Origin of the sequence: Cupriavidus sp. 2KB_3 (genome assembly GCF_052115685.1) — a bacterium.
In the GTDB taxonomy this organism is placed as follows: domain Bacteria; phylum Pseudomonadota; class Gammaproteobacteria; order Burkholderiales; family Burkholderiaceae; genus Cupriavidus; species Cupriavidus campinensis.
Map to the genome: position 1 here is coordinate 1 of NZ_JBFRHD010000024.1, position 101664 is coordinate 101664.

The window sequence follows — 101664 nt, forward strand, 5'->3', positions numbered from 1 at the left end:
GAGGCGCGCAAGACGAAGATCGTGGAGACGTCCTCCGGCGAGTTCTACGGCAAGGGCTACCAGGACGTGCAGCACCGCGTGCCGAAGATCGACAACACGATCGAGGAGCTGGGCTGGCAGCCGAAGCTGAACATGGAGCAGGCGCTGCGCCGCATCTTTGAGGCCTACCGCGACAAGGTGGTGGAGGCGCGTACGCTGGTCGACGCCTCGCACTGAGCACGGCATGGCACGCATTGCCCTGAAAGTGGATGTGGACACGCTGCGCGGCACCCGCGAAGGCGTGCCCAAGCTGCTGTCGATGCTGGCCGCCGTGCAGGCGGAGGCCACATTCCTGTTCAGCCTCGGCCCGGACCATACGGGCTGGGCGCTGCGTCGCGTGTTCCGGCCCGGCTTCCTGAAGAAGGTCTCGCGTACGTCGGTGGTGTCCAACTACGGGCTGCGCACGCTGATGTACGGCGTGCTGCTGCCGGGCCCCGACATCGGCCGCAAGGGCGCCGCCGAGATGCGCGCGGCCGCCGCAGCCGGGCACGAGTGCGGCATCCACACCTGGGACCACGTCTACTGGCAGGACAACGTGCGCACGCGCGACGCCGCCTGGACGCGCCGCCAGATGCAGCACGCCCACCGCCGCTTCGTGGAGATCTTCGGCACGCCGCCCACCACGCACGGGGCGGCAGGCTGGCAGATGAACGACGACGCGTTCCTGCAGATCGACGACTGGGGCATGGCCTACGCCTCCGACGGACGCGGCACGGCGCCGTACATCCCCACCGTGGCGGGCAAGCCCTGCCGCCACGTGCAGATGCCGACCACGCTCCCCACGCTCGACGAGCTGATCGGCGTGGACGACCTCACCGAGGACAACGTCCACCACGCGCTGCTGCGCCTGACCGAGGGGCCCGGCGATCACATTTTCACGCTCCACACGGAGCTGGAAGGCGGCAAGCTGGCGCCCGTGTTCGAGCGCCTGCTGGCCGGCTGGCGCGCGCAAGGCCACGACCTGGTGTCGATGGCCACCTACTACCGCCACCTCGATCGCACCGACCTGCCGCAACTGCCCGTCACCTGGGGCGAGATTGCCGGCCGCAGCGGGGAACTGATCATCCAGCCGTGAGCTTGCGGTGATTAGCCCCCTTAATCTCCGCAAATTATGCGGAGATTAAGTTGCGCATGCGGAGATTAGCGACCATAATCTCCGCATGAAACGCGGCGATTACACCTATATCTGGCAGGCCTCCGGCTGGACGCACTGGCGCTACGACCTCAATGTGCTGGCGCAGCCCATCGCCGAGGTCAGCCGTGCCCAAGGCATGTTGCTGGGGCGGCTGACGGATCTCGGCCTGGCGCTCCGCGATCAGGCCAGCCTCGCCGCGCTCACCGACGATGTGGTCAAAACCAGTGAAATCGAGGGGGAGCACCTGAAGGTGGAGTCGGTGCGCTCCTCCATCGCCCGGCGCCTCGGGGTGGACATTGGCGCGTTGGCGCCCGTGGATCGTCATGTCGAAGGCGTGGTGGAAATGGTGCTGGACGCCACGTCCAACAGCATGGCGCCCATGACCCGGGAACGCCTGTTCGGCTGGCACGCCGCGCTGTTTCCCACCGGATACTCCGGGCTGTCGTCGATCAACACGGGCCGTTGGCGCGACGACGCCAAAGGTCCGATGCAGGTCGTCTCCGGCCCTGTTGGCCGCCAGCGCGTGCATTTCGAAGCACCGCCGGCCGATCAACTCGAAGACGAGGCGAGCCTGTTCCTCAAATGGTTCAATGCCGCGCCCAAGGACCCTCCCCTCATCCGGGCAGGGCTGGGTCACCTGTGGTTCGTCACCATGCACCCGTTCGATGACGGCAACGGGCGCATCGCGCGTGCCATCGGCGACCTGCTGCTGGCGCGCGCCGACGGCACCTCGCAGCGCTTCTACAGCCTGTCGGCGCAGATCCAGCGCGAGCGCGCGGCCTACTACGACATCCTGGAGCGAACGCAGCGGGGATCGAGGGAGGTGACCGAGTGGCTGGTGTGGTTCCTGAACGCGCTCCACCGTGCTGTCGACCACGCCCACCTCAACCTTGACGCGGTACTGGCAAAAGCGCGCTTCTGGCATCACTGGGCCATGCTGCCGTTGAACGAGCGGCAGGTGAAGCTTCTCAACCGGCTGCTCGATGGTTTCGACGGCAAGCTCACCAGCAGCAAGTGGGCGGCCATCGCCAAATGCTCACCGGACACGGCGCTGCGGGATATCAATGACTTGATGGCGCGCGGCGTGCTGAGAAAAACCGACGGCGGCGGGCGCAGTACCGGTTACGAACTGGACGACAGGTTCACGAACGCACATCCCGCGCCAGCCGTAGCCCGTTGAACACCACCAGCAGGCTGGCGCCCATGTCGGCGAACACGGCCATCCACATCGTGCCCATGCCCATCACGGTCAGCACGAGGAAGACCGCCTTGATGCCCAGCGCCAGCGCGATGTTCTGCTTGAGGATGGCCGCCGTGCGCCGGGATAGCTGCACGAAGACAGGGATCTTGCGCAGGTCGTCGTCCATCAGCGCCACATCGGCCGTTTCGATGGCGGTATCGGTGCCCGCCGCGCCCATGGCGAAGCCGATGTCCGCGCGCGCCAACGCCGGGGCGTCGTTGATGCCATCGCCCACCATGCCCACGCCGCCACCGTGCGTGTGCGCCTGCCCGGCCAGCGCCGCGATGGCGTCCGCCTTGTCCTGCGGCAGCTGATTGCCACGCACCTCGTCGATACCCACCGCCGCGCCAATCGCCTGCACCGTGTGCGGGTTGTCGCCGGACAGCATCAGCGTCTTCACGCCCAGCGCGTGCAGCGCCTCGATGGCCTGCCGGCTGGTGTCGCGCACCGTATCCGCCACGCCGAACAGCGCCAGCGCGCGCGGATTCGCCCCGTCCATCTCGGCCGACGCCAGCAGGACAAGGGTCTTGCCCTGCCGCTCGATGGCCTCCAGCCGGGCCTCGAGCGCGGGCGAGCACGCGCCGAGATCGTGGATCAGGCGATGGTTGCCGAGGCAATACGTCACCCCGGCCACGCTGCCGAGCACGCCCTGCCCGGGCAATGCGGCGAAATCGTCCACGGCCAGCGGCGCGATGCCTTCCGCCTCGGCCGCCACGGCCACGGCCCGCGAAACCGGGTGATCGGAGCGCGCGGCCAGGCTGGCCGCAATCGCACGGGCCTGCGGCAGGTCGTCCGCCAGCAGGGCAAAGTCGGTCTGCACCGGCTTGCCGTGCGTGAGCGTGCCGGTCTTGTCGAGCGCCAGCCACGCCAGGTGCCGGCCCTGCTCCAGATAGACGCCGCCCTTGATCAGGATGCCGCGCCGCGCGGCGGCGGCCAGCCCGCTGACGATGGTCACCGGCGTGGAGATCACCAGCGCGCACGGGCAGGCAATCACCAGCAGCACCAGCGCCTTGTAGATCCAGTCGAGCCAGGCGCCGCCCAGCAACAGCGGCGGCACCACCGCCACGGCCACGGCCAGCGCGAAGACCACCGGGGTGTAGATGCGCGCGAACTGGTCCACGAAGCGCTGCGTCGGGGCGCGGCTGCCCTGAGCGGCCTCCACGGCGTGGATGATGCGGGCCAGCGTGGAATCGCTGGCCGGGGCGGTCACGGTGTATTCGAGTTCACCGGACTGGTTGATCGAGCCGGCGTACAGCGGATCTCCCACGGCCTTGTCGACCGGCACGCTCTCGCCCGTGATCGGCGCCTGGTCCAGCGCGGACTGCCCGCGCAGCACGCGGCCATCGATCGCCACGCGCTCGCCGGGGCGCAGGCGCACCACGGCGCCCACGGCTACGTCGCGCGCCGTCACGGCCAGCCAGGTGCCGTCCGGCTGCTGCACGGTGGCCTGCTCGGGCGCCATCGCCATCAGCCCCCGCACGGCGTTGCGTGCGCGGTCCAGGGAGGCGGCCTCGATCCGTTCCGCCAGCGCGAACAGCACCATCACCATCGCCGCCTCGGGCCACTGGCCGATCAGCATGGCGCCGGTGACGGCGATGCTCATCAGGGCATTGATATTGAGATTGCCGTGGCGGATGGCGATCCAGCCCTTGCGATAGACGCCCAGGCCGGACACCAGCACAGCGGCCAGCGCCAGCACGGCGGGTGCGTACGGCAGGCCCCATTCGAACCAGTGCGCCGCCTCGGCGGCCAGTGCGGTGACGCCGGCCAGTGCCAGTGGCCACCAGGGCTTGGGCGCTTCGGCGGCAGCGGGGGCATCGGCCTGGGTGTCGGCATTCAGCGGCTGGGCGTGCATGCCGAGCGTGGCAATCGCCTTGACCACGACATCGGTCGAATCCAGCGTGTGGTGGACGGTCAGCACGCGCTGCATCAGGTTGAAGTCGAGCGCGGCCACGCCGGCCATGCCGCCGAGCTTGTTGCGGATCAGCGTTTCCTCGGTCGGGCAGTCCATGGCCTCGATGCGGTAGGCGGCTGAGCGTGTGCCGGCCGGGGCGGCCTTGGGCTGGCGGATGGGCGCCGCCGCCGCGCCGCAGGCTGCGCCGCAGCAGGCGTGTTCGGCGGCAGGTTCGGCGGCATGGACATGGGCATGCGCGTGGCCATGATCCTGTGCGTGATCATGATCGTGCCCATGGTCATGGTCATGCGAATGTGTATGCGGCATCACGTGATCGGCGGTATGGCGAGCCATGGCGGATAAAGTTGGTCTGGTCTGATGCCATTGAAGACCCTGTAGTCGCTACAAGGTCAAGCCGTCTGGGGCGGAATCCGCACAGATGCGCCAGATGACACGGTTGTCACGTGCGCCGCCGCCGCCGCCCCGTATAATCGGCCGCCATGCGTCGCCTGTTCCTCGTCTTTCTCGCCATCCTGCTGCCGATCCAGTTCGCCTGGGCCGGCGCTGCGGCGTATTGCGCACATGAGGAGCGCGCACCGGCAAATGGCGCCAGTTGGCACATCGGCCACCATAGCCACGTGCATGCCGGCGCAGATGCCAACCAAGACGCCGCCAAGCCTTCCCCGAAACTCCCCGACGCCGACTGCGCCGCCTGCCACTTCCCCGGCTCGCACGGGGTGATTGCGCAGGCCATCCTGCCCGGCAGCTACCATTTCGTCACCGTGCGCTACCTGCCGCGTGTTGCGGGCTTCGGCTCCATCCCCGCGCCCGTCCCAGACCGGCCCCAGTGGTCGCGTCCCGCCTGAGCGGCGAGACGCGGACAATCCCCCTTCCCTGACTGCCTGACGTCTCGCCGATTTTCCCTGTCTGCAACGGTGAAATTCGATGAGAAACCTTGTATTGCCCTGGGCAATGGCCGCCGCATTGGCATGGTGCGGCCCCCTGCCCCATGCCGCCGCACAACCTGCCTCGCCGCCCGCCAGTCAGGAGCCGCCCGGCCCGCTGACGCTGGAGACCGCGCTGGCGCTGGCCATCGCACAGAACCCCACGCTCTCCGCCGCGCGCCACGAACTTGACGCCACCGAAGGCGGCATCACGCAGGCGCGCGTGATACCGAACCCCGAAGTGGCCGTGCTGATGGAAGACACGCGCCAGTCCACCCGAACCACCACGGCGCAGATGAACCTGCCGGTGGAGTTAGGCGGCAAGCGCGCCGCGCGGATCGGCGCGGCCCAGCGCACGCGCGAACTGGCGCAGGCGCAGCTGGACGCCACGCAGGCCGACCTGCGCGCCAGCGTCATCGGCGCCTTTTTCAACGTGCTGGTGGCGCAAGAGCGCCTCAGGCTGGCGGCGGGTGCCGTCGACATCGCCCGGCGCGGCGCCAACGTGGCCGCGCGCCGCGTGGCGGCCGGCAAGGTCTCGCCAGTGGAGGAAACCAAGGCCGGCGTGGAGCTGGCGAATGCCGAACTCGAACGCGCCGAGGCCGATGCGGCACTCGTCGCCGCGCGGCAGGCGCTGGCCACGCTGTGGGGCAACCCGTCGCCCCAGTTCGCCGAAGCGGATGGCAGCCTCGACACCCTGCCCGCACGCCCGGACGCCCTCGTCCTGCGCGAAGCGCTCGACGCCGCCCCCGCCACCGTGGCAAGCCAGCGTGAACTGGCGCGCCGGCAGGCCGAGATCAACGTGGAGCGCAGCCGCCAGTATCCCGATGTGACGCTGAGCCTTGGCGCCAAGCGGGAAAATGCCTCCGACCGGGGCTACTACCCGGTGCTCGGCGTGGCGATTCCGCTGCCGCTGTTCGACCGCAACCAGGGCAACCTCTACACCGCCATCCGGCAGGCCGACAAGGCCGCGGACGCCTATCGCGCCACGCGGCTCCGGCTGGACCACGACCTGCAACAGGCCACCAGCCAGCTTGCCGTCTCGCGCGGCTCGGCGCAGACGCTGCGCGACACCGTGCTCCCGGCCGCCCAGCGCGCCTATCAGGCTGCCACGCAGGGCTTCGAGGCCGGCAAGTTCAGCTATCTCGAAGTGCTGGACGCCCAGCGCACGCTGTTCCAGGCGCGCATCCGCTATCTCGGCGTAGTGGCCAATGCCTGGCAGGCCGCCACCACGATCGACCGCATTCTCGGCCGCTGACGCGCCGCAAGGATTACCCATGACCCTCACACGAAAACAAGGCGTGGCCATCGCGGCCATCGTCATCTGCGGCCTGATCGCCGCGCTGGCGCTGCTGCTGGTGGGCCGCGAGAGCGGCTCGCACGACGACCACGGCCATGGCGAGCACGGCGAGCAAGGCGAGCACGGCGAGCACGGCGGACACGGAGACAGGGAAGCCGCCGCATCCGCGCCGCAAGCCCCGGGCGCCGCGCCGGCCCCCGGCCTGATCGCCATGACCCCCGAGCAGATCGCCAACGCCAACCTCGTGCTGCGCACCGCCGGCCCGGGCCGCATCCGCAGCACGGCGCAGTTCCCGGGCGAAATCCGCTTCAACGAGGACCGCACCGCCCACGTGGTGCCGCGCGTGGCAGGCGTGGCCGAGGCGGTCGCGGCCAATCTCGGCCAGCGGGTGAAAAAGGGCGACCTGCTGGCGGTCTTCGCCAGCACGCAGTTGTCCGAACTGCGCAGCGAATGGCTGGCCGGCCAGCGGCGGCTGGAGCTGGCCCGCAGCACCTTTGCCCGCGAGAAGCGGCTCTGGGAAGACAAGGTGTCCGCCGAGCAGGACTACCTGGCCGCCCGCACCGCCTTGCAGGAGGCCGAAATCGCGGTGCGCAACGCCGCGCAGAAGCTGACCGCCATCGGCGCGAAGCCTTCGGCGGACGGCATCAACCGCTTCGAGCTGCGCGCGCCGTTCGACGGCATCGTCGTCGAGAAACACCTGTCGCTGGGCGAAGCCGTGGGCGCCGACACCGCCGTCTTCACCCTCTCCGACCTGACCACGGTCTGGGCCGAATTCGTAATCGCGCCGAAGGATCTCGGCCATGTGCGGCTCGGGGAGGCGGTGCGCGTCACCTCCACCGCGTTCGACGGCACCGCCGACGGCAAGGTCTCCTACGTGGGCGCCCTGCTCGGCCAGCAGACCCGCACGGCCACCGCCCGCGTGACGCTGGCCAACCCCGAGATGGCGTGGCGCCCCGGCCTGTTCGTCACGGTCAGCGTGAACACGGGCGAAGTGGACGCCCCCGTGGTCATCGAGACGGAAGCCCTGCAGACCGACGACGGCCACACGCAGGTCTTCGTGGCGGTGCCGGGCGGCTTCGCGGCGCGCACGGTCAAGACTGGCCGCACGGACGGCCAGCGCATCGAAGTCACGGACGGCCTGCCCGCCGGCACGCGCTACGTGGCGGCCAACAGCTTCGTGCTGAAGGCCGAACAGGGCAAGGCCGGCGCCGAGCACGCCCACTGACCGGAGCGACCACACATGTTCGAACGCATCCTCCGCTTCGCCATCGCGCAGCGCTGGCTGGTCATGCTGGCCGTGCTGGCCATGGCCGCGCTAGGTTCCTACAACTACGGCCGGCTGCCCATCGACGCCGTGCCGGATATCACCAACGTCCAGGTCCAGATCAACACGGCGGCGCCGGGCTACTCGCCGCTCGAGTCCGAGCAGCGCATTACCTATCCGATCGAAACCGCCATGGCCGGCCTGCCGGGGCTGGTGCAGACGCGCTCGTTGTCACGCTACGGGCTGTCGCAGGTCACGGTGATCTTCCATGACGGCACCGACATCCATTTCGCGCGGCAACTGGTCAGCCAGCGCATCCAGGACGCCCGCGCGCAGCTGCCGGCCGGCGTGGCGCCGCAGATGGGGCCAATCTCGACCGGCCTCGGCGAGATCTACCTGTGGACCGTGGAGGCCGAGCCCGACGCGCGCAAGCCGGACGGCACGCCCTACACCGCCACGGACCTGCGCGAGATCCAGGACTGGCTCATCAAGCCGCAGCTGCGCACCGTGCCGGGCGTGACCGAGATCAACACGATCGGCGGCTTCGCCAAGGAGTACCTCGTGGCGCCGAACCCGGAGAAGCTGGCGGCCTACGGCATGTCGCTCCAGCACGTGGTGCAGGCGCTGGAGCGCAACAACGGCAACGTCGGCGCCGGCTATATCGAGCGGCGCGGCGAGCAGTATCTGGTGCGGGCGCCGGGGCAGGTGAAGTCGATCGACGACATCCGCGACGTGATCGTCGGCACCGCGCAGGGCCAGCCGATCCGCATCCGGGATCTGGCCGATGTGGGCCTGGGCCGGGAGTTGCGCACCGGCGCCGCCACCGACAATGGCCGCGAGGTGGTGCTCGGCACGGTCTTCATGCTGATTGGCGAAAACAGCCGCGCCGTCTCGCGGGCGGTGGATGCACGCATGGTGGCGATCAACAAGTCGCTGCCGGCCGGCGTGCGGGCGGTAACGGTCTACGACCGCACCGTGCTGGTCGACAAGGCCATCGCCACGGTCAAGAAGAACCTGCTGGAAGGCGCCGCGCTGGTGGTGGCGGTGCTGTTCCTGTTCCTCGGCAACCTGCGCGCGGCGCTGATCACGGCGATGGTGATCCCGCTGTCGATGCTGTTCACGTTCACCGGCATGGTGGCCGCCGGCATCAGCGCCAACCTGATGAGCCTGGGCGCGCTGGACTTCGGCATCATCGTCGATGGCGCAGTGGTCATCGTGGAGAACTGCGTGCGACGGCTGGCCCATGCGCGGCAGACCGCCGGACGGTCACTGACGCGCGCCGAGCGCTTCGAGGAGGTGTTCGCGGCGGCGCGGGAGGCGCGGCGGCCGCTGGTCTTCGGCCAGTTGATCATCATGATCGTCTACGTGCCGATCCTGGCGCTGACGGGCGTAGAGGGCAAGATGTTCCACCCGATGGCGAACACCGTGGTGCTCGCGCTGCTGGGCGCGCTGATCCTGTCGGTGACCTTCGTGCCCGCCGCCGTGGCGCTGTGCATTGGCGACCGCGTGGCGGAGAAGGAGAACCGCGTGATGGGCTGGGCGCGCCGCTGGTACGCGCCGGCGCTGTCGCGCGCGCTGGCCAATACGCCGGTGGTGCTGACCGGCGCCGTGGTGGCTGTGCTGCTGAGCGGGATCATGGCCACGCGGCTCGGTAGCGAGTTCATCCCCAACCTGAACGAGGGGGACTTCGCCGTGCAGGCGCTGCGCATTCCGGGCACCAGCCTGACACAGTCGGTGGCGATGCAGCAGCAGATCGAAACCCGGCTGAAGGCGAAGTTCCCCGAGGTGGAGCGCGTGTTCGCGCGCACGGGCACGGCGGAGATCGCGGCGGACCCGATGCCGCCCAACATCTCGGACGGCTACATCATGCTCAAGCCGCGCGACCAGTGGCCCGATCCGTCCCGCTCGTACGATGCCCTGCGCGCGGCCATGTCGGCCGAACTGGAACAACTGCCCGGCAACCGCTACGAGTTCTCGCAGCCGATCCAGCTCCGCTTCAACGAGTTGATCTCCGGCGTGCGCAGCGACGTGGCTGTGAAGCTCTACGGCGACGACAACGCCGTGCTCGCCGCCACCGCCCAGCGCATCGCCGAGGTGCTGCAGCGCGTGCCCGGCGCCGCCGAGGTCAAGGTGGAGCAGACCTCGGGCCTGCCGGTACTCACCGTGGACATCGACCGCGCGCGCGCCGCGCGCTACGGACTCAACATGGCCGATGTGCAGGAAACCGTGGCGATTGCCGTGGGCGGTCGCGACGCCGGCCTGTTCTATCAGGGCGACCGCCGCTTCAATATCGGCGTGCGGCTGCCGGAGGGGATTCGTGCCGATGTGGAGGCGCTGCGACGCCTGCCCATCCCGCTGCCGGCTTCGGAAACCAGGGGGGCCGAGGCGCGCACGAACTACATCCCGCTGGGCGAGATTGCGACGCTGGAGATTGCGCCGGGGCCGAACCAGGTATCGCGCGAGAACGGCAAGCGGCGCATCGTGGTCAGCGCCAACGTGCGCGGGCGCGACGTCGGCAGCTTCGTGCCGGAGGCGATGGGCGCCGTCGAGCGCGGGGTGGCGGTGCCCGCCGGCTACTGGATTGCCTGGGGCGGGACGTTCGAGCAGCTGCAATCGGCCACGCAGCGGCTCGGCATCGTGGTGCCGCTGGCGCTGCTGCTGGTCTTCGCGCTGCTGTTCGTCATGTTCGGCAACCTGCGCGACGGCCTGCTGGTCTTCACCGGCATTCCGTTCGCGCTGACGGGCGGCGTGCTGGCGCTCTGGCTGCGCGGCATGCCGCTGTCGATCTCGGCAGCGGTGGGGTTTATCGCACTGTCTGGCGTGGCGGTGCTGAACGGGCTGGTGATGCTGTCGTTCATCCGCACCCTGCGGGACGCGGGCCAGCCGCTGGACGCGGCCGTCACCACCGGCGCCCTGACCCGCCTGCGGCCGGTGCTGATGACGGCGCTGGTGGCGTCGCTGGGCTTCGTGCCGATGGCCATCGCCACCGGCACGGGCGCCGAGGTACAGCGCCCGGTGGCCACGGTGGTGATTGGCGGCATCCTGTCATCGACGGCCCTGACCCTGCTGGTTCTGCCGGTGCTGTACCGGTGGGCGCATCGGCGCGGGGGGTTGGCCGCCGCCGGGCCTGCTGCTAGTGCTCGCAGTTGACCATCCAGCTCATGCCGAACTTGTCGACGAGCATGCCGAATCCTTCGGCCCAGAACGTCTTCTGGTACGGCATGAGCACCCGCCCGCCTTCGGCCAGCGCCTCGAAGATGCGCTTGCCTTCCGCGTTGGGCACGTAGCCCACGGAGAGCATGAACCCCGAAAAGGGATATGGCTCGCCTTCCCGTCCGTCCGAGGCCATGATCTGGCTGTCGCCGATCTGGATGTTGGCGTGCATCACCTTGTCCCCCCAGGCCGGCGAGGCCGGCGCCTCTCCCGGCGGCGCTTCCTTGTAGCGCATCAGGAACGTCACCTTGGCGTCGAGCACCTTGCCGTAGAACGCCATCGCCTCGTCGAAACGGCCACCAAAATCGAGATACGGTTGTACCTGCATATCGGTCTCCTTCACGTCACGTGGGTTGCCCGGATCCGGGCGCCGACCATTATGCGCCGGCCCTGCCGCCGGTCAACGCGTCCGGAAAATCGATCTCGAACTCGGTCTGCACCGCATCGCTGCGCACGGTGACGCTGCCGCCATGGAGCCGCATGATGGTATCGACGATGGCCAGCCCCAGCCCCGTGGAGTTGGCCGAATTGCGGCGCGAGGGGTCGGCGCGGTAGAAGCGCCCGAACAGGTGCGGCAACGACTCCGGCGCAATGGCCGGGCCGGCGTTGGCCACGCGGATGTCGGTAAACCCGGGCCGGCCGCGCCCCACCGCCACGCGCACGGTGCTGCCGGCCGGCGCGTGGCGCAGGGCATTGTCGAGCAGGTTGATGATGGCGCGCCGCAGCAACGTGCGGTCGGCGGTGACCGTAGCGGCGCCCGACACCGCCACCGTGACGTCGCGGTCGGCCGCCACGGCCTCGAAGTACTCGGCCACCTTGTCCAGCTCCGCGCGGGCATCCAGTTCGCATGCGCCCAACGCCACCTGCGCGTTGTCCGCGCGGGCCAGGAACAGCATGTTCTCGATCATCCGCGCCAGGCGCTCGTATTCCTCGAGGTTCGATTCGAGCAGCGATTCGTACTCGGCCGGGCTGCGTCGCTGGGCCAGTGTGACCTGCGTCTGCCCCACGAGATTGCTGATCGGGGTGCGGAAGTCGTGCGCCAGATCGGCCGAGAATGCCGAGAGGCGCGTGAAGCTGTCTTGCAGACGCGCCAGCATGCCGTTGAGCGCGCCGGCCAGCTCACGCAGTTCCTCGGGTGCGCCGCCCACGTCCAGCCGTGTGGCCAGCCGGCTGGTGGTCACCGCCGCCGCGTCGCCGGCCATGCGGCGCAGCGGCCTTAAGCCCCGCCGCGCCAGCAGGTAGCCCAGCGCCGCCGCCACCAGCGCGCCGCACAGCACGGCGCCCAATAGCTGGCTGCGGTATTCGCTCATCAGCGCCACGCGGTAGCCGGCGTCGCTGAGCACGATGATCTCCACGGCGCGATCGGTATTGCCCACCACGCCCAGCGCGGCCATGCCGCGCGAGGGCACGCCGTTGCGCGGATACCAGGTTTGGAGCATGCCCTTGTCCGGCGCGGCGGTGGCCGGCAGCACGCGCAGCGGCGGCACCGACTCGTTGCGCGGGTTCAGCGTGATCAGCGGCTCGCCCTGACGCGTGCGCACCACGAGGATCAGGCCCTCATGGCCCATGGCGATATCGGCAAACCGGTGGGTGTCGGCGCGGATCTCGGCTTCGTCGCCCACCTCGCGCAGCAAGTGGCGCACGAGCAGGATCTCGCCGACCAGCTCGCTTTCGTCACGCGCCTGGAGCTGGCTGTCGAGCGCGCTGGAGAGGTAGGCCGCCACGCCCACCAGGATCAGCGCCGTGGTCAAGCCATAGGCCAGCGCCAGCCGCGTGGTCAGGGAGGCCGGGAGGGACACCGGCAGCGCGCCGGAGAGGCGGCCCAGCATTCGTCGCCATCGACGCGCCATGGCCGCTCAGCCCTCGTCCGATTCGTCGAGCACGTAGCCCATGCCGCGACGCGTGTGGATCAGCTTGCGCGGGAACGGGTCATCCACCTTGGCGCGCAGCCGGCGAATGGACACATCCACCACATTGGTATTGCTGTCGAAGTTCATGTCCCAGACCTGGGAGGCGATCAGCGAGCGCGAAAGCACCTCGCCCCGGCGCCGCGCCAGCAGTTGCAGCAGCGCGAACTCTTTCGAGGTCAGGTCGATCTTTTGCCCGGCACGCGAGACGCGGCGCCGGATCGCGTCGATCTGGAGATCGGCCACCTCCATGAACTCGCTCTCGCGCAGCGGCCCGCGCCGCAGGATGGTGCGGATGCGCGCCACCAGTTCGGCGAAGGCGAATGGCTTGACCATGTAGTCGTCGGCACCGAGTTCCAGGCCCTTGAGGCGGTCGGACAGCTCGTCGCGGGCGGTCAGGCAGAGCACCGGGGTGTCCTTGTCGCGGCGCAGTTCGCGCAGCACCTGCCAGCCGTCCATGCCGGGCAGCATCACGTCCAGCACGATCAGGTCGTAGTGCTGCTCGCGCGCGTGGCCCAGGCCGTCCACGCCGTCACGGGCGAGATCGGCCACGAAACCTGATTCCGTGAGGCCCTTGAGCAGGTAATCGCCGGCCTTGGGTTCGTCTTCAACAATCAGGATGCGCATGGAATGTCACTGACAACAGCTTCGGGTTGCGGGGGAATCCACGACACTAGCTGAGGTTGGCACGCAATGGGCGAAGATTGCAGGAATGTCATCTTGGCGCCAGCGTTCTGACGGGTGGAATGCCAGTACAATGCGCGCTGCCATGATGTAAGGACGCCGCCTGTGCGTCCCGTCTGGCGCGCCCCTGATATCCGCAATGAAACGCCTGCCTGCCCTCTCCCTGCTGTGCCTTGCCCTGTCCACCCTGCCCGTTTCCGGCGCCAGCGCGGCGGTCATGGTATCCAGCGTAGCGGAAGTGGCCGGTTTGTCGATGTCGGAACGGCATGTGGCCATCAAGGCCGAGGCTGAAGCCGCCATCATCAACACGGATGCCGCCCAGTGCACCGAGGCGACCAGCGCGGCCAACCTGCCTTCGCCCCTGCCAGTGCTTGCGGAACTGCCGCGTGTGGCGCTTGAGCATCATCGGCACTCGGTGCCGATGGCTACGCCCGCAGCATTCGCCACCTCAGCCGCCTACGTCCCGCTGCCGGTTGAGCGCCCGGCCCCTCACTGCTGAACCCGCCGCGTGGCGCTCACGCCACCCTTCAGTCCACGCGATAAAAGTCGATCGATTGCCCCGCGTTGACCGCGCGCTGGAGCCAGTCGGGATATTCACCGGTACCGTCCCACGTCTGCCCCATCGCATTGCGGTAGAGCACTCGTACTTGCGCCATTTCCGGTTGGGTGGCGGTAACGGGGGGGGCGTCGGTTTCCACGGCGACAACGTCGCCGTCTTCACTATCGGCAAAGCAACCTGCCTCGACCAGATCGTCGAACGTCAGGCCATGGCGATCCATTTGCTCGCGGATCCACGCTACCGCGGCTTGTTTGGTGGCATCAGACTCGGACATGACTATCGTGCGGCGCCCGCCGCCAGGTGGGCGGGCTGGTGAAAGACCTTTTTGGGGGAATGGCCCTGAACGGCTGGGCCAGTACGGATTCTACAGGGTGTTTGCTCCGCCCCCGCCGCATTTCGTGCGGCGGCACATCGTAATAGCGCGAGATTTGCTGCATGACAGCATTGTCATCGATGGGTCATCTTGGCGTCGGGGGCGCGCTTCTAGACTGCCTGCCATGGTCGCCATCAGTCCAGTGCGCGCCGTCATGCACGACGCCACGCAGCGCGACCCAACGCAGCTCCCGCCTCCCGGGGACACGCAACGGAGTCTCACTATGCCTTCTATCCGACAAACCATCCGACAAACCATCGCCTACGCCGCGCTCGCCGCCACGCTGGCCGGCACCGCCGGACTCGCCCACGCCGCGCCGCGTTCGGCCGACCCGTTCACCGACGGCGCCCGCGTGGGTGCGCGCGATGTCTATACCGACGGCGCCCGCGCCGTGCACGACACCCGCAACCCCTTCGTGGACGGTGCGTTCAGCGCCACCGGCCCGCGTGACGCGTTCGACAGCGGCGCCTGATCGACACCCCTCCCTCCCGCGCAGGCGGCTTCAGCCCGCCTGCTCCACGCCGGGAAACTGCGACGCGGGCATCGGGCGGCCCAGCAGGTAGCCTTGCAGCGCGTCGCAGCCCAGATCGGCAAGGAAGGTCCGCTGCGCGGCCGTTTCCACACCTTCCGCCACCACCTGCAGCTTCAGCGTGCGGCCCAGCGCCACGATGGCTGACACGATGGCCGCGTCCTCCGTATCTTCCGCAAGATCCCGCACAAAGCCGCGATCGATCTTCAGTTCGCTGGCCGGAATCCGCTTGAGGTGCAGCAGGCTCGAATAGCCGGTGCCGAAGTCATCGATGGCGATGCGCACGCCCATCTCGTCCAGTTGCGTGAGGATGGCCAGGCTGGCCTCCACGTCGCGCATCGCCGTGGACTCCGTGATTTCCAGCGTCAGGCTGCCCGGTGGCACGCCGTGGTGCGTCAGCGCCCGCCCCACCGACTCGACCATGCCGGCATGGCAGAACTGCAGCGCCGACAGGTTGACCGCCATCGACCAGCCCGTATGGCCCAGCGCGTGCCACTCGGCCAGTTGGCGGCACGCCTCGTCGAGCACCCAGCCGCCGATCGGCACGATGGCGCCGGTCTTCTCCGCCAGCGTGATGAACTGGTCCGGCATCAGTTGGCCGTGTGTGGGGTGGTTCCAGCGCAGCAGCGCCTCCGCGCCGACCAGCTCGCCGCCCGCCGCGGCGAACTTGGGCTGGTAGTGCAGCTGTAGCTGGCCGTGCTTGAGCGCGCCGCGCAGGTCCTGGATCAGCGCCTGCTGCGTGCGCGCCTGGTGATTCATCGAGCGCTCGAAGAAGCAGTACGCGTTGCGGCCGGCCGCCTTGGCGTGATACATCGCCGCATCCGCGTTGGACATCAGCGCGTCCTGGTCCTGCCCATCCGCCGGATGCAGGGCAATGCCGATGCTTCCCGAAACGTGAAGCGCGTGGCCGCCTACCTGCACGGTCTCGCGCAGCGCCTCCAGCAGCCCTTCGGCGATCATCCCGGCATCCTCGGGTTCGTCGACGCGCACCAGCAGCACGAATTCGTCGCCGCCCACGCGGGAGATGGTGTCATCGGCCCGCACCACCGTGCGCAGCCGCCGGGCGATTTCCACCAGCAGGCCGTCGCCCACGTGATGGCCGTAGGTATCGTTCACGCCCTTGAAGCCGTCGAGATCGACGAACAGCACGGCAAAGCGCACTTGCTGGCTGGCGCTGGCCTGGATCACCTGCGCGAAGCGGTCGTCCAGCAGCGCGCGGTTCGGCAGATGGGTGAGCTTGTCGTGCAGGGCCAGGAATTCGAGTTCCTCATTCGCCACGCCGAGCGCCTGCGCCAGCACGGCGGTGCGCATCTCCAGCCGCATATCGAGTACCGAGGTAATCAGCGCCACCGCCAGCACGCAGACCGTGACGACGAGGATGGGCAGCGCCAGCGATCCGCTGTGCACGCCATCCCGCGCCGCGCCGCACACGCTGCCGAGCGGAAACTGGGCCGCCGCCATGCCCGTGTAGTGCATGGCGGCGATGGCCACGCCCATCACCACGGCCGCGCCGAGGCGCAGCTGGTGGATGCGCGGCATGTTCCGGCGCAGCCGGAAGGCAATCCACAGCGCCACGCCCGACGCCGCCACCGCGATCCCAATCGACAGCACGAACAGCCACGGCACGTAGTGGATGCCCGGCTGCATGCGCAGCGCGGCCATGCCGGTGTAGTGCATGCTGGCCACGGCGGCGCCGAGCACCAGCGCGCCCATCACCAGTCGGCGCCGGGGCAGGTGTTCCTGGCAGACCAGCTTCAGCGCGAAGGCCGAGGCGACGATGGCAATCCCCAACGAGCCCACCGTGATGGCCGGATCGTAGCCCAGCGGAATGGGCAGCCGGAATGCCAGCATGCCGACGAAATGCATGGACCAGATGCCCAGCCCCATGGCGACCGCGCCGCCGGCCAGCCACATATGGGCATAGCGCCCGCGTGCGGTGGCGATACGGCCGGCCAGGTCCAGCGCGGTATAGGACGCGAGGATGGCCACCAGCAGGGAAAACAGGACGAGAAGCGCGTCGTAGCTCGGGGAAATCATGTAGGCGCGTGACGAAGCAGTGGCTCGGAGAGCCGGAATTCTGAGGGGTGGCGCCGCGCGAGCGTGCAATTCCCGGTATCAGTAAGGTTATCGGCGGATGGAGGGCAGACTTTAGCGGGATTGCGTTATGCCTGCCTACCCTTTTCCCCGGCCCACGCCCGTTCCTCCGGCTTGCCGAGGGCTTGACATGAGGCCCAGCGAGCCCGCCCGCCGTCCGACAATTCCTACATCTCAATCGGCGCGCGCCGGAATGGCTGCGCCCGGCGCCCCACCTATTCTTGAGTCGTGGCGGGAGCGCCGCATCGCAGATCAGCGAGACCTACGCAATGCGGCGCGGCCCCGGAATGCAGGAGAGTAACCATGTGGAAACGACTGGCTGGCGCGCTCGCGGTGGGCGCATGCTGTTGGGCCCTCTCGGGCTGCACGGCAACCGGCGCCGTCGCGGGCGGCGTTGTCGGACACGAAGTGAGCGACGGTAGCGCCTTGGGTACGGTGGGCGGTGCCGTGGTCGGTGGCGTGATTGGCCACGAGCTTGGCAAGTAAAGATTAGAGGTAAGTAACGTTTTCCGCGGTCTGGATGGCGGGCAGGGTCGTCCAGGCTAGCGCGGCATATGCTTGAAGATGGGAAGGATATGCCGCCGCGCGCCGCGCCATGAGCATCGGCTGTTGTGTTTTTCAACGATGAGCGGACGTTTTCATCGCTGAAAGGCATCGCGGCACACAACGGTGTCAGATCTCCCGATCGTCATGGCGCGGCCGTGGGAAACCCTGCAATGAGAAAGCCCCGGCGCGCGTGACCGGGGCTTTTTCTTTTCCTGCTTTTCCTGCCCTGCTGTTCCTGCGATCACACCTGATCGAACTAGTACGATTTCGGCAGCCCCAGCACGCGCTCGGCGATATGGCACATGATCAGCTGGGCGCTGACCGGCGCGATGCGCGGGATGTACGACTCGCGCAGGTAGCGCTCGACATGGTATTCCCGCGCATAGCCCATGCCGCCCAGCGTCAGCACGGCGGTCTGGCAGGCCTGGTGCGCGGCCTCGGCGGCCAGGTACTTGGCGGCGTTGGCCTCGGCGCCGCACGGCTTGCCATTGTCGTAGAGCCAGGCCGCCTTCCACACCATCATGTCGGCGGCTTCCAGCGCCATCCACGCCTGCGCCAGCGGATGCTGGATGCCCTGGTTCTGGCCGATGGGCCGCCCGAACACGGTGCGCTCGCGGGCATAGCGGGTGGCGGCTTCCAGTGCGGCGCGCCCCAGCCCCACGGCTTCGGCGGCAATCAGGATGCGCTCCGGGTTCAGGCCGTGCAGGATGTACTCGAAGCCTCTGCCCTCCTCGCCAATGCGGTCCGCCGCCGGCACCATCAGGCCGTCGATGAACAACATGTTCGAGTCCACGGCGCCGCGGCCCATCTTGTCGATCTCGCGCACCTCGATGTGCTTGCGGTCCAGCGCCGTATAGAACAGGCTCAGGCCCTGCGTGGGCTTGGCCACGGCCTCCAGCGGCGTGGTGCGCGCCAGCAGCAGCATGCGCGTGGCTACCTGCGCGGTGGAGATCCAGATCTTGCGGCCATCCACGCGATAGGCACTGCCGTCAGCCGTACGCACCGCCTGGGTCTTCAGGTGGGTGGTATCGAGCCCCGCGTCCGGCTCGGTCACGGCGAAGCATGCCTTCTCCTGCCCGGCGATCAGCGGCGGCAGCGCGGCCGCCTGCTGGGCCTCGGAGCCGAACACCACCACCGGGTTCAGGCCGAACACGTTCATGTGGATGGCGGACGCGCCCGAGAATCCCGCCCCGGACGCCGACACGGTCTGCATGATCAGCGCCGCCTCGGTAATGCCGAGCCCCGCGCCACCGTACTGCTCCGGCATGGCAATGCCGAGCCAGCCCGCGCCGGCCATCGCCTTGTGAAACGCCTCGGGAAACTCATGGCGCTGATCCAGCCCGGCCCAGTAGTCGGGGCCGAAGTCGCTGCATAGCTGGCTTACGGCTTCAACGATGGCGTTCTGTTCAGGTGTCCTTTCGAAGTTCATCGGCGTCTCGCGTTATTCCGGCTGGATGCCAGCGTCCTTCACCAGCTTGGTCCACTTGACCAGCTCGCCCGTCACAAAGCCGGCGAACTGCTGCGGATTCTGGCCGAAGGCCTCGAAGCCCAGCGCCTCGAAGCGCGGCGCCACCTCCTTGCTCGACGCAATGCGCGACAGCTCGCGATTGAGCCGTTCGACGATCGGTTGCGGCGTCTTGGCCGGCGCGAACACGCCGTTCCAGGAAGTGATGTCGAAGCCTTTCATCTCCGGGGTGTCGGCAATCGGCGGCAGGTCCGGCAGCAGGCGGCTGCGCTGCGCGGTGGTCACCGCCAGCGCGCGCATCTTGCCGGCCTTGACGTTGGCGATGCCGGCGGCCACGTCGACGAACATCATCGGCACCTGGCCGGCAATCACATCGGTCATGGCCGGCGGCGTGCTCTTATAGGGCACGTGCAGCAGGTCCAGCTTGGCCAGCCGCGAGAACGTGGCGCCAGAGACGATGCCCGTGCTGTTGCCGCTGGCGTACGACATACCCGGATGCGCCTTGGCATAGGCAATCAGCTCAGGCACCGTCTTGACCGGCAGCTTGGGATTGATCACCAGCATGAATGGCAGGTTGCCCATGCGGCCGACCGGCGTGAAGTCCTTGATCGGGTCATAGGGCAGCTTCTTCATCAGCGACGGATTGGCCGAATGCGTGGTGTTGGTGGTCATGAACAGCGTGTAGCCGTCCGGGGCCGCCTGCGCAACCAGCTCCGCCGCGATGGCGCCATTGGCGCCGGGGCGATTATCAACCACCACGTTCTGGCCGAGCGCATCGCCCAGCTCCTTGGCGGTGATGCGGGCCACGGCATCGGTGCCGCTGCCGGCGGCAAACGGCACGACGAGGCGAATCGGCCGGCTGGGCCAAGTGTCAGCGGCATGAACCTGCGGCAGGGTTGCCAGGGCGGGCAGCGCCAGGATGGCGGCGGCAAGCACGCGCCGCGCACGGAAAGTCGGCATGGAGGTCTCCTCGGATTCTTATATAGGCAGGCGGCGCGGATTCAGGCGGGACGGATGACGCGGTCCGGCGATTCCTCGTAAGGCGGAGCGTAGATCACGAGCAGCTTGACGGGCTCGTCGCTGATCACCGTGAAGACGTGCATCGCTTCAGCGGGAAAGAAGCAGCAGTCACCGGGGCCCAGTTCCTGGGACTGCCCGTTGACTTCGGCCCGCGCGCGGCCTTCCAGCACATAGCAGACCTGTTCGATGCCCGGGTGCGCGTGCGGCAGCGCGCCCTTGCCGCGCTCGATGGTGCCGTGGATGACTTCGAGCTGGGTGGCGCCGACGTTCTCGCGCCCGATGATGCGGCGGTTCAGCGTGCCGACGTGATTGGCGGGGTGGTAGCCGGCAACGTCCTCGGTGCGGACGAAGTACACCGGCCCCGATGCGGGTGATGCGGGTGATGCTTGGGTCATGAAGGGCTGTCTCCAACAGGGTGCTACAACGGTCGCCGCGCGGCATCACGGGCGCCTATTTTCATGTTTGTGAAACTGATTTTATGCTCATGAAAAACGAAGTCAACTAGGGGATGGCCCTTGGGTGTGGCGCGGGCGCACATCAAATTCATGAATCTGAGGCACGAATGAAGTGCATCGACATAAATTATGTCGCCCCAGGCAAATGCTAGGATGCCCTCCCATAACGACACATATCCAAAAGGAGACAACCCCATGAAGCTCAGCCACCTCGCCTGTTCTGCCTTGCTCGCCTGCACCGCCGTCGTGGGCACGGCCTCGGCCCAGTCCTACCCGCAACGCCCGGTCCGCCTGATCGTGCCCTACGCGCCCGGCGGCAGCGCCGACATCGCCGCGCGCCTGATTTCGGATGCCTGGGCGAAGAGCCTCGGTGGCACCCTGGTGGTGGAGAACCGCGCCGGGGCGGGCGGCAATATCGGTGTGGATGCCGTCGCCAAGTCGCCGGCGGATGGCTACACCATCGGCCTGCAAACCGTGTCGCTGGCCATCAACCCGGGCCTGTTCCCGCGCATGCCGTATGACACGCTGAAGGACCTCGCGCCGATCGGCATGGTGGCCAGCTCGCAGCACGTGCTGGTGGTCAACAACAAGGTGCCGGCCAGGAATCTGCAGGAACTGATTACCCTGGCCAAGGCGTCGCCGGACAAGCTGACCTACGGCTCCGCCGGCAATGGCAGCACCTTCCATATGTCGGCGGAGCTGTTCAAGTCCGTGGCCAATGTGTCGATCGTCCACGTGCCCTATCGCGGCGGCGGCCCGGCCCTGGTGGACACCATCGCCGGACAGGTGGATATGAGCTTCCCCGTGATTTCCGCCGCCCAGCAGCACGTGCAGGGCGGCAAGCTGACCGCGCTGGCGGTGACCGGCGCCAAGCGCTCCGCCCTGCTGCCGAACGTGCCGACCGCCGCCGAGGCCGGCCTGCCCGATTACCTGTTCGAGACGTGGTTCATGGTCTTCGCGCCGGCCGGCACGCCCAAGCCCGTCATCGACAAGCTCAACACCGCGCTGAACAGCGCGCTGGCCGCGCAGGCCACCAGGGAGCGCATGGTCAAGGAAGGCTTCGAGCCCACCCCGACCACGCCGGAAGCCGCCCGCCAGCGCCTGGAGCGCGAAATGCCGATGTGGGCCAAATTGATCAAGCAGCGCGGCATCACCGCCGAATGACCTTAGCAGAGACCGAAGCAGAGACCGTAGCGATGACTTCCCGAACCCTATACAACAAGCTGGTGGACGCACACACCGTCGCCCGGATCGACGAAGACAACGTCCTCCTGTTCTGCGACCTGCATCTGATGAACGAGTACACCAGCCCGCAGGCCTTTGCCGGCCTGCACGAGCAAGGGCGCGGCGTGCTGGTGCCGGGGCAGAATGTCTCGGTCGTCAGCCATATCATTCCCACCCACCCCACCGCGATCCGCGTGATTGCGGACCCGGCCTCGGCGCTACAGGCCACCAACCTGCGCGACAACTGCACCCGGCACGCGATTCCGCTGTTCGACACCAACGACCGGCTGCAGGGCATCGAGCACGTGGTGGCGCCCGAGCACGGCATGATCCGGCCGGGGATGGTGGTGATCTGCGGCGACAGCCACACCACCACCTACGGGGCGCTCGGCGCGCTGGGCTTTGGCATCGGCACGTCCGAGGTGGAGCATGTGCTGGCCACCCAGACGCTGGTCTACCGGATGGCCAAGACCATGCGCATCCGCGTGGACGGCAAGCTGCCGGTGGGCACCACGGCCAAGGACCTGATCCTCAAGATCATCGCCCGCATCGGCGCGCAGGGCGCGCGCGGCTACGTGGTGGAGTATTGCGGCACGGCCATCCGCGACCTGAGCATCGAAGCGCGTTTCACGCTCTGCAACATGACCGTGGAAGCTGCCGCGCGCGGTGCGCTGATCGCCCCGGACGACGCCGCCGTCGACTACGTGCTGCGCCGTGCAGCGGATATGGACGAGGCGCAGCGCGCCGCCGCCCGCCAGTACTGGGATACGCTGAAAAGCGACGCCGACGCCACCTTCGACATGGAATACGTGTTCGATGCCAGCGACATCGAGCCCTACGTCACCTGGGGCACCAGCCCGGACCAGGCGCTGCCGGTGTCCGGCCACATCCCCTTCCCCGAAGACAAGATGGACGATGCCGAGCAGCGCTCGGTGGCGCGCGCCCTCGCCTACACGCACCTGACCTCTGGCGCGGCGCTGGAAGGCACGCCGATCCAGCACGTGTTCATCGGTTCCTGCACCAATGGCCGCATCGAGGACCTGCGCGCAGTAGCCAGCGTGGTGCGCGGCAAAACCGTAGCGAAAGGCGTGCGGGCGATGGTCGTGCCCGGCTCCGGCACAGTGAAGGCGCAGGCCGAACGCGAGGGGCTGGCCGACATCCTCACCGCCGCCGGCTTCGAATGGCGCCAGCCGGGCTGCTCGATGTGCCTGGCGATGAATGACGATGTGCTGGCCGATGGCGTGCGCTGCGCCTCCACCACCAACCGTAACTTCGAGGGCCGCCAGGGGCGCGGCGCCATCACCCACCTGATGAGCCCGGCCATGGCCGCCGCCGCCGCCATCACCGGCACGATTACCGACGTCCGCAAGCTGGAGGTCTCCCATGTCTGATCAAGCAACCATTACCGGCAAGGGCGCGGCCATCCGCTTCGAGAACCTCGACACCGACCAGATCATCCCCAAGCAGTTCCTGCGCGGGATCGACAAGGCCGGGCTGGCCCAGGGCGTGCTCTACGACCACCGCTTCGACGCCGCCGGCCAGCCGCGCCCGGATTTCGTGCTGAACCGGCCTGAATACGCCGGCACCCGCATCCTGGTGGGCGGCGCCAACTTCGGCTGCGGCTCCAGCCGCGAGCACGCGGTGTGGGGGCTCCAGCAGTTCGGCGTGCAGGCCGTCATCGCGCCGAGCTTCGGGGAGATCTTCTACTCGAACGCCATGAACAACCGCCTGCTGCTGGTGATGCTGCCCCGGGACGTGATCGAGCAGTTGATGAACGACGTCGATGCCGACAGCGACAACGTCATCACCATCGACGTCGCGGCCATGCGGGTGCGCACCCCGGCCGGCGAATACCCGTTCGAGCTGTCCGCGCGGCACCGCCGCATGTTCCTGGAGGGGCTGGACATGATCGGCCTATCCCTGAAGCAGCGCGGCGAGATCGAGCAGTTTGCAGAGCGCTACTGGTCGGCATTCCCCTGGACCCGGGACGTAGCCCGGCGTACGCGCGACCGGGTGGCCTGAGCATCACCCGCCAACTTCACGCTGATTCGCGCCACGGGCTGCCTGTCTGGAGCCCGGTCCGCACGGCGTCGCCATGCTCGCCCGCCGCGGGAATGCGCCCGACCGGCCGCACCGCGCCGTCGAAGCGCGGCGCCGGGGCGGTCTGCAGGAAGCCATCCGCCTCCACATAGACCCCGCGCGCCACGTTATGGGGATGCGCGGCGGCCTCCGCCGGGCTCAGTACCGGCGCAAAGCACGCGTCCGTGCCTTCCAGCCGGCGGCACCAGCCTTCGCGGGTGTCGGTGGCGAACACCTCGGCCAGATGCTGGTGGAGTTCCGGCCACGCCTCGCGCTGCCATTGCCGGGCAAACCGGGCGTCGCCGGCCAGCCCCAGCGCCTGCACCAGCAAGCCATAGAACTGCGGCTCGATGGCGCCCACGGTGATGAACTGGCCATCCGCGCAGCGATAGGTGGCGTAGAAGTGCGAGCTGTCGTGGAGGTTGCGCCCACGCTCGCCGTGGATATAGCCCTTTGCCGTGGCCCCCAGCAGCAGTTGCAGCATGTGCGCCGAGCCATCGACGATGGCGGCATCGACCACCGTGCCGACGCCCGTGCCCCGCGCGCGCAGGATGCCGGACAGCAGCCCCACGGCGAGGTACAGCGCCCCGCCGCCCACGTCCCCCGTCACGGCGAAGGCGGTCGAAGGCGGTGTGTCGGGCGCGCCGTTGTAATAGAGCGCCCCGGACAGCGCGGTGTAGTTGTTGTCATGGCCGGCCACTTGCGCCATCGGCCCGGTCTGGCCCCAGCCGGTCATCCGGCCATAGACCAGCCGGGGGTTGCGCGCCATGCACACCTCCGGCCCCAGCCCCAGCCGTTCCATCACGCCGGGCCGCATGCCTTCGATCAGCGCGTCGGCGTCGGCGATCAGGTCGAGCACGAAATCACGCCCCGCCGCCGTCTTGAGATCGGCCACGACCGAGCGCTTGCCCCGGTTGACCAGCTTGCGCGGCTGCCCCGGCGCGCCATCGCCCGGCCGCTCCACGGCAATCACATCGGCGCCGAGGTCGGCCAGATGCATCGCACAGAACGGCCCCGGGCCGAGCCCGCTGATCTCCACGATCCGCACGCCTTCCAGCATGGCTGCTCCCGACATACTCAAACCACGCCAGCGGACTTCAGCGCCGCAAGGTCCGCCGCGGTGACACCGATCGCGCCATACACGGCCGCGTTGTGCTCGCCCGTGGCCGGGCCGCTGCGCGGCGGCGACGGTTGGTAGCCGGAGAAGCGCGGCACCACGCACGGCGCCGGAATCGTGCCGAGGTCGGCGTCTTCCAGCCGAACGATGGCCTCGCGCGCCTTTAAATGCGGATCGTCGATCACATCGACGATGGTGAAGACCTTGCTGAACGGCACCTCGTGCGCTTTCAGCGCGGCGGCGATGGCGTCATACGGCTGTGCCGCGAACCAGGCCACGATCAGGTCGTCCAGCGGGCCGATATTGCGGATGCGGTCCGGGTTGCGGCGATAGGCGCCAGACTCCGCCAGATCCGGCCGATCCATGGCCTTGGCCAGCCGCCGGAAGGTGACGTCCGACGAGGCCACCAGCGAGACCCACTGGTTGTCCGCCGTGCGATACATGTTCGACGGCGCGGTATAGGTCGCCCGGTTGCCGGAGCGCCCGCGCACCTGCCCAAGCTGCTCGTACTCCACCGCCAGCGGCTCCAGCAGGCGCAGCAGCGCCTCCGTGGCCGACAGGTCGATCTCCCGCCCCGGGCCCTCCGGGGCGCCGCGCGCCTCGGCAATCGCCGTGGCAATCGAGAACGCGCCGAACAGCCCAGCCACCATGTCCCCGATCGGGTAGTTCATATGCATCGGCCCGCCGGTGGCCTCGCCGCACAGGTTGGTGAAGCCGCTCATCGCCTCGAAGATCCGCGCAAAGCCGGGGTTGGCGGCATACGGCCCGGTCTGGCCGAAGCCGGTCAGGCGCAGCACGGTCAGGCGCGGGTTGGCGCGATGCAGGGTGGCGATATCCAGACCCCATCGATCCAGCGTACCGGTGCGGAAGTTCTCCACCAGCACATCGAACTCGGGCAGCAGGCGCAGGAACAGCGCCCGGCCCTCGGGCGTCCGCACATCGAGCGAAATGCCCTGCTTGCCGCGATTGGTGACCTTCCAGTACAGCGACAGGTCGTCCTTCACCGGCGCCAGGCCGCGCAGCGGGTCGCTGCCGTCCGGGAGTTCCAGCTTGACCACCTCCGCGCCCATGTCGCCGCACAGCGTGGCGGAGAACGGCGCAGCCACCACGGTGGCCATGTCGAGGATGCGCACGCCGCGCAGCGGGCCGCCTGGTGTGGCGGCGGTGGCGGCGGTGGCGGCGGTGGCGGAGGGGGCGGCGGGGACGGTGGAGGGGGCCCGCTGTGCGGAATTGGGATCGGAGGGATGCATGTCGTCGCCAGGAAAGATGGGGAAAGGTCGGGTGAGACGAGGGTGGGCTCGGCGGACCCGCCTTGCAAGCAGGGTTTCGCACAGCGAAACCGTTTCGGTTCATCATTGACTCCCCGACCTGCGGAAACCAAGATGAATTCACCCCAGCGCACCCCCGCCATGGACCCAAACACGATTTCCGGCCTGGCCAGCGCCGATGAGCTGGCCCACGACAGACAGTTCGCCACCAATCTGGCGCGCGGCGTGGAAGTACTGCGGGCCTTCACGCCGGCCCGGCCAATCCTGGGCAACCAGGACCTCGTGGTCAGCACCGGGCTGCCGAAGGCCACGGTCTCGCGGCTGACCTACACGTTGTGCCTGCTGGGCTTCCTGAGCCGGGTGCCCGGCACGCAGAAGTACCGGCTCGGTTCGGGCGTACTGGCGCTGGCGTACCCGATGCTCGCCGCGCTGCCGATCCGCCAGGTGGCCCGCCCTTACATGGAGGCCATCGCGCGGGAAACCGGCTGCACCGTGAACCTCGGCATGCGGGACCGCCTGACCGTGGTATACGTGGATAGCTGCCGGCTGGACCCGACCAACGTGTACCAGCCGGACATCGGCAGCACCCGGCCCGTACTGTCCACGTCGATTGGCCGCGCGCTGCTGCTCGGGTGCAGCGCGGAGGAGCGCACGGCGGTGCTGAACCGGCTGCGCGTGGAAGACCCGGAGCGGTTTCGCGTGGAGAAACCGATGTGGACGGCGGAGCAGCAGCACTTTCCCGCACGCGGCTACTGCCTGAGCCCGGGCGAGTGGCGCTCCGAGATCCACGCGATTGCCGCGCCGATCCGCATGCAGAAACAGGAGCCGTTTGCCTTGAACTGTTCGATCTCGGCCTTGCGTGACAAGGACGGTTATCTGGAACGGGAAGTCGCCCCGAAGCTGCTGGAAGCCGTGCGACAAATCGAATTCGGCCTGATGCGATAGCCAGCCGGCCATCGCGCCCAGGCCACCCGGACGGCCCGCAGAGGCCGCCGGACCCATCGACGACCATCGTCCTATTCGCTATACGGAGACAACCATGTCTGGCATGAAGATTCTGGCCCGCTCGCGTCGCGGGTGGCTCACTTGCGCGCTGCTGATGGCAGCCTCACCGGCCCTCTGGTCAGCGGCCGCTCAGGCTGCGGATAAGGCAGCGGATAAGGCCAACGAGAGCGCGGCGCGCTTCCCGGACCATCCGATCCGGATCATCGTGCCCTTCTCCGCCGGCGGCGTGGTGGATTCCGTGACGCGGGTGGTAGCGGAGCGGATGTCGAAGACGCTGGGCCAGCCGGTCATCGTCGAGAACAAGGCCGGCGCGGGCGGCGCCATCGGCACGGACGGCGTGGCCCGCTCGGCGCCGGACGGCTACACGCTGCTCGCCGTCAGCCCCAGCCACGCGGTGGGGCCGCTGCTCAACGCCAGCATCACCTGGAACGCCGAGCGCGATTTCCGCGCCATCGGCGGCTTTGGCATGATTCCCAACGTGATTGCCGTGCCGGCCGCCTCCAGCGCGCAGACACTCAAGGCACTGCTCGACGATGCCCGCGCCCATCCCGACAAGCTCACCTATGCCAGCGCCGGCGTCGGCACCTCCAACCACCTGGCGGGCGCGCTGCTGGCGCAGAGCGCCGGGGTGCAGATCACCCACGTGCCGTACAAGGGCCAGCCGGAGGCGCTGACGGACCTGCTCGGCGGGCGGGTGTCGATGATGCCGCTCACGGTGGCCATCGCCCAGTCACACGTGAAGTCCGGCAAGCTGCGCGCGCTGGCCGTGACCTCCGCCAAGCGCTACCCCGGCATGCCGGACGTGCCCACCGTGGCCGAGGCAGCCAGCCTGCCCGGCTACGAGGCCGGCGCGTGGTTCGGGCTGGTGGCGCCGCGCAAGACCCCAGACCCCGTGGTGCGCAAGCTGGCCGACGCGGTGGCCCAGGCCGTGACCGCGCCGGATGTCGCCAGCCGGCTCCAGGACCTTGGCATGGACGTGACCCCGCAGAGCGCGCCCGCCTTCGACAAATACGTCGATGCCGAATCGCGCAAGTGGGCCCGCGTGCTCAAGGCGTCCGGCATCACCGCCCAATAATCCTTTCCTGAGAGGCGACCTCCCATGATTAGCAATCCCTCCGCCCTGAACACGTTGCTGGCCGACATCCGCCGCTTTGTGCTGGAAACCTGCATCCCGCTGGAAGCCGAGATCGATCGCACCGATGTCATTCCCGAGCCCGTGGTGGAACAGATGCGCGCGCTGGGCCTGTTCGGCCACAGCATTCCGCGCGAGTACGGCGGCGCCGGGCTGACCGCCGAGGAGCTGACGCTGGTCAATATCGAGGTGTCGCAGGCAGCCACGGTGTTCCGCGCCCGCTTCGGCGGCAATACCGGCATCGCCTCCGAATCGCTCGTGGTAGACGGCACCGAGGCCCAGCGCGCGCGCTACCTGCCCCGGCTGGCTTCCGGCGAGATCACCGGCTGCTTCGCGCTGACCGAGCCCGAGGCCGGCTCGGACGCCACGTCGCTGCGCACCGTAGCCGTGCGCGATGGCGACCACTACGTGCTCAACGGCAGCAAGTGCTTTATCACCAACGCCCCGCTGGCGGACCTGTTCACGGTCTTCGCCCGCACGGACCCCGACACGCCGGGCGCGCACGGCATCAGCGCCTTCTTGATCGAGCGCGGCACGCCGGGCCTGAGCACCGGGCCGGCCGAGCGCAAGATGGGCCAGCACGGCTCCCCGGTGGGTGACGTGTACCTGAAGGACTGCCGCGTGCCGGCCTCGGCCATCGTCGGCGAGGTGCCGGGCCGGGGCTTCAAGACCGCCATGAAGGCGCTCAACAAGCAGCGCATCAACCTGGCCGGGCTGTGCATCGGCCCGGCCATCCGGCTGGTGGACGAGATGGTGCGCTACGCCGCCACGCGCGAGCAGTTCGGCCGCCCCATCGCCGATCACCAGCTGGTGCAGCAGATGATTGCCGACAGCAACACCGAGGTACACGCGGCGCGCGCGCTGGTGCTGGAGACAGCCCGCAAGCGCGACAGCGGCGGCGACGTGACCATGGAGGCGTCCATGTGCAAGATGTTCGCCTCCGAGATGTGCGGCCGCGTGGCGGACCGCGCGGTGCAGGTCTTCGGCGGCAGCGGCTACATGGCGCGCACCGTGGCGGAACGCTTCTACCGCGATGTGCGCGTGTTCCGCCTCTACGAAGGCACCACCCAGATCCACCAACTCAATATCGCCCGGCGCACCATGGAGGCGCGCGGCCGGGCGCTGGATTTGGAGCTGGGGGCGGGCTGAGGCGCGTCAGTTCCAGCCGTTATTGCAGGGTCACGCCGGCCTGCTTCACCAGCTTGCCGGTGCGGGGGATCTCCGCATCGACCATCGCCGCGAAGTCGCTGACGCTGCCGCCGCGCGGCTCGGCGCCGGTGGCGGCCAGCTTCTCGCGGAAGTCCGGCGTGTTCAGCAGCTTGTTGATCGACCCGTTGAGGCGGGTCACCACGTCAGCCGGCGTGCCCTTGGGCGCGACGATGCCGTACCACGGCGCGATGTCGAAGCCGGCGTAGCCCTGCTCGGCGATGGTCGGGATCTCCGGCGCCTGCGGGGACCGTTTCGCGGTGGACATGCCCAGCGCGCGCAGCTTGCCGGACTTCACGAACGGCAGGCCGGTCATGATGGTGTCGAAGTACATCGACACCTGGCCCGACAGCAACGCAGGAATCGCCTCGCCGGCGCCCTTGTAGGGCACGTGGACGATGTCGATGCCGGCCACGGCCTTGAGCATCTCCCCGGCGATATGCGAGGTGGTGCCCGAGCCGAACGACGCATAGGTCAGCTTGCCGGGGTTCGCCTTGGCGTAGGCGACCATCTCCGGCAGCGTCTTGAACGGCAACGACGGGTTCGACAGCAGGATATTCGGCGTGATGGCCACCACGGCCACCTTCTCGAAGGCATCCGGGTCGTAGCTGAGCTTCTTGTATAGGAAGCGGTTGGTCACCATCGACGCCGGCCCGGACATCAGCAGCGTATAGCCATCACCGGGCGCGCGCGCGGCGGCCTCGCTGCCGATCATCGCGGCGGCGCCGGGCCGGTTCTCCACCACGAAGCTCTGCCCGTACTCCTTGCCCAGCCCCACGCCAAGCTGGCGCGTGATGAGGTCCGTGGCGGACCCCGCCTGGAACGGCACGACGATGCGCACCGGCTGGGTCGGCCAGTCGCGCGTGGCCTGCGCCATGGCCGTGGAAGACATGGCCGACACGGCCAGCGCGGCCAGCACGGAAGCCGTCATGAGTGCCCGGAAATTCGTCGATCTACTAAAACGCATGGTTGGTCCCTCGTGGATTTTGCGCAGGTTCGCGCTGGCTCTTATCCGCAACATGCGTGCCACACCGAATGGGCACGTGTCAGGTAGGTGTTGAGGTGAGTGTTTCCCGCCCCCTTCCTCGAGCGGAAGTTGGCCGGGGCGATGCACCGGCTTGGCGCGGGGCACGCTGGGCGTGCCCCGCCTTGGCGTCTGACTTACTCGACCATGGCCTGCGCCAGCACGCCCAGCGCGGCGTCGAACTGCGCCTGCGGAATCGTCAGCGGGTAGAGGAAACGGATCACGTTGCCGTAGGTGCCGCACGTCAGCAGCAGCAGGCCGGCGTCCAGCGCGCGGCGCTGCACGCGCTGCGCGTGCTCGGCACTGGGCGCACCCGTGGCGGGGTCGCGGAACTCGGCGGCGATCATCGAGCCCAGCCCGCGCACCTCGGCCAGCGCCGGGCAGCTCGCGCGCAGCGCGGTCAGGTGCGCGCTGAGCTGCCGGCCCAGCGCCACGGCGCGCTCGCACAGCTGTTCCTCGGCGATGGTGTCGATCACCGCATGCGCGGCGGCCACGGCCAGCGGGTTGCCCGCGTAGGTGCCGCCGAGCCCGCCCGGCAGCGGGGCATCCATGATGGCGGCGCGGCCGCACACCGCCGACAACGGCATGCCGCCGGCAAGACTCTTGGCCATCGTCACGAGATCGGGCCGCACGTCGTAGTGCTCCATCGCGAACAGCTTGCCGGTGCGGCCGAAGCCGGTCTGCACCTCGTCCGCAATCATCACGATGCCGTGGCGGTCGCACACGGCGCGCAGGCCGCGCATGAAGTCAGCCGGGGCCGGCTGGAAGCCGCCCTCGCCCTGCACCGGCTCCACGATGATGGCGGCCACGCGGTTGGGATCGATGTCGGTCTTGAACAGCCCTTCCAGCGCCTGCAGCGCCTGCGCCGGGCTGACGCCGTGCAGCGCGTTGGGGAACGGCGCGTGGAAGATGTCCGACGGGAACGGCCCGAAGCCGATCTTGTACGGCGCCACCTTGCCGGTCAGCGCCATGCCCAGCAGCGTGCGGCCATGGAAGGCGCCCGAAAAGGCGATCACGCCCGGACGGCCAGTGTGGGCGCGCGCGATCTTGACCGCGTTCTCCACGGCTTCCGCGCCGGTGGTGAACAGCGCGGTCTTGTTTGGCCCCGGCACCGGCGCCAGTTCGTTGATGCGCTGGGCCAGCGTGACGTAGCTCGGATAAGGCACCACCTGGTAGGCGGTGTGGGTGAAGCGGTCGAGCTGGGCGGCGATGGCCTGCATCACACGCGGATGCCGATGCCCCGTATTCAGCACGGCGATGCCGGCGGCGAAGTCGGTGTACTGGCGGCCTTCCACGTCCCACAGGGTGGCGTTCTCGGCCCGGTCGGCATAGAAATCGCACATCACGCCAACGCCTCGCGGCGTGGCCTGGGCACGGGATTGGTTCAGTTCGCTGTTTTTCATGGGGGGCGGCAGGGAGTGACAGGTGTGACGTGCATTCCAATCTCCTTTGGCCCTACAATCCAGCGCCACTTTGACAAATTCGATGGTGCCAATGTGAAATCGATCTGCGGCGACCTGCTGCTCCAGCGGCTCGGCCAGCGCGCCGGCCTGGACCAACCGCCGGACCAACCCCTGAACCGGGCCCTCTACGCCTGCATCCGGGGGGCGATCCTGGACGGCAGCCTGGCGCCCGCCACGCGCCTGCCGCCCCAGCGCGACCTGGCGGCGGAACTCGGCCTGTCCCGCAACACGGTGATGTTTGCCTACGAGCAACTGCTGGCCGAGGGCTACCTGCGCGCCCGCACGGGTAGCGGCACCTTCGTGGCCGACACGGCGCCCGAGCGCTACCTGAACGCCACCGCCGCGAACAGCGCGCCAGCCATGGCACCGGCCATGCCGGGCCTCTCGCCGCGCGGGCAGCGGCTGGTCTCCAGTGCCGCCGCATCGCCCACGCAATGGGGCGCCTTCATGCCCGGCGTGCCGGACCTGACGCGCTTTCCGCACCGGCGCTATGCCCAGATCGCCGCGCGGCTGTGGCGCCGGCCGCAGCCCGAATGGCTCAGCTACAGCCACGGCGGCGGCCTGCCGACCCTGCGCGAGGCGGTGGCGGCCCACCTGCGCGTGGCGCGCTCCGTGCGCTGCGACGCGGATCAGGTGCTGATTACCGAAGGCATCCATCAGGCGATCGATCTCGTGGCGCGCATGCTGGGCTCGCCGGGCGATCAGGCGTGGGTGGAGGAGCCGGGCTACTGGGGCATACGCGGCGTGCTGCAGGTCAGCGACATCGGCATGGTGCCGCTGCCCGTGGACGCCGAAGGGCTGTGCCTGCCCGAGGCGGAGGCCGACACCCCCGCGCCGCGTTTTATCTTCGTCACGCCCTCGCACCAATATCCGCTGGGCGCCGTGATGAGCCTGCGGCGGCGGCGCGCGCTGCTGGAGTTCGCGCGGCGGCACGGTAGCTGGATCGTGGAAGATGACTACGACAGCGAATTCCGCTTCTCCGGCCAGCCGATTCCGTCGCTCCAGGGCATGGAGCCGGACGCGCCGGTGCTGTACATCGGCACCTTCAGCAAGACGCTCTACCCCGGCCTGCGCATGGGCTACCTGGTGCTGCCGAAGGGGCTGGCGGCGTCCTTCCAGACCGCCCATTCCGACCTGTACCGCGCCGGCCACCTGATGACGCAGGCCACCGTGGCCGAGTTCATGCAGGCCGGCGACTATGCCGCGCACATCCGCCGCATGCGGCCGCTCTACGCCCGCCGGCGTGCGGTGCTGGCTGGCCTGATCGAGCGCTACCTCGGGGCGGAGGCCCTGCACGAACACGCGAGTAACGCCGGGCTGCACCTCGTGCTGCGCCTGCCCGATCACGTGGACGATGTGGCGCTGACGGCCGACATCCGCGCGCGCGGCATCCTGGTGCGGCCGCTGTCGCGCTATTTCATGGGGCCGGCGCTCCGGCGCGGGCTGCTGCTGGGCTATGCCTGCGTACCCGAGGAAGATATCGGCCCCGCCTTCGACGTGCTGCTCGATTGCCTGCTGCCCCGGCTCAGACCGACCTAGGATACAAGGGCTTCGGCAACGCGGTGAGGGGGTGGCAGTGATGATTCGTGCACATCGATGGATGCTGTGTCGTCTGCTCGGGCTCGTCACGCTGTGGCTGGCCGGCTGTGGCGGTGGCGGCGGCGACATCCAGATCACCAGCGGCGGCACGCCCGCCACGCTTTCAATCGTCGTGTCCGGCCTGCCCGCCGGCACGCCCGCCAACATCACGGTGAACGGGCCGGGTGGGTATCGGCAGACCGTCGCCCAGACCATCACGCTGGGCAACCTCGTGGCCGGCACCTACACCGTGACGGCGGCCCCGGTGCTGACCGGTTCGACGTCCTACCAACCCTCGCAGGCCGTGCAGACTGCGATGGTGGCGCCCAACACCGCGCCGACCATCGGCGTGAGCTACGGCGCGCCCGCGGACATGCGGCTGTCGCTGGCCCAGGTGGCGGAAGGCTTCGCGGCACCCATCTTCCTCACCGCGCCTGCCAACGACCCGCGGCTGTTCGTGGTGGAGCGCGCTGGCCAGGTGCGCATCGTGCGGGACGGCAGCGTGCCTGGCACGTCCTTCCTCGACATTTCCAGCCTCACCACCACAGACGGCGAGCGCGGCCTGTTCTCGATGGCGTTCGACCCCGCCTACGCCACCAACGGGCGCTTCTACGTCTACTACACCGACCAGAACGGGGCGATCACCGTGGCGCGCTACACCGTCTCGACCAGCAACCCCGATGTGGCGAACCCCACCGGCACGGTGCTGCTGTCGATTCCGCACCCGGGCGCCAGTAATCACAATGGCGGCCAGCTCGCGTTCGGCACGGACGGCATGCTCTACATCGGCACCGGCGAGGGCGGCGGCAGCAACGACCCCTCCAACAACGCGCAGAACAGCGGCACGCTGCTGGGCAAGATCCTGCGCATCGACGTGAGCGGCGCCAGCTACGCCGTGCCGGCCGGCAATCCCTTCGCGGGCGGCGGGGGTGGCCGGGCCGAGATCTGGGCCATGGGGCTGCGCAACCCATGGCGGTTCTCGTTCGATGCGAACGGCCTGCTCTATATCGCCGATGTCGGCCAGGGCCAGCGCGAGGAGGTCAACGCCGTGCCAACGGCCAGCGCCGGCCTCAACTACGGCTGGGACCGCCTGGAAGGCACCGCCTGCGTCGGCGCCACCCCCTGCGACCCCGCCGGCCTGACCGCGCCCGTCTTCGAATACAGCCACGACGGCGGCGGCTGCGCCATCGTCGGCGGCTACGTCTATCGCGGCGCGGCCCTGCCCGAACTCCAGGGCCGCTATTTCTATACCGACCTGTGCACCGGCAAGCTGGCCAGCTTCCTGTACCGGGACGGGGCCGTCTCCGAGCGGGTGGACTGGCCGGTCACCGCCAGCGGCAGCGTCTACTCCTTCGGCACCGACGCCGCGCAGGAACTCTATGTGTTGGCCGATCCGGGGACTTCATCGACGAGCGGCAAGGTGTATCGGGTGCAGCGGGCGCCTTAGGGAGCGCCTTAGGGGGCGCCTTAGGGAGCGCCTTAGGGGGCGCCTTAGGGGGCACCTTAGGCGTCCCTGGGGGCGGCGCGAGCGCCACACGCGGCGATGGCGGATAATCCCGCATCCCCACCACGCCCTCCCCACCCCCCATGCATGCCAGCGCCACCCGACGCCTCGACGGGGCCACCCTGTTCCTGCTCACCTTCCCGCCACTGGCCTGGGCGGGCAACGCCATCGTCGGGCGGCTCGCCGCCGGTACGTTTCCGCCGATCACCCTGAACTTCGTGCGCTGGGTGCTGGCTGGGACGCTGCTGGGGCTCTACGCCTGGCGCGGGGTGGTGGAGCATCGCGCCACGCTGCGCCGGCATGCCGGGCTGCTCACGGCGATGGGTGTGCTGTCGATTGCCAGCTACAACGCGTTCCAGTATCTCGCGCTGACCACCTCGACGCCAATCAACGTGACGCTGATTGGCGCCTCCACGCCGCTGTTCCTGCTGATTATCGGCGCGCTCTTCTTCAGGGAGCGCATGCGGCCGTGGCATGTGGCCGGCGCGCTGCTGTGTCTGGTGGGGGTGTCCTTCGTGCTGGTGCGCGGGGATCTGGGGCGGCTGACGCAGCTGGACTTCGTGCCCGGCGACCTGTTCATGCTCGCGGCGACCATCGCCTGGAGCGCCTATACCTGGCTGCTGCGCAAGCATCGCCCGGACCTGCCGCTGCCGGTGCTGCTGTTCGCGCAGATCGTGACCGGCGTGGTGGCCAGCGCGCCTGTCACGGCGTGGGAGCTGATGACCCTGCCGGCCCCCATCCCCTGGAACGGCAAGGTGCTGGGCATCCTGCTCTATGTGGCGACGATTCCCTCGCTGCTGGCCTACTTCGCCTGGGACCGCGCCATCGCCCGGGCCGGCGCGCAGTTGCCGGTGTTCTTCATCACGCTGACGCCGGTGTTCGCCGCCCTGCTCTCCACGCTGCTGCTCGGCGAGTCGCCCCACTGGTATCACGGCGTGGGGCTGGTCACCATCGCCGCGGGGATCGGGCTGGCGCAGCGGCGCTGAGAGGCGCTGAGAGGTGCGTGGCGCTGAGTGGTCACCTAGCGCCGCAGCCGTTGATAAAAGGCCATCAGCGGCGTGGCCGTCAGGCCGTGCAGGACGATGGAGAACACCACGGTGCACAGCGTGGCGTGGATCAGGAAGGAACGCCATTCCTCCCCGGCGGCGTGCGTCAGGGCATAGGCCAGGTAGTAGAGCGAGCCGATGCCGCGAATGCCGAACCACGCGGTCAGGCGCCGCTGGCCGCGCGCCATGGGCAGGTCGAAGGTGGACGCATAGACCGATAGCGGCCGGATCAGGCAGATCAGCAAGAGGGCCAGCGCCACGTACTGGGCGTGGAAGACCTCCCGGGTCAGCATCGCCCCGATCAGCAGGGTGACGCACAGTTCGGCCAGCCGCTCGATATTGAACGAGAACTCCGAGGCGGTATGGGTCAGGTAGGCCGCAGCCTTGCGCGCGTGCGTGGAGGTGGTCTCGACATCGGCCGTATGCAGCGGCCCCATGACCTCCGCCGGCGGCGTGGCGGGATTCTCGCGGCGCTCCACCTGCCGCATTGCCAGCCCCGCCGCGAACACGGCCAGGAAGCCGTAGGTGTGAAGCAACAGCGCGGCGCCGTAGGAGACGCCGATCAGGCCCAGCGTGAGGAAGCTCTCCAGCCCCACCGCCTCATGGAAGCGCAGGCGCAGGACCAGGATGGTCTTGCTGGCCAGCCAGCCCAGCAGCCCGCCAACGGCCAGCCCACCGAGCGTGCTCCAGATCAGATCGACCGCCATCCAGCGCCCGCCCCACGCGCCAAGCTCGTGATAGCCCAGCAGGCCGAGGCCGAGCATGACGAACGGGAACGCCGTGCCATCGTTCAGCCCGCCTTCACCGGTCAGGCTGTAGCGCACGACGTCGCGATCCTCGGTATCGGCCATCTGCACGTCCGAGGCCAGCACGGGGTCCGTGGGCGCCAGGATCGCCCCGAGCAGCACCGCCACGCCCAGCGGCACCTGCAGCCACCCGGCCGCCACGGCGCACACGCCGCCGATGGTCAGCAGCATGGCCACGCTGGCCAGCCGCACCGGCAGGCGCCAGACGCGGTACGTCATCTGCACCCGCATCCGCAAGCCCACGCCGAACAGGGCGACGAGCACGGCCAGCTCGGTGATCCATTCCAGCACCTTCACGTGGCCCGGGTCGGTCAGGTCAAGCACGATCAGCCCGGCGCCGCCGGGGCCGAGCGCCATACCCACTAATAGATACAGGCCGGACGGCGACATGGGCAGGCGTTTCACCATGGAGTCGATCAGCCCCATGGTGATCAGCAGCGCGCCAATGACCAAGGCCCAGGTCGCGAACAAGCCAGCTCCTTCAGTCAATTGAATCGATCCCGGTCGAGACTTTCACAGTAGACGGCGCGGCGGGCGGGCGCTGTCGGGCGGACCCCGTAGCGCCGTGTCAGTAAAGACCTCCCGGGACTGGTGCGTGGGCGCACCGTGCCGGGGCTTTTGGATGGCCGGACGGGGTCGCGGACGGCTGGGGGTTGCGTCCGTCAGGCAGGCCAAGCGCGAACTAGCCATGCAGTTAATCCACTGATTTCATAGAGATTTCCCTCACGCGAGGCGGCAATTTATCCGCCCAAAAGTGCCTTTGGCATGGCGATTGCTATCTTGTATCCAAGATTGGATTTCAGATAGGACACTCATGCGTACCTCTGTCGCCGCTACCCCAGCGGCCACCCCAGCCGCCTCCGGCAAGGCCGATGCGGCGTGGATCGAACGGTTCGACACCCCGGTCTCCGCCCCGCACCCGGATCACGCCCCGCTGGCCGGGCTGCGCTTTGCCGCCAAGGACAATATCGACGTGGCCGGCGTGCCGACGACCGCCGCCTGCCCCGAGTTTGCCTACGTGCCGGACGCCCACGCCACGGTGATCGCGCGCCTGCTGGGCGCCGGCGCGGCGCTGGCCGGCAAGACCAACCTGGACCAATTCGCCTGCGGCCTGAATGGCACGCGCTCGCCCTACGGCGCGGTGCCCAATGCGTTCGACCCGGCCTATGTCAGCGGCGGGTCGAGTTCCGGTTCGGCGTACGCGGTGGCCACCGGGGCGGTGGACTTCGCGCTGGGCACGGACACCGCCGGCTCCGGCCGGGTGCCCGCCGGGCTCAACAACATCGTCGGGTTGAAGCCGAGCAAGGGCCTGATCTCCGCGCACGGGGTGTTTCCCGCCGCGCAGAGCGTGGATTGCGTGTCGATCCTGGCGCGCACGGTGGCCATGGCGGTCCGCGTGCTGGAAGCCGCCGCCGGCCATGACCCGCAGGACCCGTACTCGCGCGCGCTGCCACTGGCGCGCACGCCGCTGCCCGCCGCGTTCCGTTTTGGCGTGCCGTCCGAGCCGGAGTTCTTTGGCGATGACCTCGCCCGCCGGGCCTTCGACGACGCCGTAGCCGCGCTGGAGGCGCTGGGCGGCCGCGCCGTGCCCATCGACTATGCCCCGCTGGCCGAAGCCGCCGCGCTGCTTTATGACAGCGCGCTGGTCGCCGAGCGCTACGCCGCCGTGCGCCCCTTCTTCGACCTCGCGCCGGGGGCGGTCATCGAGCCGGTTCGCTCGATCCTGGCCGCAGGTAGCCGCTACAGCGCCGCCGATGTATTCGATGCCCAGCACACGCTCCAGGCGCTGGCCCAGCGCGCGACTGCCATGTGGCAGGACATCGACGTGCTGTGCGTGCCCACGGCGCCGACGCATTGCACCATCGCCGCCATACTGGCCGATCCGGTGGTGCGCAACCGTGAACTCGGCCATTACACGAACTTCGTCAACCTGCTCGACTACGCCGCGCTGTCCGTGCCCGCGAGCCTGCGCCCGGACGGGCTGCCGTTCGGCATCACGCTGATCGGCCAGGCCGGCAGCGACTGGCAACTCGCCGACCTGGGGCAACGCTTCCACCACGCCAGCGGGCTGACGCAGGGTGCGACTGACGCCCCGCTGCCCGCACCGGTAGGGATCGCCGCGCTGGCCCCATCGCCGGCGACCCATCTGCCGCTGGCCGTGGTGGGCGCCCATCTCTCCGGCATGCCGCTGAACGGTCAGTTGACCGAACGTGGCGCGACGCTGGCCGAAGCCACCACCACCGCGCCGCGCTACCGCCTGCATGCGCTGCCCGGCACCACGCCGCCCAAGCCCGGCCTGCGCCGCGTGGGAGCCGCAGAGGAAGCCGGCGCCGCCATCGCCGTGGAGGTCTGGCAGGTGCCGCTCGCCGCCGTCGGCAGCTTCCTGGCGCTGGTGCCGGCTCCGCTGGCGCTGGGCAGCCTTGAGCTGGCCGATGGCCGCTGGGTCCATGGCTTCGTCTGCGAAGGCCATGCGCTGCAAGGCGCGCCCGATGTCAGCGCCCATGGCGGCTGGCGCGCCTATATCACGTCGCTGTCCGCCGCTTGACCGTCTCCCGAATCCTCAACATTCACGTACAGGAACCTGCCATGTCCCGCCCCATCTTCCGCTCTACCTCCCGCCCGGCCGCTGCCCCCGCCACCGTCTCCCCCTCGCGCCGCCGCGCGCTGAAGGCCGGCGCCGCCGCGCTGTCCGTGCTGGCCGCGCCGGCCATCGTCCGCGCGCAGGGCACGCCCAAGCTGCGCATCGGCTACTGGCCGGTCGCCTCGGGCCTGCCCTTCTTCGCCGCCGTCGAAAAAGGCTATTTCAAGGAAGCCGGGCTGAACGTCGAACCGATCAAGTTCGCCAGCCCGCAGCAGGTGATCGAGGCCATCCTGGCCGGCCGGTGCGACGGCAGCGCCAATGGCACCGCTTCGGCAGCACTGGCCATCGGTGACATTGCCCAGCCCGGCCTGCTGAAGATCTTCTGCACCAACCCGACCAACGCCAAGTTCGTGCTGGACGAATTCCTTGTGGCCAAGGACAGCCCGATCAAGACCGTGGCGGAACTCAAGGGCAAGCGCGTGGCGTGCGGCCCGGGCCTGCAGAACGTGGTGCTCGCCAAGACCATGCTCGAGCGCGCCGGTGCCGGCAAGATCAGCGTGACGGAGCTGCCGATTGGCCAGCACGTGGCAGCGCTCGCCGCCGGCCAGATCGACGGGGTCTACTCGCTCGAGCCCACCGGCACCATCGGCCGTCTCAATGGCACCACGCGCACGCTGGAGGCCGGTGTGGTGGCGCGCTACATCCTCGGCGACCCGATGGCCCCGTGGCACGGCGGCTCGGCCAGCCTGACCACGGAGTTCCTCGGCAAGAACAAGGACGTAGCCAAGGCCTACCTGGCCGCCTACCGGCGCGGCGTGGTGCTGGTGCGCCAGAACCCGACCGAGGCGCGCCCCTTCCTCAAGGGCTATACCGCCATCGAAGGCGCGCTGACGGCGGAGGTGCCGATGGCCGACTACCTGTTCTTCGATGAATTCAAGGCCAGCGACGCGGCCCACTTCCAGAAGTTCTACGACCTGTTCACCGAGAAGGGCATCTTCTCGCGCAAGGTGGACGTCAACACGCTGCTCTACAAGGCCTGACGACCATGTCCGAACTGTCTGATACCGCCGCCGTGCCGGCCACGGCTCCGCCCGCCGGCAAGTCCTGGGCGCCCCCGGCGTCAAACGACGCCGCCCCGCGCCGGCCCCTGGGTGACCGGCTGCTGCCGATGGTCGGCCCGCTGGTGCTGTTCGCCATCTGGGATCTCGTGGTCCGCTTCGGCCTGATCAAGCCGATCCTGCTGCCGAGCCCTGCCGATACGCTGGTGGCGCTGGCCACCGGGCTGGCCGGCGGCGAGCTGCTGGCGGACTTCGCCGTCACCGTCGCGCGGACGTTGCAGGCCTTCGCCATCGCGGCAGTGGTCGGCATGCCGCTGGGCGTGCTGCTCGGCAGCAATGAGCGGGCCTACCGCAGCGTGGAGTTCCTGATCGATTTCTTCCGCTCCACGCCGTCTTCCGCGCTGATTCCGCTGTTCCTGCTGATCTTCGGCGTGTCCGACATCAACAAGGTGGCCATCGCCGCCTTCGGCGCCCTGCTGATCGTGGTCTTCAACAGCGCCTATGGCGTGATCAACGCGCGCAAGCAGCGCGTGATGGCGGCGCGCGTGATGGGGGCCTCCCGCTGGCGCATCTTCCGGGACGTGCTGGTCTGGGAGAGCCTGCAGCCGAGCTTCGTCGGCCTGCGCTCCGCTGTGTCGATGGCGCTGGTGATCGTCATCGTGGCCGAGATGTTCATCGGCTCCGAGAACGGCCTCGGCCACGCCATCATCGACGCCCAGCAGGTGCTCAACGTCAAGACCATGTACGCGGCCATCCTCGCGGCCGGCGCGCTCGGCTATGTGCTCAACATCGCGTTCCTGGTGCTGGAGCGCCGCATCGTCCATTGGAGTGGAAGGTAACCATGACCACCGTTCTGACCCCCGCCCGCCACGCCGACGTGCCGGTGCCGCCGTTCCGCCCGGGGCCGCCGGGCACCCATATCACTATCCGCGGGCTGACCAAGTACTTCGCCGGCTGGCCGCTGTACGAGAACTTCGACCTGGACATCCCGAAGGGCAAGATCGTCTCGGTGTTCGGCCCCAACGGCTGCGGCAAGAGCACGCTGATCAACATGATCGCGGGGCTGATTCCGATCGACCGGGGCGAGATCCTGTTTGACGGCAAGTCGCTCAAGGACACGCGCATTGGCTACGTGTTCCAGAACTACCGCGAGGCGATGTTCCCGTGGATGCGGACCATCGACAACATCGCCTATCCGCTGCTGCTGGAGGGCCGCAGCAAGGCCGAGGTGGACCGGCGCATGGCGGAGCTGGTGGCGTCCTTCGACGTGAAGTTCGACCTGAACCGCTACCCGTACGAGTTGTCTGGCGGGCAGCAGCAGACCGCGTCGATCATGCGGGCGCTGGCGCCCCGGCCCGAGGTGCTGTTCCTCGACGAACCGTTCTCCGCGCTCGACTTCGAGATGACGCTGTTCATCCGGGAGAAGCTGCAGGAGGTGTTCATGCAGACCGGCACGACCATGCTGCTGGTCTCGCACGACCTGGAGGAGGCGGTGTACCTGGCGGACCAGATCCTGCTGCTGACCAAGCGCCCGACGCGCGTGGCCGAAATCCTGGACTACGGCGATGCCCGGCCACGCACCGTGGAGACGCTGTCGCAGGCGAGCTTCGTCGCGGCCAAGCGGCAGAGCCTGGAGATCTTCCAGCGTGAAGTCCGGCGCTGAAACCTGCCCCCGGGGCCGGTGGCGACCCGGCCGGCGGCGGCGCATAATGGGCGCCAGCGCCGGCCCAACCGTCCCGCCGAGACCCGCACCGCGCCTATCCCGATGAATGCCATGCCCCCTACCGATGCCGGGCGCACCTCGCGCGCCGACGATGTCTACGCGCTGCTGAAGCGCGATATCGCCGACTTTCGCCTCGTGCCCGGCGACCGCTTCACCGAGAACGAAGTCTGCGAGAGGCTGGGCGTGTCACGCACGCCGGTTCGGCAGGCACTGTTCCGGATGAAGCAGGAAGGGTTCGTCGAGGTCAGTTTCCGCGCCGGCTGGCGTGTGCTGCCGTTCGACTTCGACAAGTTCGAGCAGCTGTACGACCTGCGCATGGTGCTGGAGACCGAAGCCGTGCGGCGGCTGTGCGCGATGGCGCCGGACAGCAACCAGGCGGCCCTGGCCGCCCTGGCCGCGATCTGGCTGGTGGCGCCCGAGGCGCGGCTGCCGGACATGGCGCGCGTGGGCGAGCTCGACGAGGCCTTCCACTGCACGCTGGTGGAGGCCGCCGGCAACCCCGAGATGGCGCGCGTGCATCGCGACGTCACCGAACGCATCCGCCTGATCCGCCGACTGGACTTCACCAAGCCGGCGCGCGTGGACGCCACGTATGAAGAGCACGGGCGCATCCTGCGCGCCGTGCTCGCCCATCGGTCAGATGAAGCCTGCCGGCTGCTGCGCTCGCACATCGGCGCGAGCCAGGCAGAGGTGCGCAAGATCACCCTGCACGAGGTCTACCTCGCCCGCAGCCAGGCGCGGGGCGAGGGCAAATGACGGCCACGGCGCCCGCCAGCAGCTTTTGCGGCGCCCCACTACAATGGCGCTCACCCGGCCTGGGAGCCGGGCTGACCTGGGGAGTCGAACATGCGGATTCTGGTAGTCGGAGCGGGTGCGATTGGTGGCTATTTCGGGGCGCGGCTGCTGCAGGCCGGGCGTGACGTCACGTTCCTCGTGCGGCCCCGGCGCGCCGCCTTGCTGGCCGAGCGCGGCCTGCGGATCATGAGCCCGCATGGCGACGTGCGCATCGAGGACCCGCCCACGGTGCTATCCACCCAGATCACCGCGCCGTACGACGTAGTGCTGCTGAGCTGCAAGGCCTACGACCTGGACGGCGCCATGGACAGCTTCGCGCCGGCCGTGGGCCCCGACACGGTGGTCATCCCCATGCTCAACGGCATGCAACACCTGGACAAGCTCGATGCCCGCTTCGGCGCCGAGCGCGTGATGGGTGGCCGCTGCATGATCTCCAGCACGCTGGACGAGCAAGGCACCATCCTGCATCTGTCGGCCTTCCACATTCTCTCGTTCGGGGAACGGCCAGCCGGCACCACCGAGCGCGCGCGTGCCGTGGCCGCCGTGCTCGAGAACGCCGGTTTCGACGTGCAGCGCAGTGAAGCGATCATGCAGGACATGTGGGAAAAGTGGCTGTTTCTGGCGACGCTGGCCTCGTCCACCTGCCTGATGCGGGCGACGATTGGCGACATCCTGGCCGCACCGCGCGGGCGGGAGACCATTGCGGCGCTGCTCGATGAGTGCGCGGCGATTGCGGCCGCGAACGGCTATCCGGCGCGGGCGCCGGCGCTCGAGCAGGCCCGGGCGACACTGTTCGCGGAAGGCTCTCCGCTGATGGCGTCGATGCTGCGCGATTTGGAGCGCGGCGCCGCCATCGAATCGGACCAGATCGTGGGAGACTTGCTGGCGCGGCGCGGCCAGACGCCGGCGCCGACCCTGGAACTGGCCTTGACGAGTCTCAAGGCCTACGAGGCGCGCCGCGCGCGCGGCTGACGCCCCGGATTCTCAGACGCCGAAGCCCGGCGCGCCGAACTTCGTCAGCAACTGTTCGATCAGTGCCATGTCTTCGGTGCGCGGCGTGCGGTCCTCGACCACGCGGCACGGCCCGCCGTAGGTGGCGCTGACGTGCCGGCGCACGGTCAGCACGTCATCGGCCGGCGCGGCGATGGCCACGGCCTCGCCCGGCTCGTGCCGGTAGCTGCCGTCCATCCAGCCCACGGGCGTCAGATGCATGATTTCCCATTCGTCATTGGTAGACGTGGCGGACATGATGGCCTCGTCGGGGGCGGGATGGTTCATGACTGCGCTCAATTCTTGTGCCGGTAGTTGATGCGGCCCTTGGTCAGGTCATAGGGCGACATTTCCAGCGTCACGCGGTCGCCGGCCAGGATCCGGATGCGGTTCTTCTTCATGCGGCCCGACGAATACGCCCACACCTGGAAGCCGTTTTCGAGAACGACGCGGAAACGGTTATCGGGCAGCACTTCGGAAACGTGGCCGCCGAACTCGACGAGATCTTCCTTAGCCATGACGGGCTCCTTGATTAGCGTGGGCAGTGGCGCCCGGTTGATGGTGTCGCGCAGCCAGGCGCGTGATGGCGCCTTCGCCGGCACAGCGGGCGGCATGCTTGGCCCGGGCGGCGGTACTGTGGGTGTCGTGGCGCATGGCCACGTTGGCCACCACGCGTTCCATGCCGTCCTTGTATTCGCGGATCAGATATGCCGCGAACCAGACGCCTGGCTCTTGCTCGATGGGGTACACGGCAACCGTGTACGGGGATTCAATGATTTGCGCTTGCTGCAATGTGATGTGATGTCTCGTTTCGCGTGAACGCGCATGCGCAGGCCGGGCACCGATGTGCGCCACTGCTTGCCAGTTGGTTCCAACGCGATGGGAAGGAGGGTCAATGTGCGCAACACGCACTGAGGTGCATGTCGTCGCGATTGACGCGGAGTGACCGTGCTTGCGTAAGCTGGCGCGCTGGTACGGGGCGTGCCGGGTACGGAGCGGACTTGCCGCCGGTCAATATGGTGACGGGCCACGTGGCCCGGATCGATTCGGGTGTACGCCCGAAGGGTGCCAAAACTGAGTCTTTGTAGTGATGTCGGCACCCGGTCCTGTCGTCTGGAGAGAGGACCAAGTCCGGCATTATAGCAGCTTATTGCCTTGCGCCCTGATGCCATCGAACACGGCCCCGGCCACGTCCTGCGGAAAATCTCCGGGCAGGCGGGCCGCGACGGCGGCAAGCGCCGGGTCCACGGCGGCCACGAGTTCGGCGATTATCGATTCCACGTCCGCCTCGGGCAGCCCCACCTGCCGCCCCTGCGCTATCCAGTGCCGACGCTGGATCTGGGCCAGCCGGTAGTAATTCTGCGAGCCTCGCACCGCCATGGCCATGCGCGCCTTCTGCATGGCCAGCTGATTGGCGCCGCCTCCGACGATGGGATGTGCCGAGAGCACGTCATACAGCGGCGTAGCCCAGTAGCGGCCACCCGGGCCAATGCTCAGGCTGAAGTTCTTGGCGTGCCCGTCCGTGGCCGCGAGCATCCAGAACAGGATCTGCGTCTTGAAGAAATTGCGACGATCCGCCTCGCGCGCATCGGAGCCGGCCAGGATGGCCATGATGTCCGCAATGCCCGGCCCGCCATCGGCCTGGTACTTGGCCAGCGGGGACAGGCCCATCGCCTGGCAGAAGTCCTCCTGCGGCAGGCGCAGGATCCATTCGCCATCGGGCGCCACGCGCCGGTCGAAGCGCTCGACCACCAGCGCCTTCTGGTCCTCGAACATCGCCATCTCGCACGCCGCGATGGGCAGGCCGAAGGCTTCGACCAGCTGCGCGCAAAGCCATTCGTTCTCGACGGACGTCCGCATGTCCGCGCGCATATTGCCCACCAGCCCGAGCGGCAGCTTGAGGATATGGGTCGTGGGCGTACTGCCGTGCGGAATGAACCACTGGCCATCCTGGCGCAGCAGCGCGGTCTTTTCCTGCGCGCCAGCAATCGACAGACGCAGGTCGGCGTCGTCGCCATGCTGGCCGAGAGGTGACGCACTCGTGGTATCGCGCAGCAAGCGGGCGATGTGCGCGTCATCGGCCGGACTGCCCTCGATGGTGCGCAGCGCTTCGGGCACCTCGCCCTCGGGCAGCAGCTGCAGCGCGCCCACACAGTCGCGGCCAAGCGCCGTGAGCAGGTCGAATGGACCCGTGCCGCGCGTGCGATAGCGCTGCGCGAGCCGCCGACGGATGGCGTCGCTGTCCGGCAGCAGGTTGTCGAAATAATCCGTGACCACGCGGCCACGGTACGGTGCGTTGTCTGACCGGAACGGCATCGAGAGCGACAGCGGCCGGCCCTGCGCGCTGTGGATCCAGCGTGACGCGTAGTGGAAAGTCTCGCCCTCGCTGCCCTGTGCCCACACGCCCGTGAAATGGCCGTTCATCCAGACGCCGAGCTGGCGCCGCAGGGGTCGGCGCCCCATTACCAGGGCTCGTGTGGTGGGGGCTGGCGGAGCATGGCGCCACCGCCGCGATTGTCGTCGTCCCCATCGGCCGACAGCAGCATTTCCACGTCCAGGGCCTGCAACACCGCATGCAGCCGCTCCACGCTGACGCGCGCCGGGTTGGCTTCCAGCCGGGCATAGGTCTGCTGGCTCACCCCCAGGCGCGCCGCGAGTTGCGCCTGGGTCAGCCCGCGGGACTTGCGGAAGCCCTGGAGGATCGGCCGTAGCTGGCTGATGATGCGGATGGGATACATGGCTGGGATTATGGTCGGATGGGGCCGAATACAGCTATAAAGCTGTAAAACAGTTTTACGCTATTTTGGCTGTATTTTCAAGATACAGCTTATCGGGCGTAAAAAGAAAATACATCCGATAAGCTGTAGCGACGGGGCCCATCGGGCACGCCGTGGTACATTCCGGCCCCATATCCCTCCAGATTCCATGCTCACGCCCCGATGCCCGCGCGTCCCGATTCGTCCGCTGCCAAGCCGCCCTCGATGAACGTCAAGACCGCCCTGCGCGTGATCGAGATCATCGAGACCTTTGCGCGCGAACGCCGCGCGCTGTCGCTCTCGGAGTTGTCCCGGCTGCTCTCCGTGCCGGCCTCGAGCTGCCTGGCGCTGATCCGCACGCTGACTTCGCTCGGCTATCTCTATGAGACGGCGCGCCGCCAGGGCTACTACCCCACCGGCCGGCTGCTGGCCATGGCCCAGCAGATTGCCCGCCACGACCCCGTGCTCGATCGCGTGCACGACACCATGAGCGAATTGCGCGAAGCCACCGGGGAGACCATCGTCATCGGCAAGCTGCACGAGGGGCATGCGGTGGTGTATCTCGATGTGCTCGAATCACCACACGCGATCCGCTACATCGCCACGGCGGGCGAGCGGCGCGAACTCCATGCGAACTCGATCGGCAAGGCGCTGCTGGCCGCCATGGACGACGCCGAGCGCGCCGCCCTGCTCGCGCAACTGCCCTTCCAGCCGTTCACCGCGCGCACACTGGCCACGCCGGCGGCGCTGGAGGACGACCTCCGGCAATCGCGCGAGCGCGGCGCGTTCGTGAACCTTAGTGAGTCGATGCCCGATGTCGGCGCGCTGGCCTGGCCGGTGCGGTTGTCGGGCGAGAGTTACGCGATCTCGATTGCCGGCCCGGTCTACCGGATCGAGCCGCATCTGGAGCGCTACGCGGCCATCCTGCGCGCGGCGTGCGCGGCGCTGGAAAAGATCTGACGCTACCGCTCTGCCGGGCGGATCTAGTCGATCTGTTGCGCGCGGAGGCGCCATCCGGCCGGATGGGGCACCGACACCGACGCCAGCGGCGCCGACGCGGTCAGCGCCAGCACCGCGTCATCGCGCCGCCACGTGACGCCATTGGCGTGCGCCATCGGCACCGGCACGGCTTCCACCACGTGGCCCATCATGGTGCGGAACAGATTGCCGCCGTGGCACTTGATCCAGGCTTCCTTGAGCGTCCAGAGGTCATAGAAGGCCTCCAGCTTCGCCAACTCGTCGTCCACGTCCAGCAGGGCCGGCAGCGCGCCGCGCTCGGCCTCCGTGGTGGTGGCTTCGATCAGCGTGTCCAGGTGTTTGCGCGGCTGCATTTCCTCGATGTCGATGCCAACCGGCAGGTCGGACACGGCGCAAGCCAGGTGATCACCCGAATGGGCAATCGACAGGAATACCGGCGTGCCGACGGCTCCGCCGGTATGGGTCGCCAGCGGCGGCGCGTCCTCGGCCGCCGAGAGCGACCATTCCGCCGCATCCCCGCCGAACGTCACCGCCAGCAGCCGCCGGGCAAGCCAGCGGCCCGCCGCGAACTGCTCGGCGCGGGCCCGGGCGCGCATGGCGGCCAGCCGCGCCAGCTCCTCTGGCGACATCCAGCGGCTGACGGGTGGCGCCATGGCCGCGAATGCCATGACCGATCCTGTGCGCAGCGCGAGCGGCATGGCAATCGTCCTGAAAACGTCAAACAGGTCCCGTCGATCGATGCCGCCTTACTTGGCGGCGACCTTGGCGTAGGTGCCCTTCAGCGTCACGCCCACCACCACGGCGCCGGCGTGGCACTCGTACTCGGTGGTGCTGGCGTTGGTGTCCTTCTTGTAATAGCTCACCATGTCCACCACCGCATTCGCGCCCAGCGACTTGGCCTTGTCCTGGAACGAGATCAGCGCCGAGAGCGCGGCCCAGCGGCACGCTTCCTCGTCAGCCTTGCCCACGCCGTTGGTCTTCTTGTTCGAGACATCGCTGTCCTTCTTCTCAAGCACCTTCGGCGTCTTCTGGCCGGCCAGATAGAACATGACCGAGCCGTCGAGCTTTTCCTTGGCTTCCGGCATGTCCAGGACTTCCTGGAACGGCAGCATGTACTTGGTGTCGCGCGCGGCAGCGGGCGCGGACAGCAGCGTGCCGGTACTGGCGATGGCGAGGGCGACCAGCGGGAGAGCGAATTTCATTGACCTTCCTTTGTTCTTGATTGTTGAGGGATGAAACCAGATGGTGGTACGGCTCGGGTACGGCTCGGGTACGGCTATCTGCTCAGGCGGCCCAGCGGCGGAACACCAGCGAGGTGTTGATGCCGCCGAACGCGAAATTGTTGCTCATCACGTACTCGGTGTCGAATTTGCGGCCCTCGCCCATGATGTAGTCCAGCGGCGCGCAGCGCGGGTCCGGGTTGACGAGGTTCACCGTCGGCGCGAACCAGCCGTCACGCATCATCTCGATGGTCATCCACGCCTCCAGCGCCCCGCATGCGCCCAGCGTGTGGCCGAGGTAGCTCTTCAGCGAGCTGACCGGCACGGCGCCGCCCAGCACTGCATGCGTGGCATGGGATTCGGCGATGTCGCCATGGTCGGTGGCCGTGCCGTGCGCGTTGACGTAGCCGATGCGCCCCGGCGCCAGCCCGGCGTCCTCCAGCGCCTGCCGCATGGCCACGGCCATGGTTGCGGCCTGCGGCTGGGTCACGTGCGCGCCGTCGCTGTTGGTGCCGTAGCCGACGATCTCGGCCAGGATGCGCGCGCCACGTGCCTGGGCGTGCTCCAGTTCCTCGAGCACCAGCGTGCCGGCGCCCTCGCCCAGCACCAGGCCGTCGCGGTCCGCGTCGAACGGGCGCGGCGTGGCCTCGGGGGTGTCGTTGCGCGTGCTGGTGGCGAACAGCGTGTCGAAGACGGCCGCCTCGGTCGCATCCAGCTCTTCGCCGCCGCCGGCCAGCATCGCCACCTGGCGGCCCGCGCGGATCGTCTCGTAGGCGTAGCCGATGCCCTGGCTGCCGGACGTGCACGCGCTGGACGTGGTCAGAATGCGCCCGGTGATGCCGAAGAACACGCCGATATTGACCGCCGCGGTGTGCGGCATCATGCGGATGTAGGTGGTGGCGCTGATGTCCTCGGTGGTGCGTTCGGTCATCATCCGGCCGAAGTCCTGGATCGCGGACGGCGTGCCCGTGGACGAGCCGTAGGCGATGCCCATCTGCCCGCCCGTGATGATGGGATGGCCGGTCAGGCCGGCATCCGCCAGCGCGGCCTCGCTGGCCAGCACGGCCATCAGCGAGACACGGCCCATGGACCGCGTGGCCTTGCGCGTGTAGTGGGCCGGCAGCGCGAATGGCGGCACCGGCGCCGCCAGCTGCGTGTTCAGGCCCTTGATGTCGGCCCACTCCGGCATCCGCACCACGGCATTGCGGCCGCTGGCCAGGCGCTCGCGCACCGTGGTCCAGTCGTTGCCCAATGCGCTGATCGCGCCCGCGCCGGTTACGACAACCCGCTTCATCCGAACATCCCCCCGTTCACCGAAATCACCTGCCGTGTAATGTAACCGGCATCCGGCGAGAGCAGGAAGGCCACCGTGGCCGCCACCTCGTCCGGCGTGCCCATGCGCCGCGCGGGAATCATCTTCAGCGCTTCCTCGCGCACATGCTCGTCCACCATTTCCGTGTCGATCAACCCCGGCGCCACGCAGTTGACCGTGATGTGGCGCTTGGCCAGTTCGATGGCGAGCGCCTTGGTGGCGCCGATGATGCCGGCCTTGGCCGCGCTGTAGTTGGTCTGGCCCCGGTTGCCCACCAGCCCGGACACCGACGACAGCGTAACGATACGGCCCGGCTGGCGGCGCTGCACCATCGGCATCACCAGCGGGTTGAGCACGTTGTAGAAGGCGTCGAGGTTGGTATGGACCACCTCGTCCCATTCCTCGCCGCTCATGGCCGGAAACGCCGCGTCCCGCGCGATGCCCGCGTTGCAGACCACGCCGTAATAGGTGCCGTGTTCCTCGATGTCGGCATGCAGCACGCTGGCGGTGGCCTGGCGGTCGCTGATGTCGAAGGCCAGCACGCGCGCGTTGCGGCCGAAGGCGCGCACGGCGTCCGCCACGGAGTCGGCGTCGTCCCGGCGGGCGCGGCAGTGCACCACCACGTCGTAGCCGTCGCGGGCGAGCCGCAGCGCAATGGCGCGGCCAATACCGCGCGAGGAGCCCGTGACCAGCACGGTCTTGTTCGTCATGCTTGCTGCCCCTGGAGAAACGCCTGCGCATCCGCAGGCTGGAAAACGGAAACATTGGCGCGCGCCACGTCGCGGCCATCCATCTCGACCGTGCAGGCGAACAGGCCGAGGCCGTTGTCCCCGATCAGCTCCACCTGGGTGCGGATAGTCAGCACGCTGCCCACCGGAAACGCGGGCACGTCGCAGGCATAGCGGCGCGAGCCGAGCAGGAAGCCCAACCCCGGCGGGCGGCCCGCCGCGCGCTCGCGCACGCCAGCCCAGGCGGCAATCGTCTGGGCCATGTATTCGATACCGACCCAGCCGGGCATGCCGGCATCGTCCACGAACAGCTGGGTGGCGCGCACCGTGGCGCGGGCCACGCAGTGCTCGCCATCGGCCTGGACGAGTTCGTCGATCAGCCGCATGGCGCCCGCGTGGGGCACCACTTCGGACACCGGCGGCAGGGGCGGCATGGCGACAGGTGTCGAGTCAGGTGTCACATCAGGCGTTGTCATGTCAGCCCTCTCCCAGCACCAGCACGCTGTTGCTGCCGCCGAACGCGAACGAATTGCTCATCACGTAGCGCGGTGCCCGGCCCAGCGACTCGTCCGCGCCCACCACGTGCAGCGGCGGCAGCGTCGGATCGGCCGCGCCGTCCCACCAATGGGCCGGCAGGCGCCCACGCGGGTTGTCGGTCAGGGTCAGCACCATCAGCGCGGCTTCCACGGCGCCGGCGGCGCCCAGCGTGTGCCCGGTCTGCGGCTTGGTCGAGCTGACCGGCACGTCGAGCCCGAGCAGGTCTGCCACGGCGCGCGACTCCATTGCGTCGTTCTGCTCGGTGGCCGTGCCGTGCAGGTTCAGATAGTCGATGTCGGCCGGCTGCACGCCGGCGCGCGTCATGGCCTCCTGCATGGCGGCGCGGGCGCCGGCGCCAGCCGGGTCCGGCGCGGACATATGGTGCGCATCGGACGTCTCGCCCCAGCCGGCCAGCCGTACCGGGCCGGCCTCGCGCGACATCAGGAACAGCGCCGCACCCTCGCCCAGGTTGATGCCGTGGCGATGGGCGGACAGCGGATTGCACCGCTCCGCGCTGACCGAGTCGAGCGAGCGGAAGCCGGCGATCGTGAACGCGCACAGCGTGTCCACCCCACCGGCGATGGCCACGTCGGCCATGCCCTGCTCCAGCAGCCGCGCGGCGGCGGCCAGCGCCTTCGCGCTCGACGAACACGCCGTGGAGATCGTATAGGCCGGTCCGGCCGTGCCCAGCGCCAGCGCGAGGTACTGCGCGGGCGAGCCCAGCTCCTGCTGGCCGTAGTGGAAGGCATCCGGCCAGGTGCCGGCGGCGTGCCGCGCGCGCACGGCCAGTTCGCCGTCACTGATGCCCGAGGTACTGGTGCCGAGCACGATGGCCACGCGGGTCGGGCCCACGCGGGCGATGGCGGCTTCCACAGCGGGGCGCAGCGCAGCCAGCGTGCGGTCCAGCAGCGCGTTGTTGCGGCTGCACAGTGCGGGCGCGAGGCCGGCCGGCAGGTCGGCGGCCGCCACCGGCTCGCGCACGGTACCGAGGTGCAGCGGCGTGCCAGGCGTGTAGCGGTCGGTGACTTCGCCGCCCGCCGGGCCGTCCGTGCGCCAAAGCGCGGCGCGTACGGCGTCGTTGCCGCTGCCCAGCGCGCAGATGACATTCATCGCGTTCAGGAAGATCGTCATGGCCGTGCTCCTTCACCCTGCAGCGTGCGGATGGTCAGCCGGTAGCCGTCGCGGCGCTGCACGAATTCCGTGGTGGCTGCGTCGGGATAGCGGATCTCGGCCACGAGTTCGTCACCGGCCAGCAGGCGGCGCATGGCCGGCGTGGCGTCCAGGCGCCAGCCCGGCGGCAGCGCCGCGCGAATGGCCGCCACCGGCCAGAGCGACAGCTGCAGATCACTGAGGATACGCTCCGGCACGAGTTCCGCGGGCGCCCACGGCGCACGTGTCACGCGCAGGTCACTGCCGTCCCAGTCCAGCCGGGCCAGCACTTGCCCACCAGCCAGCGCGGCCAGCCGGGTGTGGCCCGCATCGGCCTCCAGCAGCGCGAGGATGTCGCGCGTCTGCTCGCCCTGCGGCGACGGATAGCGCACCGTGATCTGCTGCTGCAACTGCAGCGTGCGGCCCAGCGACGCCGGCGGCAGGCGCAGCAGCGGCACAGCCGGGCGGTCCGCTTCGGCCACGGCTGGCGTGGGGCCGGCGGGCGGCGCCGTGGCGCAGCCAGCCAATATGGCCAGTGCCGCGCCCGCCGTCATCGAACAGAGAAGCCTCAGGCCGCGCAAAGCTGCTCCAGCACGTTGAGGCGCCGCCGGGACTCGGCCACGAAGGGGTTGCTGCGGTCCCAGGCGTAGCCGGCCAGGATCGACGAGATCATCCGGCGAATCTCCGGCGTGGCGTTCGGATGGAAGATCAGGGTCTGGAAGCGGCCCTCGTACCAGGCCTCGACGAAGGTGCGGAAGCAATCCACACCGGCCTTCAGCGGCCTGGCGTAGTCAGCGTCCCAGTCCACGGTCTCGCCGGCCAGTTGGCGGACGAGGCAGGCGGTGGCCAGGCTGGCCGACTTGAACGCAATCGTCACGCCCGACGAGAACACCGGGTCCAGGAACTCGCCGGCATTGCCGAGCAGCGCGTAACCGTTGCCCCAGAGTGAGCTGACATTGGCCGAGTAGCCGACGATCTGGCGCGCCGGCGTATCCCAGTTGGCGTCGCGCAGCAGGTGCGCCAGCCCCGGCTCCTCGCTGACCAGTTGCTTCAGCTTGGCCATCTCGTCGCCGGGGTAGCGGTCCAGGAAGGACTTCTCCGCCACCACGCCCTGCGAGCAGCGGCCGTTCGAGAACGGAATGGTCCAGTACCAGACATCGACATGCTCGGGATGCACGCCAATGCGGATCTTGTTGCGGTCGAAGGTGCCGGGCGCCACGCGGTCTTCCACGTGCGTGAAGATGGCCGCGCGCACCGGGAAGTTCGACGGGGACTCCAGCTTCAGCAGTCGCGGCAGGATGCGGCCGAAGCCGGACGCATCGAGCAGGAACTTCGCCTGCACCGTGTACGCCTGCCCGTCCGGATCGCGCACGGTGACCACCGGCTGCGCGCCGGTGACATCTACCGCCTCCACCACGTGGCGGAAGCGCACCTCGGCGCCCTGCTTCTCGGCTTCACGGATCAGCACGTCATCGAAATGCGCGCGCTGCACCTGATAGGTGGTGCCCCAGCCCTGGGAGAACTTGTCGCGGAAGTCGAATTCCGTGTAGCGGTCGCCCCGGGCGAAGGCAGCGCCGTTCTTGTACTGGAACCCGGCCTCCACCACGGCCTGCAGCATGCCGGCTTCCTCGATGTACGCCATGCTCTGCGGCAACAGGCTCTCGCCGATGGAGAAGCGCGGAAACGTCTCCTTCTCGATGACCAGCACCTGGACGCCGCGCTTGCGCAGCAGGCCAGCCGCCACCGAGCCTGCGGGCCCGGCGCCGACGATCAATACCTCCACCTGTTCCGTTTTCATATGCATCAACCCTGTTCAGCTTGTTGTTGTGAGGCGTGCCGGCCCAATGGCCGGAACCAAGGCGACAGCACCCAGACCGCGCCCACGCCCGAAAGCATCGTCATGCCGAACGCATGCAGCGCCGGCGTGGAAGACAGTGCGAGCAGCCCGAACGCCAGCAGCGTGCTGGCTGCGCCGAGCACGATGGCGGTCCAGGACACGCCATCGCCGGGGTGCTCAAGCAAAAATATGCCGTAATCGACACCTACGCCCAGCAGCAGCGCCAGCGCCAGCACCGAGAACAGCTGCAACGGCACGCCGAGCCAGCCCAGCACGGCCACGCTGAAGGCGGCGGCCAGCAGCGTGGGCGCCAGCGCACGCCAGCCGGCACGGCCATAGCGCCATGCCAGCAGCAGCGCCACACCGGCCGCGCCGGCCAGCAGCAGCCAGCTCATCAACACGCGGTAGTGGTGCAGCAGGAAGGACAGATCGGCGATGCGGTCCGACCATTCGGCGCCCTGCACCGTGTTAACGGCGGCGGCGATGCCAGACATGACTGCCGGATTTTCCAGCCCGCGCAGCAGCATCACGCTGGCGTAGCCGCTACCCTCGCGGTCCAGCCACAGGTGGCGCAGCGTGCCGGAGACCGGATTGGCCAGCCAGGCGGGCAGCGTCAGCACGGCATCGGCCGGAGACGCCGCCGGCGCGGCAATCGACCCGCCCAGCGTGCGGGCCACCCGCTCGCGCACGGCGGCTTCCTGACGGCCCGCCAGCGCGGCGTCCGCGCGTTGGCGGGCGGCGGACGGCACCCAGTCGGAAATCGCCAGGAAGCCTGCCAGCTCGCCGCGCCGGATGGTCGGTGCCAGCACGGCCTTGACGGCCTCCTCGCGCGCCAGCACCTCGTCCGGCGTGGCGCCGCGCACCAGCACGAATTGGGCGGGGCTTGGCGTGCCGAGCAGGCGGCCGGTGAGGCGCTGCGCCTCGATCAGCGCCGGCGGCGAGCTTTGCAGCTGGCGCACGTCATCGACAATCCGCACCTGCCAGATCCCCGGCACGATAAACAGGGCCAGCGCCCCAAGCGCCAGCGCCGTGCGCCGGTCCGCGCGCACGCGCGGCCAGCGGGCGAGGCTCTCGGCGAGCCAGTTCGACACCCGCGTGGGCCGCAGCGCGCCCCGGTCCAGCAGCGGGAACCAGAGCACCACGGTCAGGAAGGCGGCGACCAGCCCCACCGCCGAAAACAGCGCCATCTGGCGCAGCCCCGGGAACGGCGCGATGCCGAGCGCCAGGTAGGCCACCACGCTCGTTGCCAGCGCCAGCGCCATGCCGGGCAGCAGGTGGCGCATGACCGATGGCGGCGTAGCGCGCGGCAGCGCCTGCCGCGAGACGAAGTAATGGATGCCGAAGTCCTCCGCCACGCCCACCAGACTGGCGCCGAACACCAGCGTAATCAGGTGCACGCGGTCGAAGACGATGGCTGTGGCCGAGATCGCCGCCGCCGTGCCAATGGCCAGCGACAGCCCCACCAGCACGATCGGCCGCAGCGAGCGGAACGCCAGCCAGACCAGCAACAGCACCGCCGCCAGCGAGCCCCAGCCGATCACGTTCATCTCAAAGTTGGCCTGCGCGGCGGCGGCCTCCGCGTGCAGCGGAATGCCGGCGGCCACCACGCGCACATCGGCATCGCCCTGCCGCGCGGCGGCCCCGGCGGTGCGCAGCAGGTCGCTGTAGTCGGTACTGCCGCTGACCGAGAACGCCGGCTTGGTGATGCGGTACGTCAGCAGCACCCATTCCTTGCCATCGCCGGACAAGGCGGCCAGACCGTCGCGGTCCTGCACGCGCGTCACGGCGGCGCGGGAGAGCCACCAGTCCTGCCACAGCCCCAGCGGGTCGGCCGCCCAGTCGGTCAGGCGCGGCCCGGTGGAGAGCTGGTAGAGCCGCGTCAGCGCCTGCTGGGCGAGCTGGTCCGGATTTCCTTGCTGCAACTGCTGGCGCTGTGCATCGGTCAGCAGGTGGTCGCGCCACGGGCGATAGAAGTCGAGCGCCTTGTCGAAGTCGAACGCGGCGATCTTGTCCACCGGTTGCAGCAGCGTACCGCCCTGCGCCGTGGCCTGGCTGAAGCGCTGCGCCGCCGCGCGCGTGCGCGCCCAGTCCGGGCTGCCGACGAGCACCACCACCTCCTGCGCCACGCTGTCGGCCAGCCGGCGCAGCACGCGGTCCGCCGCAGCGGTGCGCTCGCTGGTCGGCAGCAGCGCCATCACGTCCGTATCGAGCCGCGAGCCGCGCCAGAACTGCACCTGATGGGCGATCATGGCCAGCACGATCAGCAGCCAGGCGATGGCCAGCCCACGCGCCAACCGCGTGATGCCGCCCTGCGTCGCCACCCCGCCCGCCACATTACTCAAAGCGCTGCTCCTCGGCCGGGGTCAGCTTGCCGGCGGCAGCCGGGTCGATCATGCGGACCACGGTGCTGTCGCCGCCGGCTTCCTCGAGCCGCACGTCGCGCACGAACTTGTCGCCGGCCAGCTCGATCCGCGTGAACACGCGCCGCATGCCGGCATCTTTCGGGATCAGCGTCAGCGCCCATCCGGCGCTGCCAACCAGCTTGCCAATTACCTCGAAGCGCGCGGAGAGCCCGCGCAGGTCGCCGCGCAGCACGGCAATCATCGACTCGCCCACCACGCGCATCGCGGGCTGGGATTCGGCCTGCATCTGCTGCTGCACGCTGCCGTCGGCGCCGCGCATGACCAGTTTCTCAGGCGTGACCAGCAGGCTCGACGGGAACGGCTCGCGCGTTTGCCAGACCACGCCACGGCCGCGCGCGAGCACGAAATCGCCGCGCGAGACCAGCGGGTTGCTGAAGCCGGACAGCCGGCGCGTCTGCTCGAACTTGCCGCGGATGACCGGCGCGTCAGCCAACCGCCTCGCCACCGAGGCGAGCAGGTCTTCGGCATGGGCCGGCAGCGCGGGCAGCAGGGCCGCCAGCGCCAGCGCGGCGGCGGCGCGGAGCACGTGGCGGCGCCTCACGACGGCACCCCCAGCTTCTCCAGCAGCACCGGCGGGCAGACGTAGAGCATCTCCTGCGTGGCCATGTCCACGGCCACCTGGATCGAGTAGCCCTTGGTCAGGCGCTGGCCAGACGCCGCATCGCGAATTTCGTAGTCGATCTTGAGCCGGTTTTCCCATTCGACGATGGTGGCGCGCACGATCATCTCCTGGCCGTAGACTAGCGGGCGCACGTACTTGACGCGCAGGTCCACCACCGGCCACGCGTAGCCGGAATCGCGCATCTGCGGGTAGTCGTAGCCAATCTGCTGGAGCAGCGCGCAGCGCGCCACCTCGAAGTAGCGCACGTAGTTGCCGTGCCAGACCACGTTCATCGGATCGAGGTCATGGAACGCCGGCGTCAGCGTGATCTCGTGGCTGATAGGTTTGGACATAGGTCTCCGGTGGGCGGCGCGGCCTAGTGCGCGTCCTGGCGCGCGTCCTGCGCGTCCTGGCGACCGGTACGGACCGGATCGTCCGCCCAGAAGTCGTAGAAGTTGAACCAGTCGAATGGCGAGCGCACCAGCAGCGCCTCCAGCCATGCGGCGTAAGTCGTGGCCAGCGCGGTCAGCGCGGCGTCACGGCTCGCCCGTGGGAGCGTCACCGCGCGCGTGAGTTCCGTGAAGCGCAGCAGATGGCCGTCGCCATGGCGCACGCAGCCCATCGCGTACAGCGGGCAGCGCATCAGCCCCGCCAGCACGTATGGGCCCACCGGGAAACGCGCCGGCGTGCCCAGGAACGGCACGCGCACGGCACGGCCGCCGTGCGCGGGCGCGCGGTCGCCGGCAATCGCCACGAACTCGCCCGCCTGCACCTTGGCCGCCAGCTCCAGCGCCGTGGCGGGCGAAATATCGTCCACCTGATAGAGCTGGAGGCCCGATTTGGGATCGAGCCGCGACAGGATCCGGTTGAAGCGCTCGGCGTGGGCGGTATGCACCAGCACGGTCAGCCGCAGCCCCTGCCGCTGGTTGGCCAGCACCCGGCACAGCTCCAGGCAGCCCATGTGCGCCGTCATGATGATGCCGCCCTGCCCGCTGGCGATCTGGTCCAGCAGCACCTGATGGCCTTCCCGCGTGACGTTGCCGAAGCGGTACTGGCCGCCGATGGACAGCAGCTTGTCCAGCAGCGTGTCGGCGAACGAGAACAGGTGGCGCAGCGTATGGCGCCACGTGGGGCGCGCGCCAACCGCGCCGGCGGTGGCCTCCATGCGCGTGAGGTAGTCCATCGACGCGCGGCGCGCCAGCGGATGCGTGATCCAGTAGTAGGTGACCACCGGGTACAGCACCGCCCGGAACAGCGTGCGGCCGAAGACGCGATAGAGCCCGTACAGGCACCAGACGCCCCAGACGCACGTGGCCTCGCCGATGGTGCTCCAGTGGCGCGATGGCGTGCGGCGCGTGGCGGCGTCAGCCGTACCCCCGGTCTGCGGCTTGGCCGTGCTCATGCGGGCCTCACTTTGCGCCAGAGCAGGCGCGGCAGCCGCCACACCATGCCGAAGAACAGCCGCGTGTGCATGCGCGAGATCAGCACGTTGTCTCGCCACGCCTGGAAATGCGAGACGCCATCGGACGGATACGTCACGCGCGTGGGCACGTTAACGATGCGCACGCCGCGCCAGACCAGATGCACCAGCACCTCGGTGTCGAATTCCATGCGCCGGCCCAGGTCCACCTCGCGCATCAGCGCGGTCACCGGCGCCAGCGGGTAGACCCGCAGGCCGCACATCGAATCCTTGATCTGGAACGAGAGCGTGTTGATCCAGACCCAGATATGCGTGAGATAGCGCGCGTAGAGGCGCAGGCGCGGCACCGAATCGTCGTACACCGGGTGGCCGCAGATCATCGCGGCGGGCTGGGCCTGGGCGAGTGCGACGAACTGGGGAATGCAGCCTGCGTCATGCTGGCCATCGGCATCGATCTGCAGCGCGTGCGTGTAGCCGAGCCGCGCCGCTTCCGTGAAGCCGGCCATGATCGCCCCGCCCTTGCCCTGATTCACGGACAGGCGGATCAGGCGGACGCGCTCGGGGTGCGCGGCGGCAATCTCGCGGAGTACCTGCTCGCAGGCCGGGCTGCTGCCGTCGTCCACGAGCAGGCACGGCAGCGGGTGCGCGAGGATGGCATCGACCATGGCGCCGATGGCGCCTTCGTGGTCATAGACCGGCACGAGCACAACCGGACGGAACGGCGTCATGGCGTATCGGGATGGGGATGAAAGACGATCTTGCCGCTGGCGTGCGGGCCGGTGTCCGACGTCAGCCGGAAGCCGAGCGAAAGCGCATCCGGCTGCCACGTCAGCGCCATGCGCACCGTGGTGCCGGGCTGGATCACGGCCTGGAACTTGAGCGTGTCCAGCCGCGCGAAGCGCTCGCGCGGGGGAATCGGCAGGCGCTGGGGCGCCAGCGTCATCACCCAGTCCACCTGGGCCACGCCCGGCACGATCGGGGTGTCCGGGAAATGGCCGTCGAAGATCGCCAGGTCATCGGTCACGTCCAGCGCGGCGGTGGCCGAGGTGGCATCGGCCTCCAGCCAGTGCGCGGCCGGCACCGTGCGGCGAAACAGGTCACGCAGCATGGCTTCGGTGGTCTTGCCCTGCGCGTTGCACGGCAGCGCCGCCACGAAGGCCCAGCGGCGCGGTAGCGCTACCGGGTCCACGGCATCAGCCAGATGCGCGCGCAGCGCGGCGGTCAGCGCGGCACGGCCATGGGTGTCGAGGATGGCCTGTCCGGCGTCGCCCGGCACCACGGCGGCGGCCACGCGGGTGCCGACATCGAGCTCGACCATCACGACCCGCGCCTCCCGCACCAGCGGCGAGGCGGCCAGCCGCTGCTCGATCTGCGTCAGCGAGACACGCTTTTCCTCGATCTTGACGATGCGGTCGGCGCGGCCGGCCAGCACAAAGCTATCGTCGCCGGCGGGCAGCGCGCGGTCCGCGCAGACATACCAGTCGTCATCGGCCAGATGCGGCGAGCGCACGGCCAGGAAGCCGTCCTGCAGGCGCCAGGCGATGCCGGGCAGCGCGGTCCAGCGGTCTGCCTGCACGGCGCGCTGGCGCCAGGCGATACCGCCGGTCTCGGAACTGCCGAATACCTCGATGGGCGAGCGGCCGGTGTGGCGCAGCGCGTCGGCGGCGGCCTCGGGCGGGAGCGGCCCGCCGGACGAGAACACCGCTTGCAGCACGGGGCGCGTGACGGGCCAGTCGAGCCCATCGGGCATCCGCTTCAGGTGGGCCGGGCTGCTGACCAGCACCGCCGGGCGGGCGTCGTCCGCGCAGGCGCGCACCAGTTCCTCATGGAAGGCCAGCCGCGCGCCGGGCATCGGCCGCCCTGCCGCCAGCGGCCAGAGTACCGTGAACAGCAGGCCGTAGATGTGCTGGTGCGAGACCGTGCTCAGCACGCGCACATCGGCGGGCAGGCGCGCGCCGAAGGCCTGCTGGAGCGTGTGGACCTCGGCATCGAGCTGGGCCAGGCGCTTGTCGATGGCCCCGGGCTCGCCGGTGGAGCCGGAGGTGAACAGCGTGACCCAGGTGTCGTGTGTGCCGAGCGGGGGCCAGTCGGCCTCCCCTTCCTCGGGCACTGACACGGGCACGGGGGCTGGCGTCAAGCCGCCCGGCAACTCGCCGGCCAAGCCATCGGCGTGGCCGCGCAGCGCCGCGAGCGTCTCCGCGCGGGTATCGCCTGGCAGCACCACATGCTTGCCGGCATGCCACGCGCCGAACAGCGCGGCGGCGAAATCGGCCGTGCCCTCGAAGTACAGCGCCCAGCGCGCGCCCGGCGCCGCCGTGAAGGCCCGGCGCCACGCCGCCACGCTGGCAACGAACGCCGCCGCCTGGGCATCGCCCTGCGCGGCCCGTGCCGCCTGGGCGGCCATCACGGCACCCACGCCGGTGAAGCCCGTGAAGCCCGTGAAACTACTGAGCGCGGGCTCAGTCATGACGATTCTCCGCATGCCGCGCCATGACGCGCTGTCGCACCAGCCATTCGCCGGCGAACATCGCGCCGATCAGGCCATAGGCAATCGCGCCGTTGTACAGCGCCCAGACCCGGTCGCTGGCGGCCAGCGCGGTCACGGCGGCAACCGCGCCATTGCAGACAAAGAACACGCACCAGGCCTGCGTCACCCGGCGCGTATAGGCCACGCCGCTGGGCGGCAGGTTCGGCTCGCGCAGCCGGGCCATGCGCTCCACCAGGGAGGGCGGATGGCGCAGGCTCCAGCCGAACACGCCCAGCATCGCCACGTTCACCAGCACCGGGTAGAGCTTCAGGGGCAGCGCGTGGTCGGAGGCCAGCACGATCAGGGCCAGCCCCGCCGCGAGCACCGCCATCGCCCGCCAGCCGGCCTGGCGGCTGGTGCCGGCACGCAGCAGGGCGAGCGCCACCAGCGCCAGCGCCATCACACGCGGCGAGAAGTGCTGCAGCCCCAGGTAGATCACCACCGGGTACGACAGCGTCAGCAGCCCCAGCCCCCACTTGCGCCAGGTCATCGGGCGTCAGGCGGTGGCCGGCGAGTCGATCAGCAACGCAAGCGCCTGCACCACGTCCTGCACGGTGCGCACGGACTTGAACTGCTCGGGCTTGAGCGGCTTGTTCAGCATCGGCTTCAGCTTCACCAGCAGGTCAACGGCGTCAATGCTGTCGATATCGAGGTCGTCGTACAGCCGCGCCTCGGGCGTGATGCGCTCCGGGGCAATCTCGAAGGTTTCCTCGAGAACCGCCGCCACGCGCGCGAAGATTTCGTCGTGAGTCATGATCTGGCTCCGTATAGCAGTATTGCGATTTCCTCGCGGGTTCAGGCCGGGGCCTGGCCGCGCTGCGACGCCACGAACGCCGCCAGCGCCGAAACACTGGCAAAGCGCGCGCGGATTTCCTCCTTGTCGCCATTCATGGTGATGCCGTAGCGCTTCTGCAGCGCCAGGCCCAGTTCCAGCGCGTCGATGGAATCGAGGCCCAGGCCTTCGATGAACAGCGGCGCGGTGGCGTCGATATCGTCAGCCGCCATGTCCTCGAGGGACAGCGACGAGATGATCAGTTCCTTGATTTCTTGCTCAAGCGCCTGCACGGCGGATCTCCCTGGAGAAAAACTCGGATAGTGATTGGGTCAGGTGGCGCACGGCCATGGCGTCGTCGGTGCCCGGCGCCACCCACTGTGCGGGCGGCACGTCCGGGTGCACGTCGATGACAAAGCGCGGGCGGCGCACCGGCACGTGGTACCACTTCTCGCCCTTGGTCAACGTGGGCGGTTCGCAGCGGATGACCACCGGGGTGAGCGCAAAGCCGCCGCGCACGGCCACATTGGCCGCGCCGCGCTGGAGTTGCAGCGGCTGGCCCGGGCGCGTGCGCGTGCCTTCCGGAAAAATGATCAGGTTGTTGCCGGCGCGCAGCGAGGCGATGCAGTCGTCCACCATCGCCGCGCCGCTATCGTTCTGCACCCAGCCGGTGGCCAGCACCGGCCCGCGCGTGAACGGGTTGCGCGCCAGGCCGGACTTCACCACGCAGTCGGCACGGCGCGTCAGCGCCATCAGGAACACCACGTCGATCAGCGACGGATGGTTCGCCACCACCAGCATCCCCTCGCGTTGCAGCCGTTCGGCATGGCGGATTTCGTAGCCGATGACGCCAACGCTGCGCATCAGCCAGAGGAACAGCCGGAAGGCATGATGGATGACATCGCGGCATACGCGCTGGCGGGTCTCGGTGGACCACGGCAGCAGCGAAAGCGCCGGGAACACCAGCACGCGCAGCAGCAGGCCACCCACGCCGAAGCTCGAGAAGCAGAAGCCGGTGGCGCACACGCGCCAGGCGCGGTCGAGGCGTTCAACCATGGCGCTGCCACCTCCAGACTGCGCGTTCGCCGCGGTGGCGCAGCTCGGCGTCGCCGCTCAGCATGAATCGCAGCACGTCCAGCGCGTGCGGCAGCACCGGATGCGCGGTGTCGGGGTCCGTCGCCTCGCGCACATGGTCGATGTCGAGCCGGAACACTGGCTCGCCCGGACGCGGCTTGCCGATGCGCCAGGCCCAGCCGAACAGGCAGCCGGGCTCGTCGGCAAACTCGGCATAGGCTTCGGGCAGCGGCGCGTCGTAGCAGACCAGCAGCACCTCGTCCGCGCCATCGGCCAGCAGCGCGCAGGCTTCGAAGGCGGCCGTCTCCACGGTGTCGCGGCCCGCGGCCACGGCCTGGAGGTTGGAGGCGTCACCCCGGTCGATCGTGAACAGCGCGCCAATGGCGTTGTGGACGGAGAGGCCGAACGCGGTGGGAGACAGGGGCTCGCCAGCGGCCAGTTCGCTGAGCATGTCGAAGGCGCGACGGGTGTCGCCGTGGCGCGACGCGAACACGGCGGGCGCGGCGGGCTTGGCCGGTGACTCGTCGGGCGGGAGGGTGTCGTAGGCGGGATGCAGCGCCGCGCGGCCGATGGCATTGACGCGTCGGCGCAACATCGGGGCCATGGCCGCGAGCGCCGGCAGATCCGATCCCTCGGGCAGCCATGGCGCAAGACTCCACGCCTGCCAGGCTTCCGGGGATTGCAATGCCGGCGCACAGGCCGCCCATGCGCGAATTCCGAATTCAATTGCCATGCCGTGCGCGTTGGGTGGAATGTGAGCCCCGCGTCCCCCCGTCGTGCCTGGGGCAACTTTGGCCGCGCGCGCGTGCGCCGGCCCGCGCGCGACCGTCGCACCGGGGAACAGATTCCGTTTTTCCCTGAAATTAGAAGCAAAATCCGAGGATTTCGCCGAAATTAGTTATCGACACCCGGATCTCGCGTATGCCGAACTAACGGCGGGTTTCGGCCAAAAACTGAGCCGCCCAGTCGAGGGGTGTCAGTGTGAGCGCGCCCCGGGATGGTCATCGCGGCAAACTACCGAAATGTTTCAGCCCAGCGAACTTCGCCACACTTTTTTTGTCAGGGGCGAATTCTCGCATAAAGCGGCACCCGTAGGAATGACGCAACAGTAACGGTCCTTCGCAAATGTAACGAGGGCGGGCGCGACCTTTCAGCCGCCCCGCCCTTGTGCGGAGGACGCCCCCGAGGGGCTTTCGATCAGGCCGCCGGCAGGATCTTCCCCGATACCTCGCCGAAGCCGACCCGGTAGCCATCACCCTGGCACCAGCCAGTCATGGTCACGGTGTCGCCATCCTCCAGGAAGCCGCGCTGCGCGCCGCCGGCCAGCGCCACCGGCTCGGCGCCATTGCGCGTGGTCTCCAGCAGGCTGCCGCAAGAATCCGGCGTGGTGCCGCTGATCGTGCCCGAGCCCATCAGGTCGCCCACGCGCACATTGCAGCCAGACACCGTGTGGTGCGCCAGTTGCTGCGCCATGGTCCAGTACATCGCCTTGAAGTTGGTGCGGCAGACCGTGCTGGGCGCGGCGCCGGCCGGTTGCAGCGCCACTTCGAGCGCGATGTCGTAGGCGTTGCGGCCCTGCTGCCGCAGATACGGCAGCGGTTCCGGAGACTGCGCCGGATTGTCACGGCGGAACGGCTCGAGCGCCTCCATCGTCACCACCCACGGCGAGATCGACGTCCCGAACGACTTGCTGTTGAACGGCCCGAGCGGCACGTATTCCCACTGTTGGATATCGCGCGCGCTCCAGTCATTGAGGATGACCATGCCGAACATGTGCGCGGGCGCGTCCGCCGTGCTGACCGGCTCGCCCAGCGCCGACGGCTTGCCGACGATGAACCCCATCTCAAGTTCGTAGTCGAGCTTGCGGCACGGGCCGAAGGTCGGGCGCGGCTCGTTCGGCAGCTTGGTCTGGCCGTTGGGGCGGCGCAGCGCCGTACCGCTGACCACCACCGAGCTGGCACGGCCGTTGTAGCCGATAGGAATCTCAAGCCAGTTCGGCAGCAGCGCGTTTTCCGGGTCACGGAACATGCGGCCGACGTTGGTCGCGTGCTCGCGCGACGAATAGAAATCGGTGTAGCCCGGAATCTCGACCGGCAGGTGCAGCGTCACCCCCGCCATCGGCACCAGCGCCTGGGCACGCAGCGCCGCGTTATCGCGCAGCGCGACGTCTTCGCCGGAGAGCAGCGCCGTCAGCCGGGTGCGGGTGGCCTGCCACACGGGCTGGCCCAGCGCGATAAAGCGGTTGAGGCTGGCCGACGCAAACGCGCCCTTGGCCGCCACCGGCAGCAGGCCAGCATCGTCGAGCGCGGCGAGGTCCAGCACCTGGTCGCCAATCGCCACGCCCACACGTGGGGCCTGGCCGTTTGCCGAAAACAGGCCGTACGGCAGGTTCTGGATCGGGAAATGGGTCTGGCCGTCGTTGGCCGATTCGACCCAGCTGGTGGCACGCGCCTGCGTGCCGGTATTGGGGGCAGTCATCTTGGGAATCTTCCGTAAATCAGCGCACGTTCGGGTTGAAATGCTTCTTCAGGCCTTGCCAGCAGGTGTAGTAGTCATGCTGGAGCAGCGCCGACTGGGCCGCGTACGGCGTCGGGCGGATCACGCCCGGCGTCTCGAACATGAACGCCATGGTGTCGGTGATGTGGTGCGGCTGGCTCGTGTCGGCCTTCGAGGCCCGCTCGAAGGTCTCCGCATCGGGGCCATGGCCGCTCATGCAGTTGTGCAGGCTGGCGCCACCCGGCGCGAAACCCTCGGCCTTGGCATCGTAAACGCCCGAAATCAGGCCCATGAACTCGCTCGCCACGTTGCGGTGGAACCAGGGCGGGCGGAACGTGTTCTGCGCGGGCAGCCAGCGCGGGCCGAAGATCACGAAGTCGATGGTGTCCACGCCCGGTGTGTCCGACGGGGACTGAAGTACGAGGAAGATCGACGGATCCGGATGGTCGTAGCTGATCGATCCGATCGTGTTGAAACGGCGCAGATCGTACTTGTACGGCGCGTAATTGCCATGCCACGCCACCACGTCCAGCGGCGAATGGTCGATCTCGGCCTGCCAGAGATTGCCCTGGAACTTGGCGACGAGTTCGAACTTACCCTCTCGATCCTCGTAGCTCGCCACCGGCGTCAGGAAGTCACGCGGATTGGCCAGCCCGTTCGAGCCGATTACGCCGAGGTCCGGCAGCTTGAACAGCGCGCCGTAGTTCTCGCAGATATAGCCGCGCGCGGTGCCGTCCGGCAGATCGACGCGGAAGCGCACGCCGCGCGGAATCACGACGATCTCCTGCGGCTCCACCGCCAGCCGGCCCATTTCCGTCGACAACAGCAGGCGGCCCTGCTGCGGCACGATCAGCATCTCGCCATCGGCGTTGTAGAAGAAGCGGTCCTGCATCGACTGGTTGGCCAGGTACAGGTGGATGCCGCAGCCAGTCATCGCTTCGGGGCTGCCATTGCCGGCCATCGTCACGATGCCGTCGATAAAGTCGGTCGGCGCGGTCGGCATGGCCGGCGGGCTCCAGCGCATCTGGTTCGGCGACGGCGGCACTTCGTCGAAACGGCTCAGCCAGCGGCCCGGCTCCAGACGGCTGAACGGCTGGTGCATGGCGGCCGGGCGGATCCGGTACAGCCACGCGCGCCGGTTGTGGGCGCGCGGCGCCGTGAAGGCGGTGCCCGAGATCTGCTCGGCATACAGGCCATATGGCACGCGCTGGGGCGAGTTCTGGCCCACGGGCAGCGCGCCGGGCAGTGCCTCCGTGGCGAATTCGTTGGCGAAGCCGGACAGATAGCCCGCCATCGAGGCGTCCGCCATCGCTTCGTTCAGTTGAGTTTGGGTCATGAAGTCTCCTCTCGTGCCCCGGATCGCATTCGCCGCAGCGACGAATTACAAATTGTGAAATCAATTTCCCATATCGTAATGACGGCAGGCGGACGTGTCAAACCGGGACCGACCCTAAGTCGGCCTTAGGACGACAATAGGCGACCCGGCGACGAGTGGCAGCGCGGACCATAAAAAAGGAGAAGCGGGAAATCAGAAGACCGCGCACGAAGATGTGCACGGAAAAGCGCGGCGCGATGGCAGCGGCGGGGCTCGCTGGCGCGATCGGCATGAAGGACCGGGCATTGCCAGCGCGGCCGATCGGCCGCGCCAGAAATGCCCGGTGGACTTGCTATCCGAGGACCATGCAGGCGGGTGCCCCCAGGTCTACGGACTGGCGGTGTTACATGGGCTTGTGGCCCTCCCCGGTGCTGGGTCCGGAACCGAACCCGCCCTGCCCCTGCGGCGTAGCCGCGGGAGCCGAGCCGGCCGGCTGGCCGGCCATCGAGGCTGCTGTAACGCCGCCATTGCGGCTGGCGATGAATGCGTTGACGTCGGCTGCCAGATGCTGCGGGGCCAATACCACCTCCAGCCCCAGCGCCTCACAGGCCGCCAGGAACGTGGACATACGTGGATCGGCTTGCCCCGATTCCGCCCGAAGATAGGCTTCCCGGGAAATTCCCGCCTTACGGGCGACGTCCTCCTGCTTGAGCTTGCGCGCTCGACGCAACGCCCGCAGTTGCCGGAACGGTTCGCTAGCGCCTCTTGGCACGGCTGTACTGTTCATGTCGGTCTCCAGTCACCAGTGAAAAAAAAGTGCGCGGACGTGCATTCGAGTATAGAGCACGTAAAGCGTTCCGTAAGGTCATGTTTGGAACACTTTTACAGATTTCTTATGATGGCTTGATCTCGCCTGCCGGAACCTCCTCCAAAAGGCGGATACAGCACAACTTCCTCTTCCCGCCTCCTCATAACGACAACGCACGCTTTGCGTTGACGTCACTTCAGTATCAACGATGTGTGGAATAAGGCAAGTTGACAAACCGACCGGTCGTGCTATTCTCCAGTTCATGCAAAAAGGCCAGCTCACCCGTACCGCGATCATCGAACAGGCACTCGCTTCCGCCGCGCGCGTGGGCTTCGAGCAGCTTTCGCTTGCCACGCTGGCGGCGGACACCCACATGTCGAAGAGCGGGCTCTATGCGCACTTCCGTTCCAAGGAGGCGCTGCAGGAGGCCGTGCTCGAGCGCGCGGCGGAGCGCTTCAACGATGTTGTCGTACGTCCGGCGATGCGCCAGCCGCGCGGCGCGCGCCGCCTGCAGGGGCTGTTCGATGGCTATATGGACTGGCTCGGCGCCACGGTGACCGAGGGGCGTTGCCTGTTCATGGCGCTCTCCCAGGAGTACCGCGACAAGCCCGGAGTCATTCGTGACAGGGTTGTGCAGGCCTTCAAGGACTGGCACAGCACCATCTGCCGCGTGATCGCCGACGCGGTGGAGGAAGGCGATCTCCGCTCCGATGTGGACCCGCGCCAGTTCGCGTTCGAGATGGCCGGCATTGGCATGTCCTTCCAGACATCGTTCAAGTTAATGGCGCGCAGCGATGCCGAGGCGATGGCCCGGCGCGCGTTCGCCAGGCTGCTCGACGACGCCCGGATCACGCGGGAAACCGCCCCGGCCGACGCCTGAGACGGCTCGCCGACAGCTTCACACCCCTGCGTTCCCGGGCACGGACGCAGTGTGTCAGACGGCATTTTCGCCGTCATTTATTGCCCGAAAAATAGCACGACTGGTCGGTCGTGAATCATAAAAAAACAGGCGGGAAGCCAGTGAACCTGGCCGATTTCGCCGGCAAGCCATCGGTTGGAGGTGTTCGCCGTGCCGCAAGTGCTGTTTTCCTCATCCACACCAAGCGCCGCTGGGTCACGTCATGTGACGCAAGCAGAACCCATTTCCACCGTCCGCACAGGGCCGCCCGTGTGGCTCAGGCTGCGGTGGCAAGCCGCGAGCCTCCTCCATCCGGCGGGCACCGCCCGCGCGCTGGAGCGCCTATGGTTCACGCCGCCCCGGGCCAGATCCAGCCCCGATGCACTGCGCCTGCTCGACGCGGCGCGCAGCGAATGGGCGCTCGTCACTGGCCAGGGTGCCAGCCGGCGCGTGCGCGTCTATCGCTGGGGCACCGAAGGGCCGGTGGTCCTGCTTGCCCATGGCTGGGGCGGTCATGCCGGCCAATGGCATGCGCTGGTCTATGCGCTGCTGGGCGCCGGGATGCGCGTGGTGGCCTTCGATGCGCTGTCTCATGGCGCCTCCGATGCCGGCGCACGCGGGCCAAACCAGACTTCCTTGCTGGAGATGGCACGCTCGCTGCTGGCCGTGGCGTGGCAGGTGGGACCAGTCCACGCAGTGGTCGGTCATTCCCTCGGGGGAGCCGCCGCCGCGCAGGCGATACGCGAAGGCCTGCCGGTGTGCGGCGCGGTGATGATCGGCTCGCCGGCCGATATGGGCGAATCCTGCGCCGCCCTCGCCTGGCAGCTTGGCATCGCGCCGGGCATCCTCGCGCGCATGCGGCAACAGAGCGAACAGTGGCTCGGCACGTCCTGGGCAACCTTCAACGTGCCCGATGTGGGCCGCACGCGGCCGGTGCCGCCCGCGCTGGTGATCCATGACCGCGATGACAAGGAAGTACGCTGGGAAGACGGCGCCGCCATCGCCGGGGCGTGGCCGGCTGCGCGGCTGGTGACCACCACCGGCCTCGGCCATCGGCGCATCCTCCAGGACAAGGCCGTGGCGAGCGAAGTCGTCGGCTTCGTAGGGGGGCTGGCTGGCGAGAATGCCGTGCGAAGCCTCGCACGCGCCGTGACCATGCGCCCTCTCAGCTAACCCCCTTCCATATAGACAAACTAAGGGCCGGGTGCTGCGTCAGCAGCCCCGGCCCTCGTTTATGGTGCGCCCGCCACTTGGCGGTTAATTGCAGATTAGAACCCCGACAGCACCAGCTTGCCGATAGTCTGCCCGCCTTCCAGCTGCGCGTGGGCGCGGCGCAGGTTCGCTGCGTTGATCGTGCCGAGGTTCTCGCCCACCGTGGTTTGCAGGCGTCCGGCATCGATCAGCCGCGCCACCTCGTTGAGCAGGCGGTGCTGCGCGATCATGTCCGGCGTGCCGAACATCGCGCGCGTAAACATGAATTCCCAGACGAACGTCGCACTCTTGCTCTTCAGCGCGCCCACCGGCAGCTCGCCCGCGTTCTCGACGATCGAGCAGATCTTGCCCTGCGGCGCGATGGCTTCGGCCATCGCCTTGAAGTGGCGGTCCGTGTCGTTGAAGCAGAGGATGTAATCCACCGCGTCAAACCCGAGTTTGCGCAGTTGCGCGGGGATGTCGGCACGATGGTCGATGATATGGTCGGCACCCAGGCGGCGGCACCAGGCTTCCGACTCGGGCCGCGAGGCCGTGGCGATGACCGTCAGCCCCGCCAGCACCTTGGCCAGCTGGATGCCGATGGAGCCCACGCCCCCTGCCCCGCCGATAATCAGCACCGAACGGCCGGCATCGTCGCCCTTCGACGAGACGCCCAGGCGATCGAACAGCGCCTCCCAGGCCGTGATGGCCGTCAGCGGCAGCGCAGCGGCATTGGGGAAGTCCAGCGATGCTGGCTTATGGCCGACGATGCGCTCATCCACAAGGTGGAATTCGCTGTTGGCGCCGGGCCGCGTGATGCTGCCTGCGTAGAACACCGGGTCGCCGACCTTGAACAGCGTCACGTCCGGGCCCACGGCGGTCACGGTGCCAGCGGCATCCCAGCCCAGCACGCGCGGTGCATCTTCCACCTTGTCCTTTGGCGCGCGGACCTTGGTGTCCACCGGGTTCACGGCAATTGCCTCCACCTTGACCAGCAGGTCGTGGCCCGAGGCGGCCGGCTTGTCGATCTCCACGTCCACCAGCGCCTGGGGGTCGCTGATCGGCAGGTAACGGGTCAGTCCAATGGCTTTCATTGCAGGCATCCTTTCCAACAGTTCGAGGGGATGCCTGCATCCTAACCGTTTCGGATTGCCCTGATTAGCCGAATGAATCCGCAATCACTTTCACGAATTCTCGGAAAATCATCCGGGCAAGGCCAACGCCCCGGTCAGCGAATCCAGAATCTGCCCGCCGCCGAAGCTCAATTGCTCGGGCACGGCGCCGCCCAGCGTCATCCGGATCGCGCAGTACTTGAACTCCGGAATCTTGCCGAACGGGTCGAGCACCGGGTTGGTCAGCTTGTTGATGGCCGCCTCGTAGTAGCAGAACGGCACGAACACGGCGCCGCGCGGGGTGCCATCGTCGGCGCGCGCGTAGAGCATCACCTGCCCGCGCCGGGACGTCAGCGTGACCACGTCGCCGGGCTTGCCGCCGAGCGCCGCCAGATCGAGCGGATGGACCAGTGCCACCGGATCCGGCTCGATGGCGTCGAGCACGCCGGCGCGGCGCGTCATGCTGCCCGTATGCCAGTGCTCGAGCTGTCGGCCCGTGATCAGGACCGTCGGATACTCCTGATCCGGACGCTCCGCCGCCGGGATGATGTCCGCCGGCACGAAGCGCCCGCGTCCGCTAACGGTCGGGAACGTCTCCGTAAAAATCACCGGCTCGCCGGGATCTCCCTCCGTCTTGCAGGGATAGGTCACAGCATGCTCGCGCTGGAGCCGCGCCCACGTCATGCCGGCGATGCTCGGCATCGCATGTCGCATTTCGTCGAAAACCAGGGCCACCGGCGCCGCATCGCGGCTGGCATGCCCATAGTCCCAGGGCAGCCCGAGCCGCGCGGCCAGCTCGCACAGGATCCACAGGTCCTGGCGCGCCTGCCCGGGCGGGTCGATAGCCTGCCGGCCAAGCTGCACCATGCGGTCCGTATTGGTGAAGGTGCCAGTCTTCTCGGGAAAGGCCGAGGCGGGCAGCACCACATCGGCCAGGCAGGCGGTCTCGGTCAGGAAAATGTCCTGCACGACCAGATGGTCGAGCGCGGCCAGCGCCTCGCGCGCGTGCTGCGCATCCGGGTCCGACATCGCCGGGTTCTCGCCCATGATGTACATGCCGCGCACGGTGCCCGCCTCGATGGCCTGCATGACCTCCACCACGGTCAGGCCCGTCTGCTTGTCCAGCGGCATGCCCCACAGCGCCTCGAAGGCAGCGTTGGCGGCGGGGTCATCGACGCGCCGGTAATCCGGATACATCATCGGGATCAGCCCGGCGTCGGATGCACCCTGCACGTTGTTCTGGCCGCGCAGCGGATGCAAACCCGTGCCCGGCCGGCCGATCTGGCCCGTCATCAGCGCCAGCGCGATCAGGCAGCGCGCGTTGTCCGTGCCATGCACGTGCTGGGACACGCCCATGCCCCACAGGATCATCGATCCCTTCGAGGTGGCGTAGAGCCGGGCCACCTCGCGGATGGTTTCCGCGTCGATGCCGCAGACCGGGGCCATGAGCTCCGGGCTGTACGCGGCCACATTGGCCGCCAGCGCTTCGTAGCCGGAAGTGCGCGCGGCAATGAAATCGGGATCGACAAGCCCTTCCTCCACAATCACATGCATCATCGCGTTCAGCAGTGCCACGTCGGTATCGGCCTGGAACTGCAGGAAACGGTGCGCAAAGCGCGACAGGTCGGATCGGCGCGGATCGGCGACGATGAGCTTGGTACCGTTGCGCACCGCGTTCTTGATCCAGGTGGCTGCCACCGGATGGTTGACCGTGGGATTGGCGCCGATCAGCAGCACCACCTCGGCCTTGCCCACGTCCATCACCGGATTGGACACCGCCCCCGAGCCGATCCCTTCGAGCAGCGCCGCCACCGATGAAGCATGGCACAGCCGCGTGCAGTGATCGACGTTGTTGCTGCCAAACCCGGTACGCACGAGCTTCTGGAACAGATAGGCTTCCTCATTGCTGCCCTTGGCCGAGCCAAAGCCGGCCAGCGCGCGGCCACCCAGCGTGTCCCGGATGCGCGCGAGGCCGCCGGCGGCCAGGGCCAGGGCTTCTTCCCAGGTCGCTTCCCGGAACACATCCATCACGCGATCGGGGTCCAGCACCATGTCGCCGGACTTCGCCACCCCTTCGCGGCGCACCAGCGGCACCGTCAGCCGGTGTGGATGCTGGGCGTAGTCGAAACCGTAGCGCCCCTTCACGCAAAGCCGGTTGTGATTGGCCGGGCCGTCGCGCCCTTCCACGAACAGGATGCGGTTGTCCTTGACGTGGTATGTCAGCTGGCAGCCCACGCCGCAGTACGGGCAGACCGAATCCACCTCGCGGTCGGGCACGGCCAGCGCCACGTTACGCGCCGGCATCAGCGCGCCGGTCGGGCAGGCCTGCACGCACTCGCCGCAGGCCACGCAGGTGCTGGCGCCCATCGGGTCGGCCATATCGAAGACGATGCGGGCATGATCGCCGCGAAATGCCAGCCCGATCACGTCATTGGCCTGTTCGTCGCGGCAGGCGCGCACACAGCGCGTGCACTGGATGCAGGCATCGAGGTTGACCGCGATGGCGGGGTGCGACAGATCGGCCGGCACCGCCTCGCGCGGGGCAAAGCGCGGCTTGCCGACTTCGAGCCGGGCCGACCACTGATCAAGTTCACTATGGCGCGTGTACGCGGTCTCCGGCATGTCGGACTGCAGCAGTTCCAGCACCATGCGCTGCGCGCGGCGGGCACGGTCGGAGTCCGTGTGCACCGTCATGCCGTTGGCCGGCGCGCGGCAGCAGGACGGCGCCAGCACGCGCTCCCCGTCGATCTCGACCATGCAGGCGCGGCAGTTGCCGGCGGTATCCAGCCCATCCTTGTAGCAAAGATGCGGAATCTCGATGCCTTCCCGGCGCGCCACCTGCAGCAGCGACTCCCCGGGGCGGGCGGTCACCTCGCGGCCATCGAGCCGGAACGTAACCTCGGTATCGGACGACGCCTGGACGAGCGCGACTTCAGCGCGGGTCAGTGCGTTCATGGCTGGCCCTCCTGAGCGACGGGTGCGACGGCAGCACCCGGCGCGAGTTCATGCGGAAAATAGCGGATCACGCAATCGACGGGATTCGGCGCGGCCTGCCCCAGCCCGCAGATCGACGCATCGCGCATCACCGCGGACAGGTCAGCCAGCGCGGCCAGGTCCCACGCCGCTGCCGGCTGGCGGATCAGATCGAGCGCCTTGGCGGTGCCGACCCGGCACGGCGTGCATTGGCCGCAGGACTCGTCGCGGAAGAAATGCATCAAATTGCGCGCGGCATCGACGGCCCGGTCGTGGTCGGACAGCACCACGATGGCCGCCGAGCCGATAAAGCAGCCATGTGGCTGCAACGTGTCGAAATCGAGCGGAATATCGCCCATCGCCGCCGGCAGGATGCCGCCCGACGCCCCGCCCGGCAGGTAGCCGTAGAAGGCGTGGCCGTCCAGCATGCCGCCGCAGTATTCGTCGATCAATTCACGCACGGTGATGCCGGCCGGCGCCAGATGCACGCCGGGGTGCCGCACCCGGCCCGACACCGAGAACGAGCGCAGGCCCTTGCGGCCATGCCGGCCCTGCCCGGCGAACCATTCCGGGCCGCGCTCCACGATCTCGCGCACCCAATACAGCGTCTCGAAGTTGTGCTCGAGCGTTGGCCGGCCGAACAGCCCGACCTGCGCCACATAGGGCGGGCGCAGCCGGGGCATGCCACGCTTGCCCTCGATCGATTCGATCATGGCCGACTCTTCGCCGCAGATATACGCGCCGGCGCCCCGGCGCAAATGGATCTCGGGCAGTCCGGGCACCGGCGGCGCGGCGCGCAGTTGCGCCAGCGCCTCGGTCAGCACGGCGCGGCAGCCCGCGTACTCATCGCGCAGGTAGATATAGATGGCGGCGACGCCAGTCACGCGCGCGGCCACCAGCATCCCCTCCAGGAAGCGGTGCGGATCGCGCTCCAGATAGACGCGGTCCTTGAACGTGCCCGGCTCGCCTTCGTCGATATTGACGGCCATCAGGCGTGGCGCCGGCTCGGCCCGGACGATGCGCCATTTGCGGCCAGTGGGAAATCCCGCCCCGCCGAGCCCGCGCAGGCCGGAGTTCTCCATCACGGCGATCAGCGCGTCCGCGTCGGTCTCGCCCTGCTCCAGCGCCTGCAACAGGCGATAGCCGCCCTGGGCGCGATAGTCGTCGTAGCTGAGATAGGGCTCGGGGTCATGCCGGACGGTGCCGGCATCCACGCAGGCCTGCACGGCGGCGGGGGTGGCGGCGTCCACCGGATGCTTGCCCACCAGCACAGCGGGGGCCCGTTCGCAGCGGCCGATGCAAGGTGCGGCGAGCACGCGGACATCGGTGCCAAGCAGCGCCGGTAGTCGCTCCAGCAGCGAGGTCGCGCCCGCCATCTCGCAGGCAATGCCCTCGCAGACGCGCACGGTCAGCGCCTGCGGGGCGGCGATGTTGCCGTCGGCGTCCTCTCGGACAATATCGAAATGGTGATAGAAACTGGCCACCTCGAAGACCTCGGTCTGGGCCATGCGCATTTCCTGCGCCAGCGCGGCCAGATGGGGCGTGGCCAGCTGGCCGAAGTGGTCCTGGATGGCGTGCAGATGCTCGATCAGCAGGTCTCGGCGGCGCGGGGCATCGCCCAACAGCTGGCGCACCTCGGACAGTGCCGCCGGGTCCACCTGCCGGCCCTTGGGCTGGCGGCGCTTGCGCTCGCGGCCCCCGCCCTCCACCACAATCGGAATCACAACCTGGTTCATGGGGAATCCTGTGGGTTGCTGTCTTGCTCGCCGGCTATGACTGCCGGCTGGTCTTGATCATACGCCCGGCGTCGCCGGACGGCGGACGCACAAGGGCCCGCGCGCCGGCGGGCCCTTCCCGTGTGTGCTGGCGCGCCCGGGTCAGGTCAGGTCGTCCGGAACCGGCCGGTAGCCCATCGACGGCGCCGCATTGTCGTTGACGTACTTCCGGGCATGGGCCTCGCGCATCGGCTTGAGCACGAAGATCGCCAGCACCGCCGAGAGCGCCGCCATGCCCGAGGCCAGCATGAACACCGCGTGCCAGTCGCCAGTGGCGGCGGTAATCACGCTCGAGAACGGCACCAGCAGCGCGGCCGTGCCCTTGGCCGTGTACAGCAGGCCGGCGTTGGTCGCCGCGAACTTGGGACCGAAGGTATCGCCGCAGGTGGCCGGGAACAGGCTGTAGATCTCACCCCAGGCGAAGAACACCACGCCGGTCAGGATCACGAACGCCACCGGGTTGTGCCCGTACTTGGACAGCAGCAGGATGCCGACCGCCTCCACCGCGAAGGCCAGGAACATGGTGTTCTCGCGGCCGATGTTGTCCGAGATCCAGCCGAAGAACGGCCGGGTCAGCCCGTTCAGCACGCGGTCGATGGTCAGCGCGAAGGTCAGCGCCGGCAGCGTCAGGCCGAGGATGGACACCGGCGAGTCATGGAGCCCGAAATCCTTGGCGATGGGGCCCAGCTGCGCCGTGGCCATCAGCCCGCCGGCGGCCATCATCACGAACATCGCGTACATCACCCAGAAGATCGGCGAGGACAGCACCTGGCGCGGCGACGCATTATAGGTAGCAGCCGCCTTCAGGGTGCTCTTCACGTCGGAGAGGATCTTGGCCGACGGCGGATAGAGCGCCAGGCCCAGGATCACCACCACGATGCCCTGCCCCAGCCCGAAGGTGAGGAAGGTGCTCTCGTAGCCGCTGGTCTTGATCATGTTGGCGATGGGCACCACGGTCAGCGCGGAGCCCGCGCCGAAGCCCGCCGCCGTAATCCCCGCCGCCAGCCCGCGCCGGTTGGGGAACCACTTGAGCGCATTGCCCACGCAGGTGCCATATACCGCGCCAGCCCCTACGCCACCGATGGCCGCAGCGAAGTACAGCAGCGGCAGCGACGACGCCACCGAGTTCAGCGCCCACGCAACCGCGCAGAGCAGGCCACCGCCTACCACCACCGGGCGCGGGCCGTACTTGTCGACCAGATAGCCCTCGATCGGCACCAGCCAGGTCTCGGTGACCACGAAAATGGTGAACGCGACCTGGATGGCCGTGCGGCCCCAGTGGTACTTGTCATCGATCGGATTGACAAACAGGGTCCAGCCGTATTGCATGTTGGCGATCATCGCCATGCAGATAACGCCGAATACGAGTTGCGTCCATGGGGACGCAAATCGTGACGTGGACGCGCTTTGCTGTAGTTCCATGGTGTCTCCTTCTGGCGGTCATCGCCGCCGTTGTGGGTGGGCATCTGATTCGATGCCTCTGTGTACGGCCTGGTCGTTTTCGTAGAGTGGCTCGCCGCTCTAGTGCTATACAGTATGTGGTATATCACCCAAGTCAAGCCGTTTTCGGCGGGCGGTTTTGCTGCCAGATACAACTCGGAAGGCGGGCGCGCGCAGGGAGGTCCGCAGTGGTGCGCCGGGCGCATCAAACCATGCCGCAAAAAGGCTCGCGGTTCGTTGCCGATCAATGACTTAGCGAGTGGCGCCAGATCAATGGCAGAGCCTACCGACGGGCACCCGGGATGCTGCAATGCGAGGGGAAAAGAGATGTCCTAGGGAAAGTCCTAGGGCTTGGGAAATGCTGGAAAACGCAGGAAAGCGTTGAGCAACGCGGGGATGGAGCGGGGGATGAAACGAAAGATACGGCCGATGAGTACAACGACTGCTGGGAGGGAGTTGCCGGCCGCTACAAGCTCCCTGCCTTCAAACCCAAGGGCTTACGCGTGGGCGAACTGCGGGCGCGTGCCGGCGTCAGGCGTCGCACGGCCAATGCCGTCCACGGCCTGATCCGAACCGAGGCCAGCAAAGCGGCCATGGTCGCCGGCGGTGGTCAGCAGACCCATCGGCAGGCGCGTGGCAATCAGCCAGGTAACGGAAACACCCGAGGCAATCAAACCGAGGGCGATGACGGAAAGCTGTGCGGCGTTCATGAAAACTCCTGAATGAGGTAGGTCAATGAGTCTTCAGTATATGCTGCACCGCGAGGTCTGTAAATATCCTGTATGTGATATATCAATAGAACTATGGCACTAAAAACAACAACGCACCCCGTGGGGTGCGTTGCGCATCGCTTCTGCCGAAGATTGCTGCCGAAACGCCGTCGAATAGCGCCTTATTCTGCGCAAAAATCGTTGCGGCGCTGCATCAGATGAATCCGATTCACGGCCCTACCCCGCTTTCTTCATCTGGCCCTGTTCGTACTCCTGGCCACGCAGGTTGTCCCACACCGCCGCCGCATTGGGCTTGAGCGAGCGGGCCTTCCTTCGGACCAGCATCACGTTGTTGTTGACCTGTGGCCGCAAGGGCCGCAGCACGGCCGCGGGCGCCAGGCCGGCGGCCTGCGTGCGCGACGGCACCACGCCAATTCCGAGCCCCATCGCCACCATGCCGAAGATCGCCGAGAAATGGCCGAGCAACTGCAAGGCGCCGGGCCGTACGTGATAGGTGGCCAGCGCGCGCTCCACGGCGGGCTGCACGCCCGAGTTGTGGTCGAGCGCGAGCACCGAGGCATCGGCCAGTTCGCCCCAGCCAAGGGACTCGCGCGCGGCCAGCGGATGCCCGGCGGGCAGCACCGCGTGCAGCGGGTCCATATAGAGCGGTTCGCAATAGAGGTCATCGCAGGCCACCGGGTTGCTGGCGATGCCGAAGTCCACCTCGCCGCTGCGCACGCTTTGCAGCACGCATTCGTGCGAGCGGTCGCGCAGCGTGATGCCAATACCGGGCCAAGCCGAACGGCAGCCGGCCACCCACATCGGCACGGACATCGACGACAACACCGGATCGGTGGCGATATGCACGGTGCCCTGGGAGGGCTTGCCAGTGCCGTGGCTCTCGCGCAGCGTCTGCTCGACTTCCTCGATCAGATGGCAGATCCGTTGGGAGAGATGCTCGCCGGCGTCGGTCAACTCCACCTGGCGCGTGGTGCGGTCGAACAGCCGCTGGTCGATTTCCTCCTCCAACTCACGCACGCTGCGACTGATGGCCGACTGGGTCAGGCCAAGTTCTGCCGCCGCGCGCGTGAAGCTCTTCTGGCGCGCAACCGCAGCAAAGGCCTTCAGTTGGGGAAGCGAAACATTCATGGTGCCGCTCCTTGTCCTTGCATGGTGGGATGGGCCGCCGCGTGTCCGGTGATGAAGCGCCGGCGCATCGGCTGCAACAGGAACTTGGCGGACAGCCCCGCCGCCACGGTCAACACGGCCGCCACCGTGAAGACCAGGCTCCAGCCACCTTGATGCGACAACACCGAGGCCAGCGGCACCAGCATCGCCGCCGTGCCCTTGGCCGTATAGAGCGTGCCCGCATTGGCTGCGGCGTACTCGCTGCCGAACGTATCGGCACAGAGCGCCGGAAAGATCGAGAAGATCTCGCCCCAGAACAGGAAGGTGAGCGCGGCGAAGAACATGAACCAGTAAGGGTTGTGCCCGAACTCCATCAGCCCGATCAGCGACAGCCCCTCGCCGATGAAGATGAAGAACATGGTGTTCTCGCGGCCGATGCGGTCGGAGATCAGGCCGCACAGCGGGCGCGTCAGCCCGTTGCAGAGATTGTCGATGGACAGCGTCATGGTCAGCAGCGGCAGCGTCATGCCCAGCAGCGTCACCGGCATTGCCGCAAAGCCAAAGTCCTTGGCGATGGGGCCGAGCTGCGCCGTGGCCATGATGCCGCCAGCCGCCACGGCCACGAAGGATGCGTAGATCACCCAGAACACCGGCGTGCGCACCATCTGGCCCGGCGTCAGCGCCACGGGATTGGTCAGGTTGGCCTTGCCGGCGGCGAGCCCCTTGGGCGGCTTTGGCTTGACCAGCAACATCGCCAGGATGAAGATCAGCACGCCCTGCAGGATGCCGAACGTGAAGAACGCGTGCTCGTAGCCCGATTTCTGGATCATGTTGGCGATGGGGATCACGGTCAGCGCCGAGCCCGCGCCGAAGCCGGCGGCGGTCAGCCCGGCGGCCAGGCCGCGCTTGTCCGGGAACCACTTCAGCGCGTTGCCCACGCACGTGCCATAGACGCCGCCCGCGCCGATACCGGCCACGACGGCGGCCGCATAGAGCATCGGCAGCGACGTGGCGAACGAGTTCATGACCCAGGCCGCCCCGGCGCATAGCGCGCCCACGGCCACCACGGGGCGCGGCCCGAACTTGTCCACGAGCCAGCCCTCGACCGGGACGAGCCAGGTTTCGGTAACGATGAAAATGGAGAAGGCGACCTGGATGGGGGACTCGCCCCAGTGATGACGCGCATTCATGGGCGTCACGAACAGCGTCCAGCCGTACTGGAGGTTCGCCACGAGCCCCATGCAAAGGACGCCGATGAAGAGCTGGAACCAGCGGTTGCGGAGCAGGCCGTCCTGCCCGTCCAGATTGCCATTGCTAAAGGCGGGGCCTGCCGCGTGCGGGTGCGCCATGTCGTGTCTCCTTGCATTAGTGTGTCTCGCGCTCTGGCGGCGCGACTGGTGGGCAGACCTGCGTGGGGACGCCCTACTTCACTACTGAATGAGCGCGCCTGACATTGCGGCACGTTGCATCGCTGATTGATGCTACTTCAAACTTAGATACGCAAAGCATAAAGTTTTTTATTATGATCATTGACGATCCTTTATAGATTGCAGGATATCGACCAATGAAGAACGCCACGCTGCGCCAGCTGAAAGTGTTCGAAACGGTGGCCCGCCATCTGAGCTTTTCGCGCGCGGCGGAGGAACTGCACCTGACGCAACCCGCTGTTTCCACACAGGTTCGGCAGCTCGAGCATCACGTGGGCCTGCCGCTGTTCGAGCAATTGGGCAAGCGGATCTACCTCACACCGGCCGGTACGGAGATGCTGCACTACAGCCGCAGCATCATCCAGCAATTCCGCGAGGCCGAGGACGCGATGGCGCAACTCAAGGGTATTTCCGGAGGCCGTCTCAACGTGGCGGTGATTAGCGCCGGCGATTATTTCTTTCCCCGCCTGCTGGCCGAATTCATGAATCGGCATGATGGGGTGACGCTGAATCTCGCGGTGCACAATCGTGAGGAACTGTTGCACCAGCTGGCCGGCAACCTGACCGACCTCGCCGTCATGGTGCGCCCGCCCGAGGGCATGGACACCATCGCCGAGTCGTTCGCGCCTCACCCCTACGTCATCGTGGCTGCGCCGAACCATCCGCTGGTCGGGCGCCGCGACATCCCGCTGGCCGGGCTGGCCGAAGAGGCGTTCGTTTCACGCGAGAAAGGCTCCGATACCTGGAATTCGATGCAGGAAGGCTTTGCCGGGCGGCTGTCGAACCTGCGCATCGCCATGGAGATCAAGAGCACCGAAACAATCAAGCAGGCGGTCATCGCCAATATGGGCATCGCCTTCCTGTCCGCGCACACGGTGGGACTGGAGCTACAGGCGGGCAAGCTGGCCGTGCTCGACATCGAAGGCTTCCCAGTCATGCTGAACTGGTATGTGGTGCACCGCAAGAACAAGCGGCTGCCGCCGGTGGCGCTGGCGTTCAAGCATTTCCTGATGGAGGAAGGCGCTACGCTGATCCAGCAGATCACCGGCGTGGAGGGGCTGATCCGGCCGCGCACCGCCCGTCAGGTGTAGTCACCCCAATATATAAACGATAACTTATGGTTTCTCGGTGAAACTTTAATTATCGTAAATCGTTCGTCGCGCCTACTCTGCACTTGTACCAAGCTCGTGTACGTGCAAACACAGGAGACGATCATGAACCCACTGTATCCCGCCGCGTCTTCCGCGTCCGTTACGTCGCCCGCCGCCGGCGACACGGGCCCTGATCGTGCGGTGCAACTCGCCGCCTTCAACGCCGCCTTCGCCGAACTGGGCCTGCGCTTCCGCTGGGACATGCCGATGTTCGAGTGGCTCTGCGGCATCGAATGCGAGAAGACCCGCGTGACCCGCTATATCGAGGAACACCACGCGCACCTGCTCAACGCCTATGACGCGCCGTTCCTGAGCCAGCTGATCTTCGACAAGAAGAACGAATACCTGCGTGCGATGTCTGGCACGGGCATGAACTAGGCGATTTACGATTTTCTTTGACGATTCGTCGCGCAATATCAGCGTCACGTCCTGCGAGATGCGGCTGCCCTGCTATCTTGCGTTTGCGACATCGGGCTCTCCTCAGGATCCAAAAAAAATGCCCCCAACGGTTGCTGTCTCGTTGGGGGCTGGTTGTGCTGGAGATGCCGGCAGATCTGGCTATGCCGGCGGGGCGGACCGCATCAGATCTTGCCCGCTCCCCTCGCCCACTTGTACTTCGCGCCGAGCACTGCCACCGGGATTTCGGTGGAGTAGGCATAGGACGGCACACCGTGCTCGTAGAGGTATTCAGCGGCTTCCTCTACCTGCACGTCGCCGGCCAGCGACGCCACGATCGGCTTTTCGATGCCCTTCGCCGCCATCTCTTCCTTCACCTCGATGACCAGCTTGGCGAACACCATCGGCGGGGTGATGATCGTGTGCCAGTAGCCAAGGATGATCGCGTGGATGCGCGGGTCTTCCATGCCAAGGCGCAGCGTGTTCTTGTACGTCGTGGGCGGCTCGCCGCCGGTGATATCCACCGGGTTGCCGGCCGCGCCGAACGGCGGGATGAACTTGCGGAACGCCGCGTCGAGGTCGTCCGGCATCGTCATCAGGGACAGGTTGTTGTCCACGCAGGCATCGGACAACAGCACGCCCGAGCCGCCCGCGCCCGTGATGATGACCACGTTCTCGCCCTTCGGCGTCGGCAGCTTGGGAATGCCCCGCGCGAACTCGAGCAGGTCGCGCAGCGAGCGCGCCCGGATCACGCCGGACTGCTTGAACACGTCCTCGTAGATGCGGTCGTTGCCGGCCAGCGCCCCGGTGTGCGAGCTGGCTGCCCGCGCGCCCATGCTGGTACGGCCCGCCTTGAGCACCACCACCGGCTTCTTCTTGGACACCCGGCGCGCCGCCTCGGCAAAGGCGCGGCCATCCTTCAGGTCCTCGCAGTGCTGGGCGATGATCTCGGTGTTGTCGTCCTGCTCGAAGAAGGTGAGCAGATCGTCTTCGTCGATATCCGACTTGTTGCCCAGGCCGACAATCGCCGACACGCCCATCTTGGCCGAGCGCGAGAACCCAATGATGGCCATGCCGATGCCGCCCGACTGCGACGACAGCGCCGCCTTGCCCTTCACGTCATACGGCGTGCAGAACGTGGCGCACAGGTTCTTCGGCGTGTAGTAGAAACCGTAGATATTTGGTCCCATCAGGCGGATGTCGTGCTTGCGGGCAATTGCGACGAGCTCGTCCTGCCCTTCCACGTTGCCGGTTTCGGCAAACCCGGACGGAATCAGTACGGCGCCGGGAATGCCCTTCTTGCCGACTTCTTCAAGCGCCTGGGCCACGAACTTGGCCGGGATGGCAAACACGGCCACATCGATGTTGCCCGGCACATCGAGCACGCTCTTGTAGGCCGTCATGCCCATGATCTCTTCGGCCTTCGGGTGGATCGGATAGATCTTGCCCTGGTAGCCGCCGTTGATCAGGTTCTTCATCACCGAATTGCCGATCTTGCCGTCCTCGGCGGAGGCGCCGATCACCGCCACCGTGTCCGGGCGCATGATGCGGTTCATCTGCTTGACGATCTGTTCCTGCGTGGGACGGTACTTCTCCGGCTGCGGCGAGAAGTCCACCACGATCCGCACGTCGGCGGCGATGGCGCCGTCCTTGCTGGCAAACACCGGGTTCAGGTCCAGCTCGGAAATCTCCGGAAAATCGGTGACCAGCTGCGACACGCGCTCGATCATGCCGGCCAGCGCCTCGCGGTTGGCCGGATCGGCGCCACGCACGCCCTTGAGCACCTCGGCGGCGGCAATGCCATCCAGCATCGACAGCGCATCCTCGTTGGTGGCCGGCGCCATGCGGAAAGTGATGTCCTTGAGCACTTCCACCAGCACGCCGCCCAGGCCAAAGGCCACCAGCTTGCCGAACGACGGGTCGGTCACGGCGCCGATGATGACTTCCTGGCCGCCCGTGATCATTTGTTGCACTTGCACGCCGATGATTTCGGCATTGGCGTTGTACTTCTTGGCGTTCTCGACGATGGTGCGGTAGCCCTGCTCCACATCCGCCGCCGACTTCAGGCCCACCAGCACGCCGCCGGCCTCCGTCTTGTGCAGGATGTCCGGCGAGACGATCTTCATCACCACCGGGAAGCCCATCTTCGTCGCCAGTTCCACCGCGTTCGACGGCGACTCGGCCACGCCCTCGCCCGGCACCGAGATGCCATAGGCGTCGCAGACCAGCTTGCCCTCGGGCGCCGTCAGCGCAGCGCGCCCCTCCTCCTTCACGGTCGCCAGAATCTTGCGTACCGCATCCTTGTCATGTGCCATGTCAGGTCTCCATCTGTTCAGGCATTGCAGACATTCATTCGAGAGGTGGCGCGGCTCAGACCGCGCCGGCCGCCTTCAATGCCGCGATCTGGGCCGGCGAGCGGCCGAGCCAGTCGAGGATTTCCTCGGTGTGCTCGCCCAGCAGCGGCGAACGCTCCACTTCCACCGGCGAGGCCGAGAGCGTGATCGGGCAGCCCAGCTGCACGTACTTGCCGCGCTCCGGGTGGTCCAGCTCGACCAGGTAGCCGCGGTCGAACATCGACTTGTCCTCGATCAGGTCCTTCATCGAGAGAATCGGGCCGCACGGCACGTCCACCTCGTTCAGGGCGTCCATGACCTCGAATTTCGTCTTGGTCTTGGTCCACTTCTCGATGATGGAGAAGCACTCGCCCAGGCATTTCAGGCGCGCTTCCGGCGTGGCGAACTGCGGATGGGTAATCAGGTCCTCCCGGCCGCACAGGCGCATCAGCGGCTCCCAGCCTTGCGGCTGGATGATCACGTAGACGTAGTCGTTGGCCCCGCCCGGCGAGCAGCGCAGCGCGGCGCCCGGCTGGCCGCCGCCCGACGCATTGCCGGCACGCGGCACGTAGTCGCCGAAGGTTTCGTTCGGGAATTCCTTAAGCGGGCCCGCAGCGAGGCGCTGCTGGTCGCGCAGTTTCACGCGGCAGAGGTTCAGCACCGAGTCCTGCATCGCCACTTCCACGCGCTGGCCACGGCCCGAATGCTCGCGGTGCAGCAGCGCCGCCAGGATGCCGACCACGCAGTGCACGCCGGTGCCCGAGTCGCCGATCTGGGCGCCGGTCACCGTGGGCGCCCCATCCTCGGTACCCGTCGTGCTGGCCGAGCCGCCCATGCACTGGGCCACGTTTTCGTACGCCTTGCAGTCCGCGTACGGCCCCGGGCCGAAGCCCTTGATCGACGCATAGATCAGGCGCGGGTTCAGCTCCTGCAGGCGGTCCCAGTCGAAACCAGCGCGGTCGAGCACGCCGGGGCCGAAGTTCTCCACCAGCACGTCGCAGCGCTGCACCAGGTCTTCCAGCAGCGCCTTGCCCTCGGGCGTCTTCATGTTCAGCGTGAGGCTGCGCTTGTTGGAGTTCAGCATCGTGAAGTAGAGGCTGTCGGCGTTCGGCACGTCACGCAGCTGGCTGCGCGTGATGTCGCCCCGGCCGGGCAATTCCACCTTGATCACGTCGGCGCCCAGCCAGGCCATCAGCTGGGTGGCCGAGGGGCCGGCCTGCACGTGCGTCATGTCCAGGATGCGGACACCATCCAGTGCTTTGTTATTCATGGCGTTGTCTCCTTGAGGATTCTCTTGCGCGCTTGCTGAATAACGTATGTGATATATCACGACACAACAAGAAGAAAATGCAGCGCGGTTCAGACTTTTCATTCCGCATCGCAATAGATCCTGCGGCATACACCAGCGTTAACCCGCAACATAGAAGGTTTTGCGATCAATCTTGCTCTATTGATGCGATGGCCTTGTCAGCGCGGGCATCCCTTTTGCGCGATTCAGCTCGCACCCAGTTTCGGCTTGAATCTATTGTTGATATATTACATATCATATTTTACGCCGCGAAAAACTGAACAGGCGGGTCCCGACCTGCGGTCCGCGGCGCTTTTCAACCGAGGAGACACGTGAACATTCACGAATATCAGGCCAAGGAGTTGCTCAGGCGCTATGACGTGCTTGTACCGCATGGCCGCGTGGTCTTTACGCCAGACGAGGCCGCCCATGCCGCCCGCAAGCTGGGCGGCCCGGTCTGGGTCGTGAAGTCGCAGATCCACGCTGGCGGCCGCGGTACCGGCCGCTTCGCGGATGACAGCTCGGGCAAGGGCGGCGTGCGCGTGGTGAAGTCGATCGATGACGTCCGCTCGAGCGCCGTGCAGATGCTGGGCAAGACCCTGGTCACCAGGCAGACCGGCCCGGCCGGCCGCGTAGTGCGGCGCCTTTACGTCGAGGAAGGCTGCGACATCGCGCGCGAGCTCTACCTGGGCATCCTGATCGACCGCGCCACGTCGCGCATCACGATCATGGCGTCCACCGAAGGCGGCATGGAGATCGAGGAGGTTGCCGCACGCACGCCCGAGAAAATCCTGAAGGTGGCAATCGATCCGGCCAGCGGCATCCAGCCGTTTCATGCACGCCGGCTGGCATTCGGCCTGGGGCTGTCGGGCAAGCAGGTGGGCGCGGCTACCCGTTTTATCCTCTCGACCTACCGCGCGTTCACCGAACTCGACGCGTCGATCGTCGAGATCAATCCGCTTGTGGTCACCGGCAGCGGCGACGTGATGGCGCTCGACGCCAAGTTCAGTTTCGACGATAACGCCCTCTTCCGCCATCCCGACATCGATGCCATGCGCGACGAGAGCGAGGAAGACCCGGCCGAGACCGAAGCCGCCCGGCACGCCCTGAACTACGTGCGGCTGGACGGCAACATCGGCTGCATGGTGAATGGCGCAGGCCTGGCGATGGCCACGATGGACATCATCAAGCTCCATGGCGGCGAGCCGGCCAACTTCCTCGACGTAGGCGGCGGCGCCACGACGGAGCGCGTCACCGCGGCGTTCCGGCTGATCCTGGCCGATCCCAAGGTCGAAGGGATTCTCGTCAATATCTTCGGCGGCATCATGCGCTGCGACGTGATTGCCGAAGGCGTGGTGGCCGCCGCGCGCGAAGTGGACCTGACCGTGCCGCTGGTGGTGCGGCTGGAAGGCACCAACGTCGACCTCGGCAAGAAGATCCTGCGAGATTCGGGCCTGCCGGTCGTCTCCGCCAAGGATCTTGCCGATGCGGCCGAGAAAGTCGTGGCCGCCGTGCGCACGCACCAATCGAAGAAGGGAGGAAAGTGAAATGGCCGTGCTGATCGACAAAGACACCCGCGTGATCTGCCAGGGCTTTACCGGCGCACAAGGCACATTCCATTCGGAACAGGCCCTGGCCTATGGCACGAAGATGGTGGGCGGCGTCACGCCCGGCAAGGGCGGTGAATCGCACCTGGGCCTCCCGGTCTTCGATACCGTGGCTGCTGCCGCCAATGCCACAGGCGCCGACGCCTCGGTCATCTATGTGCCGCCACCGTTCGCCGCCGATGCCATCCTGGAAGCGGTCGATGCCGGCATCACGCTGATCGTCTGCATCACCGAAGGCATTCCCGTGATGGACATGGTGCGGGTCAAACGTGCGCTGTCGGGGTCCGGCAGCCGCCTGGTTGGCCCGAATTGCCCGGGGGTCATCACGCCGGGGCAATGCAAGATCGGCATCATGCCCGGCCACATCCATACACCGGGAAAGATCGGCGTGGTGTCGCGCTCGGGCACGCTGACTTATGAGGCCGTGGCGCAGACCACGGCGGCCGGACTGGGGCAATCGACCTGCATCGGCATCGGCGGCGATCCGGTGAACGGCACCGACTTCATCGACTGCCTGGAGATGTTCCTGGCCGACGACAGGACCGAAGGCATCATCATGATCGGCGAGATTGGCGGATCGGCGGAGGAAGAGGCAGCCCAGTTCCTGCGCGATGCGCACAGGCGCAAACCGGTGGTGGGCTTTATCGCCGGCACCACGGCGCCGCCGGGACGCCGCATGGGGCACGCCGGCGCGATCATCTCGGGCGGGACGGGCACGGCGGAAGCGAAGGTCAACGCCATGCGCGAAGCCGGCATCCATGTCGCCGCGTCGCCAGCGGAGCTGGGTGCGACCATGGCGGCGGCAATGAAGCAGGCATCGGAACGCGCCCCGCGCACACGAAACCTGGCGTTGGCCAGCGCGTGAACGTAGAAACGGAAAAGGCCGGGAGAATCGCCCGGCCTTATCGTTCCTGCGCCATGCTGCAACTGCGTCCGGTGAGTCAGCCGGCTCCGGCCTCGGCGCCCGTCCTGGCTTCCAGTTCCGTGATGCGCTTGCGCAGCGCCCGCTCTTCCTGGAAGCGCACGGTCTCGTCACGGATCACCGCCACGATGCCGGTGATTTCCCCGCCCTGCCCGTGCAGCAGCGCCACGGTAAAAGCGATCGACATCGCTTCGCCGTTCTTGTTGATCGCCGGGACCTTGAGCAAGTCATGGCCGTAGCGGGTCTGGCCCGTTGCCATGGTCTTGTCGTAGCCCTCCCAGTGGCGCGCACGCAGGCGCTCGGGAATAATCAGATCCAGCGACTTGCCCAGGGCCTCCTCCCGGGTGTAGCCGAACATGTACTCGGCGGCCGGGTTCCATAACGTGATGGCACCGTCGGCGCCGGAGATGATCACGGCGTCGCCGATGGCCGACACCAGCTGTTCATAGTCGATCGCGGTCTGCATGGTCTTGGTCTTTCCTGAGCTTTCCAGGCGAATGGGAGGGTGGCGAGGTTCGCCACCAGGGGTCCGGGCTGTCATTGTGGCACCGTCGGCCATGCCGGTCCCTCAGCTTGGCGTCCAAACCATGAAGCGCCAGGGTGCGTTACGTCCCGTCTACGCATTCCCCGGCGCTCCAGGTGTGACCCGCTGTCACATTGGGCACTGGCAGTGCTGGCGCCCGGCTTAGATCACCTGCGACTCACGCAGACGGGAGATCTCCTCGGCGCCATAGCCCAGGCCGGCCAGCACTTCCTCGCTGTGCTCGCCCAGCAGCGGCGAACCGGTGATTTCCGGCTTCATGGCCGAGAACTTGATCGGGCTGCCCACGGTCAGGTAGGTGCCACGTTCCTTGTGCGGGACTTCCACGATCGAACCGCTCTTGCGCAGCGATTCATCCGCCGCGATTTCCTTCATTGACAGCACCGGCGAGCAGGGAATATCGAACTTGCGCAGGATGTCCACCGCCTCGTACTTGGTCTTGTCGGCAAGCCATTCTTCGATGGTCTTGAAGATTTCGAAGATATGCGGCTGACGGCCCTTGGGCGTGTTGTAGTTCGGATCGCTGATCCACTCTTCCTTGCCCAGTGCCTTGCAGATCGGCTCCCAGGCGTGGCCCTGGATGGTGAAGTAGATATAGGCGTTGGGATCGGTCTCCCAACCCTTGCACTTCAGCACCCAGCCCGGCTGGCCGCCACCGCCGGCGTTGCCACCACGGGGCACCACGTCGCTGAACGTGCCGTGCGGATACTGGGGATACTCTTCCAGATAGCCCTGGCGGTCCAGTCGCTGCTGGTCGCGCAGCTTCACGCGGCACAGATTCAGCACGGCGTCCTGCATCGATACGGCAACCTTCTGACCCTGGCCGGTCTGCTGGCGGCCGATGATCGCGGTCAGGATGCCGATGGCCAGGTGCATGCCGGTGTTCGAGTCACCCAGGGCTGCGGCCGACACGGTCGGCGGGCCGTCCCAGAAGCCGGTGGTCGACGCGGCACCGCCAGCGCACTGTGCCACGTTCTCGTAGACCTTCAGGTCTTCATAGTGGTGGCCGTCGCTGAAGCCCTTGACCGATGCCACGATCATCTTCGAGTTCAGTTCCTTGATGCGCTCCCAGGAGAACCCCATGCGGTCAAGCGCACCGGGGCCGAAGTTCTCGACCAGCACATCCGATTCGCGGATCAACTGCTCCAGGATCTTTTTGCCTTCCGGCTTCTTGGTGTCCAGCGTCAGCGACCGCTTGTTGCTGTTCAGCATGGTGAAGTACAGCGCGTCTGCGTCGGGAATGTCGCGCAATTGCGTGCGGGTGACGTCGCCGGAGCCGGGGCGTTCCACCTTGATGACGTCTGCGCCGAACCATGCGAGAAGCTGCGTGCAGGCGGGGCCGGCTTGCACGTGCGTAAAGTCGATGATCTTGATGCCGTTGAGTGGGAGGTTCACAATCGCTCTCCTGATGGAATAGAGGGTGAAACTGGGGTGGATTACTTCTTGGCCGCGCTTTGCGGATTCAGATTGGTCAGACGACCGCTTTCGGTGCCGGCAGCCGGGTCGATGACGGCGTTGACCAGCGTGGGCTTGCCCGACCGCAAGGCTTCGTTCACCGCGGCTTCGAGTTCCGCCGGTGTGGTGACGTTGTGACCAACCCCACCGAACGCTTCCATCATCTTGTCGTAGCGCGCCCCCTTGACGAACATCGTGACCGCCGGATCGTTGCCGCCGGTCGGATTCACGTCGATACCCTTGTAGACGCCGTTATTGTTGAAAATGACGATGCAGATCGGCAGGTTGTAGCGGCAGATAGTTTCCACCTCCATGCCCGAGAAGCCGAATGCACTGTCACCGCACAGCGCGAGGACCGGCTTGCTGGTTTCGACCGCCGCAGCGACCGCGTAGCCCATGCCCACACCCATCACGCCCCAGGTGCCCACGTCCAGGCGCTTGCGCGGCTCGTACATGTCGATCACGGCACGGGCGTAGTCCAGCGTGTTGGCGCCTTCGTTGACAAACGAGATGCCCGGATTGGCTTTGACGACGTCCTTCAGCGCGCGCAGCGCGCTATGGAAGTTCATCGGCGACACATCCTTGGACAAGGTCTCGGCCATCTTCGCCAGGTTCTTGTCCTTGCGTTCGTCCACCGCGTTCAGCCAATCGGCGCCCGGCTTGGCAAAGCCGTTGCCGATCTTGTCGAGCATTGCCGATACGCACGAACCAATGTCACCCACTACGGGCGCGGCGATGGCTACGTTACTGTCCATCTCGGTCGGCGAGATGTCGATCTGGATGAACTGCTTCGGCTTGCCCCAGGTCTTGCCTTTGCCGTGCGACAGCAGCCAGTTCAGGCGGGCGCCGACCAGCATCACCACGTCAGCTTCCGCCAGCACGTACGAACGTGCGGCCGAGGCCGATTGCGGGTGTGTATCGGGCAGCAGGCCCTTGGCCATCGACATCGGCAGGTACGGAATGCCGGTCTTCTCGACCAGCGCGCGGATATCCGCATCGGCGCGAGCGTACGCGGCACCCTTGCCCAACAGGATCAGCGGGCGCTTGGCGCTCTTCAGCAGCGCGACAGCACGGTCGATCGAGTCCGGTGCAGGGAGTTGGCGCGGGGCCGGGTCCACCACCTTGATCAACGACTTGCGGCCACGCTCGGCTTCCATCGACTGGCCCAGCAGATTGGCCGGCAGGTCCAGGTACACACCGCCCGGACGGCCCGACACGGCGGCGCGGATGGCACGCGCGATACCGACACCAATGTCTTCAGCGTGCAGCACGCGGAAGGCAGCCTTGGCGTGCGGACGGGCGATAGCCAGCTGGTCCATCTCTTCGTAGTCACCCTGCTGCAGATCGACGATCTCGCGCTCGCTCGAGCCGCTAATCAGAATCATCGGGAAGCAGTTGGTGGTCGCATTCGCCAGCGCCGTCAGCCCGTTCAGGAAGCCGGGCGCAGACACGGTCAGGCAAACGCCCGGCTTCTGCGTGAGAAAGCCGGCAATCGCTGCGGCGTTGCCGGCATTCTGCTCATGACGAAAGCTGATAACGCGCATGCCGTTGGCCTGCGCCAGACGGGCCAGATCCGTGACCGGAATACCGGGCAGGCCGTAGATGTTCTCGATGCCGTTCAGCTTCAGCGCTTCGATGACCAGATGAAAACCATCGGTTTGTGCCTGATGTTCTTCGCCAGCCTGACGCTGCAGCTCGTTTCCGACTTCTGCCATGGTTGCATCCTTCTATACAAATTGACGGGGATTGGAAAACTTCTGCTTCAAGGTGTCTTCAGCGGTGGTGCTCGCGCCCGCCTGGCTACTTCGGACTTCCACGATGTCTCCTCCTTCACGATTCGCTACAGGCAGCGACCTTTTGGAAAATACGGTATGTGATATATCACAATTCAGCAAGCATTGATGCGAACTTTCGTCGATGCGCCGCAGCATTTCCCCGAAGTTACGCAACCAGATAAGGGAAACTACCGAGCTTCCCGCATTCGCAAACTGACTCGTTCAGCCGCGCACATGGTTGACCAGCGAGCCGATCCCGCGGATCGACACCTCCACCACCGAACCCTCCTTCATCGACCCGACCCCGATCGAGGTGCCGACGGCGATCACGTCGCCCGGCATCAACGTCATGTCCCGCGACAGGAGGCTGACCTGCTCCTCGGGCGAAAAAACAATGTCGGACAACGGGTAGTTCTGGCGCTCGACGCCGTCCAGACGCGTTACCACGCTGGCGCTTCGCCAGTCAAAGCCGGAGACAATGGCCGGACCGACGCAACCGAAGGTGTCGGAACCCTTGGCGCGCGTCCACTGCGGGAAGTTGGGATCGGCATTGAGCAGCTCGCTCGCCGTGACGTCATTGACGATGGTGTAGCCGAAGATGTGCGAGGCAGCCTCGGCGAGCGGCACATTCCGGCATTCGCGGCCAATGACGATGCCCAGTTCGCCTTCGTAGGCGATCTTGCCGGTATACCCGCTCGGACGCAGGATGCCGTCGCCGGGGCCGGCCAGCGAACTTGCCGGCTTCAGCAGGAACAGCGGATGCACGGGCACCGCTTTCTCCAGCCGGGCCGCGAGGGCGTGAAAGTTGTTCCACAGCGCCACGATCTTGCCTGGCTGGCACGGGGCCAGCAGGTCCAGCGAGGCGTAGCTGTAGCTATTGCCCGTGGGGCGAGGATCGGTATAGCCAGGGCCATCGCATTCGATGACGCGGTCGGCATCACCCTCGTCAAGCCGGCCATAAGCGGCGTCGCCATCAGGATGGCGGAAGCGAATCCAGGTTTGCACGGCAGAACTCCTCCGGCAGGCGCGAGCGTGCCGCACCTGCTCTTTCAGCAGAGAATGGAGAGACCCCCGTCAGGGGCTGTGGAGACGAGGCGCCGGCCGTGGCCGGACGCCTCGGGTCAGATCGCTCCCGCCAGGCGCAGCGCAGCAATCTGTGCCGGCGACCGCCCCAGCCATTCGAGGATCTCGTTGGTGTGCTCCCCCAGCAGCGGCGAGCGCTCGACGTTCACCGGCGAGTCGGACAGTGTGATCGGCGAGCCGAGCTGCACGTATTTGCCGCGCACCGGGTGCTCCAGCTCCATCAGGAAGCCGCGCTCGTACATCGACTGGTCCCCGATCAGGTCCTTCATCGACAATATCGGGCCACACGGCACATCCACCTCGTTGAGCGCGTTCATCACCTCGAACTTGGTGTGGCCCAGGGTCCATTGCTCGATGATGCCGAAGCACGCGGCGAGCTTTTTCAGACGCACTTCAGGCGTGGCGAATTCCGGATCGGTGATCAGATCTTCGCGGCCGCACAGGCGCATCAGCGGCTCCCAGCCCTGCGGCTGGATGATGACGTAGACATAGTCGTTCGCACCGCCCGGCGCGCAGCGCAGCGCAGCGCCCGGCTGGCCGCCGCCCGACGCATTGCCCGCGCGCGGCACGTGGTCGTCAAACTGATCGTTGGGGTACTCGCGCAGCGGGCCGGCATCCAGGCGCTGTTGGTCGCGCAGTTTCACGCGGCACAGGTTCAGTACGGCGTCCTGCATGGCGACTTCCACGCGCTGGCCGCGCCCCGAATGCTCGCGCTGCAGCAGTGCGCCCAGGATCCCGACCACGCAGTGCACGCCCGTGCCCGAATCGCCGATCTGCGCGCCCGTCACCAATGGCATGCCGCTGGCTTCGCCTGTCGTCGATGCGGCACCGCCCATGCACTGGGCCACGTTTTCATACGCCTTGCAGTCCTGGTAGGGGCCGGGACCGAAGCCCTTGATCGACGCATAGACCATGCGCGGATTCAGGTCCTGGATATGTTCCCAGTCGAATCCGGCGCGGGCCAGCACGCCCGGACCGAAGTTCTCGATCAGCACATCGCTCTGCTGAATCAGGTCTTCCAGCAGTGCCTTGCCTTCCGGCGTTTTCATATTGAGCGTCAGGCTACGCTTGTTGCTGTTCAGCATGGTGAAGTACAGGCTGTCAGCGTTGGGCACGTCACGCAGCTGGCTGCGCGTGATGTCACCGCGTCCGGGCAATTCGACCTTGATCACGTCGGCGCCCATCCAGGCCATCAACTGCGTAGCCGAGGGGCCGGCCTGAACGTGCGTCATGTCCAGGACGCGAATGCCGTCCAGGGCTTTGCGTTGCGCCATGGTGCTGGTCTGACTGTCGTTAGTAGCCTCGGCCATGCTCGTCTCCTGATTTGTGCCTCGCTCTTTTTACATACAGTATGTGGTATATCAGCAAGATGCAAGAGGGTTTAAACCCGAATCATGGAAGTTTCGACGCTGCATCGCAGCAAATGCGCATAGCGCCTTGCGGTGCCTACGCTGGCAGAGGCTGTGTGAGCCGGGGAGGTGTTGCGGATGACGCAGAGGCCGTTCCAAGGACAGCCCCTCGCCCCTGCGAGATCGGCAAATAGCCAAGGAAAAGTGCCAAAGAAACGAGCCAAAGAAAAAGCCCCAACGTGCCGTAAAGCTGTTGGGGCGCAAGAAGATTCGGCCACATCGCGGAACAATGCCCGCGCCCCGTCACGGGCTGGGCGACGGGGCGTGCATGACGTGGCCGGCAGTCAATCCAGGAAGTCGCAGTTCTTCTCGACGTAGTCGGCCAGGTCCAGCGAGTGCTGGCGCACCAGCTTCTCGGCCAGCTCCGTATCGCGCTTCTCCAGCGCCTCGATAATCCGCAGATGATCGACGATCGACCGCGCGGCGCGGTCGCTCTGCGAGATCGTCATTTTCCGAATCGCACGCACATGGACGAAGATGTTCTTGATCGCGTCCATGATGATCTGCGACTTCGACAGCTGCACGATCGCCTGGTGAAAAACGATGTTGGCGTCGGAATACTCTTCGATGTGCTCGGCCGGCGTGGAGTCTCGGAAGCTGTCGAACATGTGTCGCAGTTTGCCGATTTCCTCGTCAGTGGCATGGAGCGTGGCCAGGCGGGCCGCCATGCTTTCCAGCGCGGCCCAGACCTGGATCATCTCCACGATCTCGCGCTTGGTCTTGCGCATGATGTAGATGCCGCGGCGCGGCACCGTGCGCAGGAAGCCTTCCTGCTCGAGCAGCGTCATCGCCTCGCGGATCGGCGTGCGGCTGACGCCCAGCGCCTCGGACAGCACGCGCTCGTCCAGTCGCACTTCCTCCCGCGACTGATAGATATCGGCATCGGCAATGGCCTGGCGCAGCATCGCATAGGCCTGGTCGCGCAGGCTGGCGCCCGCGTTGATCGGCTGCAGCGACAGGGTCAGGCCGGCGGGCTGGACTTCGGGTGTTTGGGCGGACATGAATGCACTCGTCTATGACCGGCGCCCCAGGGGCCGAGGCGGCCTCCGGCGGCGTCCCGCCCCGCTTCTCTGCCGGGGCCTGACGCGCGGACGCATGGTGTCCAGTTTGGCATGGCGCCATGCGGTTTGCTCATCAATCTCGCCGATGATCGCGCGTCAAGAACCCGAACGGGTGAGAAAGGGGCGGGCCCGGCCTTTCGTATATGGTATATCAAGATCACCACATCGCCGGGGATTTCTCCCGCGTCATGCCGCGCGCGCGACCGGCACGGGCGGCGCAGTCTGGCCGCCCTGCGCCATCCTGTCGCGCTGCTTGATCAAGCCAAGCACGGCATCGACCATCGGTGTGGGCTGGCCGATCATCCGGCCCATCTCCTGCACCACGGTCAGCAAGGGGTCGATTTCCATCGCCCGGCCGGCCTCCAGGTCCTGCAGCATCGAGGTCTTGTGCGCCCCCACCGCGCCGGCGCCGTCGATGCGGCGCTCCACATCCACGCGGAAGTGCACGCCAAAGCGCTCGGCAATCGCCTTGGCCTCCAGCATCATCTGGCGGGACAGCGCGCGCGTGGCGGGGTCGGAGGTAATGATGTCCAGCGTGGCGTGCGTCAGCGCGCTGATCGGGTTGAAGCAGAGGTTGCCCCACAGCTTGAGCCAGATCTCATCGCGGATGTTGTCGCGCACGGGCGCGTCGAGATCCGCCTTGACCATCAGCTCGGCCAGTTGCGTCACGCGCGAGGAACGGCTGCCGTCCGGCTCGCCGAGAGGAAACTTCTTACCGTAGACATGGCGGATCACGCCCGGCGACTCAATCTCCGCCGCCGGATACAGCACGCAGCCAATGGCCCGCTCCGGCCCGAGGCCGCGCCACTGCTTGCCGCCCGGGTCCACGCTCTCCAGCGTGCGCCCGGCAAACTCGCCACCGTGCTTGTGGAAGTACCAGTAGGGAATGCCGTTGACGCCGGTCACCACGGCCGTTTCCGGCCCGAGCAGCGGTTGCATCAGGTCCACCACGCCGGGCACCTGGTGCGCCTTGAGCGTGATGAACACGTAGTCCTGCGGCCCCAGCTCGCGCGGATCGCTGGTGCAGCGCACGCGCGCCACGCGCTCCTCGCCCTCGATATGAAGGCGCACGCCGTTGGCCTGCATGGCCGCCAGGTGCGGCCCGCGTGCGATGAAACTCACGTCGGCGCCCGCGAGCGCCAACTGCGCGCCCATGTAGCCGCCAATCGCCCCTGCCCCATAGATACAGATCTTCATGGGTTGTCTCCTCGATGGTTGTGATGACCGGTATTGTTTTGATATATCACATACTATATTCCAGTCTTGGCGTTTCACAACCTCTATCTCACCATAACTGCTCTCCCCTGCACCGCCGGCGTGCGCTACCATGATCCTGGTAGTCCGCTTTCGGGTAGCCCTGCCCCAGCCCACCCCAACCAAGGAGTTCGCATGGAATCGCTACTCGCGCTGGCGCGCGATCCGGCCGCCTGGGCCGCCCTGGCCACCCTGGTGGCCATGGAGGTCGTGCTCGGCATCGACAACCTGATCTTCATCTCCATCCTGACCAACAAGCTGCCCGAAGCCATGCGCGAGAAGGCGCGGCGACTGGGGATCACCCTTGCGCTGGTGATGCGCCTGGGCTTGCTGGCGACGATTGCCTGGATCGTGGCGCTGACCGAGCCGGTCTTCACGATCCTTGGCAAGGGTATTTCCTGGCGCGACATCATCCTGATTGCCGGGGGCGCGTTCCTGGTCTGGAAGGCCACGCGCGAGATCCATCAGCACGTCTCGCCCGAGCCCGGGCATGGCGAGGAAGGCATGGTCGCCCGCGCCGCGCCGGGCTTCGCGGTGGCCATCGGCCAGATCCTGGTGCTCGACCTCGTGTTCTCGATCGACAGCATCATCACCGCGGTAGGCATGACCGACCACGTGCCGATCATGTTCGTTGCCGTGATCGCCGCCGTGACCGTGATGCTGTTCGCAGCCGCACCGCTGGCCAACTTCATCAACGCGAATCCCACCATCATCATGTTGGCGCTGGCCTTCCTGATCATGATCGGCATGACGCTGATTGCCGACGGGCTGGGCCACCACGTGCCGAAGGGCTATATCTATACGGCGATGGCCTTCTCGACCGGCGTGGAAGGATTGAACATGCTGGCGCGGCGGCGGCGCAGCCGGCGCGCGGAGCCGCCGCAGGCCTGATATCGGATATTCGGGTCTGGTGGCTGGCGAGCCGCCTGCCCGAGCAGGTATGATGGCTGTCTTTGCTGTCATCCCCACTCACACGCATCCATGCTTCCTGCGGATCTTGCCGGCGCCGATGGCGACCAGAGCGCGTCCCTGCCGCGTTCCGAACGGGCCTACCAACAACTCCGGGGCGCGATCCAGGCCGGCCACCTGCCACCCGGCACGCGCCTGCGCGAGGTGGAACTCGCCGAATCGCTAGGGCTGTCGCGCACGCCGGTGCGCGAGGCGCTCTCGCGGCTCGAGTCCGAAGGGCTCGTCGTCAACGAGCCCAATCGCGGCATGATGGTCACGCGGCTCGACGCCAGCATGGTGAGCGAGCTGTATGTCATGCGCGAGGTGCTCGAATCCACCGCGGCCGCCCTGGCCGCCCGCCATGCTAACGACGTGGAAATCTCGTTGTTGCGAGATATTGTCGAGCGCGACCTGGCCTTCGCTGAAGACCCCGACAAGCTGGCACTCAACAATCGCCTGTTCCACGAGACGCTGCACCGCTGTGCGCACAATCGCTATCTGCTGAAGACGCTGCGCTCGCTGCATGAGTCGATGGCGCTGCTTGGCCGCTCCACGCTGGCCGTTCCGGGCCGCGCCCGGGGGTCGTACGAGGAACATCTGGCGCTGGTGGAAGCGCTCGAGGCGCGCAACCCCGCCCAGGCCGAGCAGATTGCCCGGCGCCATATCCAGCAGGCGTACAAGGTAAGACTGTCGCTGTGGATCGAGGAACAATCGGCTGGCGGCCAATCCCTATCGCTTTGATTTGTGGATAGTTTTGAGCCGCCCGAGCCCCAGCAGCCCCGCCCCGTGCGGGGCTTTGTTTTGGAATGTTGGCCTGGATTGTTCTAGGGAATACAAGAGTGTGTTCCCTTGCGTGCGCTATGCCGGGCCGCTCGCGCTTGCTATCGTCCATACCGAGGCCGAGGCTCTTCTCTCCCTTTTCGGCCTCACGTCACCTCCGTGGCGGTTTTTTCTTTGAGGCGCGGCCTGATCGCCGCGCCTCCTTTCTTAGGGAGGTCTGCCATGACCGACAAATCCGCCGACAAATCCGCCGACAAGCGCGTCCTGATTCCCGGCCCGGATCATCCAATCACGATCACGCCCCAGGGCGGCCGCGTGGTGGTGAGCGTAGCGGGCCGAGTGATTGCCGACACCCGCCGCGCCCTCACGCTCGCCGAGGCCTCGTACCGCCCGGTTCAGTACATTCCGCGCGAAGACGTGGACATGTCTCAACTGACGCGCACCCAGCACACCAGCCACTGCCCCTACAAGGGCGATGCGGCGTACTACAGCATTCCCGCTGGCGGCACCCGCACCGACAACGCGGTGTGGACCTATGAATCACCCCATCAAGCGGTCGCCCAGATCGCCGGCCATCTGGCCTTCTACCCGGATCGCGTCGATCGCATTGAAGTGACTCGTTAAGCTCCCATAAAAGCCAAAAACCGACCCGCCGCACACCTCGAAAGGGGTGTACGGCGGGTCGGTTTTTCAATGGCGGCGCACGGGAGGCGCCGCAGGCACTACGGGTGTTCTGACCGGATTAACCGTTCGCGTAGACGACCTTGGCCTTGCGCGCTTCCGATTGCAGACGGGAGAAAACGTTCTGCACGGCAGCCACAACGCGCTTCACGTCGTTGGCAAAACCCAGGCTTTGCGTGCCCAGTTCGCGCTCGATCAGGTCGCGTTCGAGTTGATCGGTCATCTTGATGTCGGATTGGGTGTTCATGGCGTCCTTCCTTGAGGGATTACCCTTATGGGGTTTTCCCGAATTGTAGCAGAAGGATTGTCGCAATGCAGCATTAGGTGATAGTACGTATGCGAGGAAGCAACGGGACGGCCTTATGCGTCACTCCATACATTTTGGTAATACGCCGGGCGTAAATGCCGGACTTAACTTCCGGGAGTCAGCAAGGAAGGCGAGTTGCCGCTCCAGGTGGGGAAGATTCATGGTGAGCACCAGGCGATGAGACTCACGGGGAGATGAGATGTCTGGCGGACAACAATGCCGGACTTGGCTGGCAAACGCATGAATATGCGGCTCAAGGCGCCCCCTCGCCCACATGGGCACCTGGCCCCCGCCCTGCCATCACGTCCTGTGGATTGCGCAACGGACACGCCTTCAGCGACAGGCAGCCGCAGCCAATGCAGCCGTCGAGTTGATCGCGGAGCATCGTCAGCGCGCGGATGCGGGCGTCGAGATCCTCCCGCCAGGAAGCAGACAGCCGGCGCCAGTCGGCCACGGTCGGTGCCTTGCCCGCCGGCAAACGCGCGAAGGCCTCGGCGATGACCGCAAGCGGCACGCCCATGCGCTGGGCAATACGTAACACAGCCAGCCGACGCAGGATGCCGCGTGGATAGCGGCGCTGGTTGCCAGCGCTGCGCGTGCTCGAAATCAAGCCCTTCGATTCATAGAAATGGAGCGCGGAAGCGGCCACGCCGCTGCGTTCGACCACCTGCCCAATGGTCAGCGGGTCGCGGGCGCGCATCGGGCGCACGGGTAGTTCCAACGGGTCGATTTTGTCGATCTGGTCGATTTTCGGGGGGCGGCTCATGACAGGACCATAGCGGACAAGGAAAGCCCTTGCAGCGCGCATGGTATCGCACTCGAGCTTGACCTCAATCGCACTTGAGGTTTGACACTGGCATCCCTTTCCACCCAGGACCCCGCCATGCAGCTCGAATCACCGCGCGCCCCTTACCTCCAGTTCATGAACCCGCCCGATCTCTACGATCCGCGCCTGAACGGCTATTCACATGTCGCGGTGGCGAATCTCCCCGCAAAGCTCATCTTCGCGGCGGGCCAGGGTGGCGAGGACATGTGCGGCGGCCTGCGGGCCGACTTCACGGCGCAGGTCAACCGCGCACTGTCCAACCTGCGCGTGGCGCTGCAGGCCGGCGGCGCAGACATCCCCGACGTGGCCAAGATCACGGTGCTGGTCGTCGATCATTCGATGGAACGGCTGACCATCTTCAGCCGCGCCTGGCAGGCTTTGCTGGGCGACTGGCCGGCACCCGCCTGCACGCTGATTCCCGTGCCAAGGCTGGCGATCGACGGCATGCTATTCGAGATCGAAGCCGTGGCTGTGCTGCCGGCATGACAGATTTGGCGTCCGCTCAGGGTCGGTGAGCGGCGCTTAATCTGCCGTTAAGGTTCCCCGCCTAAGCTGCACGGCCGCCCGCCACCCTGGCGTGGCCCTGACCCAGCCCTCTGTTTTCCGCCTCACCTCCATGCCTGGCACGCGCGGACCGTGGTCGTCCCGCAAGCCGCCTCCCCTGAATTCCCCATCATGAAAGTCACAATTATCGGTAGCGGCTATGTCGGCCTGGTCACCGGCGCCTGCCTGGCGGAACTCGGCAATTCGGTGTTCTGTCTCGATGTGGACGAACGCAAGATCGCCATGCTCAATGCGGGCGGCGTGCCGATCTATGAGCCGGGCCTCAAGGAACTGATCGAGCGCAATCGCGCCGCCGGCCGCCTGACGTTTTCGACCGACGTGGCCGCCAGCGTGGAGCACGCCGACGTGCAGTTCATCGCCGTGGGCACGCCCCCGGACGAGGACGGCTCGGCAGACCTGCAATACGTGCTGGCCGCCGC

The 101664-nt window shown here is 67.5% G+C and carries 95 protein-coding genes and 1 pseudogene; 37 read left to right on the forward strand and 59 right to left on the reverse strand.

Features of this window, described 5'->3' with window-relative positions:
* The 3 genes and pseudogenes from AB4120_RS22910 to AB4120_RS22920 form a co-directional block, all read left to right on the forward strand.
* Nucleotides 1–216, forward strand: a pseudogene (locus AB4120_RS22910) (bifunctional UDP-4-keto-pentose/UDP-xylose synthase); the annotation flags it as partial.
* A gap of 7 nt (nt 217–223) precedes the next feature.
* Nucleotides 224–1114 carry a polysaccharide deacetylase family protein gene (locus AB4120_RS22915; RefSeq protein WP_144197148.1) on the forward strand — a complete coding sequence of 297 codons (891 nt, stop codon included), beginning with the start codon at nt 224–226 and terminating at the stop codon, nt 1112–1114.
* An 85-nt stretch (nt 1115–1199) separates the two neighbouring features.
* On the forward strand, nt 1200–2354 hold the full coding sequence (locus AB4120_RS22920) for a Fic family protein (RefSeq protein WP_149139219.1): 1155 nt from the start codon (nt 1200–1202) through the stop codon (nt 2352–2354).
* Here the strand turns inward: AB4120_RS22920 and AB4120_RS22925 are convergent.
* Nucleotides 2317–4662, reverse strand: coding sequence for a heavy metal translocating P-type ATPase (locus AB4120_RS22925; protein WP_149139218.1), 2346 nt, complete (start codon nt 4660–4662; stop codon nt 2317–2319). The genes AB4120_RS22920 and AB4120_RS22925 overlap by 38 nt on opposite strands.
* Nucleotides 4663–4808: 146 nt before the next feature.
* Here AB4120_RS22925 and czcI point away from each other — a divergent pair, with 146 nt between their 5' ends.
* From czcI to AB4120_RS22945, 4 genes are all read left to right on the forward strand, one after another.
* Nucleotides 4809–5174, forward strand: a complete 366-nt coding sequence (czcI, locus tag AB4120_RS22930) for a cation efflux protein, CzcI family (protein ID WP_149139217.1) — start codon at nt 4809–4811, stop codon at nt 5172–5174.
* 79 nt (nt 5175–5253) lie between these two features.
* On the forward strand, nt 5254–6507 hold the full coding sequence (locus tag AB4120_RS22935; RefSeq protein WP_441642897.1) for a TolC family protein: 1254 nt from the start codon (nt 5254–5256) through the stop codon (nt 6505–6507).
* A gap of 19 nt (nt 6508–6526) precedes the next feature.
* Nucleotides 6527–7774: an efflux RND transporter periplasmic adaptor subunit gene (locus tag AB4120_RS22940; RefSeq protein ID WP_149139215.1), complete on the forward strand. Its 1248-nt coding sequence runs from the start codon at nt 6527–6529 to the stop codon at nt 7772–7774.
* Between the two features lie 15 nt (nt 7775–7789).
* Complete coding sequence (locus tag AB4120_RS22945) at nt 7790–10963, forward strand: efflux RND transporter permease subunit (protein WP_441642898.1); 3174 nt, start codon at nt 7790–7792, stop codon at nt 10961–10963.
* On the opposite strand, the gene AB4120_RS22950 is transcribed toward AB4120_RS22945, so the two are convergent.
* From AB4120_RS22950 to AB4120_RS22960, 3 genes are read right to left on the reverse strand one after another with little or no spacing between them, the layout of a single operon-like run.
* Nucleotides 10947–11354, reverse strand: a complete 408-nt coding sequence (locus AB4120_RS22950) for a VOC family protein (RefSeq protein ID WP_149139433.1) — start codon at nt 11352–11354, stop codon at nt 10947–10949. The two genes, AB4120_RS22945 and AB4120_RS22950, sit on opposite strands and share 17 nt — an antisense overlap.
* A 49-nt stretch (nt 11355–11403) precedes the next feature.
* Nucleotides 11404–12876: a heavy metal sensor histidine kinase gene (locus AB4120_RS22955; RefSeq protein ID WP_262389801.1), complete on the reverse strand. Its 1473-nt coding sequence runs from the start codon at nt 12874–12876 to the stop codon at nt 11404–11406.
* Nucleotides 12877–12882: 6 nt separating this feature from the next.
* Nucleotides 12883–13560, reverse strand: coding sequence for a heavy metal response regulator transcription factor (locus AB4120_RS22960; RefSeq protein WP_092299922.1), 678 nt, complete (start codon nt 13558–13560; stop codon nt 12883–12885).
* Nucleotides 13561–13756: 196 nt separating this feature from the next.
* Here AB4120_RS22960 and AB4120_RS22965 point away from each other — a divergent pair, with 196 nt between their 5' ends.
* Nucleotides 13757–14116: a hypothetical protein gene (locus AB4120_RS22965; protein WP_149139214.1), complete on the forward strand. Its 360-nt coding sequence runs from the start codon at nt 13757–13759 to the stop codon at nt 14114–14116.
* A gap of 28 nt (nt 14117–14144) precedes the next feature.
* Here the strand turns inward: AB4120_RS22965 and AB4120_RS22970 are convergent, their stop codons facing one another.
* Nucleotides 14145–14450 carry an H-NS family nucleoid-associated regulatory protein gene (locus AB4120_RS22970; protein WP_149139431.1) on the reverse strand — a complete coding sequence of 102 codons (306 nt, stop codon included), beginning with the start codon at nt 14448–14450 and terminating at the stop codon, nt 14145–14147.
* Nucleotides 14451–14772: 322 nt separating this feature from the next.
* Between AB4120_RS22970 and AB4120_RS22975 the strand changes: the two genes are divergently transcribed.
* A complete protein-coding gene (locus AB4120_RS22975; RefSeq protein ID WP_149139213.1) occupies nt 14773–15021 on the forward strand; it encodes a copper resistance protein CopQ in 249 nt (82 codons plus the stop codon).
* Nucleotides 15022–15051: 30 nt separating this feature from the next.
* Here the strand turns inward: AB4120_RS22975 and AB4120_RS22980 are convergent, their stop codons facing one another.
* Entirely contained in the window at nt 15052–17115 is a 2064-nt protein-coding gene (locus tag AB4120_RS22980) for a putative bifunctional diguanylate cyclase/phosphodiesterase (RefSeq protein ID WP_149139212.1), read from the reverse strand.
* 360 nt (nt 17116–17475) lie between these two features.
* Here AB4120_RS22980 and AB4120_RS22985 point away from each other — a divergent pair, with 360 nt between their 5' ends.
* A complete protein-coding gene (locus tag AB4120_RS22985) occupies nt 17476–17658 on the forward strand; it encodes a glycine zipper 2TM domain-containing protein (RefSeq protein ID WP_144197135.1) in 183 nt (60 codons plus the stop codon).
* 316 nt (nt 17659–17974) lie between these two features.
* Here the strand turns inward: AB4120_RS22985 and AB4120_RS22990 are convergent, their stop codons facing one another.
* From AB4120_RS22990 to AB4120_RS23000, 3 genes are read right to left on the reverse strand one after another with little or no spacing between them, the layout of a single operon-like run.
* Nucleotides 17975–19147 carry an acyl-CoA dehydrogenase family protein gene (locus tag AB4120_RS22990; RefSeq protein ID WP_149139211.1) on the reverse strand — a complete coding sequence of 391 codons (1173 nt, stop codon included), beginning with the start codon at nt 19145–19147 and terminating at the stop codon, nt 17975–17977.
* A 12-nt stretch (nt 19148–19159) separates the two neighbouring features.
* Nucleotides 19160–20143, reverse strand: a complete 984-nt coding sequence (locus AB4120_RS22995; RefSeq protein ID WP_149139210.1) for a Bug family tripartite tricarboxylate transporter substrate binding protein — start codon at nt 20141–20143, stop codon at nt 19160–19162.
* A gap of 41 nt (nt 20144–20184) precedes the next feature.
* Nucleotides 20185–20598: a cupin domain-containing protein gene (locus AB4120_RS23000; protein WP_149139209.1), complete on the reverse strand. Its 414-nt coding sequence runs from the start codon at nt 20596–20598 to the stop codon at nt 20185–20187.
* 255 nt (nt 20599–20853) lie between these two features.
* On the opposite strand from AB4120_RS23000, the gene AB4120_RS23005 reads away from it, so the two are divergent.
* From AB4120_RS23005 to leuD, 3 genes are read left to right on the forward strand one after another with little or no spacing between them, the layout of a single operon-like run.
* Entirely contained in the window at nt 20854–21822 is a 969-nt protein-coding gene (locus AB4120_RS23005; protein ID WP_149139208.1) for a tripartite tricarboxylate transporter substrate binding protein, read from the forward strand.
* 32 nt (nt 21823–21854) lie between these two features.
* Nucleotides 21855–23273, forward strand: coding sequence for a 3-isopropylmalate dehydratase large subunit (gene leuC / locus AB4120_RS23010; protein WP_149139207.1), 1419 nt, complete (start codon nt 21855–21857; stop codon nt 23271–23273).
* Nucleotides 23266–23904 carry a 3-isopropylmalate dehydratase small subunit gene (leuD, locus tag AB4120_RS23015; RefSeq protein WP_149139206.1) on the forward strand — a complete coding sequence of 213 codons (639 nt, stop codon included), beginning with the start codon at nt 23266–23268 and terminating at the stop codon, nt 23902–23904. The genes leuC and leuD overlap by 8 nt, the downstream gene beginning before the upstream one ends.
* Before the next feature lie 16 nt (nt 23905–23920).
* On the opposite strand, the gene AB4120_RS23020 is transcribed toward leuD, so the two are convergent.
* The gene (locus AB4120_RS23020) at nt 23921–25021 is read right to left on the reverse strand and encodes a CaiB/BaiF CoA transferase family protein (RefSeq protein ID WP_149139205.1); all 1101 of its coding nucleotides are present in this window, start codon (nt 25019–25021) and stop codon (nt 23921–23923) included.
* Between the two features lie 17 nt (nt 25022–25038).
* A complete protein-coding gene (locus AB4120_RS23025; RefSeq protein ID WP_392388566.1) occupies nt 25039–26196 on the reverse strand; it encodes a CaiB/BaiF CoA transferase family protein in 1158 nt (385 codons plus the stop codon).
* 264 nt (nt 26197–26460) lie between these two features.
* Here AB4120_RS23025 and AB4120_RS23030 point away from each other — a divergent pair, with 264 nt between their 5' ends.
* From AB4120_RS23030 to AB4120_RS23040, 3 genes are all read left to right on the forward strand, one after another.
* Nucleotides 26461–27291: an IclR family transcriptional regulator gene (locus AB4120_RS23030; RefSeq protein WP_262389800.1), complete on the forward strand. Its 831-nt coding sequence runs from the start codon at nt 26461–26463 to the stop codon at nt 27289–27291.
* Between the two features lie 94 nt (nt 27292–27385).
* Nucleotides 27386–28426, forward strand: a complete 1041-nt coding sequence (locus AB4120_RS23035) for a Bug family tripartite tricarboxylate transporter substrate binding protein (protein ID WP_441642899.1) — start codon at nt 27386–27388, stop codon at nt 28424–28426.
* Between the two features lie 24 nt (nt 28427–28450).
* Nucleotides 28451–29632 (forward strand): acyl-CoA dehydrogenase family protein, encoded by a 1182-nt coding sequence (locus AB4120_RS23040; RefSeq protein WP_149139202.1) that lies wholly within the window; start codon nt 28451–28453, stop codon nt 29630–29632.
* 19 nt (nt 29633–29651) lie between these two features.
* Here AB4120_RS23040 and AB4120_RS23045 read toward each other — a convergent pair whose 3' ends face one another.
* Together AB4120_RS23045 and AB4120_RS23050 are read right to left on the reverse strand one after the other, a co-directional pair.
* Nucleotides 29652–30620 (reverse strand): Bug family tripartite tricarboxylate transporter substrate binding protein, encoded by a 969-nt coding sequence (locus AB4120_RS23045; protein ID WP_149139201.1) that lies wholly within the window; start codon nt 30618–30620, stop codon nt 29652–29654.
* Between the two features lie 230 nt (nt 30621–30850).
* The gene (locus tag AB4120_RS23050) at nt 30851–32116 is read right to left on the reverse strand and encodes a 4-aminobutyrate--2-oxoglutarate transaminase (protein ID WP_149139200.1); all 1266 of its coding nucleotides are present in this window, start codon (nt 32114–32116) and stop codon (nt 30851–30853) included.
* Between the two features lie 93 nt (nt 32117–32209).
* Between AB4120_RS23050 and pdxR the strand changes: the two genes are divergently transcribed.
* From pdxR to AB4120_RS23065, 3 genes are all read left to right on the forward strand, one after another.
* Nucleotides 32210–33715: a MocR-like pyridoxine biosynthesis transcription factor PdxR gene (gene pdxR / locus AB4120_RS23055; protein WP_149139199.1), complete on the forward strand. Its 1506-nt coding sequence runs from the start codon at nt 32210–32212 to the stop codon at nt 33713–33715.
* A gap of 61 nt (nt 33716–33776) precedes the next feature.
* Nucleotides 33777–35201 carry a PQQ-dependent sugar dehydrogenase gene (locus tag AB4120_RS23060; protein WP_441642900.1) on the forward strand — a complete coding sequence of 475 codons (1425 nt, stop codon included), beginning with the start codon at nt 33777–33779 and terminating at the stop codon, nt 35199–35201.
* Nucleotides 35202–35341: 140 nt separating this feature from the next.
* A complete protein-coding gene (locus AB4120_RS23065; protein WP_441642901.1) occupies nt 35342–36244 on the forward strand; it encodes a DMT family transporter in 903 nt (300 codons plus the stop codon).
* 35 nt (nt 36245–36279) lie between these two features.
* Here the strand turns inward: AB4120_RS23065 and AB4120_RS23070 are convergent, their stop codons facing one another.
* Nucleotides 36280–37581: a cation:proton antiporter gene (locus AB4120_RS23070; protein WP_262389799.1), complete on the reverse strand. Its 1302-nt coding sequence runs from the start codon at nt 37579–37581 to the stop codon at nt 36280–36282.
* Nucleotides 37582–37924: 343 nt separating this feature from the next.
* On the opposite strand from AB4120_RS23070, the gene atzF reads away from it, so the two are divergent.
* From atzF to panE, 6 genes are all read left to right on the forward strand, one after another.
* Entirely contained in the window at nt 37925–39655 is a 1731-nt protein-coding gene (gene atzF, locus AB4120_RS23075) for an allophanate hydrolase (RefSeq protein WP_441642902.1), read from the forward strand.
* Between the two features lie 41 nt (nt 39656–39696).
* Nucleotides 39697–40731 (forward strand): ABC transporter substrate-binding protein, encoded by a 1035-nt coding sequence (locus tag AB4120_RS23080; RefSeq protein WP_149139198.1) that lies wholly within the window; start codon nt 39697–39699, stop codon nt 40729–40731.
* 5 nt (nt 40732–40736) lie between these two features.
* A complete protein-coding gene (locus tag AB4120_RS23085) occupies nt 40737–41588 on the forward strand; it encodes an ABC transporter permease (protein WP_149139197.1) in 852 nt (283 codons plus the stop codon).
* 2 nt (nt 41589–41590) lie between these two features.
* Entirely contained in the window at nt 41591–42412 is an 822-nt protein-coding gene (locus tag AB4120_RS23090; protein ID WP_144197115.1) for an ABC transporter ATP-binding protein, read from the forward strand.
* Nucleotides 42413–42523: 111 nt separating this feature from the next.
* The gene (locus tag AB4120_RS23095) at nt 42524–43228 is read left to right on the forward strand and encodes a GntR family transcriptional regulator (protein WP_244844910.1); all 705 of its coding nucleotides are present in this window, start codon (nt 42524–42526) and stop codon (nt 43226–43228) included.
* 90 nt (nt 43229–43318) lie between these two features.
* The gene (panE, locus tag AB4120_RS23100) at nt 43319–44239 is read left to right on the forward strand and encodes a 2-dehydropantoate 2-reductase (RefSeq protein WP_149139196.1); all 921 of its coding nucleotides are present in this window, start codon (nt 43319–43321) and stop codon (nt 44237–44239) included.
* A gap of 12 nt (nt 44240–44251) precedes the next feature.
* Here panE and AB4120_RS23105 read toward each other — a convergent pair whose 3' ends face one another.
* From AB4120_RS23105 to AB4120_RS23125, 5 genes are all read right to left on the reverse strand, one after another.
* On the reverse strand, nt 44252–44545 hold the full coding sequence (locus AB4120_RS23105; protein ID WP_441642903.1) for a translation initiation factor 1: 294 nt from the start codon (nt 44543–44545) through the stop codon (nt 44252–44254).
* Between the two features lie 8 nt (nt 44546–44553).
* Complete coding sequence (gene infA / locus AB4120_RS23110) at nt 44554–44775, reverse strand: translation initiation factor IF-1 (protein ID WP_092299836.1); 222 nt, start codon at nt 44773–44775, stop codon at nt 44554–44556.
* Nucleotides 44768–45049 carry an isochorismatase gene (locus AB4120_RS23115; protein ID WP_392388533.1) on the reverse strand — a complete coding sequence of 94 codons (282 nt, stop codon included), beginning with the start codon at nt 45047–45049 and terminating at the stop codon, nt 44768–44770. The genes infA and AB4120_RS23115 overlap by 8 nt, the downstream gene beginning before the upstream one ends.
* A gap of 345 nt (nt 45050–45394) precedes the next feature.
* A complete protein-coding gene (locus tag AB4120_RS23120; protein ID WP_187645242.1) occupies nt 45395–46720 on the reverse strand; it encodes a type II toxin-antitoxin system HipA family toxin in 1326 nt (441 codons plus the stop codon).
* Nucleotides 46720–46995, reverse strand: a complete 276-nt coding sequence (locus tag AB4120_RS23125; RefSeq protein ID WP_149139194.1) for a helix-turn-helix domain-containing protein — start codon at nt 46993–46995, stop codon at nt 46720–46722. The genes AB4120_RS23120 and AB4120_RS23125 overlap by 1 nt, the downstream gene beginning before the upstream one ends.
* Before the next feature lie 243 nt (nt 46996–47238).
* On the opposite strand from AB4120_RS23125, the gene AB4120_RS23130 reads away from it, so the two are divergent.
* Entirely contained in the window at nt 47239–47973 is a 735-nt protein-coding gene (locus tag AB4120_RS23130; protein ID WP_149139193.1) for an IclR family transcriptional regulator, read from the forward strand.
* Between the two features lie 23 nt (nt 47974–47996).
* On the opposite strand, the gene AB4120_RS23135 is transcribed toward AB4120_RS23130, so the two are convergent.
* The 22 genes from AB4120_RS23135 to AB4120_RS23240 all read right to left on the reverse strand — a co-directional run bounded on the left by AB4120_RS23135 (nt 47997) and on the right by AB4120_RS23240 (nt 68189).
* Complete coding sequence (locus AB4120_RS23135) at nt 47997–48659, reverse strand: 4'-phosphopantetheinyl transferase family protein (protein ID WP_262389798.1); 663 nt, start codon at nt 48657–48659, stop codon at nt 47997–47999.
* Between the two features lie 78 nt (nt 48660–48737).
* A complete protein-coding gene (locus AB4120_RS23140; protein ID WP_144197108.1) occupies nt 48738–49193 on the reverse strand; it encodes an excinuclease ATPase subunit in 456 nt (151 codons plus the stop codon).
* Nucleotides 49194–49275: 82 nt separating this feature from the next.
* Nucleotides 49276–50505, reverse strand: coding sequence for a beta-ketoacyl-ACP synthase (locus AB4120_RS23145; RefSeq protein ID WP_149139191.1), 1230 nt, complete (start codon nt 50503–50505; stop codon nt 49276–49278).
* A complete protein-coding gene (fabG, locus tag AB4120_RS23150; protein ID WP_144197106.1) occupies nt 50502–51233 on the reverse strand; it encodes a 3-oxoacyl-ACP reductase FabG in 732 nt (243 codons plus the stop codon). The genes AB4120_RS23145 and fabG overlap by 4 nt, the downstream gene beginning before the upstream one ends.
* Nucleotides 51230–51727, reverse strand: a complete 498-nt coding sequence (locus tag AB4120_RS23155; RefSeq protein ID WP_262389797.1) for a hotdog family protein — start codon at nt 51725–51727, stop codon at nt 51230–51232. The genes fabG and AB4120_RS23155 overlap by 4 nt, the downstream gene beginning before the upstream one ends.
* 1 nt (nt 51728) lies before the next feature.
* On the reverse strand, nt 51729–52919 hold the full coding sequence (locus tag AB4120_RS23160; protein WP_149139190.1) for a beta-ketoacyl-ACP synthase: 1191 nt from the start codon (nt 52917–52919) through the stop codon (nt 51729–51731).
* On the reverse strand, nt 52916–53491 hold the full coding sequence (locus AB4120_RS23165; RefSeq protein ID WP_149139189.1) for a DUF3261 domain-containing protein: 576 nt from the start codon (nt 53489–53491) through the stop codon (nt 52916–52918). The genes AB4120_RS23160 and AB4120_RS23165 overlap by 4 nt, the downstream gene beginning before the upstream one ends.
* Nucleotides 53492–53505: 14 nt before the next feature.
* Nucleotides 53506–54735 carry an NAD(P)/FAD-dependent oxidoreductase gene (locus tag AB4120_RS23170; protein ID WP_149139188.1) on the reverse strand — a complete coding sequence of 410 codons (1230 nt, stop codon included), beginning with the start codon at nt 54733–54735 and terminating at the stop codon, nt 53506–53508.
* 5 nt (nt 54736–54740) lie between these two features.
* The gene (locus AB4120_RS23175) at nt 54741–57107 is read right to left on the reverse strand and encodes an MMPL family transporter (RefSeq protein WP_441642908.1); all 2367 of its coding nucleotides are present in this window, start codon (nt 57105–57107) and stop codon (nt 54741–54743) included.
* A gap of 1 nt (nt 57108) precedes the next feature.
* Entirely contained in the window at nt 57109–57723 is a 615-nt protein-coding gene (locus tag AB4120_RS23180) for an outer membrane lipoprotein carrier protein LolA (RefSeq protein ID WP_262389796.1), read from the reverse strand.
* 11 nt (nt 57724–57734) lie between these two features.
* Nucleotides 57735–58151 carry an acyl-CoA thioesterase gene (locus tag AB4120_RS23185; RefSeq protein WP_149139186.1) on the reverse strand — a complete coding sequence of 139 codons (417 nt, stop codon included), beginning with the start codon at nt 58149–58151 and terminating at the stop codon, nt 57735–57737.
* Between the two features lie 23 nt (nt 58152–58174).
* Nucleotides 58175–59200: an LpxL/LpxP family acyltransferase gene (locus AB4120_RS23190; protein WP_149139185.1), complete on the reverse strand. Its 1026-nt coding sequence runs from the start codon at nt 59198–59200 to the stop codon at nt 58175–58177.
* On the reverse strand, nt 59197–59946 hold the full coding sequence (locus AB4120_RS23195; RefSeq protein WP_149139183.1) for a glycosyltransferase family 2 protein: 750 nt from the start codon (nt 59944–59946) through the stop codon (nt 59197–59199). The genes AB4120_RS23190 and AB4120_RS23195 overlap by 4 nt, the downstream gene beginning before the upstream one ends.
* Nucleotides 59943–61685, reverse strand: a complete 1743-nt coding sequence (locus AB4120_RS23200) for an AMP-binding protein (protein WP_149139182.1) — start codon at nt 61683–61685, stop codon at nt 59943–59945. Before AB4120_RS23200 ends, AB4120_RS23195 begins: the two co-directional genes overlap by 4 nt.
* On the reverse strand, nt 61678–62235 hold the full coding sequence (locus AB4120_RS23205; RefSeq protein ID WP_149139181.1) for a hypothetical protein: 558 nt from the start codon (nt 62233–62235) through the stop codon (nt 61678–61680). Before AB4120_RS23205 ends, AB4120_RS23200 begins: the two co-directional genes overlap by 8 nt.
* 6 nt (nt 62236–62241) lie before the next feature.
* Nucleotides 62242–62499, reverse strand: a complete 258-nt coding sequence (locus AB4120_RS23210) for an acyl carrier protein (protein ID WP_092299795.1) — start codon at nt 62497–62499, stop codon at nt 62242–62244.
* Nucleotides 62500–62540: 41 nt separating this feature from the next.
* Complete coding sequence (locus AB4120_RS23215; RefSeq protein ID WP_144197098.1) at nt 62541–62810, reverse strand: phosphopantetheine-binding protein; 270 nt, start codon at nt 62808–62810, stop codon at nt 62541–62543.
* A complete protein-coding gene (locus tag AB4120_RS23220; protein ID WP_149139180.1) occupies nt 62797–63573 on the reverse strand; it encodes a lysophospholipid acyltransferase family protein in 777 nt (258 codons plus the stop codon). The genes AB4120_RS23215 and AB4120_RS23220 overlap by 14 nt, the downstream gene beginning before the upstream one ends.
* Nucleotides 63566–64324 (reverse strand): beta-ketoacyl synthase chain length factor, encoded by a 759-nt coding sequence (locus AB4120_RS23225; RefSeq protein ID WP_149139179.1) that lies wholly within the window; start codon nt 64322–64324, stop codon nt 63566–63568. Before AB4120_RS23225 ends, AB4120_RS23220 begins: the two co-directional genes overlap by 8 nt.
* Before the next feature lie 464 nt (nt 64325–64788).
* A complete protein-coding gene (gene fahA / locus AB4120_RS23230) occupies nt 64789–66069 on the reverse strand; it encodes a fumarylacetoacetase (RefSeq protein ID WP_441642904.1) in 1281 nt (426 codons plus the stop codon).
* 19 nt (nt 66070–66088) lie between these two features.
* Nucleotides 66089–67423, reverse strand: a complete 1335-nt coding sequence (hmgA, locus tag AB4120_RS23235) for a homogentisate 1,2-dioxygenase (RefSeq protein ID WP_149139177.1) — start codon at nt 67421–67423, stop codon at nt 66089–66091.
* A 382-nt stretch (nt 67424–67805) separates the two neighbouring features.
* Nucleotides 67806–68189 (reverse strand): helix-turn-helix domain-containing protein, encoded by a 384-nt coding sequence (locus AB4120_RS23240; RefSeq protein ID WP_144197093.1) that lies wholly within the window; start codon nt 68187–68189, stop codon nt 67806–67808.
* 283 nt (nt 68190–68472) lie between these two features.
* Here AB4120_RS23240 and AB4120_RS23245 point away from each other — a divergent pair, with 283 nt between their 5' ends.
* Both AB4120_RS23245 and AB4120_RS23250 read left to right on the forward strand, forming a co-directional pair.
* Nucleotides 68473–69090, forward strand: a complete 618-nt coding sequence (locus AB4120_RS23245) for a TetR/AcrR family transcriptional regulator (protein ID WP_149139176.1) — start codon at nt 68473–68475, stop codon at nt 69088–69090.
* Between the two features lie 288 nt (nt 69091–69378).
* On the forward strand, nt 69379–70281 hold the full coding sequence (locus tag AB4120_RS23250; RefSeq protein ID WP_262389795.1) for an alpha/beta fold hydrolase: 903 nt from the start codon (nt 69379–69381) through the stop codon (nt 70279–70281).
* Between the two features lie 95 nt (nt 70282–70376).
* Here the strand turns inward: AB4120_RS23250 and AB4120_RS23255 are convergent, their stop codons facing one another.
* From AB4120_RS23255 to oxlT (AB4120_RS23285), 7 genes are all read right to left on the reverse strand, one after another.
* Complete coding sequence (locus AB4120_RS23255; RefSeq protein WP_149139174.1) at nt 70377–71393, reverse strand: zinc-binding alcohol dehydrogenase family protein; 1017 nt, start codon at nt 71391–71393, stop codon at nt 70377–70379.
* Nucleotides 71394–71501: 108 nt separating this feature from the next.
* Nucleotides 71502–74366, reverse strand: coding sequence for a formate dehydrogenase subunit alpha (gene fdhF / locus AB4120_RS23260; RefSeq protein ID WP_441642905.1), 2865 nt, complete (start codon nt 74364–74366; stop codon nt 71502–71504).
* Nucleotides 74363–76120: an NADH-ubiquinone oxidoreductase-F iron-sulfur binding region domain-containing protein gene (locus tag AB4120_RS23265; protein ID WP_149139173.1), complete on the reverse strand. Its 1758-nt coding sequence runs from the start codon at nt 76118–76120 to the stop codon at nt 74363–74365. The genes fdhF and AB4120_RS23265 overlap by 4 nt, the downstream gene beginning before the upstream one ends.
* Nucleotides 76121–76261: 141 nt before the next feature.
* Nucleotides 76262–77581, reverse strand: coding sequence for an oxalate/formate MFS antiporter (gene oxlT, locus AB4120_RS23270; protein WP_149139172.1), 1320 nt, complete (start codon nt 77579–77581; stop codon nt 76262–76264).
* A 515-nt stretch (nt 77582–78096) separates the two neighbouring features.
* Complete coding sequence (locus AB4120_RS23275; RefSeq protein ID WP_144197086.1) at nt 78097–78309, reverse strand: hypothetical protein; 213 nt, start codon at nt 78307–78309, stop codon at nt 78097–78099.
* Nucleotides 78310–78546: 237 nt separating this feature from the next.
* Nucleotides 78547–79458: a LysR family transcriptional regulator gene (locus AB4120_RS23280; RefSeq protein WP_149139171.1), complete on the reverse strand. Its 912-nt coding sequence runs from the start codon at nt 79456–79458 to the stop codon at nt 78547–78549.
* Complete coding sequence (gene oxlT / locus AB4120_RS23285; protein ID WP_149139170.1) at nt 79455–80786, reverse strand: oxalate/formate MFS antiporter; 1332 nt, start codon at nt 80784–80786, stop codon at nt 79455–79457. Before oxlT (AB4120_RS23285) ends, AB4120_RS23280 begins: the two co-directional genes overlap by 4 nt.
* 215 nt (nt 80787–81001) lie before the next feature.
* On the opposite strand from oxlT (AB4120_RS23285), the gene AB4120_RS23290 reads away from it, so the two are divergent.
* Both AB4120_RS23290 and AB4120_RS23295 read left to right on the forward strand, forming a co-directional pair.
* Entirely contained in the window at nt 81002–81955 is a 954-nt protein-coding gene (locus AB4120_RS23290; protein WP_149139169.1) for a LysR family transcriptional regulator, read from the forward strand.
* A 123-nt stretch (nt 81956–82078) separates the two neighbouring features.
* Nucleotides 82079–82393, forward strand: coding sequence for a LysR family transcriptional regulator (locus AB4120_RS23295; RefSeq protein WP_149139168.1), 315 nt, complete (start codon nt 82079–82081; stop codon nt 82391–82393).
* Between the two features lie 203 nt (nt 82394–82596).
* On the opposite strand, the gene AB4120_RS23300 is transcribed toward AB4120_RS23295, so the two are convergent.
* Both AB4120_RS23300 and frc (AB4120_RS23305) read right to left on the reverse strand, forming a co-directional pair.
* Nucleotides 82597–84726, reverse strand: a complete 2130-nt coding sequence (locus AB4120_RS23300) for an acetate--CoA ligase family protein (protein ID WP_149139167.1) — start codon at nt 84724–84726, stop codon at nt 82597–82599.
* Between the two features lie 55 nt (nt 84727–84781).
* On the reverse strand, nt 84782–86014 hold the full coding sequence (gene frc / locus AB4120_RS23305) for a formyl-CoA transferase (protein WP_144197080.1): 1233 nt from the start codon (nt 86012–86014) through the stop codon (nt 84782–84784).
* Nucleotides 86015–86364: 350 nt separating this feature from the next.
* Between frc (AB4120_RS23305) and sucC the strand changes: the two genes are divergently transcribed.
* Nucleotides 86365–87579, forward strand: coding sequence for an ADP-forming succinate--CoA ligase subunit beta (sucC, locus tag AB4120_RS23310; RefSeq protein ID WP_149139166.1), 1215 nt, complete (start codon nt 86365–86367; stop codon nt 87577–87579).
* A 1-nt stretch (nt 87580) separates the two neighbouring features.
* The gene (gene sucD / locus AB4120_RS23315; protein ID WP_149139165.1) at nt 87581–88504 is read left to right on the forward strand and encodes a succinate--CoA ligase subunit alpha; all 924 of its coding nucleotides are present in this window, start codon (nt 87581–87583) and stop codon (nt 88502–88504) included.
* A gap of 76 nt (nt 88505–88580) precedes the next feature.
* On the opposite strand, the gene AB4120_RS23320 is transcribed toward sucD, so the two are convergent.
* From AB4120_RS23320 to AB4120_RS23350, 7 genes are all read right to left on the reverse strand, one after another.
* Nucleotides 88581–89027: a PAS domain-containing protein gene (locus AB4120_RS23320; RefSeq protein ID WP_144197077.1), complete on the reverse strand. Its 447-nt coding sequence runs from the start codon at nt 89025–89027 to the stop codon at nt 88581–88583.
* 219 nt (nt 89028–89246) lie between these two features.
* Nucleotides 89247–90497, reverse strand: a complete 1251-nt coding sequence (gene frc / locus AB4120_RS23325) for a formyl-CoA transferase (protein ID WP_149139164.1) — start codon at nt 90495–90497, stop codon at nt 89247–89249.
* A gap of 41 nt (nt 90498–90538) precedes the next feature.
* On the reverse strand, nt 90539–92272 hold the full coding sequence (gene oxc, locus AB4120_RS23330; RefSeq protein WP_092299727.1) for an oxalyl-CoA decarboxylase: 1734 nt from the start codon (nt 92270–92272) through the stop codon (nt 90539–90541).
* A 282-nt stretch (nt 92273–92554) separates the two neighbouring features.
* Nucleotides 92555–93337 carry a fumarylacetoacetate hydrolase family protein gene (locus tag AB4120_RS23335; RefSeq protein WP_149139163.1) on the reverse strand — a complete coding sequence of 261 codons (783 nt, stop codon included), beginning with the start codon at nt 93335–93337 and terminating at the stop codon, nt 92555–92557.
* Between the two features lie 116 nt (nt 93338–93453).
* The gene (frc, locus tag AB4120_RS23340) at nt 93454–94725 is read right to left on the reverse strand and encodes a formyl-CoA transferase (RefSeq protein ID WP_262389794.1); all 1272 of its coding nucleotides are present in this window, start codon (nt 94723–94725) and stop codon (nt 93454–93456) included.
* Nucleotides 94726–95108: 383 nt separating this feature from the next.
* The gene (locus AB4120_RS23345; RefSeq protein ID WP_092299721.1) at nt 95109–95825 is read right to left on the reverse strand and encodes a GntR family transcriptional regulator; all 717 of its coding nucleotides are present in this window, start codon (nt 95823–95825) and stop codon (nt 95109–95111) included.
* Between the two features lie 246 nt (nt 95826–96071).
* A complete protein-coding gene (locus AB4120_RS23350) occupies nt 96072–97082 on the reverse strand; it encodes a 2-dehydropantoate 2-reductase (protein ID WP_149139162.1) in 1011 nt (336 codons plus the stop codon).
* Between the two features lie 192 nt (nt 97083–97274).
* Here AB4120_RS23350 and AB4120_RS23355 point away from each other — a divergent pair, with 192 nt between their 5' ends.
* The 3 genes from AB4120_RS23355 to AB4120_RS23365 all read left to right on the forward strand — a co-directional run bounded on the left by AB4120_RS23355 (nt 97275) and on the right by AB4120_RS23365 (nt 99491).
* On the forward strand, nt 97275–98030 hold the full coding sequence (locus AB4120_RS23355) for a TerC family protein (RefSeq protein WP_149139161.1): 756 nt from the start codon (nt 97275–97277) through the stop codon (nt 98028–98030).
* A gap of 90 nt (nt 98031–98120) precedes the next feature.
* The gene (locus tag AB4120_RS23360; protein ID WP_441642906.1) at nt 98121–98828 is read left to right on the forward strand and encodes a GntR family transcriptional regulator; all 708 of its coding nucleotides are present in this window, start codon (nt 98121–98123) and stop codon (nt 98826–98828) included.
* Between the two features lie 261 nt (nt 98829–99089).
* A complete protein-coding gene (locus AB4120_RS23365; RefSeq protein ID WP_441642907.1) occupies nt 99090–99491 on the forward strand; it encodes a DUF427 domain-containing protein in 402 nt (133 codons plus the stop codon).
* 118 nt (nt 99492–99609) lie between these two features.
* Here the strand turns inward: AB4120_RS23365 and AB4120_RS23370 are convergent, their stop codons facing one another.
* Both AB4120_RS23370 and soxR read right to left on the reverse strand, forming a co-directional pair.
* On the reverse strand, nt 99610–99795 hold the full coding sequence (locus AB4120_RS23370; protein WP_144197069.1) for a hypothetical protein: 186 nt from the start codon (nt 99793–99795) through the stop codon (nt 99610–99612).
* A gap of 313 nt (nt 99796–100108) precedes the next feature.
* A complete protein-coding gene (soxR, locus tag AB4120_RS23375; protein WP_149139425.1) occupies nt 100109–100555 on the reverse strand; it encodes a redox-sensitive transcriptional activator SoxR in 447 nt (148 codons plus the stop codon).
* 183 nt (nt 100556–100738) lie between these two features.
* Here soxR and AB4120_RS23380 point away from each other — a divergent pair, with 183 nt between their 5' ends.
* Together AB4120_RS23380 and AB4120_RS23385 are read left to right on the forward strand one after the other, a co-directional pair.
* On the forward strand, nt 100739–101167 hold the full coding sequence (locus AB4120_RS23380) for a RidA family protein (protein WP_149139159.1): 429 nt from the start codon (nt 100739–100741) through the stop codon (nt 101165–101167).
* 189 nt (nt 101168–101356) lie between these two features.
* Nucleotides 101357–101664, forward strand: a 308-nt coding sequence (locus AB4120_RS23385; protein ID WP_441642207.1) for a 2-dehydropantoate 2-reductase N-terminal domain-containing protein, incomplete at its 3' end; no start/stop codon positions are given.

Excerpts from the sequence above, each read along its gene's own strand:
- AB4120_RS22915 (WP_144197148.1), top strand. The coding sequence starts at position 224 with ATGGCACGCATTGCCCTGAAAGTGGATGTGGACACGCTGCGCGGCACC.
- AB4120_RS22920 (WP_149139219.1), top strand. The coding sequence starts at position 1,200 with ATGAAACGCGGCGATTACACCTATATCTGGCAGGCCTCCGGCTGGACG.
- AB4120_RS22925 (WP_149139218.1), bottom strand. The coding sequence starts at position 4,662 with ATGGCTCGCCATACCGCCGATCACGTGATGCCGCATACACATTCGCAT.
- czcI (WP_149139217.1), top strand. The coding sequence starts at position 4,809 with ATGCGTCGCCTGTTCCTCGTCTTTCTCGCCATCCTGCTGCCGATCCAG.
- AB4120_RS22935 (WP_441642897.1), top strand. The coding sequence starts at position 5,254 with ATGAGAAACCTTGTATTGCCCTGGGCAATGGCCGCCGCATTGGCATGG.
- AB4120_RS22940 (WP_149139215.1), top strand. The coding sequence starts at position 6,527 with ATGACCCTCACACGAAAACAAGGCGTGGCCATCGCGGCCATCGTCATC.
- AB4120_RS22945 (WP_441642898.1), top strand. The coding sequence starts at position 7,790 with ATGTTCGAACGCATCCTCCGCTTCGCCATCGCGCAGCGCTGGCTGGTC.
- AB4120_RS22950 (WP_149139433.1), bottom strand. The coding sequence starts at position 11,354 with ATGCAGGTACAACCGTATCTCGATTTTGGTGGCCGTTTCGACGAGGCG.
- AB4120_RS22955 (WP_262389801.1), bottom strand. The coding sequence starts at position 12,876 with ATGGCGCGTCGATGGCGACGAATGCTGGGCCGCCTCTCCGGCGCGCTG.
- AB4120_RS22960 (WP_092299922.1), bottom strand. The coding sequence starts at position 13,560 with ATGCGCATCCTGATTGTTGAAGACGAACCCAAGGCCGGCGATTACCTG.
- AB4120_RS22965 (WP_149139214.1), top strand. The coding sequence starts at position 13,757 with ATGAAACGCCTGCCTGCCCTCTCCCTGCTGTGCCTTGCCCTGTCCACC.
- AB4120_RS22970 (WP_149139431.1), bottom strand. The coding sequence starts at position 14,450 with ATGTCCGAGTCTGATGCCACCAAACAAGCCGCGGTAGCGTGGATCCGC.
- AB4120_RS22975 (WP_149139213.1), top strand. The coding sequence starts at position 14,773 with ATGCCTTCTATCCGACAAACCATCCGACAAACCATCGCCTACGCCGCG.
- AB4120_RS22980 (WP_149139212.1), bottom strand. The coding sequence starts at position 17,115 with ATGATTTCCCCGAGCTACGACGCGCTTCTCGTCCTGTTTTCCCTGCTG.
- AB4120_RS22985 (WP_144197135.1), top strand. The coding sequence starts at position 17,476 with ATGTGGAAACGACTGGCTGGCGCGCTCGCGGTGGGCGCATGCTGTTGG.
- AB4120_RS22990 (WP_149139211.1), bottom strand. The coding sequence starts at position 19,147 with ATGAACTTCGAAAGGACACCTGAACAGAACGCCATCGTTGAAGCCGTA.
- AB4120_RS22995 (WP_149139210.1), bottom strand. The coding sequence starts at position 20,143 with ATGCCGACTTTCCGTGCGCGGCGCGTGCTTGCCGCCGCCATCCTGGCG.
- AB4120_RS23000 (WP_149139209.1), bottom strand. The coding sequence starts at position 20,598 with ATGACCCAAGCATCACCCGCATCACCCGCATCGGGGCCGGTGTACTTC.
- AB4120_RS23005 (WP_149139208.1), top strand. The coding sequence starts at position 20,854 with ATGAAGCTCAGCCACCTCGCCTGTTCTGCCTTGCTCGCCTGCACCGCC.
- leuC (WP_149139207.1), top strand. The coding sequence starts at position 21,855 with ATGACTTCCCGAACCCTATACAACAAGCTGGTGGACGCACACACCGTC.
- leuD (WP_149139206.1), top strand. The coding sequence starts at position 23,266 with ATGTCTGATCAAGCAACCATTACCGGCAAGGGCGCGGCCATCCGCTTC.
- AB4120_RS23020 (WP_149139205.1), bottom strand. The coding sequence starts at position 25,021 with ATGCTGGAAGGCGTGCGGATCGTGGAGATCAGCGGGCTCGGCCCGGGG.
- AB4120_RS23025 (WP_392388566.1), bottom strand. The coding sequence starts at position 26,196 with ATGGCCACCGTGGTGGCTGCGCCGTTCTCCGCCACGCTGTGCGGCGAC.
- AB4120_RS23030 (WP_262389800.1), top strand. The coding sequence starts at position 26,461 with ATGAATTCACCCCAGCGCACCCCCGCCATGGACCCAAACACGATTTCC.
- AB4120_RS23035 (WP_441642899.1), top strand. The coding sequence starts at position 27,386 with ATGTCTGGCATGAAGATTCTGGCCCGCTCGCGTCGCGGGTGGCTCACT.
- AB4120_RS23040 (WP_149139202.1), top strand. The coding sequence starts at position 28,451 with ATGATTAGCAATCCCTCCGCCCTGAACACGTTGCTGGCCGACATCCGC.
- AB4120_RS23045 (WP_149139201.1), bottom strand. The coding sequence starts at position 30,620 with ATGACGGCTTCCGTGCTGGCCGCGCTGGCCGTGTCGGCCATGTCTTCC.
- AB4120_RS23050 (WP_149139200.1), bottom strand. The coding sequence starts at position 32,116 with ATGAAAAACAGCGAACTGAACCAATCCCGTGCCCAGGCCACGCCGCGA.
- AB4120_RS23060 (WP_441642900.1), top strand. The coding sequence starts at position 33,777 with ATGCTGTGTCGTCTGCTCGGGCTCGTCACGCTGTGGCTGGCCGGCTGT.
- AB4120_RS23065 (WP_441642901.1), top strand. The coding sequence starts at position 35,342 with ATGCATGCCAGCGCCACCCGACGCCTCGACGGGGCCACCCTGTTCCTG.
- atzF (WP_441642902.1), top strand. The coding sequence starts at position 37,925 with ATGCGTACCTCTGTCGCCGCTACCCCAGCGGCCACCCCAGCCGCCTCC.
- AB4120_RS23080 (WP_149139198.1), top strand. The coding sequence starts at position 39,697 with ATGTCCCGCCCCATCTTCCGCTCTACCTCCCGCCCGGCCGCTGCCCCC.
- AB4120_RS23085 (WP_149139197.1), top strand. The coding sequence starts at position 40,737 with ATGTCCGAACTGTCTGATACCGCCGCCGTGCCGGCCACGGCTCCGCCC.
- AB4120_RS23090 (WP_144197115.1), top strand. The coding sequence starts at position 41,591 with ATGACCACCGTTCTGACCCCCGCCCGCCACGCCGACGTGCCGGTGCCG.
- AB4120_RS23095 (WP_244844910.1), top strand. The coding sequence starts at position 42,524 with ATGCCCCCTACCGATGCCGGGCGCACCTCGCGCGCCGACGATGTCTAC.
- panE (WP_149139196.1), top strand. The coding sequence starts at position 43,319 with ATGCGGATTCTGGTAGTCGGAGCGGGTGCGATTGGTGGCTATTTCGGG.
- AB4120_RS23105 (WP_441642903.1), bottom strand. The coding sequence starts at position 44,545 with ATGAACCATCCCGCCCCCGACGAGGCCATCATGTCCGCCACGTCTACC.
- infA (WP_092299836.1), bottom strand. The coding sequence starts at position 44,775 with ATGGCTAAGGAAGATCTCGTCGAGTTCGGCGGCCACGTTTCCGAAGTG.
- AB4120_RS23120 (WP_187645242.1), bottom strand. The coding sequence starts at position 46,720 with ATGGGGCGCCGACCCCTGCGGCGCCAGCTCGGCGTCTGGATGAACGGC.
- AB4120_RS23125 (WP_149139194.1), bottom strand. The coding sequence starts at position 46,995 with ATGTATCCCATCCGCATCATCAGCCAGCTACGGCCGATCCTCCAGGGC.
- AB4120_RS23130 (WP_149139193.1), top strand. The coding sequence starts at position 47,239 with ATGAACGTCAAGACCGCCCTGCGCGTGATCGAGATCATCGAGACCTTT.
- AB4120_RS23135 (WP_262389798.1), bottom strand. The coding sequence starts at position 48,659 with ATGGCATTCGCGGCCATGGCGCCACCCGTCAGCCGCTGGATGTCGCCA.
- AB4120_RS23140 (WP_144197108.1), bottom strand. The coding sequence starts at position 49,193 with ATGAAATTCGCTCTCCCGCTGGTCGCCCTCGCCATCGCCAGTACCGGC.
- AB4120_RS23145 (WP_149139191.1), bottom strand. The coding sequence starts at position 50,505 with ATGAAGCGGGTTGTCGTAACCGGCGCGGGCGCGATCAGCGCATTGGGC.
- fabG (WP_144197106.1), bottom strand. The coding sequence starts at position 51,233 with ATGACGAACAAGACCGTGCTGGTCACGGGCTCCTCGCGCGGTATTGGC.
- AB4120_RS23155 (WP_262389797.1), bottom strand. The coding sequence starts at position 51,727 with ATGACAACGCCTGATGTGACACCTGACTCGACACCTGTCGCCATGCCG.
- AB4120_RS23160 (WP_149139190.1), bottom strand. The coding sequence starts at position 52,919 with ATGACGATCTTCCTGAACGCGATGAATGTCATCTGCGCGCTGGGCAGC.
- AB4120_RS23165 (WP_149139189.1), bottom strand. The coding sequence starts at position 53,491 with ATGACGGCGGGCGCGGCACTGGCCATATTGGCTGGCTGCGCCACGGCG.
- AB4120_RS23170 (WP_149139188.1), bottom strand. The coding sequence starts at position 54,735 with ATGAAAACGGAACAGGTGGAGGTATTGATCGTCGGCGCCGGGCCCGCA.
- AB4120_RS23185 (WP_149139186.1), bottom strand. The coding sequence starts at position 58,151 with ATGTCCAAACCTATCAGCCACGAGATCACGCTGACGCCGGCGTTCCAT.
- AB4120_RS23190 (WP_149139185.1), bottom strand. The coding sequence starts at position 59,200 with ATGAGCACGGCCAAGCCGCAGACCGGGGGTACGGCTGACGCCGCCACG.
- AB4120_RS23195 (WP_149139183.1), bottom strand. The coding sequence starts at position 59,946 with ATGACGCCGTTCCGTCCGGTTGTGCTCGTGCCGGTCTATGACCACGAA.
- AB4120_RS23200 (WP_149139182.1), bottom strand. The coding sequence starts at position 61,685 with ATGACTGAGCCCGCGCTCAGTAGTTTCACGGGCTTCACGGGCTTCACC.
- AB4120_RS23205 (WP_149139181.1), bottom strand. The coding sequence starts at position 62,235 with ATGACCTGGCGCAAGTGGGGGCTGGGGCTGCTGACGCTGTCGTACCCG.
- AB4120_RS23210 (WP_092299795.1), bottom strand. The coding sequence starts at position 62,499 with ATGACTCACGACGAAATCTTCGCGCGCGTGGCGGCGGTTCTCGAGGAA.
- AB4120_RS23220 (WP_149139180.1), bottom strand. The coding sequence starts at position 63,573 with ATGGTTGAACGCCTCGACCGCGCCTGGCGCGTGTGCGCCACCGGCTTC.
- AB4120_RS23225 (WP_149139179.1), bottom strand. The coding sequence starts at position 64,324 with ATGGCAATTGAATTCGGAATTCGCGCATGGGCGGCCTGTGCGCCGGCA.
- fahA (WP_441642904.1), bottom strand. The coding sequence starts at position 66,069 with ATGACTGCCCCCAATACCGGCACGCAGGCGCGTGCCACCAGCTGGGTC.
- hmgA (WP_149139177.1), bottom strand. The coding sequence starts at position 67,423 with ATGACCCAAACTCAACTGAACGAAGCGATGGCGGACGCCTCGATGGCG.
- AB4120_RS23240 (WP_144197093.1), bottom strand. The coding sequence starts at position 68,189 with ATGAACAGTACAGCCGTGCCAAGAGGCGCTAGCGAACCGTTCCGGCAA.
- AB4120_RS23245 (WP_149139176.1), top strand. The coding sequence starts at position 68,473 with ATGCAAAAAGGCCAGCTCACCCGTACCGCGATCATCGAACAGGCACTC.
- AB4120_RS23255 (WP_149139174.1), bottom strand. The coding sequence starts at position 71,393 with ATGAAAGCCATTGGACTGACCCGTTACCTGCCGATCAGCGACCCCCAG.
- fdhF (WP_441642905.1), bottom strand. The coding sequence starts at position 74,366 with ATGAACGCACTGACCCGCGCTGAAGTCGCGCTCGTCCAGGCGTCGTCC.
- AB4120_RS23265 (WP_149139173.1), bottom strand. The coding sequence starts at position 76,120 with ATGAACCAGGTTGTGATTCCGATTGTGGTGGAGGGCGGGGGCCGCGAG.
- oxlT (WP_149139172.1), bottom strand. The coding sequence starts at position 77,581 with ATGGAACTACAGCAAAGCGCGTCCACGTCACGATTTGCGTCCCCATGG.
- AB4120_RS23275 (WP_144197086.1), bottom strand. The coding sequence starts at position 78,309 with ATGAACGCCGCACAGCTTTCCGTCATCGCCCTCGGTTTGATTGCCTCG.
- AB4120_RS23280 (WP_149139171.1), bottom strand. The coding sequence starts at position 79,458 with ATGAATGTTTCGCTTCCCCAACTGAAGGCCTTTGCTGCGGTTGCGCGC.
- oxlT (WP_149139170.1), bottom strand. The coding sequence starts at position 80,786 with ATGGCGCACCCGCACGCGGCAGGCCCCGCCTTTAGCAATGGCAATCTG.
- AB4120_RS23290 (WP_149139169.1), top strand. The coding sequence starts at position 81,002 with ATGAAGAACGCCACGCTGCGCCAGCTGAAAGTGTTCGAAACGGTGGCC.
- AB4120_RS23295 (WP_149139168.1), top strand. The coding sequence starts at position 82,079 with ATGAACCCACTGTATCCCGCCGCGTCTTCCGCGTCCGTTACGTCGCCC.
- AB4120_RS23300 (WP_149139167.1), bottom strand. The coding sequence starts at position 84,726 with ATGGCACATGACAAGGATGCGGTACGCAAGATTCTGGCGACCGTGAAG.
- frc (WP_144197080.1), bottom strand. The coding sequence starts at position 86,014 with ATGAATAACAAAGCACTGGATGGTGTCCGCATCCTGGACATGACGCAC.
- sucD (WP_149139165.1), top strand. The coding sequence starts at position 87,581 with ATGGCCGTGCTGATCGACAAAGACACCCGCGTGATCTGCCAGGGCTTT.
- AB4120_RS23320 (WP_144197077.1), bottom strand. The coding sequence starts at position 89,027 with ATGCAGACCGCGATCGACTATGAACAGCTGGTGTCGGCCATCGGCGAC.
- oxc (WP_092299727.1), bottom strand. The coding sequence starts at position 92,272 with ATGGCAGAAGTCGGAAACGAGCTGCAGCGTCAGGCTGGCGAAGAACAT.
- frc (WP_262389794.1), bottom strand. The coding sequence starts at position 94,725 with ATGGCCGAGGCTACTAACGACAGTCAGACCAGCACCATGGCGCAACGC.
- AB4120_RS23345 (WP_092299721.1), bottom strand. The coding sequence starts at position 95,825 with ATGTCCGCCCAAACACCCGAAGTCCAGCCCGCCGGCCTGACCCTGTCG.
- AB4120_RS23350 (WP_149139162.1), bottom strand. The coding sequence starts at position 97,082 with ATGAAGATCTGTATCTATGGGGCAGGGGCGATTGGCGGCTACATGGGC.
- AB4120_RS23355 (WP_149139161.1), top strand. The coding sequence starts at position 97,275 with ATGGAATCGCTACTCGCGCTGGCGCGCGATCCGGCCGCCTGGGCCGCC.
- AB4120_RS23360 (WP_441642906.1), top strand. The coding sequence starts at position 98,121 with ATGCTTCCTGCGGATCTTGCCGGCGCCGATGGCGACCAGAGCGCGTCC.
- AB4120_RS23365 (WP_441642907.1), top strand. The coding sequence starts at position 99,090 with ATGACCGACAAATCCGCCGACAAATCCGCCGACAAGCGCGTCCTGATT.
- AB4120_RS23370 (WP_144197069.1), bottom strand. The coding sequence starts at position 99,795 with ATGAACACCCAATCCGACATCAAGATGACCGATCAACTCGAACGCGAC.
- soxR (WP_149139425.1), bottom strand. The coding sequence starts at position 100,555 with ATGCGCGCCCGCGACCCGCTGACCATTGGGCAGGTGGTCGAACGCAGC.
- AB4120_RS23380 (WP_149139159.1), top strand. The coding sequence starts at position 100,739 with ATGCAGCTCGAATCACCGCGCGCCCCTTACCTCCAGTTCATGAACCCG.